Origin of the sequence: Streptosporangium sp. NBC_01810 (assembly GCF_035917355.1) — a bacterium.
GTDB lineage: Bacteria > Actinomycetota > Actinomycetes > Streptosporangiales > Streptosporangiaceae > Streptosporangium.
On the sequence record NZ_CP109070.1, the window covers coordinates 7,522,270 to 7,637,612 of the forward strand.

Here is a 115,343-nt window from a genome sequence, read left to right on the forward strand (position 1 = left end):
GCGTCGGCAGGCGTCGGCCACCACGTCGCGCTGTCGGTGGTGGGGACTGAGCGGCTGCCCGAGAGCGGCTACTTCCGGGCGAAGATCGCGCAGGAGAAGCTGATCGAGGACTCCTCGATCCCGTACTCGATCGTGCACGCGACGCAGTTCTTCGAGTTCGCCCGGAGCATCGCCGACGCGGCCACCGACGGCGGCACGGTTCGGATGGCACCCGTGCTCTTCCAGCCCATCGCGGGTGACGAGGTCGCCCAGGTGGTCGGCAGGGTCTCGGTGGGGTCGCCGTTGAACGGGAGGGTCGAGGTCGCCGGGCCCGAGCGGTTCCGGATGGACGAGTTCTTCACCGAGGCCCTGGCCGCCTGGGAGGATCCGCGTGAGGTGGTCACCGACCCGCACGCGCGCTACTTCGGAGCCGGGCTGGACGAGGGGACCCTGGTGCCGGACGGCGACGCGATTCTCGGCGGGACCCGGTACGGTGACTGGCCGGGCCGGACCACGACCGGGAGGTAGCGCGTCCCTCTGTGCCGGATCGCGGCCGGGAGGTCCCGCTCCGTCTCACCGTCACGGTGCCGTGCGAACCTGGCAAGCCGATGCTCACCGTCACGGTGCCGTGCGAACCTGGCAAGCCGATGCTCACCGTGGTGGACGGCGAACCCGTCCGGGTCGGTGAAAGGCCCGGCATCGCCACCGATCATGAGCCGGTGCGATCCGGTGCCGTCGGGAGAGACGCCGACGTCCTTGGCAAGGGCACGGCGCCTGCACGGGGTCGGCCACGTCGAGGGTGACGGATTCGATGGATGCCATGGCCGTCACGCTGGTTGCGGCTCGATGACCGGCGCTTCCTGATTCCTGACCGGTCTTGTCACCTGTTTCGCCACACACGGCGGCATCCCCGCCGCAACGCCCGCCGCGCGGCGCCGGTAGACGCTGGGCGGCATGCCGACCAGCTCGGTGAAGCGGGTGCTGAAGGTGCCCAGCGATGAGCAGCCGACCGCGAAGCAGACCTCGGTGACGCTGAGGTCGCCATGACGCAGCAGCGCCGCCGCGCGCTCGATGCGACGCGTCATCAGGTACGCGTACGGCGACTCGCCGTAGGCCAGCCGGAACTGGCGGCTGAGGTGCCCGGCGGACATGTTCACGCCGCGGGCGAGCGCCTCGACGTTCAGCGGCTGCGCGTACTCCCGGTCGATCCGGTCGCGGACACGGCGCAGTCGCGCGAGGTCGCCCAGGCGCTGCGCCTCGGCGCGTGCGCGCCCCCACGAGGGGTGACACATGAGAGAACTCCTTTTCGTCGATGTCCGCGAGCACCCAGGTCGCATGCCGAGGTAGGCGGCGAGGTGTCCGATGACCGGACGGCTCAGCGAAGCTCCTGGATGCGGACCATGTTGCCCGCGGGATCGCGGAAGGCGCAGTCGCGGATGCCGTACGGCTGCTCGGTCGGCTCCTGGACGACCTCGGCGCCGCCGGTCTGCACCTTCCCGAAAGTGCCGTCGAGGTCCCGGGTGGCCAGCAGGATCCAGCCGTAGGTGCCCTTGGCCATCATCTCGGCGATGGTGCGGCGCTCGTCCTCGGTGAGCCCGGGGTCGGCGGTCGGCGGCGCCAGGAGAATGGACGTGCTGGGCTGGCCGACGGGGCCGACCGTGATCCAGCGCATCTTGCCCTGTCCGACATCGTTGCGGACCTCGAAGCCGAGGACGTCGCGGTAGAAGGCAAGGGACGCGTCCGGGTCGTCATGCGGGAGGAAGCTCGTGTGAATGGTGATGTCCATGACGACCAGGCTAGGTGCGGCTCCGTGACCTGCGCTTCTCGATTCCTGATCGATTCCTGACCGATCCGGTCATCTGTTTCGCCACGTACGGTCGCATTCTCGCCGCCGCGCGTACCGCCTGGCACCGCTGCTGGCTATCCTGTGGCACGTCGAGCCAGGCACGGCTCCCCACCACGAGCCCACCGGAAGGCGACGACCGTGACAGCCTCCCAGCGCCGGAGCACATGGCCGGCGACGACGGTGGTGGCGCACGTGGTCCTGGCTCTCCTGACGGCGATCATCCTGGTGGGCGTCCGGCACCTCGGCGCGGACCTGTGGCAGATCTTCGCCGCGGCGGGTGCTGCCGTCCTGCTCCATGTGGGAGCGGTGGTGGCCCATCGACGGCCGTGGGTGGGGTACGCGATCGGCGCGCTGGCAATGCTCGTCCTGGTGACGACGCCCTCCCTGGGTTGGTCACCGACCATGCTGCCCTCGGCTGCGTGCTTCCCCCTGACGTTGTGGCGGCTGACCAGCCGGGTCTCGGTCAGGTCCTCGGTGGTTGCGTTGGCCGTCGCCGCACTCGGGATCGTCCTCACCGAGCTGGTGGCGTGGGCCCGGCTGCCCCCTGACATCCCTGGGTGGACCCGCCTGGTCGAGGGCGGGCTGCTGATGCTCGTGGTCGGCGGTGTGTGGCTTGCGGCCCTGCTGGTACGCCGCAGGCACGAGGCCGGCCGACGAGCCGAGAGCGAACGACTGGCCGCGGCGGTCGCGGACGCACGGGCCGGCATCCGCCGCGACCTGCACGACGTGATCGCCCACACGGTCACCGTCATGGTCGCGCGGATCGATGCCGCGGCGGTGACGACGGCGGATCCGGCGACCCGCCGCGAACTCGGCGACATCGCCGAGGCCGGCCGGGACGCCCACCAAGGTCTGCGAGCGATGCTGGCCACCTTGGGCCCGGCCACCGTGGCGCCGCGCGCCGACTCCCGGCCCAGACAGGTCCCGATCTCGCTCGATGCCCTCCCTGACCTCGTGGCCTCGGCGGCGAGCCCGCTCCATGCGGTGACGTTCGCGGAGGTGGGTGAGCGACGGCCACTGAGCCTGAGTGCCGAGGTCGCGGCGGTTCGTACCGTGCAGGAGGGCATCACCAACGCGCTGCGCCACCTCGAACCACCGGTCGAGGTGACCGTTCGCCTGCGCTGGACCCCGGCCGAGGTGGTGGTGGAGGTGCGCGACGACGGCGGCAAGGCGCTTCGCGACGTCGGCAGCCCGGGGACCGGCTTGATGGGGATCGAGGAACGTGTGCGTACCGCCGGCGGCACCCTGTCGATCGACGACGGGGACGACGGGTGGGTGCTGCAGACGCGGCTCCCCACGAAGGAGGGGAATGACCGAACGAAGTGAGGGAATCAGCAAGCACAGCACCTTGGTCATGAGGCCGACGAAGGAGGTCTCGTGACCGGGATCCGTGTCATGCTCGTCGACGATCAGGAGCTGTTGCGGGCCTCGCTCCGTACGGTGCTGTCGGCCGACGAGCGCATCGAGGTCACCCACGACGTCGCGAACGGCAGCGACGCGATCGAGGTCGTCCGGCGGCACCGCCTGGACGTGGTACTGATGGACATCCGCATGCCGCGCATGGACGGGGTCGCCGCCACGGCGGAGATCGTCAGGATCGCACCGGCGGCCCGGGTGCTCATGCTGACGACCTTCGATGATGACGAACTGGTCGTGGCCGCCATCCGGGCCGGCGCGAGCGGCTACCTGACCAAGGACGTCCGGCCCGCCGCCCTGGCCCAGGCCGTGTGTGACGTCGCCTCCGGGACGTCGGCGCTGGCCCCGGGGGTGGCCGCGACGATCCTCGATCTCGTACGGCAGGTGCCGATGCGGAGGACGGCAGCCCTGGACGGCCTCACCCCACGCGAGGTCGAGATCTTCGGCCTGCTCGCCCGCGGCAGGTCCAACAGCGAGATCTGCGCGGAACTGGTGCTGAGCGAGAACACGGTGAAGTCGCACGTCCGGGCCGTCCTGCAGAAACTGAACCTGCGCGACCGCGTGCACGCGGTGATCCACGCGTACGAGAACGGGCTTGTGGGTCGCAACGATCTGCCTGACTGAGATTCCATCCTGCCGGGTGGTGCCGTCTCACCCCTTGGGGTGATGTCGGCCGGTGACGCCCGGCCTAGGTTCGACGTCGTGCATTTCCTACGTCTGCGCTTTCCTCGGGTGACCTCCCTCCTCGTCCTCGGCGGTGTGCTCGTCGCCGTGCTGCTCGGCTGGACGGCACCGGCCCATGCCACCGGCGAACGGCTGGTCGACGACTACCGCTCCGTCTACGGCACGCCGGGTGTCGCGGCGGCCGTGATCGACGGGTCGTCGGTCGAGACGATCGTCCGCGGCCGGGACGGGGACGGCAACGCGGTGACGGCTCGGACACGGTTCCGGATCGCGTCGATGAGCAAGTCGATGACGGCGGCGGCGATCATGCTGCTGGTCGACCGTGACCGCGTCTCCCTGGACGACCCGGTCGTCAAGATCCTGCCCGACTTCAGGATGGCCGATCCGCGCTTCACCGGGATCACCGTGCGCCAGATCCTCAGCCACACCTCGGGGCTGTCGAACAGCACGAACAACGAGTACGTGTTCCCGCCTTCGCGCAGCGCGCAGGAAATCGTGGCCGGGCTGGCCGACAAGACCCTGGCCGCCGATCCGGGCACCCGCTCGGAGTACCACAACACCAACTACTCGATCGCGGCGAGGATCGTCGAGGTGGTGTCGGGGAAGTCCTTCGACGCCTTCCTCCACACCGAGCTGTTCACGCCGCTGGGCATGACCGGCACCAGCTCGACGCTGGGGTGTTCCGATCGTGCCGAGGGCCTGCCGTCCGGGTACGAGGTCGTTCTCGGGGTCGCCGTCGCGGCACCGGAGATGCCGGGGTTCTGCGTCGGCAACGGCGGGGTGATCTCGACTCTGGACGACATGGTGCGGTGGCTGAGGTTCAACCAGGGAAGCCTCGGTGCGGACCTGCTGAGTGCCGGCTCCCTGGCCGAGTCGCACACCGTCCAGCCGAAGGCCGGCGACTACGCCCTCGGCTGGCAGTCCCGCCCCGTCGCAGCAGACGCCCCGCCGTCGGTGATCGGCCACGGCGGAACACTGGCGACGTGGACCGGGGACATGGTCTTCTCGCCCAAGACCGGTGTGGCCGCCCTCGTCCTCACCAACAGCGGCGGCGATCCCAGCCTGCTCTCGACCAACCTTCTCGCCGAACGGATCGGGGCACCGGCAACGCCGATGAGCAACCCGCTCACCGTCGTGAACGCGGTCCTGCTCGGGCTCACGGTGGGGATGGTCGCACTGCTGGTCACCGCGGTTGTCCGAGCGCGCCGCTGGGCCTCGCGACGCCGCGCGGCGCGCCGGCCGAGGCTGGTTCTGCGGCTCGTGCCCCTTGCCCTGGTGACGGTGCTGGGCGCGGTGCTGCCGACGCTGATCTGGGGGGCGTTCAGCTTCCAGTACTGGATCGTCACCGCCTGGCTGCTGCCGCTGCTGGCGCTCTTCTGCCTCTCCTGCTGCGTGCTCGGGGCGGTCGCGCTCGGCCGTCGCCTCTGGTGCTTCCGCCGCTTCGTGGGCCAGGGCGAGGATGTCGGGCAGCTCGGCGACAAGCCGGGCCAGATCGCCGGTGTCGAAGCCGGCGCGGGCCCGTGCCAGGCGAGAGGTGATCTGCGCGGGTAGCGGAGGGCTGGAGGTTGCCGGCAGCACGGCCAGCGCGTCATCGAGTCTGGACAGCAGATGAGCGGGGACAGCGAGTCCGGCGGCGGACAGCAGGGTGCGGCGGCGCATCGGGTCTTTCTTTGCGAGCTGGCCCATCGTTGCAGCCACCGTAGCCGCCGGAGCGATCAGCGCGCTGAGGACGTGGCCAGGCACTCCGGCCGCGTCAGTGACGCCACGCAGCACGTGAAGGTCGACCACTGGCGCCGCTACCTGGCTAAGCCTGACTTCTACCTGCGCTACGCGCTGGACCGCGGCGCCGACTGATCCTGTTTGCGGTCGGCGTCCTGGAGGACGGGGTTCCTGCCTGTCACGACCGATAAAGGCTGGTCAGATCTGTGGTCGTCGATGGTGGCTGTACGGCAGGCCGACCGGGGGTTTACATCGGGGGATGGGCCATGGCGACGAGCGGTTCCGGCTGGTGGCGTACGGGCAGAATGCCGAGGACGTGGTGTTGGTGCGGGCGTTCGCCGATCGTCGGGCGGGGTTCTTTGTGGATGTCGGAGCGGGGGATCCGGTTCGCGGGTCACTGACGAAGAACCTGGTCGATCGGCTGGGCTGGCGGGGCGTGAACGTCGAGCCGCTGCCCGAGCGGTTCGAGCGGCTGCGGCGGCAGCGGCCGGAGGATGTGAACCTGCGGGTCGCTGTGGACACCGAGCCGGGTACGGCGACCTTCTACCGGATCCTGCCCGAGGGCAGCCCCGAGGACATGCTCGGGTTGAGCACCTTGGAGTCGGCGATCGCCGCAGAACATGTTCGAGGCGGCGCCGACGTGGCGGAGCTGGAGGTCACCGTGGTGACCCTGGAGTCGATCCTGGTCGCGTACGCGTCACCGGGGTTCGATCTGCTGAAGGTGGATGTGGAAGGGCGGGAGGCGGCGGTGCTGGCCTCGGCCGACCTGGGCTTCTGGCGTCCCCGGGTGGTGGTGGCCGAGGCGACCGTGCCGGGCTCACCCGAGCCGAGCCACCAGGACTGGGAGCCGGAACTGCTGGCGGCCGGATACGCGCTCGCGCTGTTCGACGGGCTGAACCGCTTCTACGCGCGAGACGACGAACCCGAGCTGCTCGCCCGCCTGTCGGTACCGGCGAATGTGTGGGATCGGTGGATCCCGTGGGCATGTGCCCAGCGCGCGGGGCTGAACATCTGATCACGGCGCCGAGGCCAGAGGCAGCAGGCCGGGGGCGTTCGCGGACAGCCAGGCCGCGAGCCACTGGGAGTCCTCGACGCTGCCCTCCACCTGGGTGTCGATCAACCTGCGCAGGATCATCAGCGGCAGTACGGCATCGAGGGCCTCCTGGTCGACCGCGTCGGTGCCGTACCCCTCCAGCAGCCGGCGCGGCTGAGCGCCGCGCGGCAGGTCGACGGCCAGGCACCAGGCGAGATCGAGCATGGGCGGCCCCACCTCCACCGCGCCGGGATTCAGGACGGCCAGCAGATCGTCCCCCTCGAAGAGGGCGTTGTGTCCCACCGCGACATCCCCGTGAATGGCCACCATCGGCTGTCCCGCGCATGCCTGGTCGAACAGCCGGGAGATGGCCGGATAGTCGCGGGCCGCGAGGTTGCGCGCGGAGCCGAGCAGCACCCCGAGAGCGCCAGGCTCGTCCAGGCGCAGCCCGCCCTGGTCCGCGGCACCGTGCCAGCGGCGAAGCTGCTCGCCCAGGCCGCGTTGCTGAGCGGGGGTCGGACGTTCGCCGGGTGAGCCGCCGATCCTTTCCAGGACGAGCCACCATCGAGGTCCGGACGGGGTCCGCACGGTGCCCGCGTCCAGCAGGGCCGGAAACTTGAGCCCCGCGGCCTTACGCATCGACTCCATCCGCAGCGCGGTGCCAAGGCGTTCGTGCAGGCGGTGCTGGACCTTGACGGCCGTCCGGCGACCGTAGACCACCGTGGCCCCCGGATCGTACGGACCGGCCACACCGTCGAACGCCGCACTCTTGAGCGCCACGTCGCGCACCTTGGCGATCTCGGCCTCCGGTACGCGGCCGGTCGGGATGAGCCCCCGTTTGTCACCGACATCAAGCGGGCCGCAGACCTTCATGACCCGCCTCCCGCTCGCAGCCGATGAAGCGGTTGTATCCACCGCTCCCGTGTCGTTTCAGGAAGATCCAACCACCTTATCCGGGTGAAGTCGTGCAGTTCCGGCTGCCCGGTCCAGAGTGCGGTGACCGCCGCCCACACGGGCAGGAAAGCCTCCTCGGCTCCGGCCGTCTCCGCGAGGCGGACCGTGATGGCCAGGGCCTGCCCGTCCTGGCCTCGCGCGGTGAGTTGCAGGACCTCGACCACGTCGATGGGCAGCAGTTCGGCGGAGGCGCCGACGGCCTCGAAGGTCCGGCGAGCCTCGCCGAGCAGGCGGGTGGCGACGGCCCACTCTCCCCGCATGGCGCGGGCCATCGACTCCGCCATGTCGCACTGGGCCAGCCCCACGACCTCCCCGACCGACTGGTTGAGCTCACGAGCCTCCGGAACCGTCCGAAGGGTCAGCTCCGCATCGAACCACATGGAGGCAAGAGCCCGGTGGCGCGCGGCCCGCGCCGCCCAGAGCGGCGCGTCCGCCCGCCGCGCCTCGGCCAGGACCTAGGTGAACAGCTCCGCCGCCTCCTGGAACCGGGCGTTGTGCAGGTACACGTGGCCCATCAGGTCACCGGCGCCGATCCGTTCCAGCCTCGTCCCGGCCGACCTTCTCTCGATCTGCCGTACGACCTCTGGGTAACGACTGCGCCGGATGTACTCCTCCCGATCGGTGAACACCCGATTCGCGGTGAAAGGCACCTCGGGTCCGAATGCAAAGAATTGGTCAAGGTCCACTCGGGCAGAGGATCACCCGATGGCCGGGAAAGTAAAGCTGACCTGGGGTTTCGGCACTCCCCAAAACCGGGACAGGAGTTGTCGCGATTGCTTCCTGCAGGGTGGGGCGGCGCTACCTCTCCAGGATCGCGCGGTCACACCGGTCTTTTAACGGCTTCCGGTTCAAGAGAGGCGAGTTCTTCGTTGGTTGGCCAGCATGCGGCGGACCATGCCGTACAGCCAGAGCAGCGCCCGCTCACCCTCGGGCACGTCGCTGATACGACGCCGGTTTCGGAGATGACGTTGGCCGTGTCGTCGGGGGGAGTAGGTACAGCGGGTGGCGTACTGATGTATCGCAGACCTTGATCCGCTAGAGGTCGTGCCGCCGAGCAACTCGGCCACGCCTAAGCCCTCGTTCGCCTGGCTGGCCCGTATGCGCTGGAGCGTCTGGCCCAGGCCCATCCTGACTACCGCCCGATGATCGTCGATGTGATCCGGGCCGCCAAATAGCGGGGTTTCGGTATTTCATGTGAGGTAAGTCACATTCAGGGATTTGCGGGTTCTCGCCCGGTCGGTTCGCGTTCACGAATGTGATCTTTACCAGGCTTAACAAGGTCTCGGAGTTGTGGCATTGCGGCGGATCATTGCCCCGAGTAACTGGTAAGACACTTTCCTGTGTGTTGACCATTCTTGTCATCTCGATCAACCTCCACGGTGATCGTCCTTTTATTCGCTCTTTATCTGCTCTCTGACGAATGAGGCCCCTCTCCCGGGGTCTGCGTCAGCGTGCCTGCGGAAGGGTTCGGGATGCGGGTTCGGCGCGTGCGAGTTCGGCTGATTGCCCTGGTGATCGGGGTTGTGATGGCGGTCCTGATCTCCGGGGTGGGAGTTCCCGAACGCCTGGTTCAACCAGCGGCCGCAGCCGTTCCCGCATCGAATCCCGAGCCGTCGGTGGATGGACGTGCCGTACCGAAACCCAAGCTCGGCAAGGGTGCGGAGGAAAGCGCGCCCGTAGTGAAGCGAAAGGATCCGGTGTGGCCCAAGCCGGGCAGCGCCGAGGTGGAGGTGAAATCCACTCTGGTGCGGGCCGGTGAGTTGCCGGTCCGGGTGGGCGCGGTGAACTCCGGCGCCGAGGTCGGCACGGTGAAGGTGGAGACGCTGCCGGTCGAGGCGGTGCGCAAGCTGGGCGGAGTGGGGGTGGCAGCCCGGATCGAGCGCGCCGACGGCGGCGATCAACCCGGGAAGGTTCGGGCGGAGTTCTCCTACGCGAGCTTCCGCGACGGGTTCGGCGGTAACTTCGCCGGCCGTCTGCAGATTCTGCGGCTGCCCGCCTGCGCGATCCAGACGCCGCGTGCGCGGGAGTGCGTGGTCCGCCCGCAGGTGGTCAAGACCTCCAACGACCTCAAATCCGGTGTGCTGGTGGCGGAGGTGGAGATCGGCCAGGCCACACCGGCCAAGGTCCCCGCGCCGGCGAAGGGTGATGTGAAGGCGGCGGCGAAGGCCACCGCCGAGGCGGCGGCGGCCAAGCAACTCGCCGAAGGCTCGGTGTATCTGATGGCCGCCGGGCTGACCGGCCCGGACGGCAACTTCGGCGCCACCGACCTCAAGCCGTCCGGAACCTGGCAGGCAGGCACCTCGGGCGGGTCGTTCAGTTACGACTACCCACTGCCCGAAGCACCGTCGCCGATCGGCAACGGCCCTGAGCTGTCGCTGGGCTACGACGCCTCGTCGGTGGACGGTCAGGGTAACTGGACCAACAACCAGTCAAGTGCGGTCGGGGCGGGCTGGGAACTCAACACGGGTTTCATCGAGCGTAAGTTCCGCCGCTGCGTCGTGGACAACTTCTACAACGAGCAAGCCGACCTGATCTGGACGGCCGAGGAGATCGGCACCTTCGGCAAGGCGTTGTGCTGGGAGTCGCCCGACGCCAACGACAACGACGCCTCGACCACCGACATGACCCAATCCGAGCTGGTGCTCAACGTCGGCGGCCGCTCGGCGCAGATCGTCAAGGACCGGATCTCGGGGCTGTGGAAGACGGTGCCGGACTTCGGCTGGAAGATCGAGCAGCTGACCGGCGGCGCCGACAGCCAGGCGTACTGGAAGGTGACCTCGGCCGAGGGGCAGGTCTCGCGGTTCGGCTATCGCAAGGACGCCCAGTGGCAGGTTCCCTACGTCGGTAACGAGTCCGGCGAGCCGTGCTACGACCGGTATATCGCCGATGCGATCCCGCCGACCTGTACCGGGGTGTGGCGGTGGAATCTGGACCAGTCGATCGACGCCAACGAGAACGTCATCGACTACACCTATAACCGGGAGACCAACTGGTTCTGTCTGCCCAGTTGCCTTCATGAGAGCTACCGGGTGCTGCCCTATGACCGGGGCGGGTTCCTGGCCAAGGCCGAGTGGGGCCACAACACGCAGGTGGCGGGCAGCGTGCCGACCACCCGAACCACCTTCACCGCCTCCGACCGGGGCACGACGGACGTGCCGACCGACCTCAAATGTGACGTTCAGGTCGGGTGCGCCAACGGGGCGATCGCCTTCTACTCCACTCGCAAACTGGATTCGGTGCTGACCGAGTCGCTCAACCCGGCCACCAGCGCGTGGGATCCGGTGACCCGGCTGAACATGACCTACACATGGGTCTACACCCGCACCGACTTCGGCGCGCCGTACGATCCGCTGCTGTGGCTGGACACGATCCAGCAGACCGGCCTGGCCGGCGGGAGCATCACGCTGCCTGCGACCGACTTCGACGCGACCATGCTGGCCGGGAAGATGGTCTACGACGACATCTCCGACTGGACCGACCTGCTGTCATGGCGGATGGTGCCCCGAATCGGCGCGATCGCCAACGGGATGGGCGGGCGGATCGAGGTCGCCTACGGCCAGGCCGACTCGTGCTCGGGCGGCAAGGGCCGCGACGGCACCAACTACCACGCCGACCATGTCGGCGACTGCTACAAGATCGATATGAGCGAGGGCGGCAACGAAGCCTGGACGCTGTACTACAAACAGCTGGTCACCAAGGTCACCGAACGCGACATGGTCGCGGCCTCCCCGGACATGGTCAACGGCTACGAGTATCTGGGCGGCCCTGGCTGGGCTTCACCGGTGGAGTACGCCCAACCGGGGCTGGTGCCGCCGTCGACCGACTGGCGCGGGTACGCCACCGTGCGCACCACCCGGGGATCGGGTTCGGATCCGGCTGACTTCACCGTCACCTCCGATACCTTCCTGCGCGGCATGGGCACCTCCGTCACCGACTTCGAGGGCGGCACGGTCACCGACGTCAAAGCCCTGCAAGGTCAGGTGCTGCAAGAGCAGAGCTGGAAGCTGACCTCTTTGAGCCCGCGCACCTTCGCCGAGGTCGAGTCGACCAGATATGAGTACACGGTCCAGTCCACCGGCAGTGGCCCAGGGGTGCAGGATCCGGCATTCGTGCTGCGTACCAAGGAACGCGCCCGGGAGCAGGTGAGTGGCGGTACGTGGCGGTGGACCGAGTCACGGACCGCCTATAACGCCGACGGCCTGCCGATCAAGGTCAACGACTACGGCGACACCGCTACGGCGACCGACAACACGTGCTCCACCACGACGTATGCCCGCAACGTCGCCGCCGGGCAGTGGTTCACCAACCTGCCCTCGACCGTCGAGCGGCGTGCAGGCGACGACTGCGCCACCGGCGCGGTGCTCGGTAAGAGCATCAGCCTGTATGACGGTGGGACCGATCCGGCGACCAACGCCCCCAGCGACGGCAACGTCACCGAGACCCGCAGCTACGCCGGCGCCACCAGCGTCTCCACGACGAAGGCGACCTTCGATGACTACGGCCGGCCGCTGACGTCCACCGACGCACTGAACAAGACCACGACCACCACGTACGCTCCGGCGGTGGGCTGGCCGAGCGTCGGCGCCACCGTCACCAACCCGCTCGGTCACACCGTCACCACCACATCCTCGCACCTGAGTGGGTTGCCGTCCTCGCTGGTCGACGCCAACAACAAACGGCTGGAAATCGACTACGACGCACTCGGTCGGACCACCACCCTGTGGGGTCCGGGCGAGCCGCGCGGCGGCGGCACCCCGACCGCGACCGTCGCCTACGATGTCTCGGCCACCGCACCGGCCAAGACGACGATGCGCAAGCTGTTGTCCGGCACCGGAACGAACGCGAAATACCTCACCACCTACTCCTACGACGACGGCCTCGGCCGGACCCGCGAGGCCCAATCGGCCTCCCCGGCGGGCGGCCGGATCGTGGTGGCCACCACCTACGACGCCCGCGGCCTGACCAGGGCCGTCACCCAGCCGGCCTACAACACCGGCGCGCCGGGCAGCGGCCTGCTCAACCCGGTGCTCACGGCCCTGCCGCAGTGGACCGAGACGCTGTATGACACCCTGCAGCGGCCGACCGCGGTGATCGAGCGCAGTCTGGCCGCCGAGCTACGCCGTACCACCACCGCCTACCCCGGTGCCGATCGCATCGAGGTCACCCCGCCGGTCGGCGGCAAGACCGCCACCGTCTCGGACGCGGCCGGGCGGACGGTGAAGACCGAGGAGTGGAAGGACGCGGCCGTCCACCACGACACCACCTACGGCTACAACGTCTCCGGCCAGTTGGCCAAGGTCACCGACGCCAATGGCAACGTCCGCACCTTCGGCTACGACTGGCTTGGCCGGCGCACCGCTTCCACCGGCCCTGACTCAGGCAGCGGCACCACCGGCTACGACGCGATGGGCCGGATCCTGTGGGGCATCGACGGTAACGGCACGAAGATCTCCTACAGCTACGACGACCTCGGACGGCGCACCGCCCAATGGGTCGGCGAGGCCGGGACCGGTACCAAGGCCGCCGAATGGGTTTACGACACCCTCGCCAAGGGGCGGTTGACGTCGGCAACCCGTTATGTCGGCACCAGCGCCTATACCGATGCCGTCACCGGCTATGACGACTCCTATCGGCCGACCGGCACCAAGCTCACCATCCCCGGCTCCGAGGGCGCTCTGGCCGGTGACTACGCCTTCACCGCCGCCTACGACCGGGCCGGCAATCCCACAGGGCAGGGCATGCCCGCCGCCGGTGGCCTTTCCGCCGAGACGCTCGCCCTGTCCTACACCGACCTCGGCCTGCCCAAGACGCTGACCTCGAACCACGGTGGCTCCACCACCTACGTCAAAGACACGCTCTACTCGGAGACCGCCAGGCTGTCGGAGCGGCATTACGGGGCGAACGCCCAGGTGAAGCGGACCTTCACCTGGGATACGGCGACCGGCTGGCTGTCGCGGTTGACCACCACCGCCAAGGCCGACACCGCCACCCCGGTCACAGCCCAAGATGATCAGGTCACCTACAACGCCGCCGGTGAGATCACCCGGATCCTGGACGCCGCCTCCGCCGTCCCCGGCACCACACCGGGCCAGTCCGAGTGCTTCACCTACGACGGCCTGTCCCGGCTGAGCGCGGCATTCACCACCACCGCCTCCTCCTGCGCCACCGGCCCAGCCAGCGGGGGCGTCGACCCCTACAACCACAGCTACGCCTACGACGGCGTCGGCAACCTCACCAGCCTGACCGACGGGGCGACCACCGCCACCTACACCTACCCCGCCCCAGGCGCCTCGGCGACGCGGCCCAACGCGGTCACCTCCATCGCCCGCGCCGGCGGCACCGTCGGCACCGACACCTACGGCTACGACAACGCCGGGCAGCTGACCGCCCGCACCGTCGACGGCAAGCAGGGCACCTTCACCTGGAACCCGCTCGGCCAACTGGACAAGGCCGTCATCGACGGTGCGGAAACCTCCATGGTCTACGACGCCGACGGCGAACGGCTGATCCGCCGCGAACCCGACGGCACCGCCACCCTCTACCTGGGCGCGATGGAACTGGAGCTGTCCGGCGGAACGGTCAAGGCCACCCGCTACTACACCGGCCCCGACGGCTCCACCGTCGCACTGCGCACCAGCGCCGGCATCAAATGGCTGGCCTCCGGGCTGCACGGCTCCACCCAGCTGGCCGTCGACGACGCCACCGGCCAGGTCGCCCGCGAACGCTACCTGCCCTACGGCAAGCGCCGCGGCTCCGACGACCTGCCCTTCACCGACCGCGGCTTCCTCGGCAAGATCGAAGACGACTCCACCGGCCTGAACTACCTCTCGGCCCGCTACTACGACCCCTCCATCGCCAAGTTCGTCTCCACCGACCCGCTACTCAGCCTCGACAAACCTCAGTGGCTCAACCCCTACAGCTACGGGGGCAACAACCCGATCGGAGCATCCGACCCCACCGGGCTGCGCCCTGAGGCGCCCACCGGCAAGGCCGACCCCTGTTCCAAGCCCAGCAGCCGGGCCTGCAAGCTTCAGCGCAAGCAACAGGCCGAGGCCAACGCCGCCGCCGCGAAGGCCGAAGTCGACCGGCAGTTCAAGCTGATGCTCGACGCGGTCCTGGCCCTGGCCAAGATCGCCGCCGATGAACTCGGCATCACCGCCGGCATCCAGTGCTTCACCACCGGCAACCTCGGCGCGTGCGGTGAAACGGCGCTCAACGTCCTCGGCTCCCTCGCCGGCGGCCTCGCCGGCAAACTCGCCACCAAGTATGCCCTGCCCTGGAAGTGGAAGAAGGCCTACGAGCTCGGCAAGAAGCTCTGGAAACACGCGGGCGACGCCATCAACGCCTTCAAGAGCTGGATCTCGGCCAAGGACAAACTGAAGATCACCGAAAAGGCCAGGGAAGTAGCTCAAAAAGCCTACGCGGCATGCGGAAAGCCGAGCAGTTTCGTGCCCGGTACCAAGGTGGCGATGGCCGACGGCACTGAAAAGCCCATCGAACAGATCAAGGTCGGCGACAAGGTCGTCGCTACCGACCCCGAAACTGGCACCACGACAGCGAAGCCCGTTATCGCGCTCATCACCAGCCGGGGTGTCAAGAATCTGGTACAGATCACCGTCGACACCGACGGCGACAAGGGAACCGCCACCGGTATCGTTATCGCCACCGACGAGCACCCCTTCTGGGTCAGCGATCAGCGCGCCTGGGTGCAGGCCACAAAACTCCAGCCGGGGAAATGGTTGCGGACCAGCGCCGGTGACGAGCTCCAAGTCGTGGAAATTGCGAAGTGGACTACTGGTCACCAGCGTGTTCACAACCTAACAGTTTCTGACATTCACACGTACTACGTGCTGGCAGGGGCCACGCCGGTACTCGTACACAATGCCGGTTCGGATGATGACTGTATCCCCGGCTATGAAAACCCTGGCCACCATGACCCGCGCGGTGGTCCGAATCCGTATAATCCCAACAAGGGTGTCTTGCCAACTGACGCGGCAGAGCAGTTTCAAAACAGTACGCTTCTGGACGGGGTGCGCTGGACAAAAATCGGCTCCGGCAAGAAAGCTGTCTACTATCGATATTCAAATGACGAACACGGGAATTGGCATTGGAGTGGAAGCTCTAATGGTGTCGATAGTCGGGGCAATCCTGTAGAGATTCCCTTGAACCATATCCCTATTCAGATCCGGCGGAGGTAATGGTTGAGGTTCCTGGACGATAGTGGTCGAGTTGGGTTGCTCGTAAGCCCCGTCCTTGGCCACCGTATGTTCCGATTCCAGCTGGTCGTAGACGGCCAACTGGTGGGCGATCGGGATGGGTGCATCCTCGGGTCGGTGATGACGCAGCTCAAAAATCGGCCGCATATAGACGATAAAAGGCTCGATCTGCTGGATGCCGATCCTGCCGAATTCATGGAGCTGCTTGCCGTCGACGAATTTCTCCACGACTCGACCATTATGTCGAGCGTAGAGTCACTGGATCGGTGGACGGTGTACAGTTATGTGCGCGCTGGGCAGTTTATCATCGTGGCACAGGAAGTCGCAGGGCAGGATGCCAGTCCAATTTTCGTCGCAGGTGTCGATGAAGTCGAGTTCAACTCGATCGTTGACGCAGCTCGAAGGTATTGGCTGGAGTCTCAGTGACGTAGGAGGGGCTTTCGTCGGTTCGGGTGGATCGAGCGGACCGAGGATGGGAGCCGCTTCAGGCGCTGCTGGTCGCGGTGGCGGGTCAGGGAGGCGATGGCCTCGCGGGGTAGGGCGATCCGGCGTTCGGAGCTGGGGGTCTTGGTCGGGCTGATGACCAGGCCGGTACCGGGGACATATTGCAGGGTCTGGCGAATGGCCAGGATGCCGCCGGTCAGGTCCAAGTCGCTCCAGCGCAGGCCGAGGAGTTCGCCGCGCCGCATGCCGGTGCGGAGCGCGAGGTCGAACAGGGCGTGCAGGCGGAAGCCTTGGGCGGCATCTAGGAAGATGCGAGCTTCGGCCGGGGTAAAGGGTTCGGTGCGTTGCTGGCGGCCGCATGTGCTTGGCCGGAGCCGTGGGGCGGTTGAGTGTGTCGTGTCAGGTTCGAGGTGATGTTTCGGGGGCGACGAGTTCGACCTCGAACCCGCTGTTCACGGGTAAGAGCCCCGCCTACATAGCGCATCACATCAGGGTCGGCATCGAGCTCGACCTGATATTCAAGATGCTCATCGGACAGCGGAACCAGATGGACCCGTTTGGTGCGCAAGATCGCCTGAGACATGACGCAAAATATCTCAAACAGCAAGATGAAGGATCAAATGAATACTTCGGGTGCTCGCGGCGCGTCCGCATCGGGCCGCACCAGACGCCGCGCGGCCCGCACTCCGTGCGAACGACGAGACTTCCGGCACACACCCTAGCCGCCAGCGCTTTCGTCCCCCCCTCGGGCGCCGGGGTTGGGGCGGGGTGGTGCGGCCAGTGTCCGAACACGGACATATCCGAGACCGGGCATGGCGCGGCGACGCGCGGGCCGAGGCAGTCGCCTGGCCATGGTCGGTCGATCGAGGCCGGGTGGTGAGGTGTGACGGCGCGGTCCCTTCGGGCTCGCGCCGCCACGCCGGTCTTTCAGCGGAGTTCGAACCAGATGACGGTTGCGGTGGGGTCGCGGTGGAAGCCCCAGCGGGTGGCGAGTTCGTTGACGAGCAGGAGGCCACGGCCGCCGGTGGCGTTGGGGCGGGGGGCTCTGGTGCAGGGGATCTGTGCGGAGCCGGGGTCCTGGACGGTGACGATGACGCCGTGCGGGAGGAAGGCCACCGTGACGACGAACTCCCGTGGCCGGTCGCCAGGTGTGGTGTCCGCGGTTCCGGTGTCTGAGGTTCTGGCGCCTGAGGTTCCGGTGTTGGTCGCTCTGGCGTCGGTTGGTTCGGCGTCAACCGGCTCGGTGTCGGTTGGCCTGGTGGAGTGTTCGACGGCGTTGGTGGCCAGCTCGCTGGTGAGCAGCATGGCGTCGTCGCGGAGCGGGTGGTCGTCGCCGAGGATCTCGGCGACGAAGTTCCGCGCGGGCCTGACCTGGTCGGGGGTGGCCGTGAACCGCTGGGAGATGACGGGGGTGTGGTTCGGCGTCGTCGACCAGCCGGGTATCCGGCCCAGGTACGGCGACCACATCGTGGCAGCCGGTCCGGTGGCGTCGCCGGTTGTCGTCCGGAATCGGTCAGCGAGCACGCCGACGAGTACGGACAGGAGTCGCGCGGCCATCCCGGTCACCTCCCTTGCTCGTGATCTTGATGCTCTGGCTGCCTCCGGCGACCCTGATGTCCCTGACGGCCGTTCGGTGGTCGGTGTCGGCCAGGGGGTGTGGTGGCTGGTCGTGCTGTTCGGGGTGGGGGTGGAAGTCCTCGATGTGCCGCATCCGTGCGGCCAGGTCGGCGGGGGTGTCGGCCTCGATCAGGCCGATGTGCTGCCGACACCGGGCGGGGGAGAGGGCCCACCACTGTTCGGTGGCCTTGCCGTACCAGAGGCACCAAGCGGGAAAGCGGAGCGTCAGCGTGCGCAGCGCCTGAGGGATGGTGCCTTCTTCACCGGGCTCGTACCGGGGCGGGATGGGTGCTCCGGGAGGTGGCGGGTTCATGCCGTCACCCCCTTCCGGTACGACTCGCGCCTGCCGGGCCGTATACCCGGCGGCGATTCGCGCCCGTACGGTGTCATGGCCGGTCGCGAGTGGCGTCCCCGGCTGATGGGAGAACCCACGAGGGGATGGCTCGGCGGGCGCGGAGCCACGGTGGCCGGTACGGGAGGCGCGGGCAGTCGGCCACAGAGCCCGAGGCGGCGCCGGGTCATCATCCGGGTACGGACCTGGGCCGGGGTGGGCTGCTCCCACAGGTGACCGGGCCGATGCGGCAGGCTGGCGGCGTCGTGCGCGTACGGGGGGTGGCCGCACCAGCGGCAGCCGAGGGGCGAGGGCGGTTGTTCGGCATGCCAGCGGATCCTGACGATCCTGATAGGTCTATTAGGGTTGGCCACGGGTCGCACCTTCCTGTGCGATCAAGGCTCTGTCAGGTGACGCTACTCGCCTGGCAGAGCCGTTTTTTTGTGGGTTCTTGAGCTCGCTGGTCGCGCGTTCTCAGGTGGAGTGGCTCCGCTCGTCAGACCGCCGCCAGTTCGGGCAGTGGACGCGCCTGGTGGAGTTCGACGTAGCGCAGCGTGATTCACCATGGGCGTCGTCTGCGTTCTCGGGGGCGCGTTTCCCCGGCCGATCGGGGGCATGTATCGAGGCGATGCTCATGGCGTCCATCTCTCACGATCCGGCTTGCTCAAGGTGCTGACAGCAGACCGCACGACCTGATTTGCTCGCAACGAACAGCAAAAACAGCAGGGAGTGTTCAAATGGTTACCGAAAGGAAAGGGGGTCGTGGACGGCCGGCCAAGGCCCTCGACCCCGGCTCGTCACTGCTCGCCACGCTGGGATCCAGGATGCGCGAACTCCGCAAGGCGCGCTCGCTCACGCTGATGGAGCTCGGCGAGCTGACCGGATACTCCTGGCAACACCTCGGCGCCGTGGAACGGGCCTCGGTCGCTCCCTCGGAGTCCGTGGTCATCGCATGCGACACCGCGCTCGGCGCGGGCGGGACGCTCAACGGCATGCTCCCTGGCGTCATTCGCGAGCAGGCACATCTCCGCCATCGCAGTGAAGCCGCGCGGAGACCCAATCCGGAGACACCGGATTCCGGCGTCGACTGGGGACGGCTCAGCACATGTGGCAAGCGCGCTTCGACAATCACCTCCGCCGTGGTGGAGGACATCGAAATGATCACCGTGCACCAGCGCCGCCTCTACCACGAACTGACGTCGGCGGAGATGCTCGTTCCGGTCGACGGCCACCTCGCTCTCCTGCTCTCTCTTCTGGAGGCTCCCGCCCCTGACAAGCTGCGGCGGCGGATCGCCTACGCGGCGGGGGAGGCAGCCGGATTCGCGGCGTGGATCTGGTTCGATCTCGGTGATCACTTCGCGATGGGCCACCGGTATGCCACGGCTCTGGACGCCCTGGGGGAAGCAGGTGACAGGGGACTCCGGTCTTATGTCAGCGCCTACCGGACCATCACCGCAGACGCGGCCGGGCGGCCCGAGGAGGCCGTCCAGCATGCCTCAGCTGCTCTGGACATAGCCGGTCGCTCTGTCACCCACGTGACGCGGGCCTGGCTGCATGCCATCAGTGCCACCGCACGCGTCCACGCGGGTGACGGTAGAGCGGCTCTGGCCGAACTCAACAAGGCGGACAGAGCCTTGGAACGGGCCGGCGACGAGCGGGATGAATGGATGTACGACTTCGACCGCGAGCGGCTGCTCGGCTACGAGGGGAACTGCCTCCTTGAACTCGGTCGCTACGCCCAGGCCGCCCGCTCCTTCGAGCACGCCATCGGCGGCGTTCCCACCACGTGCGTACGCCGCAAGGCAGAGCTCACCGTGGACCTGGCGCAGGCGCGGCTCGGAGAAGGCGAACCCGCCGAGGCCGTACGGCTGGCCCAGGAGGCCATCGCTGTATTCGCCCGACGAGGATCGGTCGCCGGGATGTCGCGGGTCCATCGCTTTCGTGATCGGGTGGCGGGCCAGCAGCCCGCGGTCGCTCGCGATCTGGATGACTTCGTCCGATCATGGCAAGGGTGAACCCTGTCCCCGCCGAACTCGTCGCTCGCGCCACCGTCTCCTATGACGCCGTCCAAGCGGTCGGCGAGACCGTCTACTGGATTGAGGGGCGGGCGGACGGAGACGTGCTCGTACGTTGGACCGCCGCCGACGGTCGCCAGGACGTGCTGCCGGAGGGGTTCCACGTCGTCTCCCACGTGCACGAGTACGGCGGAGGCGCTTACCTGGCCACCGAGCGGGACGTGTGGTTCTGCGACGCCGACGACCAGCGGGTCTACCACGTACGCGACCATCGGCACCCCATACCGGTGACTCCCGTTCCCGCCTCGCCGGGAGCCCTCCGCTACGCCGACCTCCGCCTCCTGCCGGGTACGAACAATCTGGTCTCCGTCCGGGAACGACACGAGGAAACCCTTGTCCACAACGAGCTGGTCATCCTGCCTGGTGATGGATCCGCCGAGCCGACGGTTATCGCGTCCGGTGACGACTTCTACATGTCCCCGGAGCCTAGCCCTGACGGGAGGCAACTGACCTGGGTCTCATGGAACGCCCCGCGCATGCCCTGGGACGGCGCCCGGCTCTGGTTGGCCGACTTCCGGCCTGACGGCACCCTCACCGGTACGAGGTTGGTCGCGGGAGGGGATGACGAATCGGTGTGCCAGCCGCGGTGGAGCGGCGACGGGACGCTGTACTTCGTCTCCGACCGCTCCGGCTGGTGGAACCTGTACGCCTGGCGTGATGACCATATCGAGCCGGTCATCACGGGGGAATTCGAGGTTGCGGCGGCTCCCTGGGAGTTCGGCTACCGCACTTATGAGATCCAGGATTCCCAGATCACGGCCATCATCCAGCAGGGGCCGTCGCATTCCTTGGTGACAAGGCGCCTCGACGGCGACCTCGAACGGCGGGCCCTGCCGTACACCTCGATCAAGCCCTACCTGGCCACGGCAGGCCGGAACATCGCCTTCATCGGCTCCAGTCCCATGCGGTTGCCCACGGTGGTGCTGGCCGAGCCCGACGGTTCTGTCCATGAGCTCACCTCGGCCGACGTCACCCTTGACCTGGCATCGCTCGTCCGGCCGGAGCCCTTCACCTTCGGTACTCGCGACGGAGGTGAGGCGCACGGCCTCTACTACCCGCCCTTGGGAGGGAGCGATCGGCCTCCGCCATTGCTCGTACGGGCTCATCCCGGGCCGACGGCGAATTGGCCCCTGCGGCTGGACCTCCACGCGCAGTACTTCACGAGCCGAGGTTTCGCCGTTGCTGATGTCGATTACCGGGGGAGTACCGGGTACGGCCGCGCGTACAGGCTGGAGCTCCGTCGCCGGTGGGGGGTGGTCGATGCCACCGACTGTGCTGACGCGGCTCGTCATCTGGTGTCCGCCGGTCGGGCGGATCCTGGACGGATGGCGATCTGGGGTGCCAGCGCCGGCGGATATACCGTTTTGCGGGCCTTGGCGAGCACCGATGTGTTCGCGACTGGGATCGCTAGGTCAGCTGTGGTCGACCCTGGGAGCTGGGGCAGGGCCGCACCCAAGTTCCAGGCTCATCACGCGGAGCTGCTTCGTGCTGAGCTCTCTGGCGAGCCCGAAGCCGCGATTCAGCGCCTGCTCCTCCTGGTTCACGGAGATGAGGATCACGTAACCCCGCTGAACCAGGTTCGGGCTTTTGCCCAGCAGTTGGGTCCAGGCGCACGTCTTGTCATCGTCACCGGAGTGGATCACACCTTGCGGGAGTCTGCCAACATTCACCATGTTCTCTGCGTGGAGTTGCAGCATGTTCGAGACATCTGCTAAGGCATGTGCGGGTAGGGAGAAAATCGTCGCGCCGTCTGGCATGGCGGTTGTGGTGCGGCAAGCGGGAGGCTGAGAGGAGGCACCTCACTCCTTCCGATAGTGCAGGCCTGTACGGATCTTGCTGGATCTTGAGCGATATAACTATCGGGAGCGGATCCGTCGGCTTGAGGTACGCATGCACATTCTCTGACCTGGTGACTCAGCGTCCGATCGGGGGAAGTGAATCACGTGTAGCGCACAGTCTCGGCGGGGATGCCCCCGCCGAGACTGCTGGACTGTTCGTCTAGGACGACGTTCCCATCAGAAAATGGGCGAGCGCCAGGAGGATGGGGACCGTAACCCCGAACCCACCCGCCCCTGTCAGGATGGCGTTAGGCAGGCTCATGCCTCCAAGTTTCGCCAACCAGACGCCAACGATGCCGACGATCACGGCCGAGATGAGGATGATTGCCGCCAGTAGCGCACGAACAACCGACTGTTCCATACGTTCTCCAGGGTTGCCAGGCTTGACTCACCGGACCTGGATTGCAAGCTGGGTCGCGCACTGGTTAGTCTGCTTGTGGGTAAGCGTTCAGCATCTGACCTGCTAGCCGGTCCGGTGATGAAATTGCTTCAGGGCTCGGGACCGCGCGAACGGTTTCGAGCCCTCTCGTTTTTCGCCCATCTACCGGCGAAAAACGTTGATACGTCTGTTGGCGAACTTGACTTCCGCTTAATGGAACGAGGGTTCGGATTTCAAGGCTTCGAGACAAGAAGAAGATTCATTCGGGGCGGTGATCGCCCGCCGCATGGGGCATGGTCGCCCTCGGTCGGCATCACGGCTTTTCTCCATCGTTTGTCGAGTGATTTGTCGGTTCGGAGGTGCGTCCTGACTCTAACAGGAGATGGTCGGGGTCGCGAGCGCCAAACGAGTACCAAGTGGTTATATGCATCAAGGTGGCGACAACACTCTTTCTGTACGGATAATGCGCCTTCAGTGATAACAACGCTCTTTCTGCACGGATGATGCACCCTCTGCGTAGATTGCCAAAAGGGTTGGTGCTTGTGTATCGTCTGTTATTTACGCGACGAACATTACATAGAGTAATAAACAACAGCTGAGAGTAATTCCCCCAGTTATCGATGTGGTATAAATTGCTCAAATTGGACATTTCGCCTCAGCTTGTTGCTGAGGGTGGTTAGCGATAACTCTACGTGTTAGGAAATTTCTGCTTGAACTACACTGTGGTGACTGCCGCTGAATGTGTTAAGGTCTAGCTGGCTGTGAGGCCTGCAGCGTTCGAAGAAAAGAAGCCGATTCGCGGTTCTTCGTGCGTTCCTATTAGTGTGCCTCGGTCCAGTAAGGTGTTGTATTCTTCGCAGCTGGTCTCCGGCAGTAGGACACACGCATGGCAAGCCGCTCGGTTAAGGTTGTCAACCCCGGAAACCTGACTCTCGATGCACAGCGGGTCGGCCGAGCACCAGGAGACTCGGTCAAGAGCCCGGTGGATTGACGTGCTGAGGTCACCGGATTCGACCTGTGCGACGATGCCGCCGAGGCTTCCCGCAGAGTCGCTCGTTGCTGTGTAAATGAGCAGCCCGGCCATGGTGTCCGAAACGTAGAGCCGCTCGCGCAACGAGGCCGCCGGATAGCCGGAGTCGAGACTCCACTCGTTGATGACGGCGTGGGCGAGCGTGTGGATCAGGACCAGGCGCGGAGTGACCAAGCGGTCCGGTTCGGCTCCTCGGCTCAAGAAGCGTTGCCGATACCCTTCGCCGAGAGGTGCGATGCGATCGACTACCTCTGGCCGCTTTTCCCATTCGGTGAGGCGCTGCTGGTCGAGGGTGAGGAAGACGCCTTCACCGATGACCTCGATGGCGGGCAGCCAGTCAGGGCGGTCGTCGTCTCGGTGTAGCGACGCCAGACGCTTCCTGTCTCCCGGGGTGGGTGACTCGATGCGCGTGAACGCCTCCAGGACGCGCACCTCACGAAGACGTTTGACCCGCATCACCTGGTCGACGGCCAGGGCCGGGTCGAGTACGAGGTTGTCCGGCGGGACACACACGAAGTCCTGGTCTCCGGAGGTCTCCGGCGTTGTGTTAGCAAGCGCTTGGTATTCCTGGGCTTTGAGGTCGGCCTCGGAGTAGTCTTCCAATCCAGCCTCAATACGACGCCGTTGCTCGACGGCCTCCACGATGTTGTCGATGCCGAAGGGCTTTCCCTTGGCCAGTTCCATGTCTTCGACGGTGTCACGAAGGTGGCGAGTCTTACCCAGCGTTTTCCAATGCTTCTCGATCAGCTTGTGAATCGCCTCCGACCAAGGTGGGATCGAGAGCGCGGAGCGAACCGCTGAAAACCAGACTCCTGAGGCACCTCGCTGCATACCGCGCGGGATTTCGTCGCATTCTTGAGCCTGATCGCTTCCAAGCCAGGGGCGTTGTCCTGTGCACCTGGCAATCCCTTTCAGAGCACCCTTGCTAAGAGCGCCTTCCATCGAAACCCGCTTACCACACTTGCAGGCGATAACAATGTCACGAAGGGCGGCGCTGCGTCCCGTGGCCTCAATGGTCATCTCGTGTTCGGTTCCCGTGCCCGGAGAGCCGGCGTGAACCCAGCGAAAGTACGGGAAGTCGTCGATGTGGCCGTTTCCGCAGCACACCACGAATCGAGAGGGTACGAGTTCACGATCGTGCACCTTGCATTTGGCGGTGCCGCGATGATTTCCCCACTTCCAGTGCTCTTTGAGCGTGCCGGACTCGGGGCAGGAATGCCATATCGGGAAACGGATCACCGGCACGTCGCCTTTGCCTTCGTACTGCGATGCCGGGGGCAGACGGAATCCGCGAACCCGAAGCTGTTTCTGGAGTCTGGGTTCGTGGATGAAGTGTTCGTCGTCGTCGCCCGAGTCGGACCAGCGGTCAATTCCAGCGATCATGTACGAGTTGCTTTCGACTGCGATGAGCGAGCCGACGCCGTACGTGGTGATGAGCTGTGCTCGTCGCACACCACCGATGGAGTTTCGGCTCATCGCAGTCCCCTGTCCAGATAGAGCATGGATTCCACGTCCACATCACGCAGACTCCACAAAGTCGGCATGGTATCCGAGATCTCGTCGTTGGATTGGTCGTATCGGCCGGCGTCCATCAGAAGGCCGTTGCCGGGATTCCTGAAGTCGTCGTAAACGAGATTCGGTTCGTTGTCGGCACGCTCAAGCCATTTGCCGATGACCTCGTCGATCTGCTTCGCGGTGGCCGCTCGCTCGGCTTCGCCCGCAACCGTCTCCACCCGATCCAGAACGGTGTCGCAGAGCTCTCGCAGCTTGCTCTCGAAGTCGTCGATCGATGCCGCAGCCTGCTTGGGGCGCGCCTCCGGGATGAGAAGCCGCGCGAGTCCGATGACCACGGCGTGGATCGCACGGTCACGGGCACGTGCTGAGAACGGTGTGACGCTGGTTGCCTCCACCTGTCGGTACAGCGCCGAATGGTAGGCGGTGAAGTTCTCGTAGTGGGAGCGGTCACGTGAGCGCATCGAGTTGAACAGCGTTGTTACCAGGCCGGGCCATGTACGGCCGACTCGACTGGTCGCCTGGATGTACTCCGATGTCGACTGCGGTTGTCCCATGACGACCATCAGGCCAAGGCGATCGACGTCAACTCCCACGGAGATCATGTTGGTCGCGAGGATCACATCGATGGCTTCCTCGGGGAGGGACTTCGCCATGTCCTGCAAATGCCGAGGTATCGCACTGGAGGGTTCGCGGCTGGTGAGTTCGATATCCCAGAGGATCTCGCGTTCCTCCTGTTCAAGCTGTTTGGCGAGCAATCCCAACCGATCGCTCACGTCGTCTTGGACCTGTAGCTTGGCGCCCGCGAGGAGACGTAGGCTGTTGAAGTAGCCGAGCAGTGTCCAGTAAGCGTCTCGAACCTGATCCGTGCCTTCGATCGCCTTGGAGTGGTGCAGAAACGAGGCGTACGCTCTGACCAGGAGGGTCGTCTGGCTGGTGGCGGGGGCGAGCAGACCCACGTACAGCCGGCTCGCCTTTTCCGTTGGGGGCGTTTCCACGGAGAAGTACGAATCTCGCGCATCCAATCCTGGGGGAGGGAACTGGTTGACCTCACGGTTGAACAGTGCCAACCCCTGCCGGGAGGCGCGGCGGATCGTGGCCGTGGATGCCACGACCTTCGGGTGTTCTGCGGCGAGATCCACCGCTGTCTCGTAAAGGCCGGCGAGGGTGCCCAGAGGGCCGGAGATAAGGTGTAGCTCGTCCTGGATGATCAGCTCCGGTGCGGGCTCTTTGGTCGTGAGGTTGAAGAGCTTCGCGACCTGATCCCCTCTCCAGGGGATGCTTGCGAACTTGTCCGCGGTGGCGATGATCAGAGTCGGTCTCGCCGCGTAGATGGTCTCGTCCACGACATGGACAGGAAGGCCGTCCTGGAATTCGCATCCGTCGGTTCCGCAGGCGATCGTCAGCCGGTCGACCGTGATCACATAGTTTCGATAGTCCAGGGCATGGCCGCACCAGGGGCAGGATCTGATCTGGACAGGATTCTTTTCCTGCACTTCTTCCCGCCGGCCAAGCTTTCTGAGGGCGGTCTTCGCGTCGTCGAGGCTGTTGGGGGTCGAGCCCTGGCCGACCCACATGCCGATGGAGATCTCCGCACTTCCGAGCGACGAAGGCTGTTTGCGGCGAATCGACTCCATGCAGCACATGAGCAGGGCGGCTCGTTCGAACTGCTGGACCGTCAACAGTCGCAAGGTGTAGCGCATGAGCACGGTGACCCCTCCGCCGTTGCCGGGGTCACGGAGGCGCCGGAGGAAAACCGTGAAGGCGATCAGTCCGAGATATGCCTCGGTTTTACCGCCACCGGTGGGAAACCACAGGACATCGGCAATTTTGCGGTCTGGCGATTTTTTGTCCACCACCCCGCCGAGTGAGAGCAGGACGAAGGCGATCTGGAAGGGGCGCCAGATGCCCTTTGACTCGTCGGGACCGCCAGCTGGGCGCCCTTTCTTCAACCAGTCCGTCCGTGCACGTTGCATCGCCATGGCTCGGTTGGCCAACCGGAACGCCTCCATGACGGAACCGGTTAGGAGCCCGATGCCCACTTCCATCCGATCGCACGCCTCGTCACATGTCTTGAGGTGATCAAGCGCGATCTTCTTGAAGTCGGTGTCGACGAGTTGTTCGGCCTGGGCTCGGCGGTCTCCGATCCAGCCGCGATATCCGGAGGTGAGGCCCTTGAGGGCTGAGACAATTTCCGAATCAGTGGCGCTCGCCAAGTACGCCATACCCAGGGATCGTGTGTCGATTTTTGGGTTTGAGTCGGCCAGTCGGAGGTCGTAGGTGGGGACGAAGGTCGTTCGGATCCGTTGCGCGGCCCGGATCGAGGCTACGTCGTTGATCTCATTTGGCGCATGTTCCCACTCGACGGCGCACCCGTGGCCGGTGGCGAAGGTTGGTGCGTGCCGGTAGAGCAGCCGGTAGGAGTTCAGCTCCTCATCACCGTCCGACTTTCCGGGAGGCATGCGTTCGACGAATGCCGCCGCCTCGTCGGGTGCCGTCACAGTGATTCGCGGTTGGAAGAACGACACCGCGTCTCGATCTCCTCCATGTGAGACCTTGACGGTGTTCAGGAGAGCTATCGTGACGGCGACAACACCGTGATCGTTCGCCGGACGGATACGCGTGAAGAGGTCCAAGCCGTCCGCAACCTCGTTTTGACATTGACCTGGTGCGGTTACGTCTACCGACTTAAGCGGGATGGACAGTGGACGGCGTTGCCAACGCTCGTCGATGTTGTCCGTGGACCGCTTGCGAACCCTTTCCACGGAGCTCTCCGACACATACTGTGCGGCTTCCACCAGCACGGTAATCGTCTTGCTGACGTTCGTGTCGACGGCGAAGGTCAGACCCATGGAGGAGGGGTAGCGGACGTTGGCCATGGTGACGGCAGGGTCCGGTACGGAGTCCGGATCGATGTGTCGGCCCTCCGCCTCCGCGTCGAGTGACATCTCCGCTTCGGCGGACTCGCTCTCATCCTGCGGGAAGAGGATCCCGGCCGCGTACTTGGTGATGGGACGGTCGGTGATTACCTCGCTGTTGTCGGAGTCCATCGGTCCGACGAGATCAAGCTCTGTCTGTCTGACCAGCTCGGACCTGAACCGGTAATGCTCGGCAAATTTCACTTCCGCTCCCTGGGGGGCCATTCGAATCTTCCCAGTCCCGCAATCCGCGGACGTAGCCAGACACCTGACCAGCCCAACCCGCTGTTCTGTCCTGCGGCGTCGCTGCCGACAACGGTTTCGACGCAGTCCACGTACAAATCGTTGATCGACAGTGGCCATTCATGCCGATCACGTCCGGGCAGGATTTGCTTGAGCACCTGGGAGAAGGCGGCCGAGGTCACTCCGACCGGGGTGCCGTCGTGCTCCACGATGTATGAAGGTGGTCCGTCGTTGGTTGAGGATGATGCTTGAACCAATGACACGAGATCACCGGAAGCGACTTTGGTCGCAAGGTAGAGCTGCGTAGTCAGAGGGTCGGCTGTGAAACCGATGCTTCCCGCCGGATTTTCCGCATGGATGTCCTCTGCTTGCATCTCAATGCTAAAACGGGCGTTCCTGTATTTGCCGAAGCCGGCTTCCCCCCAGCGTCCGCATGAGAACTTCCTCAGGCGGCCGTGCTGGAGCGTGTTGACCGGCCGAATGTGAAGGAGGAGATCGCGGGGGCGGGTCATGGCCACATAGAGTGTTCGGGCCTTCTCCGCCTGTTCCACCGGGTCTTCACCGGCCTCACCTGGGTCGACCACGATTACCTGATCGAACTCCAGTCCCTTGACCCTGTGAATGGTGGAGACGACAAGTGTGGCCGGGTGCTGGCGTGTCAGCTCGTCGGGCACGTCACCTCTGGCGAGATGGTTTCGAACATCCGACAGGTTCAGGCTTCTGCTGCGTCGGTTGGTGTCCATCCGCTTGAGGAGCGGCCAGATCTCGTCGGCCTCGGCGCCGTTCTCCGCGAGGACAGCGGCGACGTCGTTCTGTCCGGCCCTCGAATCGAGTCGCCGGAAAAGCTCGGCCATCCATTTGGGGATCACCCTGTCCTGTGCGGACCGCTGCAGCCTGTGTGCGACTCCGCTCCTGTGGAGTTCGCGCGAGACGAGAAGCGCCTCTCCGTTCGTACGGCACAGCAGCGCGGTGGGTGTCGCCAGTTCGGTGAGCAGGGGGACGGCGTCCTCCAGCGCGCCGAGAGGCATGCTGTCGAGCAGCCCGGTGCGGAGCCTCCGTTGTATGCCCGCGTAGTCGGCGTTCTCCTGCCCCAGCTCCGAACCTACGGCGAGTGCCACCCGTGCTTCGTCGTGTCGCGCACGGAAGTTCTCGGTCAGCTCCTTCTCGATCAGATTCTTCCCAAAGCGGGCTCGAACCCAGGAGTAGAGGGCGGCGGCACCGCGGATACGATCCTTCGGGTCGTCGAGTTGGAAGCCGTAAATTCCTTGGGCGGGATCACCCAGCAGCGTGAAACCCCCGGAGATCCTCTCCAGCAGTACCTTCACCAGCTCGGCCCGGACACCGACCAGGTCCTGGACCTCGTCGACAACAAGATGACGAATGTCAGCTGCGAAGTCACCGGCCTGGTCATCGTCGCGGAGAAGGCTCGTCGCCTCGCGGATCCGCTGATCGTAGGACGAGTGCTGCCAGGTGCCCTCAGGCGTGATCTCAGAAAGCAGTTGGGTGGCGTACGAGTCAAAGGTGCGCACTTCGACATGTTGAGCATTTTCGCCGTACACAGCCAGCCGGTCACGGACCTCCCGAACCGCGGCACGGGAGAAACTGAGGACAAGAACCTCGTCCGCGCCCAGTCCTTCGTCTTCGATCAAAGCGCTCAGCCTGCGTATCAGCGTGAAGGTTTTTCCGGTGCCGGCGCCTGCAGTGACGAGTAGTCGAGCGTCGCCGGGTTGCTCGGCGATGTCACGTTGCTCGTCGGTGAGTTCCATCACCTCACTCACCGTTCCACAGATACTCGAACTGCCGGAAGGCGAGTTGCTCACCGTACTGGGCGATGTTGTCGGCGACGTTGACGATAAGGCATTCCTCCTTGCCGCCGTTTTTCGGCCCTCGAAGACCACGACCGATCATCTGCTGATACACGTTGGGACTGTACGTGGGGCGGGCCACTACCACGGCCCGCGTCGCCGGGGCATCGAAGCCTTGGCTGAGGACGCCGTAGTTCGTCAGCACGCGGATCTTCTTTTGGCCGAACTGTTCGATGGTGTGGCGTCGTACGCCGTTGTCGGTGCTTCCGGAGAGCGCGGCGGCTTTTACACCCCTACGAACAAGAAGAGCGGCCATGGCCTGGGCGTGGCTGACCGACGTGGCGAAGAGGAGGATCTGCCAGTCCTTGGGAAGGCCGCAGATCTCGTCGAGGAGCATGTTGTTGCGCTCCTGGTCGGAACCGAGCCTCTCTTCGGCGCTGGCCGGCAGGCGGCGAAGCTGCTGCAGGTTCTCCTGTTCGTCCACGGTGAGTTCCAGCGTGGCCCCTTTAAGGACCTTGTGTTGAACACGAGCCAGGACACCCAGTTTCTGAAGGGTGAGATAGGGGTTCTCACCAAGGATTTCCGAACCGTCTCGATCGTGGTCGAGGCGGTTCTTCAGATATCGGCGGGCCAGACGTTCGGTCTCGTCGACACTGACCCCTCGGAAGGGGGTCGCACTGAGACCGATCAGGGGGCATCGGGTGCGGTGCGGTGTCAGGCCGAGTGCCTCCAGCATCCGCGTGTACCGGGGGCTGATGGAGGTGTGTGCCTCGTCGACGATCACCGCCTGGGCGTTGCGGAGCCACTCGTACCCCTCGGTTCCGATCACAATCTCGAGTTTGGCGTCGGTGGCGACGACCAGATGGAACCCTTCGGTTACAGGATCGGCTTCGTTACCCGACCAGAGGCGACTGATGGTGAGAGGTTTGGTGGGACCGATGTTCTTCCAGACGAAGTGCCAGGTCTGCACTGCCTGCTCACACAGTTCTTCCGACTGGGCAATCCACAACACCGGTCGGGACGCCTGCTCGTCTGGGAGTGTGCGCAGTGTGCGGGTAATGGCTTCCACCGCGACACGGGTTTTGCCGGCGCCGGTCGGCAGGCTGAGCATGCCGCGTTGTTGTTGTGGATCTCTACTCTGCAGGACCTCGCACATCCGTTGGACCATGCGTTCCTGGTACTCATGCAAGGGGGGAAAATCGACCGGACCCTCCACCGTGATGAACGGCTCCAGCGACGGACGGCGGAATCCCGCGAACTCTGCGGGGAAGCCCAGGTCCTCGGTGAACTTCCTGGCCTCGTGACCACCTGCCATCTGTGTGGGGAGTGTGAAGCCGCTTTTTTCCAGCTCAGGACGATACTCCCTGAGAACCGCCGTTCCGTGGACGGAGATCGCGAGCTCCGCCGCGGTTCGGTCGTCGATCTTTCCCTCCTTGGCTTCGACCGCGTCGATGACGATCTGAGGGATCTTCTCCTTGATGGTCTTGGCAGGAAGCATGGCAAGGAGTTTGTCTGCGGCGTTTTTCTCGTTGCGGACCTTGACGACCCGCTTGCTTCGCCGGGCCTCCTCCTGCTGGCGCAGCACCTGCCGACAGCGCTCCTCGGTGAAGCCGAGATTGAGCAGCGCGCTGAGCCTGCGTATGAGTTCGAGGTCGTCCTCTCTTTCGCACCAGTAGACGGTGTCATCCTGGCGGCCGATGTCGAGAGGTTGCGAGATCTGGCCGGAGGGTGTGCGGATCAGTTCGTCGAGTTCCTTGCACCGCACCAGAGCCAGGCGCTGCGCGGGCCGGCCGGCGACAAGCCGTAGGGCGGGGAAGACGTCTTCCAACGGGGTCGCTTCGCCGAGAGGAGTCACCCGAAGCTCGGTGACGAGAGCCTCGTCGAACGACTTCATTCCCCACTCTTCGACGAGCCTCGCGCAGGTCTGGGAGTCGGGGGCGAGAACGGCGGGGACATCGTGGAAAAGCAGCCGTTTGTACTGGGCCTCGTCGGCGGTGACGGCGACGTCCGAAGTGGGAGACGTGATCCATCCGTCTCGCTGCCGGCACCGGACCTCTTCGGGAGCGGACAGGACGATTTCCGCCAGTCCGTAGAACGCACCCACCTCTGCAGCGTCTTCACTCGTTGCGATTTTCTCGAAGAGAACGGACCAGAGGCTTCCGGGAATCTGTTCCAAGCGTTCCGGGAGCTTGAGCGCTGCGGAGAGAGCCGCGTCGATCTTGGCCACGGGAAGAATGTGGGAGTGTTCTTCGAGCCCGAGACCGAGGCACTGTCGCACCGGAAGGAGGCCGCGAGAGGTCGGCAGGGTGCCGTGCCGTTTCACCATCCAGATCAAGGGCGAAACGACCGCCAGGGGGGCATCGCCTCGCCGTGTCCTTGCTCGGACATGCCACTGGGTGACCAAGCCTACGGAAGGTATGGCCGTAAGGAAACGGGCGCAGGCCTCCTTGCTCAGGCGTGGGAGCAGACCCAGTGGTCCGGACGGGTTGGTGCCCTCCAACAGGATGCTCTGTTCGTTCGGCCTTCCCACATTTGAAGGAAGCTTCTTGTAATAGAGATCGAGAACCTGTTCCCGATATGCCGTGAACCAGATCTCCTGCGACGGGTCCATGGAGACGTGTGGGCCGTCCAACATGCCCAGCGTACGGAGCATCCCGATGTCGGCATGGTGGAATGCGGTATCGACGACGAGATCGTGATCGGACTCCGAGCCCTCCGGAATTACACGGCCGGGCAGCAAGCAGTTGTGCAGGAATAGAAAACGGTTTGCCCGCACCCGGACCTTGAGTTGACGGGGACCCACTCCGTGCTCTTGGAGGTGCCCAACGGCTCGCTCGGCTCCCGCCTGGCGGGCGAGATGCCAGAACCTCTCCCAGTCGGTGTCCTGATAGTTTCTGAACCCTTGCTTGACGACCGCGGCGAACCGTCCCAGTGCGTCTGCTTCCCGAATTCCCAGTACTCCCAAAGCCCATGAGGCCGTTGAATCCTCTTCCAGCTTCGGGTCGACAAAGATCAAGTCATCCGTGGAGAGATCCAGTGAAGTGCGCCTGAAGACCGTGTCCGCGACAGGCGCAACCATCTCGCCCGACTCCGTCCGTAGAATCCGTGCCTGTCGAGCCTGCTCGGCGTAGGCGGACTCTCGGTGAGCCATGTCGGCCACGATCGACAGTGCCACCGCCGACGCGGCGACACTGCCGTCTGAAACGAGGGCCTCCAGCCATACGCGGACGCTGCTGGGCTTTCTGCCGGCACGCTCCAAGACGATCTCGGCTCGAGATCTCCGAGTGGTCTCTTCGATCGACTCGTGACACCAGTCGACAGGGCGTCCGGGATAAGCGGCCCAGAGGGTCAGCCACTCCTTGTTCAACTTCTCCGGATGCAGCTTGATCTCAATGGGCTTCCTGAGGCGTCCTGTCTGGTCGGGAAGCGAAGGGCGCTTGGCCGCGGAATCGTAGACAAGGTTGGTCAACATGCCGTCCGCCCAGTTTCGGGCCTCCTTGCCGCGAGCCGTGATCAGAGTCAGGTGGCGGGCCGGATCCTCAGGGGTGGATAGCTCGGAGAGGGACCCGACGATGAGTTCGGCTGCCGCCGCCATCAACTCTTCGTTGAATGTGTTGTTCTGGAGCAGGTTTTGGCGATCTTCGTTGGTCTTCCACGGAGCATTGAGCACGCCTCGGAGCGTGGTCTCGTACGTTGTCGGGAAGAACGCCCAGAACTGGCCCGGCCCTGGTTGGCCGGACGTGGGGACCGCCCATGCCAATGGAATCTGGGTGCGATCGTGATATTCGCCCGCGTCCTGTCGGGCCTTGGCCGTTGGTGTGTGGATGGTCTCGAAGACCACCCATTCGGAGGTGTTCGTGCCACCGTCTTCGTTGGTGAGCAGGGTGCGCCGGGCACCCTCGCCGTGGACGTGGATCTCGCGGCGGATCATATTCCGAAGATCTTTACGATCTTCGAGAATCACTTTCCCGACATGCGGGGAGAAGATCGCGAATTTGGCGGGGAAGTCTTTGAGGTCGCGTGCGAGTCGGGCGGCGTGATCGCCGGTGAGCGGAAGCTTTACCGCCGTGGTGGCCCACGTCATGAGCTCGTCGAGAACGGAGTCTCTGCGACGTTCGGCGGCGGGTTCCAGGAGATGTGCAATTCGTAGGACAGGTGTCGGACCGCTGTACTCGACCCTGCTGGTGATGCTGCGACGGGCCTGAACGGCATCCCAGCCGAACGACCCGGTCCTACTGAAGAACTGAGGACGGTTGGAGATGCTCAGCACCGACTTGAAGCCAAGTCCGAAACGGCCGATCTCGGTGCCACGCTTCCGCGACAGGTGGGAAGCCAGGATCGTCTGGGCACCCTCGGGGCTAACCGGGGTGCCGAGATTGGCGCAGTAGAGAGCCTCCTCCGTCAGGACAACCTGGATTCTTCCGCCTGGTTCGTTTTGAAGTTCATCCGCACCGTTCTGAACCAGTTCGTACAGCTGGCGGCGACCGTACCCGCCCTGAGTGGTCGACCGCTCAATGTTCGCATGTTCTTCGATTAGCGTCGGGTTGGCCTCGTAAGAGCGTAGGCACATCTCTGATTGACGCAGGACGATCTGTGACACCAGGCTCTCTGCGCCTGCCCATGGCCGTGCGTTGTTCGAGTCGGCAGCGGGTGAGGGGCGGGCGGCAGTCACTGATCTGACTCCTTGTACTGGAACGAATACTTTGGGGGAAGCGTCGACATGCCGGTAGGGGGCTGAAGCGGTCGGCTACTCAATCTTTTCATTGGTCGCTGATTGCGCTTGCCGAATCATCGCATTGAAGTTTTGTCAGCTTGGGGTTTTCCTGGGAGCTCAATATTCGATGCTATATTCGAAATAATATTTTCTTGTAGAATATCAGATCGATTCCATCATAGTTGGGCTCTTAATCCTCAAGCTTGGCGAGACGATAGAACCCTGGAGCCAGCATCGGGTCGTCCTCATGCGAAAGGATCAGCCATCCTTCGTCCACCAGGTCGCGGATCTCCTGGCGCCACGTCGGAACCCCCGCCACCTGCTCAAGCTGCTTAGGGGCTGCGGGCCAAGGACAGAGGTGCAGTAGGTATTCGATGATCTTTTCCTTGGGCTTGGAACCTTTGATCGAATCGATGACCTGTTGGCTCTGCGCCACCTCCTTGGCGAGTTGAGCGTCGTCGAGCCGGTAGGGGGCGCTCGAACCGGAACCGAGGCAGTCGATGTCCCAGCCGATAGCCCTCAGTTCACGGATGCGCCGTGCCCACTCGCGGATGCCGGATACGCCTTCCAGGGCATGAGGGGGCACTGTCTCGGCCACGTGGCCGCGGAGGTACAGGAGCAATGCGCTACGTGCTCCTCCCAGAAGGCTCTGTCGCACGTCGGCTGAGGCGTCTCGCGCTTCGGAGAAGAAACCCCCAAGTTTGGCTGCCGTTTCCAGCCAATCGACTGCGGTCAGACCATCTCTGGGCGTGGCTCGGACCAGTTCGAGTGCTTGTTCTAGGGACTTCTCCAGGTCGTCGAGCTGTGCTCTATGCCCCCGTGATGTTGAGCTCATGTGATTACTCCTCGGGTGTTGCTGCACGCTTTCCGTTCTCCTGTGTACTCCAAGTTCTCGCGGTCAGATTAGGCAATGCGTCTGACAAACTTCGTATGAAGCGGCCGTTTGAGGGAGAAACTGGCAGTGAGGTGACCCGGATTCCCGGGGAGGTCGATGAGCTGCGACGTCTAACCTGACCCTCGACTCCTCACCACGCGTGTTCAGGAGAAATCGTTCACGTCACTGGTGTTCGGCTGCCGTCATGATATCCGCAGAGGGGGCCGCGAACGATACAGGCATCCAGGGATGTACTGCCGAGCCGGATGGGCCAGCGTGGGACCCGACACCGTCTCGACTCTTCGGGCTCTGTCGTTCTGGATTCCTGGAGCAGGTTAAGTGTGTCGGCCACCCAGGAAGTTTAAAGGTCCTATGTGGCCGAGCACCAAATCGTTTCCGCCCATTATGCCTCAGGGGCGAGAGCCTCGTTCTTGAAGGCGAGTCCGTACACGAAACGTGCGAGCGCCTCGCCAAGCTTGGGAGGAACCGCGTTGCCGATCTGTCGGGCCACCTCGGTCTTGGACCCTACGAAGACGAAATCATCCGGGAAGCTCTGGATTATCGCCGCCTCACGATGAGTGATCGGACGATCATATTCCGGATGTAGGTAGCGGCCCTTCTCCGGCTTATAGAACTCCGTCCTGATCGTGACGCTGGGCCTGTTCCACCAGAGTCGACCCATCACATCGGTTGTCCCGGTGGGCTTGTTCGCCCAGCACCGAGGTTCCAGGTCCGGGCGGTTGCGCCGGAGGTCGAAGCGGTTGCCCCCCTCGGGGATCGCACGATAACGCTCTAGGGACATCTGCGTAGGATTGCGCCTGATGTGGAGATCTTGGCGGCCCTGGTCGTCGAAGGTGATCTCAGTATGCTCGGGGTGTTCGGGTAACTCCGAGATCTTTTCTCGCAGCGTCACATATGGAGTTTCCTCTTTGGACTCAGGTCCATGAGTTGGTTCCGGAGGCCAGGGAACCTCGTCTATGTCGCGTATGGCGACGAAGATCCCCCTCTTGCGTGTCTGCGGCACTCCATAGTCGGCGGCGTTGAGCACGCCGAAGTTGTATCTGTACGCCTTGAGGTCCTCATCGGTGACCATGAGTTCCAGAAGGCGAGCGAACTGCGCAGACTTCTGGAACTCCGGTACGTTCTCGATAACGAATGCTTTAGGCCGCACCTGGCGGACCGCCATCAGGTACTGCTGCCACAACTCGTTGATCTCGGCACGGCTCTCGTCGCTGCGATCACGTCCAAGAGGGCTGAAGCCTTGGCACGGAGGACCGCCGATGAGGACGTCGGCGATCGGATAGTCATCAAGAGGCACGTCTTCGATGGGGCCGTCGTGGACCGGGCACCCAAAGTTCTGCTTGAAGGTTCTTGCTGCGGCCCCGTCGATCTCAACCGCGTACACCGGCTCAAATCCGAGGTTGGCCTGTTTGAACCCCTGGGCCAGCCCGCCCGCCCCTGCGAACAGGTCGATCGTGCGGATCACCCTGGTCATTCAATGCCTCCCGTGGCCGTAAGGGTCGCTCTGTACCTCTCGACACCCGTGAGATCGAAGTCTCTCAGGTGTCAGGCGATCCTGGAGACGACCCGAGAGACAGTGAACACCTCCAGGGTGGAAAAATCGAGCGCCTGTTCGCACCGGATCTGACAAACCGCTCTACAGTCGGACGTCGATGGAGGCCTTACGGTTGTCGCTGTGACCAGATCCACGGAGTCATGGGCATCGAGCGAGGCCACGAGGGCGAGCATGAGGTCCAACAAGGGCCGTGATACCAAGCCCGAACTGGCCTTACGCCGCGCTGTACACGCGCTGGGGTTGCGCTACCGAGTCTCGTACCGCCCGCTCAAAAGGATTCGCCGAACCGCGGATCTCGTGTTCACGAGGGCAAAAGTGGCGGTCTTCATGGATGGCTGTTTCTGGCACGGCTGTCCTCAGCACCACACGGTGGCGGTTACGAACGCCGGCTTCTGGGCGGAGAAGGTTCGGCGAACGCAGGAACGCGACGCCGAGACCGACCGCTTGCTGGCCGAGGCGGGATGGCGCGTAGTTCGCGTCTGGGAACACGAGAACCCGGTGCAAGCAGCGCGACGAGTCGAGGAGGTGATCCGGCCGCATGCGGCCGAGGCCATCCATAAGTGAAAAAATCGCTACAAGAGCATATGGTTCACCACATGATCTAGAAAATCTGGATCGTGTGATCGGAGGACCATATGTCTCTGGTGACCACTGCTCTCGAAGTCGCGAAGCTCTTCGTGGCAGCTCCCGACGCTCGCCGTAAGTTCAACAGTTGGAACACGAACCCCAGACGGCGCCATGTGGCCAGGCATGTGATGGCGCACCGCACCGAGGTGGTGTACCGCCTCTCCCCTGCAGACATGGAGGTTCTTCTCCACCAGGAAGGACATGCTCTTGGGCACACCGTTGGCGCGCAGGCGAGAGAAATCGAAAGCATCGAGCGATGGAACCCGGCGTTCGCCTTCACACACGTCTTCCATTACATCCTGGAGTCGGAGGGAACGTTCCCCACCTGGGACGATGCATATGCTTTCCTGCAGTCCGACGAGTCGGCTCGGAGCATGTTGTGGGACCCTGTGCTGGAGAAGATCCAGGAGGTCTGTCGTGAAGGATGGAGTCGGGAGCAAGTTGAAGATGCAGTTACATGGAGAATCGGAAACTTCTACTATTCATTTTTGAGGGAAATCTATACAGTGGTTCTCCTCCGCGCTGCCGGGCTGGATGTTCGCGTTCATCCGTTGGCTGATGCCCTCTTCAGGGCGGATGCCTGGTGTGGACGCACCGTAATCACGATCTACGTTCGTAACTCCCGATACCGGGACGGGCAGGTGGGGCGCAAGCAGCCCGCCGAATCGATTCTTGCAGAGGCGGATCCGCCGTTTTCCTTCCACGCGATTGCGCTCCCACCGGCTTCCGAGTTCGGGGAGGCGCACCTACCCGATGACGATGAGATCCAAAGGGCGATCACAGCTCTTCGGTAAGATAGAGGTCGATGCCGGACCAAGTTCACTTGTCAACGAAACCGTGGTGCGACACGGTAGACAGTGGTCAGAATATGGCCACTTTAATCGGCCGTGAGCCAACAAGTGCGTGAAGAGCTATGACGCGGTGGGGCGGCGATTCAGCGCGTTAAAGATTTCTTCCAAAGTGGGGGAGGCGCCTTTAAAGTCGGCCAGCAGGTCGAACAACGCGGCGGCATGAACCACCAGTTCGGACGGAAGCCCGCTGTCGTGGAGTTCTTCGGCGGCCTCGCGTAGTTCGTCACCCCATCGCCAGCTTCGGCTGGCCACGCTGGGGAATTGCTCGGGATTGGAGGCCGGATGAGACCACCGGCTCATCTCCTCGGCCAGTTCGGAGGACAGCCCATGTTCCTGGGCCAGCGCGTGCCCAAGCAGGGCGAGTGCCCGGCCGGCCTTGTGGACTGTGCTGTGGGCTAGTTTCAGTGCTGATGCCTGTCCGAGGTCTTCGCCCAGCACGGTGGTGCGGAGCTCTTGCGCTGTGAACAGCGTGGTGGCGACGTCAACGCCGGAGGTGGGGCCAGAGAGGTAGAGACGGGTGGGCTGAGGCAGGTTTCGCGCTGGAGGCGGACCCATGATGCTGGCATCGACGACCTGTCCGCCACCGGCATGGACGCGGTCGGCGATCGCGCGGAGCGCCTGGGGTCGGATCGCGTTGGCCTCGATCAGCAGCCCATGAAATCCAGCCGTTACCAGATCCATGGCCACGGGGTAGGCGACGGCGGGCTCGACGATGGACAGGGCAATGTCGGCTTCGTTGGCCAGCTGGCGCATCGGTACTGAGATGAGCCCGCCGTCGTGGGCTCGCTGCCGTGTCGCCTCCGAGCGCCCCTCCAGACAGCACAGCAGCCGACGTTCCGGTGCGGTGAGCACTGTGGCGAGTGCCGCGCCCATCCGGCCGGGATGGAGGATTGCGATGGTCAGGGGAGGCTCGGTCACTAGGGCACCATCTTTCTCGCAGGCACCACTACGGTGCTTGGTGAAGGGACTCGGCGGGAGCCGGGGTGACGGTCTACTGAGCCGATCGTAAGTTTTGGTACGTGTTGGGTAGCGGTGGGAGATCGAGTTCCGGCAGGCGCATGCTGGGGGTATGGCGAGAAAAGGTCGCAGAGCGACGTTCGAGGAGAAGGTTTTCGCCCTCCGGTTGCTGGAGGAGGGCATGTCACCGGATCGGGTGGCCGAGGCGCTGGGGGTGGGCCGTGAGTCGGTGTTTCGGTGGAAACGCCAGGCCCGGGCAGGTGGTGACGAGGCGCTGCGGATCAAGAAGGCGCCGGGTCGGCCGCGGCGGCTGACGCCTGGGCAGGAGCAGAGCGTCAAGGCGGTGGTGCGTGATGTCACCCCCCGTCAGGTACTGGGGACGGCGGTGGCATTGTGGACGCGGGCGCTGGTGGCGTTGGTGATCGCGGCCTGGTTCGGGATCGGTTTGTCGGTGGCGGCGGCCGGGAGGTTGCTGCGCGGGCTGGGCCTGTCGCCGCAACGCCCGGCCTATCGGGCATGGCGGCGTGATCCGGCGGCCGTCACCCGGTGGACGACGGTGCTGTTGCCGCAGATCTGTCGCCTGGCCCGGGCACGGGGGGCGCTGGTGTTGTTCGCCGATGAGATGAGCATGCGCGTCGATCACCGCGCCGGGACCACCTGGGGACTGATCGGACAGACCCCGGTGGTGTGCGCCGGGGCGCAGCGCCGGTCGGTGAAGATGTTCTCGGCGGTCGCCGCGGACGGCACGCTGCGCTACCGGCTGTGGCACGGCTCGATGGACCGCTGGGCGTTTCTCGGGTTCTGCGCGCAGCTGCTGCGCACCGTCATCGGGCCGATCTTCCTGGTCGTCGACGGCTCCTCGATCCACACCGCCGCCGCGGTGCGTGATTTCATCGCACGTACCGGCGGCCGGTTGCGCTTGTTCTTCCTGCCCGCCTACGCCCCCGATCTCAACCCTGATGAGTGGGTCAACCAAAACATCAAGGCCCGGGTGGCTCGTGAGGCGGTCGCCGATGAACACGAACTGGCCGCGGCCATGCACAGCGGCATGCACCGGCTACAGAAACGCCCCGACATCGTCCGGGCCTTCTTCACCGACCCGCACCTGACCTACATCGGCGCATAACGCCGATAGTCCCAAAACTTATGATCGGCTCAGTAGTTCGGTCGCCGGTGTCGGTGACGAGTTCGCGGGCACGCTCCGCCCGGGCCGGCATCGTGTTGGTCTCCCGAGCAGGCCCAGTATCGCTGTCGGTGTACGGCCTCATATGTGGTTGCGCGTGCGGGATAGCCGCCGGCCACGAACATCCTGGTTGTCGAACACCAAGTGATCTGCAATCAAATGGAGTTTGATAAATGATGTAGTTGGTGACCTTGAGGGCGATATCTGTAGGTTTGACTGAATTCAGTATCTCTTGCCTGAAAATCTGACAGATATAAACGCGTCATTGTGTATGAATAATCTCAGGTGATCTGCTATGTTTGCGAGCTTGGCTATCGCCTGTTTTTCATTGCATGGTCTTCATGGGAGGTAACGACATCTTTGCCTTCGGCCAGCTCACCCGGGCAAACGGAATCGACCCCCGTGGTTTCACCTACGCCGTGATCGATCTGGAGACAACAGGGCTTAACCCCGCGCGAGGCTCGCGGATCTGTGAGGTGGGAATCGTTCGGATGCGCGGGGACGGTGTGGTCCTTGATGAATACTCCACACTCGTCGATCCTGGGATGCGAATCACCAACGACGAGTATCACGGCATCACGAACGCCGACGTCAAAGGTGCCCCGACTTTCGCGCAGGTCGTCGGCGACGTACTTGCTTATATCAGTGGAACGATCGTCGTCGGCCACAACCTGGAATTCGAGGACAAGTTCCTCACAGCCGAGTTCGGTCGCCTCGGGGTCAACCTTCCCACGATCCCCGGCCTGTGCACGCTGGTGATGTCTCGAATGCATCTTGATCGATACGGTTACCGCCTCGACGAGATTGCCAACCTGGTCACCGGTGAGTGGCCCCGTGCCGCACACTCCGCGCTTGGTGACGCTCGAACGTTGGCATTGACTCTGTCGAAGTTCATCTCTGAGGCACCGCAGCGTCTCGCCTGGGCTGGTGGGTCGCCGGTTCTTCTGCCGCCGTATCCCCGAACCGGATTCATCGCCCCTCGCGCCGCAGGACTGCGAAAGGGCGCGGAGGGTTGGCTGGCCACGCTGACAGCTCGTTTACCCCTCATGGCGCAGTCCCCCATGCCTCGCCCGCAGGGGGTGGCGGAATATCAGGCCATGCTTGGTCACGCGCTCGCCGACGGCCGCATCGTGGGAGAGGAGGCCGGACAGCTCGCGGTGCTCGCGGCGCGGGCGGGCCTGACCCAGACAACCGCGCGTCAAGTACATGAACACTTCCTCGCCACCGTACGCGCCCGAGCCGAGGCAGACGGGATAGTGACCCCAGTTGAACTCAAGGAGCTCCAGCGCGCGGCGAAGGAACTCGCAGCCTCTCACTTGATCAGCGACCTGGAGGAGATCGCCAGGGCCGACCGGGCGAAGAAGAACGGACCCCTCAAGGGGTGGCGCCTTCTGCCGGTAGGGGACGCCTCCGGCGAGGTTATGGACTTCGCGGTCACGAACGGAGCCACGGCCGCGGTCAACGTGACCAAGACCGTTCGTTTGGTGATCGCTGCCGATGCGGCTGACGATCCGCGTGTGATGAAGGCGCTGGCCGAGGGAATCCGGGTGGTCACTCCAGAACAGGCGCTGGAGATTCTGCAGGCTGAGATCAGTGCCAAGCGTGGGGGGCTGTTCGCCAACTCCGAGGGACAGGTGCTGTCGGAGCAGTTGGCAGCCGAACGTGAGCAGCAGGCCCGAGCAGGACGTCCAGAATGGCATGAGGCTTGGCGTCGACGGGAGCTGAGCCCCGCCGATTACAGGAAGGAGTTCGTCGACCGCCATACCGAGTGGGACAGGCCGAGGGGTGAGCGTGTCGTTCACGTATCCGTGCAGCCGCAGTCCTCTCCTCGTGCCCAACGAGTAAACAAGACGGCGGCTAAGCAGAGTGGCTGCGCAAGCGTCCTGCTTGTCATCGGAGGAGTCGGTGCGGTACTTGCCGAAGTCCTGCGTCAGATCATCATCTAAATGGTGCGGCTTCCGGCCAGAGGCGTGATTGAGACTCACGGGGCCACATGAAAGCCGTCACGGTCATTCACCACCGTTCACAGGGTCGATCGGTTGGTCAGTGGTCGCGGCCCACGCGGTACCGGGTCCAGATGAGTGCGGTGATGCGGGCGCCATAGTCGGTGAGGGTCACAGAAGCCTGCGGAGTGCCACGTCGGCCTCATCCACGGCTGTGGTGAGAACGTGCATGTGGGTAGGTGAGAGCTTTCCGGCACCGAGCCCTGACGCGGTGAGCACGTCGTTGAGTTTCTGTCGTTGCTCACTGGTCAGGCGGGAACGCGCCAGGTGGTGGTTTAGGACGTCGCGGGCGGCGTAGGCATCGAGTATGGCCACGTCGACGATGGCGTCCTGCAAGAGGGCGGGGCAGGGGCCGGTTCGGTCGCGGGTCAGGTCAAGGGTGACCAGTCCGAGTCGGACCTGGAACGCCGCGGTCGCGGGGTCGGGCGGAGTGATCAGCGTGAGTGCCTCCCGCAGAACAAGCTCCAGCTCGGGCTGTGGCGTTGGTGACGTCGCGGGACGGCAGTAGATGCGCAGGAGGGCCGCGATGGCGTTCTCCCATGGTTCTGTGGGGGCGGTGGACTCGATTGCGGCGCGAGCCTGCTGGCTGAGGCCGCGTTCCATCAGTGACATGATCATGATTTGGCGGCCATCGAGGAGGCGATTGCCGATACCGCGGTGCGCGGCCATGGTTTCAGCGGCCTCGGTCCAGCGGCCGATTCGTGCCAGGGCTCTGGCGCCGTCGATAAGCATGGTGACCCACAGCTCCTCGCACACCTTCCGGTGGTCCGCCTCCGTGCCAAGCAAGGCCGATAGGTCGACGTTGTGGCTGCGGATCTCGGCTGTACCGCGCTGCTGGGCAGCGCGGTACAGCCGCCTGAGTACGTCGTAGGCACCTTCGCCATCGCCTTCGCGGATCAGTAACCGGGCGATGTTCACCAGTGGCATGAGTGCCATCACGGCGATGTCTCCTGTGAGGCTTCCCGCTTTGGCGAAGGCCCGATGCTGCCTCCAGCACAGCTGCGCAGCCAGGTCGGGCATTCCGACGTCGGAGGCGATCAGCGCGGCGTAGTTGAGGACCCCGCTGGCGCGGGCCACCAGATCGTGCTGGCTCGCACCGGTGGGCTCGACGGTCAACTCGGTGAGGTGGGCGATGCGGTCGGCTAGGGGTAACCCGGCCGCCTTGGGACGGCGGACCAGCGGGATACGGCTGGCTATCGGGGGGATCATCGGCTCAGCTCCTGCGCGGCCAGTCGATGACGAGACGGCTGTTGGGCTTGTCGATGATGAACTGCGGGTCGTCGAAGGCCGTCAGGTGGTCGCGGGCGTCGCCGACGGCCATGCGGAAGCTCGGCTGGGGTCCGTTGTGGCCCCAGCCCTGATGCCAGTCGATGATCCCGGTGGCGACCTGGTCGGCGAGGGAGGCGCCGCGTGGGCCATGGCCGATGACGCCGAGTTCCCAGAACCTGCTCTGCTCGTCCTTACCTTCGCGGATGGTCAAGTACGCCAGGCTGTCGCCGTCGAGCGCGGCCATCGATCCCCATGCGAAGTGGGGGGTGAAGCCGGGGCGGGAGCCGGGCATGCGGGACAGGCCGCCTGGCAGGACCGCGGCGAGGTATAGGTACACCCACTCGAAGGGGTTGCCCTGTCGGAAGTTCACCCCAGTGAAGATCTTGGTGGAGGGTTGGTCGAGGACGGTGCGGATCGCGTCGCGGTCGACGTCCTGTTCGCTGAAGGTCTCCAGGTGGACGTTCCCTTCGCCGGCCATGGGGACGCGGGTGTAGATGTCGTCGCAGACGCCCTTGCGGAGGGGGACGAACGTCGCCATCTCACACGAGACGGTTCTCCAAGTGTCGCCGTCGCGTTCGAAGGCGAAGCTGCGGGAGATGCTGCCGCGGATCCTCATCGGGAGGACCAGCCGTCCGCCGGGGGCGAGCTGGTCGAGGATCGGCAGGGGAATGTCACCGGTGCCGACGGTGAACTGGATGCGGTCGAACGGGGCGTGCGCCGGAAGGCCGGCCGCGCCGTCGCCAAGGATGCAGGTGACGTTCGAGGCGCCGACGTTCGCGAGGTTCTTCTGGGCGCGGTCCACGAGGTCGGAGTCAACGTCGACAGTCCATACGTGGCCCTGGGGGGCGACGAGCCGGGAGAGGAGAGCGGCGTTGTAGCCGGTGGCGGCTCCGGCTTCCAGGACCTTGTGGCCGGGCCTGGCGTCCAGCTGCTCCAGCTGGAGGGCCACGATGGAGGGCGCGGAAATGCAGGAGATCATTTCGCCGGTTGCGTCGTGCTTAATGGGCACGGCGTCTTCGGCGTACGCCCCCTGCGGGGCGACGTCTGGGAGGAAACGGTGCCGTTCAACGGCCCGGAACGCGGTGATGACGTCAGGGGTGTGCAGGTGGCCGCCTTCGATGAGGCGGGTCACGTACGCCTCTCGCAGATCGGCGGGGTCGGTGGTGGTCATGGCGGTCTCCATTCGGGTGAGGTTAGGGTTCGGTGGGGTGGAGCGACGGGTGGACACGTCGACGGATGCCCATTCGGTGAAGGCGGCTTGACTGCCAAGCCATGCGGTCGCGGCTTGTTGGTCGACAGGGATCCCGGCCCGATTGAACGCAAAGATCGCGTGGTGGGTGAGTACGGCGCGCAGGCCCCGCGTCAGCCGTCCTTCGGTGGTCAGCCGCCGGAGCCGTAGTCCGGCTTCCTCGAACGCGGTCACGCGTTCCGTCCAGTCTGGCTCGGCGTCCGGCTTTTGGGCGGCGTCGGCGTTCATCAGACGCCGCATCGCGCTGATCGCCCGGTCGAGGGACGGGCCGGTGGGCGGGGTGACGGGTGGCCGCAGGTCGCCGAGTTTCGCCCAGACGTCGCCGATCTCGAACGGGTCCATGCCTGCCGTGCGGTTCATCGTCGACAGCAGTAGGACGCAGCGTTCCCGGGCGTTCGGGCTGCCGGTTTCGGCCAGAGCGGCGGGGCTGTCGGCGCAGAACACGTCATGGGCGACCGCCATCCCCTCGGGGCCGCCGAAGGCGTGAACCTCGGGCTCGTAGATTCCGCCGACCCAGTCGGCCACGATGTGGTCGGCGGCGAGCTGGTCGAGCAGGTCCGCCATGGGCTGCTCGGTGCGGAGGCGGAGGCCGCTGTCCTTGCGGAGGAAGTGGAAGCGGTGTCCGGACAGCGCTTCCGACAACGCCCGGGCTGCGTCCGGCGTTATGCCGGCGTCGGGGAATGAGACGTTGGCGTGCCACCAGCTCGTGTGGGTGGTGATCGGGAGGTGCTCGTCGTCCACGTAGGGCTCCTTATCGTTTAGGCGATCAGGAGGGCTCTGGCCCAGCCGGTCGTGTTCGTGCCGGCCAACGCCAGATGCGCGCCGGCGCGGCCTTCCATGAATCCGGGCTTCGGCAGCCGGTCCAGGTCGGCGGCCAGGTGTCCGGCGAGTTCTTCGATGAGCGGTGCGAACCGGTCCGGTGCGGGGCTGTCGCCGGCTACGGCGCGGACGACGGACAGCAGACCGGCCAAGCCGTGGCACAACGTGGCGTCGGTGATTCGGCCGAGACATGCCGGGTTGGTCAGCGTGCCCATGACGGTGTTCTCCGCGTCGTGTTGGCGGGCGGGGTCGTGGAGGGCGAGCGCGGCCAGTTGCTGGACGCGAGCGATGCCGAGTCGGCCGTAGCACCAGGACGGTCGTGCGGGCAGCGGCTCAGGAGGGTCGGCCGTGGTCAGCTCGCCGAGGGTGATCCAGTAGCGGCAGCCGTACCTGTCCAGCCAGCATGCGAACATCTCGATCGCGTCGCGCTGCCCCGGCACCTGGACACCGCGGCAGGTGGCGAGGGACAGGACCGCCAGAGGGCCGGCGATGCCGTGCGCGACACCGTTGTTCCCGTGGCCCCCGGGCATCTCCCCATGCCCGGGGCCGTCCATCGACCACCACCCGGGCAGAGCCCTGCCAGCAACGTCGACCGGCCGGGACAGGGAGACGAGGTAGTCCAGCACCTCCTCCAGCAGCGGCGAGGCATCGCCGCGGGTCAGCAGCAGCGCGGCCAGTCCGGTCAAGCCCCGGACAAGGTCGAACTCCGCCAGATGCGGCAGCGCCCCGGAAGCCTGCCGCCGCCGCGCCGCGGCCAGCCGGGCGGCCACTACCCGGTCGACGGTGTCCCGGACATCGCGGCCGACGCGGCCAGCACGGCTGAGCACGAACTCCAGCGCCGGGGCACCGTGGAACAGCGACGCGTTGTCTCCGGCGCTGACGCCACCCGCGACCGCCTGCGCCAGGCTGGTCCGGGCGGAGGCGAGATCGCCGCGCTCAATGTGCAGCAGCGCCACCCCAAGGGCGCCCTCGGACAGGTCTTGGGTCCGAGGAGTTTCCGTCGCCGTCATGAGCGTGCTCTCAGCGGGATGACGAGGCTATGGGCCCGCCCGCCGATCCAGCCGTCGGCGTCCGGCGGAGGCGCGTCGTGCAGGACCGCGACACCGGTACGGCTGGCGGCAAGGTGGGCGCGCAGCAGATCCAGGTGCATGTCCTCGCATAGATCGAGCGGCAGGTGCTGGTCGTCCTCGGCCAGGAGCACACGGTCCGGCATCCTGAACCGGCTCATCCAGGCGTGCAGCCGGTCGGCCCACTCGTCCAATGTGGCGGTGCGGCCGGGCAGGTCCCGGGCTCTGACCTTCCAGCGTGCGGCGGTCAGGATCGACCGCCGGTAGGTCAGCGTGGGGAGGAACGGAAGGATCCAGGCGGCGCCCCAGTCGAACCATGTCACCTGGGCGGTGTGGGCGCGGCTGATCTCGGCCAGGAACCGGGCCAGGGGCGGCGTGTAGTTGTTCCACACGAAGTTGAGCGCGGTCGGCGCGAGCAGCTCCAGATGCGCGCCGGTGGCTGCCTCGGCCAGATAGAAACGGCCGTCGCGGACTCCGACAGCCAGGTCAGACGGGACCAGCACGCCCTTGTCTGAGTGCCGGAACTCGCCGACGCTGACCAGCCGGGGCAGCACTTGCGGGGCGCGGGTGAGCAGGTCGGCGTGGACGCGGCCGGCGTGGAAGGACAACTGCGCCGGCTCGGCGCCAGGCTCGACCGTGGGCAGACCGGCGTACGCGGTGCCGGTGCGGGGGAATAGGTGCCAGAACCGGCCCGTCATCGCACCGGCAGCCCGGGAGACGGTGACCACCCGGAGACGGAAGTCTCCGCGGTCCAGAGCCCGAGTTGAGGCCGCTTGGAGTTGCACGCACAGTTCGAGGTGGGGCGGGGTGACGGCAGGCTGCCCCGTAGCTTCCAGGCGTTCGATCATCTCCTCGGACAGAGCCACGGACCGGCTGCGCTCGACAGCCGCGGTGCCGGCTATCTCCAGCAGGAGCCGGTCTCGCAGGACCATCAGGCGGGGAGGCTCGGCTAGTCGGCCGAATCCTTCAGGGAGGCCCAGACCCTCGTCGGGGTCGATGACGAGGTGCAGCGGCACCTCGGCGCCGTCGCTGTAGCGGTCGGTGAACCGGTCGGCGTAGCGGCGCCATGCCGGCGTTCCCGCCGGATGCATGGCGAGCCGGGTCAAGACTGTGGCGGCTGTCTCCGCCTCCGTGAGCACCGCTTCCGACAGCCGCACTGTGGCGTCCAGCCGCAGATCCGCCGCCGAGTTGGTGCGGGTAGCCGTCCGCAGTGCGGCCGGCAGCGGGTCGGCTGGATCGACGACGGTGGCGGGAGCGCGCAGCGACGACCGCAGCAGCCGCACCCGCAGCAACTCGGCTAGCAGACCGGCCCGGTGGTGTTCGTCGGTGCCTGGGAACTCGGCGGCGAGCTTGTCGGCCAGCTCCGAGCACCGGATCGGCGATCGAGCCGCGTCGAGCACCAGCATGATCGCGGGCGTCAGCGCGAGGGAGAACTCCGAAGCTCCCTCAGACGGGACGTGGAGTCGGCCACCCTGCCGACGTGCCAGGTTGTTGACGCAGACCTCGACGTCGGCCATCAGTTGTCCGTCCGCTTCCCAGTCCGTGATCGCCGCGTCCAGCTCCACGGGGTTGGGGCGGGTGATGGCCTGGTGCTGGTCTCCGAAGCGCACCTCGGTCCCGCAGCCCAGCTCGACCAGCGTTACACCAGCGAACAGACCGAACGGGGTGGACCGGCGGGTGTACCTGATCGCGTACCGGGCGGTTGCCAGGGCTGCCCGGCGTACCCGACGCGCCTTCACCGAGCGCCCGTCAAGGACCGCCTGGATCTGACGGGCAAGGTCTGGGCTGGCGATGGATACCGCCTCCTGGAAGACATTGTCGGTCCACACCGACTCCAGCCATGAACGCCAGCGTTCGACCGGCGCCGCAGGCCCCGGCCAGGGCGGCATGCCCGGCCCGGCGAGGTTCACTGCGGCGCGCAGCATCGTGCCGCCGGCATCTCGGTACAGGCTGCGCCGCAAGCGCGTCATCGTCACACCTCCGTTCTCGGCAGAAAAAAGGGGGGTGCGGGCCGGAGGAGAGCCAGCCCTCCGGCCTGCGGGTCAGGCTGCCTCTATGAGGTGGGACAGGCGCTCGGGCACGAGGTTCCGCAGTTGTCGCCGGTGCTGCACATCAGCACCGTGTCGGTCGCCGGCGTGTTCTCGATGAAGGCGATGTCGAGCTGGAACGGGTCGTCGGCGTCGTCGGTGTCGGGCTGGCGCGGTTCGGCACTCCGCGCGATGGTCTGCGTGTTCATCTGTGCTCCTGATCCTTGACGCTAAGAACTGGAGTCAGTAAACGCTCTCGGTAGTCAGTCGGTCACCCATCGTGTCGACATGCTTTCTATGCGTGCGAACGCTCGCCTGACCTGCGGCTTCAAGACTCGATGGCCCATATTCATGCCACCAGCAAGATCCATGTCTGATTTGTGCAGTTGCCCAATCTGGGCCCCGGCTGCAACCTGCCCTCAGAGCCTCATTCCAGGGAGCCCCGTGGTGAGTGCATGGAGCAAGAAGGACATCAACCGATTGCGCACCGAGATGAGCCACCAAGGCCGCGGGGTGGAAGAGATCGCCGAGGAGATCCGCCTCGTATGCGGAGGCTCGCGCTTGGCGGCATTTCGCATGGCGCTCGGCCTGAGCCAACCCGAGGTGGTGGACCGGTACCGGCAGCAAACCCCAACGTCGATCATCGACCAGCCGCTGCTGTCGAGACTGGAGATGTTCCCCGCCGCCGGATCCCGGGCGCCGCAAGCCACGCAGATCATCGCGTTGGCCAGCCTTTACGGGACCACCCCGTTGCGGCTGCTGGACCCGGTGGCTCTCAACCGGCTGGACCCATTGGAGCGGGACGTCCTGATCCGATGCAACAGCGGTTTCACCTCTTCGACCACCTCGGCCGGAGAAGTCTCGTCATCGACGCCCGCACGAGTGCGGTCGCTGGTTCAAGCACCGGCATCCGACAGTCTGCAAGGAGAGGTGGAAATGGCCGCACGTAAAGCTCTGCGGTTCACTGTCGCTGCGGAGGGCAGCAACATCGGACCCGAGACGCTGGACCAGCTACGCGCGGAGGTCACCCGCCTCACGCTGGCCTACCAACAACAGCCCCTGACGACCCTGATGGGTGACCTAATCGGCCTGCAGGACGTCACATTCCGGCTGCTCGAAGGCCGGCAGCGGCCCGCCGAAGCCACCGAAATGTACCTCTTCGCCGGCGTCATCTCCGGCATGCTCGCCAAAGCCTCCCATGACCTTGGCGATCCTCACTCGGCCATGACCCAGGCCCGCACCGCCTCCGTGTGCGCCGACAACGCCGGCCACGATGGACTGCGCGTGTGGACATACGGCCTGAAGTCGCTGATCGCTTACTGGGCCGGTTGGCCGCACGAAGCTGCCCGCTACGTCCAGGTCGGCGCCGAGGTCGCCGCCCGGACCCGGGGTACGGGCTCGGTGTGGCTGCTCGCCCAGGAAGCCCGGGTGTGGGCCGTGCTGGGCGACGGCCAGCGGGCGGTGGCCGCCATCGAATGCGCCAACGACGCCCGCGAACAGGTCGAGCCGGACGACCTGGACTCCCTCGGCGGCATCATGACGTTCCCGCTCGCCCGCCAGCTCTACTACGCCGCCGACGCCCGTGTGTGGATACCGGGACAGGAGTCGGCAGCCGACCGCGTCGCCGGTGAGGCGGTCACCGCCTACAGCAACGCCGCTCCCGAGGAACGCTCCTACGGCGACGAGGCGGGCGCCGGCGCTGACCAGGCGTTGGCCAGGGTCAACATGGGGGACCTGGAAGGGGCCGCCGAGGTACTGAGACCAGTGCTGGAGCTGCCCGTTGATCAGCGCATCGGCGGCGTTGTCGCCAGCACGATGCGTGTGCACGCCGCGCTGCGCGCCCCCAGCTACCAAGGTGCGGCTGTGGCGCGGAACCTGCAGCAGCAGATCGAGGTCTACGGGCAGACATCGGCTGGCGCCGCGCTTCTCCGGGGTCGTTAGTCTCGGCAGCATGCACCCCGTCACGCTCACCTCTGCGCGCGTTGGCCTGCGCGAATTCACCCCCGACGACACGGATGGACTTGCCGCCATCTACGGCGATCCGGCGGTCGTTGAGCATATGAGTTTCGAGCCGCGCACCCACACGCAGGTGCGGGCCACGATCTCCACCGTGACGGAAGCCGCCCTGGCCGTACCGCGAACCGAGTACTCCCTCGCCGCAGTACGGCCAGGCGGAGACCTGATCGCCTTCGCTCGGCTGGCCATCGACACCCAGCACCCAGGTCAGAGCAGCGGGCAGATCGGGTTCGCTCTACGCGCTGACCAGTGGGGCCAGGGCCTCGGTGGGGACGTTGTACGACTTTTGCTCCGTCTCGGCTTCGGCGAGCTTGGCCTCTACCGTGTGTGGGGAGCACGTAGTCCCGCCAACGATGCCTCGGCCCGGCTGATGACCAAGGTCGGCATGATCGAGGAAGGCCGCATCCGCGGGCACATCAGGGTCGGTGATCAGTGGCGGGACTCAATCGTGCATTCCATCCTGGCGCCCGAATGGCGTGAGCTGGAGACCGACAAACGGTAGGGAACCGACCGAGATTTTCGCGCCCTGCCTGCGCTGGAGCGGCGAAGTGGACGGGGGGATCGTGCTACTGCACGAGTACGTCGACGCCGGGACGCGGATCTGTCGCCCGGGACGGGAGAACGTACGTCATCCAGGGGTTCACGGTGACCGACCCCGACGCGCTGACCGTGATCGGGCCATCCCCGACGACGAGCTCGTCTTGCGGGTTCCCCGCAGGCTGATGGATCATCTGCCCAAGGAGGCTCGTGGACCTGATGACGTATGAGGAGTTCCAGACCTGCTTCCGCGATGCGAAGCGGGCGTGGCACCTGGAGCTGAAGGACACCTACCAGGTCGCCCAGGAGGACGAGCCGCTGCGGAAGTGGCTGGCCGGAGCGTACGACGACCTGGCCTGGCGGCTGCCTTGGCAGCGGTTCATCCGAGAGGTGACGTCGGCCGGCTGCGAGGTTCAGCGGCTCCGCGTCGTCACCGTGCCGCACACGGACTACACCCGGTGGCTGCTGGCCATCGCCGGTGACAACGTGAAGGCGGGCGAGGACATCCGGTATCTGCCGCGCCACCTCGCGACCGACGTGGACTTCCCCGCCGAGGACTGCTGGCTGTTCGACGACGACCGGCTCGTCCTCAGCGTCTTCCCCGGCGACGGCCGTACCGGCGCCTTTGTCGTCGAGACCGACCCACAGCTGATCGAGCGCTACCGCGCGGCCCGGGATCTCACCTGGTCACGTGGTGTTCCCCACGCCGACTACGTCTGATTTCTGTCACGTCTCGTGCTCCCTCCCACCGACCAGGCCCGCGAAGCCCTGGGCGCACGCCTGCGGGAACTCCGCCGTGACGCGGAGCTGTCCGGCCGTGATCTGGCGGAGCGGGCCGGTTGGCGACCCCCGAAGGTCTCCAAACTGGAGCTGGGCCGGCAGAACGCCACCGAGGCGGACATCCGTACCTGGTGTCGTGTCTGCGGCGCCGAGGACCAGATCCCCGAACTGATCGCCACCGTCCGTACGATCGACGCCCAGTACGTCGAGTGGAAACGTCAGATGCGCGGTGGCCGGCGGCGCGTCCAGAACGCGATCAGGAACGAGGACCTGGAAGCCGCGGTCGGTGCCCGGCTCGGTCGGCAGGCGGTTCTGCGGATGGGGGATCGGCGTTTCCACATCATCATGGCGCAGCAGGCCCTCGACACCTGGGTGGGCGGTCCGGAGGTGATGCGCGGCCAGCTCGCGCACGTCCGCGCCGAGATGGAGGCGCTTCCGCTGCGCCTGCACGTTGGCGTCATCCCCCGGCACGCCGACATCGAGCTCGGCCCGCACGCCGGATACTGGATCTTCGACTCGCGGATCGTCATGACGGAGACCGTCACGGCCGGGCTGAACGTGACCCAGCCTCGGGAGATCGCGCTGTACGAACGGCACTTCGCCGGTTTGGACCGTCTCGCCGTGTATGGGGAGCGCGCGCACGAGCTGATCGGCCGTGCCCTGCACGAGATTGAAGAAATCTGAAGACATTCCGTTGAGCCGTATGGCATGCCGTCCCTAGCGTCGAAGCAGGTTCACTCCGGATCGACAGCATTCGGATACCCCGCATGGAGGCTGCAATGGCTTCTGCCACAACGGTTCGGCTCACCGACGATGAGCTGACACATCCTCGTACCCTCATCCCCGAGAGGCTGTTCGGGTTTCTGACCGACCGCATCGCCCGTGAGGAGGCATCCCTCCGGAGGACGCCGCGTGCGTCATGGAGCAGGCCCTGGCGTTCCTGGTCGCCTGCGCGCTTAACCCGGACGCGCGTCTGTCCCCTTCCAAGCAGGTGGACATCGGCTGGCACGCCTTCCTGGCGTACACCCGCGAGTACCAGGAGTTCTGCGCCAAGGTCGCCGACAGGTTCATTCATCACGCGCCCGTCGATACTCCCGAGGACACGATCTCCGACCCTCTAGCCGCGATCGGGACTACCGTCGAGGCCATGCGAGCCGCGGGCTTGTCGGTTGTCCCCGAGTTGTGGATCCCCGCCAGTGAATGCAGCCAGTGCTACGCGGGCTGCGCCGACGACCCGAGGGAGAGCTGACCGTGAGACCACAGTGGGACGACCTCCCCAACAACGTGCGTCACACCGTCGAGCAACAGATCGGCCAGGTGCTCAAGGCCGAACCGGTGACCAAGGGACTCATGCCCGGCCTCGCCGCCCGGCTGCACACCGAAGACGGCGGGGCTGTCTTCCTCAAGGCCGTCTCTACCGCCAGTCCGGCCGCGACCCTGTACGAGCGGGAACGACAAGCCGGCGCCGTACTGCCGCCCGGCCTGCCCACGCCCCGCCTGCGATGGAGCGGCGAGGTGGAGGAATGGATCGTGCTGCTGCACGAGTACGTCGACGGCCGGGACGCCGACCTGTCACCTGGCTCGCCGGATGTGCCGCTCGTGCTGGACACCCTGGTCGTCCTGAACGAGGCGCTCACCCCACACCCCGGAACAGACCGAGGCGCTGCCGGCCCGCGTACCGGCCTGGCGGTCCGCACCCGCGGACACGGTCACCGGCCTGGCCGCGCTGTGGACGCTGTTCCGCCTGTACAAGGCATGGTTCGGCCCTGCGGAAGGACGCGATTTCCGAGCGCGGGCCGCCGAGGCCGGGCGAGCATGGGTGTGCCATCGCTCCCGCTGAATCAGCGGATTCGAGTCTCGGCGAGTCTGAGCGTCGGAAATATCTCCCGGTAGGCTGCCGCGATGAACAGTACTCAGCGTGCCGTCGGTGCTGTTGTGGGCTCGGCGGTAGGTGATGCGCTGGGCGCTCCCTTCGAGTTCGGCCTCGCCGGGATGTTGATCGCTGTCGATCTCAACAGAACCGCAGGTCAGCGCCATTGGGGTTCATGTCCTGGTGATGCGCTCCGAGCATGAGACAGCGCCTCACGCTAACACCGTTCGTGATCATGTGATGGGAATGTGTTGGTTATTCCATCGAGCATCCGGGTGAAGAACTCGGTGCCCAGGATCATCTCCGGGCCCGTGTCGATGGATCCGTTGAGTGCCGATCTTGTGAGTGCGGAATTGATCGTGGGCGGCAGGTACCGCGGCTCTGGGACGATCATGTAGGAGATGCCTTCCCAGCAGGCGAGGACGAGTTGGGCCGCGGGCCGTTCGGCGTGTCCGAGGAGGTCTTCCTTCCATTGTGCGGGGGCGCGTTTCGGCAGGTCGTAGCCGTAGGCGCGGGCCTGGTCGAAGACCTGGGCGACGGGTATCGGAGCTGCCTGGTTCGGGTGGTAGACCCGGCCGGGGGCGTCGGGCCGCCGAGAGAGCTGCACGATGTCGGCGGCGATCCGGTCGACCGGTGCGCCGGGTATGGTGCCTGGGCTCTCTGGTGCGGTTCCGACTTCGATGGCGGCTCTGACCAGCCGTGTCCAGAGGTCGGTTTCGGCGAACTGCCAGTGGCGGCTGCTTCCGAAGATCACACCGGCGCGGTAGATCGTGGTGGGCAGTCCGGTGGCAGCGGCTCGGCGTATTTCTTCCTCGGCTCGGTACTTCGATTGGCCATAGCCGAGTGTGCCTGCCATCGCGAGGCTCACTTCGGTGTTCTCGTCGACGGTGGGGCAGGACAGCTCGCGGGCGGCCGCGAAGACGACGACTGATGAGATGTGATGCAGGGCTTTTGTTCGGCGATGGCCGGCGAACCGGATGGCTTCCTGGGTCGCGGTGACGTTGCCGGGTATCAGATCTGTGAAGGGGGCGGCGAGATCCACGGTGGCCGCGCAGTGGTATATGCCGTCTACGGTGTCGGCCAGGCGGGTGTACTGCGCTACCGGCAGGCCCATGCGCGGTTCGGTCATGTTGCCGCGTGTGGCCTTGACCCGGTCTAGGTCGAGGCCGGTTTCGGGTCCGTTCAGCCTGGTCAGATGCGCGTGGAGCCGCCGGGTCGCACTGTGGTCGGTGCGGCTTCGGACAATGCAGTGGATCGTGGCCGACGTGGAGCGGAGCAGCTCGAGGCACAGATGTCCGCCCAGGAAGCCCGTTGCGCCGGTCACCAGCACCGTCTCGGTCACATGACGCTCCCCGTGGCGGTAGGCAGCCTCTTGCTCAGCCGGGTCAGTACCTGTTTGGCCAGGTCGGTGGCGCTGGCGGCGGGACCGATGGCCATGACGGGGATGTCGCAGCCGAGGCTCCGCCAGATCGCTCCTTGCAGCTCCGCCCTCATCAGCGAGTCGATTCCAAGTTCGTTGAGCGGGCGGCTCGCGGCGACGTCCTGAGGCGCGGCTTGCAGCACCTCGGCGAGCAGCCGGGTCACGGTATCGGTGACCAGCGTCTCGGCTTCGGCCGAAGCGGCGTTCATGATCTGCTCGCGCAGGTCTTCCGGTCTGCCGGCAAGGACGGCGGACCGCACAGGGGAGAATCGCGGCGCGTCCAGGGTGGGCAGCAGCGCCCTGGCGTCTTCCCAGTCGACGGCACCGACCAGGGCGACGTCGGTGTCCAGCTCCATAAGCGAGCCCATCACGTCAAGCCCTCTCCCAGGCTCTACCGGGCGAGTCCAGCGCGCCATGACAGCCTCTGCTTCGGCGTTGCGGGCCAGGTAGCCGACGTCTCCGACCGATCCCCAGGCCACCGCGAGACCGGCCTGGCCTCGTGCCCGCCTGGCTCTGACGAGGGCCTCGCCGAAGAGGTTGCCCGCTGCGTATCCGGCTTGCCCGATGTTCCCGACGGCAGCCGTCACCGAGGAGTAGACGACGAACAGATCCAGCGACCTCTCCCGGGTCAGCCGATCGAGCACCAACGCCCCGCTCAACTTCGGTGCGAGCACGGCACGAAGACGCTGCCTGGTGAGTTCGGTCAGCGGTGCGTCATCGAGCACCATCGCGCAGTGCACCACCCCGCCCAGCCGGTGCCCGGTGGCATCGATTTCCGCGACAAGAGTCCGCATCGCCTGCATGTCGGAGACGTCCACCGCGTGGGCCGTCACCGTGACTCCGCGCTGCTCGAGCGACCTCACTGTCTTTCGGGCCTCTGGGCCGTCCAAACCTCGGCGGCCGATCAGCGCGAGGCGGCCGGCGCCCTGCTCGGCGAGCCACTGGGCGGTCCGGGCACCGAAGCCTCCTAGCCCGCCGCTGACCAGATAGACCGCCTCAGGGTCGAGTCCTGCCCGACGCGCCCCGACTGCGGGTGCGGCAGGCTCGAACGTCAAAACGATCTTGCCGATGTGGCGGGATTGCTTCATCAGGTCAAAGGACTCCGCGACCCGGTCGGCGGGGAAGGCACGGTAGGGCAGCGGTTGGTAGGCCCCGGCTTCCACGAGCTCCGCAACCTCGTTGAGACTGCTCTGGGTCACCTCCGGGAGCTGTTGGAGGACCTGCATGAGGTCCACGCTGAGGAAATTGATGTTGCCACTCAACGCGCTCATCGCCAGCCTGGTACCGGCGTGGAAGTCCTGTTTGCCCAGCTCGACGAAACGACCGCGCGGGCGCAGCAGCTCGAGCCCGCGGACCAGCCCTTCGCCTGCGAGCGAGTTCAGCACGACGTCGACGCCCCGCCCGCCGGTGATGGCCATGACCTCGCCCGCGAACCCCAACCCACGTGAATCGAGGACGTGCTCCACCCCGAGCGCCCGCAGCAGGTCGCGCTTGTCCGCCGTACCTGCGGTCGCGATCACTTTGGCCCCCACCAGCCGGGCGTGCTGGAGGGCGGCCAGCCCCACACCTCCGGTGGCACCGTGGAGCAATACCACCTCCCCCTGGCTGAGCATGGTCCTGTCCGCCAGCGCGAGCCGGACGGTGAGGAAGGCCACCGGAAGTGTCGCGGCCGCTGTGTAATCCATCCCGTCCGGGATCCGCGAGACGCAGCGCCGATCGACGACGACCAGGGAGGCCAGAGCGTTCGGGACTCCCGCGAACACCCGGTCACCCGGCCGCAGATCCCGTACGTCCGCACCGACCTCGGTCACGACGCCCGCGCAGTCGAATCCGTAGAGCGACTCGTGGTTCGGACCGCCGGCGGCTTCGTCCGGCAGCCGGCCGAGAGCTCGAAGGACGTTCCGGTAGTTCACGCCCGCGGCCCTCACCTCGACGGTCACCTCGTTCGGCCCCGGCACCCGCGTTGGCGCCGGCTCCCAGTCGAGCCGGTAGGCCGGACCGTGGTTGCGGATCCTGAGCCGACGTGGCTCTCCCGGACGGACGGGCGGGTCGGAAGCGGGTTTGAGCCGAGGGACGAATCGCCCACCCCGGGTCAGGACGACTTCGTCCTCCGGCGAGTCGCCCAGCAACTCTGACACCAGAACCTTCGCGTCCCGTTCCTGGTCGGCGCCTCGGTCGAAGGACACCTTCCGTACGGCGACGTCCGGCTCCTCATTGGCCAGGCATCTCGCCGCGCCCCATAGGGCGGCGTCGCCGGGGAACAGCGGCCGTTCCGGGGCGGGAAACACGCCGGACGGGCGGGTGACGAGCCACACCATCGGCATGCGGCCTGCCGAGGAGCGCTGTGCGATCGCGGCGCACGACCGCAGGGCCTCGGTGGCCGCGGCGACCCGCTGCGCCGATGCGTCAGGATCATCATCGGCCGTTCCATGGCCGCCGCCCAGCAGGAAGACGACATCGGTGCCACCATGTGGCGGGTCTCCGGCACAAGCCGACGCGGTCTGGCCCGCACGTTCAAGCTCTCGCGCCACCACCTCGGCGAATTCCTGGTCGTTCGGCGACTCGGCGAGGACCCACCAGTCCGCGGTACTCGGAGGCGCCGGATTCTCGTGCGCGCGCAGGGGCCGTCTTTGCCTTGCTGCCAGGAACAGCGTGGTGTCGATGCCCACCGGCTCCTCCTCGGCGCGCAACTCCACGGACTCGGTGAAACCGCGCTCGGCGAGCAGGCCGAGCCACGCGTCCGCACCCAGGAGAGGGCCGCCGGGACGTCGTGCGGTGTCGGTGGCCGACCACCAGCCGTCCAGGAGACCGAAGACCAACGCGAGGGGCCCGATGTGGAGGGTCTCGCCCATCAGGAGGAGCCCTCCGTCGTCCAGGAGCGCGGAGACCGCGTCGAGTGTCCTGCCCAGGTCCGCCGTGGCGTGCAGGACGTTCGCGGCGAGCACGAGGTCGAAGCCCGCCTCCGCGAATCCCTGATCTGCGGGATTCCGCTCGAGGTCCAGGAGCTTGTAGTCGACGAAGTCGTAGGGCTTGAAGCGGGCCGCAGCCGCTTTGAGGAACGCCGACGAAAGATCGGTGAACACATAGCTGGTGCGTTCGGGCGGTAGTAAGGGCAGCACAGCGGCCGTCAGGCCTCCCGTACCCGCACCGACCTCCAGGACGCGCAGGGGCCGGTCGGCGGGCCAGAGCCCCACAAGATCGCTGATGATCGTGCGGGCCAGCAGGTTGCACGGGCTGAGCACCGGTCCGCTGTCATAGAAGTGCTCGGCGGTCTGGAGCCCGCCCTGCGGGAACAGCACCTCCGTTGCCTCCCGGCGACCGGTCAGCACGTCGGTCAGGTACCTGCCGCACCGGCCTGCGAGCTGGAGTTCGGCCGAGTACTCGGGGAACTCGCCCAACGCCGCCGTGAACAGCCGGTACGGCTCGGCCCGCCCGGTCGTCCGCCACCGCCCGCTCCCGGCATCCCCGCAGAGCCCTTCGCCCGCCGCCAGAACACACAGCTGCCGGACCAGGCGCGTGTACTTCGGTAGTACCCCGATGGCGGTCAGATCCTCGATGCTCCACTGGCCTGCAGGCACCAGTTCGTGGACCATCGCCATGGTGAAGTGCGCCGCGACCGCCGTGTACGCCTTCATGAACCGCGAGTGCCGCTCGCTGCGGGCGCTCAGACGGTCGCGAAGCTCACGCCGATGCGGCTCGACGACTGCCAGGAGGTCCGCTATCGCCGGTGTGGTGTCTTGGGCGGTTGGGCCTCCGCCGGAAGCCCGCAGTACGGTCACATGGCGGGCCGGCCCCTCCTCACCTGGCATTCGCCGGAATCGGCATCCGCTCAGTTGCATGACGATGTTGCCCGCAGGGTCGGTCAGGGTGAAGTCCGCGACCACATCGCGTGAGCTGTCCTGCGGCCGCAGCCGGGTCTGGATGGATCCCGTAGCGGTCGGCGGGCGCCACAAGCGGACGCGGTCGAAGGAGACCGGGAGGTGAGCGGTGATCTCGACGCCGCTTCCACGCTGGGCAAGAACGGTCAACACGGTCTGCAGAGCCGCGTCGACGATGGCGGGATGCGCCTCATAGCCACCGGTCGGCTCGGTGAATCTGTATTCGGCGTGCGCCGTTTCCCCTGTGATCAGGACGGACTTCAGACTTCGGAACACCGGTCCGTAGTCGAGACCGGCCCGCGCCGCAACGGCGAAGTGCTCATCCGCGCCGACTTCGACCACGTCGTCCAGCGGAGGCCTGGAGCCGAGGGGGACGGGCGGCGCGTCCACCGCCGCACGTACCCGGCACCGGGCATGGACCTGCCACTCGTCGTCGCTTCGGGTGCTGACGCGAACCTGGCCGTCCTGAGTCACGCAGACCTGGATGTCCAGGTCGGGTTCGGCTGCGGACGGCACCGGCAGCGGACGCAGGATCTCCAGCCCGAGCAGTTCCAGCGGGCCGTCGAGGATCCTGCGTCCGGCGGCCAGGGCGAGCTCCACGAATCCCGTCGCCGGCAACAGGTCGGCACCGGCGACTCGGTGCTCGGTCAGCCACGGCACCCGACCGGGGTCAATTGGTGCGTTCCAGGACGGATCGGGTGCCGGGATCCGGGCACCCAGCAGCGGATGTTCAAGGCGGGGAGCCCACCAGTCCGCTTGACCGTTCCAGTGCCGTTCGCGCTGCCATGGATAGGTCGGCAGCTCGGCCACGGATCCGCGTTGCGGGAGGAACGCCTCCCAATCGGCGTCGGCCCCGGCCGCCAGCAGCGCGGCCACGGCTGTGCGGAGCGCGGGTTCTCCCGGCTGTTCCCTTCGGAGCGTGGGCAGGACGGTCAGCCGGGCGCCCTCCTCTCCGGCGCGGCCCTCTCCGGCGCGGCGCAGATAGGTCTGCAGCACCGGGTGCGGGCCGACCTCCAGGAAGATCTGGTGGCCATCCCGCACCAGCAGGTCGACAGCCGGGCCGAACCGGACGGCCTGCCGGACGTTCTGCCACCAATAAGCCGAATCGAGCTCGGCGCCTTCGACTGGCAGACCGGTCACCGTAGACACCAGGGAAATGCCCGGTATCGCGGGCCGTAGGTCCTCAAGAGCCTTGAGGAGCGGGGTTTCCAGCCTGTCCATGGCCCGGCTGTGGAACGCGAACTCGACGTCCAGCCTTCTGAAGAAGACGCCCTTGCGCACCAGTACGGATTCCAGGTGCCTCAGCGCGTCCCGCGACCCGGCGACGGTGACATCCCTGCCACTGTTGATCGCCGCCAGTTCGACCTCGGCGCCGAACGGCTCAAGTTCCTCGGCCGCCTGGGCCGGGGACAGACCGACTGCGGCCATGGCACCCTCACCCATGGTGAGCTGCTGCGTGCGTCCCCGTGCGGCGCACAGCAGCACCGCGTCCTCAAGATCCAGGGCACCGGAGACGCAGGCGGCGGCGATCTCTCCCACGCTGTGCCCGATGACCGCCGCCGGCCGGATGCCTCGCGCTTGCAGCGCCGCGACAAGCCCCATCTGCACCGCGAAGAGCGCCGGCTGCCCGATCTCGGCGGTGTTCAGCCTCGAATGCGATGCGGGCGCGGTCATCTCGGTGACGACCGACCAGCCGACGTGCCGGGACAGGAGCCGGTCTATCCGTTCCACCGTGGACCGGAACGCTTCGTCACCGGCCAGGAGATCGCGCGCCATGCCGGGCCACGGGGTTCCCGCGCCGCCGAACGCGAAGACGACCCGGCCGTCGGTCCTCGCCGAGTCACTCGCGGTCCCGACCGGGTTCTCGTCGTCAACGACCTCTCTGAGCAGCGACGCCGCTTCCGCCGCACCCGCCGCCAACACCGAGATCCGGTGCTCGCGGACACCTCGGCGCCGGGCCAGCGTGTGGCACACATCGTAGAAGCCGCCACTGTCCGTCGAGTCCAGCCGGTCAGCGACCCGCGCCGCCATGTCCTTCGCCGCGGCAGCTGTGCGACCGGAGACCACGACGGGGAGCAGCGGTGCCGGGGTACGGGCGGACACGTCCACGGGCGGTGGCACCGCAAGGACCGCATGAGCGTTCACACCGCCGAACCCGAACGAGCTCACCCCGGCCAGCGGCCGGGAAACCGAGCGGATGGCACGTTCCCGAGTCACCGGTGAGAGCCCGAGGCGGTCCCAATCGATCCCGGGGTTGAGCGGGTCCGCATGGAGGTTCGGGGGGATCACCCCGTGGCGGAGCACCAGGATGGCTTTCAGGAGTCCGGCCATACCGGCAGCGGACTCCAAATGCCCCATATTCGACTTGATCGAGCCGATTGGCAGTGGATTCCCAGGAGACCGCCTGATCCCGATCGCCTGGCCGATCGCCTCGCACTCGACCGGGTCGCCTACCGGAGTGCCGGTACCGTGCGCCTCCCAGTAGACGAGGTCGTCGAGGTCGACCGCGGCACGCGCATAGACGTCCCGCAGCAATGCCGCCTGGCTGCCGACGCCGGGGTGGGTCAGGCCCTCGGTCCGGCCGTCGGTGTTGGTGCCCGTCCTGAGGAGCAGTGCGTGAACACGGTCGCCGTCCGCCCGCGCGTCCGCCAGAGTCTTCAAGACCACCATTCCGGCGCCCTCGCCGCGGACATACCCGTCGGCGTTGGCGGAGAAGGTCTGGCATCTGCCGCGCTTGGACAGCATGGAGGCCTGGGAGAGCCCGACGAACACAGCGGGATCGAGCAGCACGTTGACGCCGCCCGCCAAGGCCACCCTGCATTCCCCGGAACGGATGGCCTGAGCGGCCTCGTGTAGGGCCACGAGCGCCGAGGAGCACGCCGTGTCGATCGCCATGCTCGGACCGTGGAGGTCAAGGAAATACGACACACGATTGGCCGTATTACCGAAAGTCCAACCAGCGACAGAATAGGCGTTGAGACTCGCAGGGTTCCTCCCCTGAAGAACCCCATAATCACCGTTGAACACCCCAATGAACACTGCGGTATCCGAACCTGCCAGCCGTGCCGGATCGATGCCCGCATCATCGAGGCTCTCCACCGCCAGCTCCAGCATCAGCCGCTGCTGCGGATCGAGCCGATCCGCCTCCCGGGGTGAGATCCCGAAATAGCCAGGATCGAATCCGGCGAGGTCATCGAGGAAAGCCCCGTGGGCGGTGTAGCTCCGGCCGGAGCGCCGGTCCCCCCGATGCACGAACCACGACGGGTCGAACCGGTCGTTGGGCACCTCGGTCACCAGATCGCTGCAAGCCGTCAGCGCACCCCACAGTCCGTCAAGGTCTTCGACCCCACCAGGTAGACGGCACCCCGCACCTACGATGGCCAACGGCTCTTCGGCGGAGGAAACAGTTGCCACGGATTCTCCGATGCTCAACGTGCCTTTTTTTAGGCTAGTACGGCAGTCACTATTCAGGGTTTGACCAGGTCTGATGCGCGGCAGGTCGATGCAATCTTGTGATCGGACGGAGGCGCAACGAGAGCAGCCGCTCGTGATCATGCCTGTGTGACGAGAACAAGATCAGAAGCGGTTACCGCGCTCATCCTAGAGGCCCGGCGCACGCAGCGGAACACCGACGAACTGCTTAGCGCGCCGGCGCCGATGTTCACCCGGGTCGAGCCGCGCCTGCAGGCCGCCAAGTACATCCGGGCCGTCATGTCCGACCTGCCCAAACGCAATGGCTGGACGATCGCCGAGTGGGCCGGGGACCGTTCTCCGGCCGCCACTCGGCGACTGCTGAACCGGGCCCGCTGGGACACCGCCGACGCGATGAGCGTGGTGCGCCGCTTCGCCGTCGCCCATCTGGACACCGCAGCCCGGCCGGGTAGCCTGACCGTCGGTGCCCTGGACGAGTCCGGGCAGGAGAAAAAGGGCACCGCCACCTCGGGCGTCAAGCGTCAGCACATGGGCTGCGCGGGCGGCGTGGACAACGGCGTCAACACCGTCTATCTGGCCTACATCCGGGGTGGGAGCGGGCACGCGCTGATCGGCGCGCGGCAGTGGATCCCGGCCGAGCAGATCGCCGACCCGGTCAAGACGATCACCACCGGATTACCGCTGGACCTGGCCTTCGCCACCAAGGGCGAACTGGCCATCGGTCTGCTGGGTCGCCATTTGCGAACTGACACTCCAATTGCTGTGGACGAGCCGTTGGCCTGACAGAGGTTTCATCGGCTTGTAGGGTGCGGAAACTCAGCCGCCGGGGTTGACCGGGGGATTCGTGGCTCGAGCATGATGAGGTCTCGGGCATCCTGCTGACGGTGTCGTGGTCCTCCCACTACCTCATCCTCGGGCGTGCCTTTCAACTCCTGGTTCTACTGGGTCGCGAAGTGATCGGGCCAAGATGGCCGAGATCGTGGGGCTTCGCCGTCAGGTCGCCGTGCTGCGCCGTCAGGTCGCCGTGCTGCGCCGTCAGGTGAACCCGTCCCCTCCAGCCAGGGAGAGGCGAGGGCTCTGCCTCACCCGGTGTTGGCAGTCAGTCGTGTTTCGGAGATCCTGCCTGACTGCGGCGATGTTCAGGCACGGACCATGCTGAGCAACAGCCTCCTCCGTACCCCGGGCAGAATGCAGGGGGATGCGGCCCGATATCGAGGAGAAGGACGGCACGGTGAAGTACCTGATGCTGATCTACGGCAACGAGGACATCTGGAACGCTCTGGCGCCGGAGGATATGGCGAGCCTGATCGCCGAGGTCGATGGGTTCAACGAGGCGTTGCGCGAGTCGGGAGAGCTTCTTGAGTCAGAGGGGCTGATGCCCCGGCCGCGATCGGTTCAATGGACCGCCGGTGACGCGGTCGTCACCGACGGCCCGTATATCGAGGCGAAGGAGTTCGTCGGCTCCTACTTCGTGGTCGAGGTCGACGACGAGCAGCGGGCGCTGGAGATCGCACGGGCCTATCCGGGGCTGCCGCGCGGCGGTGGCCTGGAGGTGTGGCCGCTGATGGGGCGTGGCTGGGCGAGTGCCGAGGTCTGACGAGCCGGTCGAGGAACTGCTGAGGTCGCTGGCGTCCCGGGTGCTTGGTTCGCTCGTGCGCCGGTACGGGGACTTCGCCCGTTGCGAGGACGCGGTGCAGGAGGCGCTGATCGCCGCGGCGGACGCCTGGCCGCGTGACGGTGTCCCGGACCACCCGCTGGGCTGGCTCAACAAGGTCGCGGTGAATCGGTACATCGATCGGGTTCGGGCCGACAGTGCCCGGGAGCGTCGGGAGCGGGCCGCTCTCGACGCCATGCCGCGCGACGCGCTGGTCGCACCACCGCCGGATGCCGAGGTGGTCCGTGACGACCTGCTGGAACTGCTGTTCCTGTGCTGTCACCCGGCGTTGACCGCCTCGTCGCAGCTGGCGCTCACGCTGCGGGCGGTCGCCGGACTGACCACCGGCGAGATAGCGGCATCCTTCCTGGTGCCCGAGAAGACGATGGGACAGCGCATCTCACGGGCCAAGCAGCGCCTGCGGGAAGCCGGGGCGCGGTTCGAGCTGCCCCCGGACCCTGAGCACGGACCTCGGCTACAGGTCGTGCTGCACGTGCTGTACCTGATGTTCAACGAGGGCTACAGCGCCAGCACCGGCTCGGATCTGCGCCGGCCCCTGCTCACCGGACAGGCCCTGCATCTGGTGCGCCGGCTGTATGCGCGGCTCCCCGAATCCGGGGAGACCGCGGGCCTGCTGGCGTTGATGCTGCTGACCGAGGCCCGAGGCGCGGCGCGTACCGGCCCCGACGGCGTGCTCGTGCCGCTGGCGGAGCAGGACCGGTCCCGCTGGGACACCGCGGCCATCGCGGAGGGAACCGACATCATCACCCGTACGTTGGCGACCCGCACGCTCGGCCCGTACCAGGTTCAGGCCGCCATCGCGGCGGTACACGACGAGGCGCCATCGGCCGAGGCCACCGACTGGCGGCAGATCCTGGCGCTGTACGAGATCCTGGAGCGACTGCACCCCAACCCCGTCGCCACCCTCAACCGGGCGGTCGCGCTGGCGATGGTGCGCGGGCCGCGCGCCGGATTGGCGCTGTTGGACGAGCTGGAATCCGGGGTGCTCGCCGGCCATCATCGACTGCTGGCCGTCCGCGCCCACCTGCTCGACCAGGCCGGGGAGGCTGCTGCCGCAGCCTTGGCGTACCGGGAGGCCGCACGTCTGGCCGGCAGCCGGCCTGAGCAGCGCTTCCTCCTCCAGCGCGCCGCCCGCTGCGCGAGCTGAACCGGGAGGAGTCCGGAGGCTGCCTGGTCATGGTCGACGCCGTGGCGCCGCACCACGCGGTGTTCGTCGCGGCGATGTGCCGGGTCTACTTGGAACACCGGGGTTCAGCCCTGCGCGGTGGTGCGCCGGTGGCGGAGCAGGACGATCTCGGAGTCGAACGTCCGCGTTTCGGTGAGTTCGAGGTCGGCCCGGTGGTCCTGTTGGAAGACCGGCTTGCCGCCGCCCAGGATCACGGGGTGGACGAAGATCTGGTACTCGTCGATCACGCTGTGCCGGGTGAGGTGCGAGGCCAGCACCGACCCGCCGAACAGCAGCAGGGTCGCGCCGGACTCCTTGAGCGCGGTCAGTTCCCCGGCGACGTTCTCGCTGATCACGCGGGTGTTCCAGTCGGCCTTCTCCAGCGTCCGGGAGACCACGACCTTCGGTGCCGCGCGCCAGATCGGGGCGAAGGCCAGGTCGTGCTCATGCTCGGAGTGCTGCTCGGCCTTGGGCCAGTAGCCCGACATCATGTCCCAGACCACGCGCCCGTAGAGGAACACCTTGTCGCCGGAGCTCAGCTCCTGCGCGTAGGCGGACAGTTCCGGACCCATCCGCGGCCAGTCGAACTCGCCGTTCGGGCCCTCGATGAAGCCGTCGAGGGACTGGTGCACGAAGTGGATGAGCTTGCCCATGATGGTGTCCTGTCGTACAGATCTCTCGCGCCTCGGGCGCGCTGTCACCGGGGAGACGGAGCCGACGCCTGGTCTCCTACATCCGGCGCCGGGATTCTTTGAAAATTTTTCTGGACATTCTCGGGCCGTTGACCGACCCGCGGGCACACGGGGGAACTCGGCGGACGCCTTCCACGTCGTCGTCCCGTCGCTGCCGGGCTTCGCGTTCTCCGGGCCGACGCGGGAGACCGGCTGGGGGATCACCCGCGCCGCTCTGCTCAGCCGGTACTACGAGCGGTTCACCGACCACGCGGTGTCCGTGCCTGGTCCCAGGTGACCTCGAGCCGGTGCACGCCATAGATGTTCATGTTGTGGCGCAACGGAACGTCCTCGGCCGGGACGGCCAGGCGGAGGGTCGGGAACCGGCAGAACAGCGCGGGCAGCGCGACCCGCATCTCGACTCGGGCCAGCTGCTGGCCGAGGCACTGGTGGATGCCATGGCCGAAGGCCAGGTGCCCGTGCCCCCCCGGAGAGCTCGTGGGGGTAGCGCTCCATGACGTCGGCGGGCAAGCCCACGTCCTGTAGCAACTCGCGAGCACGAGCGGTCCGCTGGGCGCGCCTGCCGACGCCCTGGATCGCCAGGGGTTCACGCAGGATCGTGCCGATGCGCATCCGGGGGTCGAGGGAGGCGTTAGAGTCCTGGAACATCATCTGCAGCTGAGTACGGCGCGGCCCGGGTGCGCGTGCGCTCATCCGGGTGACCGGCTCGCCATCGAAGATCACCTCATCGGAGGTGGGCCGGTCCAGGGCCACGAGCATCCTGCCCAGGGAGGACTTGCCGCAGCCCGACTCTCCGACGAGCCCGAACGTCTCGCCGGCCGCCACCTCGAAACTCACGCCGGAAACCGCCTTCACGGTACGGCGCCCGCCGAAGAGACCCGCACCACCCGCCGGGTACTCGCGCCTCAGGTCGACGACGCGCAACCGTGGCGCCGCTCCTCGCTCGGGGAGGATCGCCGGCGGGGTGGCGCACCGCGCGCGGACCCCGGCCGTTGGACCGGAGGCCGGATGCCGGCACGCATGGGCATGGCCGTCCTCCTCCTCCTCCACCACCACCGACGGTGCCGACTGCTTCTCGCGGCACCGATCCGTCGCGGCGTCACAGCGCGGTGCGAAGGGGCAGCCGACGTGAGCCACGGTCAGGTCCGGCGGCGCGCCCGGGATGCTGAAGAGCTCCTCGCGCCGGTCATGGGTGAGCGAAGGGATCGAGGACAGCAGCGCGTGCGTGTAGCGATGCCGCGTCCGGCTGAAAAGCACGGGTGTCGGCCCGGTCCCGGCGACGCGCTCGCCGTACATCACCCCCACGCGGTCGGCATGCCGGGCGATCACCCCCATGTCGTGCGTGATGAGGATCATCGACATGCCCAGCCGGGACTTGAGGTCATCGAGGAGGTCGAGGATCTCCGCCTGGATCGTGACGTCGAGCGCCGTGGTCGGCTCGTCGGCGACGACGACCCGTGGCTCGCATACCAGCGCCATCGCGATCATCACGCGTTGCCGCATGCCACCCGAGAGCTGGTGCGGATAGTCGTCCAGCCGCTCGGCCGGCCGCGGCAGCCCGACCAGGGCGAGCATCTCCTCGGCGCGCCCGCGCGCGGCTCGCTTCGACGCGCCATGGTGCAGACGCACCGGTTCGGCGACCTGCTCACCGATCCGTCGAGTCGGGTTCAACGCCGTCATCGAGTCCTGGAACACCATCGCGATGTCGTTGCCGCGAATGGCCCGGTACCGCGCTGCGGGAAGCCCGACGAGTTCCTCGCCGCCCAGGTCGATCGATCCGCTGGTCACCCGGCCTCCGGCCGGCAGCATGCCCATGATCGCGAGACCGGTCATGGACTTGCCGGACCCGGTCTCACTGGAACTACTGAATCTGAAAGCTCGGCGTGACGCGCGATCATGCCGATGACCTGCAGCGATAGATAGCCTTCGTGTAACGTCCACCTTTGATCGTCAGTACTTGGTGACTGCGATACCCATGCGGGGGACTGTAGCGGCGACAGCCCGGTCACCGCGAGGCTTTTTCAGCGGCAGGGCCAGGGCGGTCGGGTCCAGGAAGGTGCCCCGAGGCACTTCGCCGTAGTGCGGGTGGCGAATGAGTGACCGGGCTTCACCGCGCCTTGCTTGAACTCCTCGCCATGCCTCACCGGAACTTTGTGTCAACCGCCTTGTCCAAGCGATCCAATATTTGAGAAAGAAACAAATTCAATGCCTCACCGGATGCCTCGTCGGTGACGGCGGTCAGGCCCCAGCCGTTTGAGATCGTGTATACCACCCGTCCCTCACCGTTGACGAATCCTGAGTCGGGTTTGAAGTTGTACGTGTATGAGAGTGAAGCGTTACCCAAGGGTGCGTGAGAATACCGGGTGAACGTCCAGCTCCCCTCGGTTTCGGAATCTCCGAGGAATGTACCCCGTTCGGTGCAGGACTCTTTCGGCTCATGGAGCGAGTCCTGAGCCTGCTGGACGTCGGACGGCGTGATACGGCCAAATGTGACAACCACCACGGTGTCATTCTCCATGGTGAACTTCGCCTCGATATACTGATGATCAAAGGTCGACGTTACGCAGAATGCACCTATCACTGCAGGTCAGAGGCATGATCGCGTGTCACGTCGAGCTTTCAGGTTCAGTGCGGTGGGGCGATGTCGACGGCGTTCGTATCCAGACTCGGCAGGCAGTCGTACTGAGGCGATCATAAATATTGAGATTTTCCGGAGGTCCAGGTGGTCCGCCTGCCACTCCAGCAGGGCCGACGCGCCTTCCGATCTTCTCAAAAGTCCCAGAACTTATGATCGGCTCAGTAGAAGTTCACGCGGCCGAAACCGTCAATCCAATTTTCGGTCGACGTTCCCGACAGTCCGGTGACGTCCCCCGGTCCGGGGAGCAGCCGGAACAGTTCGGCTTCCGAGTGTATGTTGACGCGCGGGCCGCTCTCCACGATTTTCGGCGTCGTCTCGCGCAACAGGTACTGCGACAGGGTAAAGGCGATCAGTCCCGAAAGCGCAAGTATGGCCACGCGGAGGCCGGTGCTCACCTTCACGTTGCAACAGTCAGCGTGGTGGCCAGGATGAAACGAGGGCCGGAAAGTAATTTCTCAACCAGGCTTTTCGGCAGAGGGTCGTCGGGCGAAGTGTTCTGGCCATCCACGGTTTGAGCGTCCCGGCGGGTTTGTTGCATATTTGGGCGAGCAGCACTCTTCTTCTTTGATCTCGGCATGGGCTGCGGTCGCGTCCGCGCAGGTGGTGTACGAGTGTTTGAGATCGGTACCCGCATCGCGCCTGGCTGATCGCCGCTGAAAAGCGCGGCGTCGTCCGTGGGGAAAAGCGCGGCGAGGGTGGTGGAGTGGTTCAGAGCCGCTTGTTGGTGTCGCGTCGTGCGGGGCCGAAGATCAAAAGCGCAGCGAGGGCGGTGGAGTGGTGTGGGGCCGCTCACCGGTGTCGCGTCGTGCGGGGTGGGGGCGGGCATCGGCCGGGTGTGGGTGACAGAGGGCGGGCCGGTGGAGCTCCGGGAGGGGGCAAAGCGGGTCATGGCGGGCGTGGAGGCGGGGCCGTGGCGGTGACGATCGGGGATTTTCCATGATCTGGGTGAGTTGGCACGCTGGGGGCGTGCGGATTCACCCAGATCAAGGAAGTCGCCACTCCCACCCCCTCGGGTGGGCCGCCTTTCGTGGTGGAAGGCCCGATTCGTCCCCGCACCCGGCCGGGGGCGACCTCTGACCGGACGCCCCGCGGACCTTCGTACCTCGCACGGCGAGAGCCCCGCACGGCGAGAGCCCCGCACGGCGAGAGCCCCGCGCGAGGCGGCGGCGAGGAGCGGCCCCGAATCCTGCCGCACCGCGGCGGACCCGTACCGATGAGCGGTCTGGGGCCACTCCACCACCCTCGCCGCGCTTTTGACCTTCGACCCCGCACGACGCGACACCAACGAGCGGCCCTGAACCACTCCACCACCCTCGCCGCGCTTTTCCCCACGGACGACACCGCGCTTTTCCACCGTGACCGGCTTACCGGACTCGGATGCTCGTACACCACATCCGTGGACGCGACCTGGGCTGCTCTCGCTAGAGGGGCCTGTGAATGGAGTCTCTAGTGTGTCCCTGCCACGACATCGCTGAAAGTATCGCCTGCATTACAGCCGGGGAGCTGTGGCCCTGTCCAGACGTTGGCCGCTGACCATGAAAGGCTGGGGTCACCACGGCTCGAACGTCAGGCCGGTCTCGGGGATGAACAGGCCACTCCGCGCGGTGTGCAGCGGTCATTCGTCACCGCGGGCCAAGGGCCGGCGCCTTCTCACGGGGATCAGCGTGAGGAGGCAGCTATACAGGTCAGGTCACCCTTACGGCCGGAGCTGTGAAGGTGTTGCAGGCGCAGGGAGACCGGGTTTCGAAACCACGCCTCTGCCAGTAGAGCCGGTTCTTGGTCGTGCCGTTGCCCGCGATGCTGCTTTCGATGCGGTGCCGGTCGATGAGGAACGTCTCAATCGTCGCCGCCCGTTCAATCCCGTCGTTCTGAATCACACATGGGACGGTACCGCGACACTTGTGGACATGGTCATCGTCGAAGTCGTCCTGGAGACCCACGAGGCGGTCGGCTTCACCGCCTGGCCGATCGCCGAGCCGACCGGCGATTGGTTTCTCGTACTCTCCGACCGGATGTCCCCGGCCGAAGTCGGGACTGCGATGGCCGTCATCCTCAGCTACAACGGGCTCTCGGTCGAACCGGTCACCAAGCTGACCGGTACTTGGCTGGAACAGCACCTCGCCGACGCGGAGGCCCTGATCGCTCCAGGTGGACTGCGCTTCCGTGACACCACCACGAACGCCCAGGTCGAGCCCGGTTGCTGCTTCGGCCTGGAGAACTGGCGTGACTGGCTGGACGTGATCGACGGTCAGGAACTCCGGCTCGGACACGACCCGGCAGCACGCCTTGAACACGGTGGCCGGTTCATCCGACTCACCCAAGAAGGTCGGCAGACCGTCGAGATCAGTATCAACGAGCTCCTCGGTCTGCTCGCCTCGGCGCAACAGCAGCTCAGCGGATTCCTTGAGCTTGCCCGGCGGTGGACCACCGGTGCCGCTCCCCAGCTGACCGTCCCGCTCATCGCGGCCCTGGACGAGCACCTGAAGATCAACACGAGCATCTGAAGATCAACGAAACACCCGATCGTGGTCGGCGTACAGGCAGTCGGGTCGCTTGCGAGGTCTAAGGACAACGGCGTCAGCCGCAGCGCCCGAACATCTGCACGTAGGTCGCGGCCGGGGTGATGGACCCGGCAGCCGGATCCGCGCTTCCCCAGGCTGCCGTGGTGTACAGCTCGGTGAAAGCCGGGTTGAGGATGGTGTCGCGGTGTGGCTTGCTGTTCATCCACCAGGTGACGGCCGCCCGCGGCGTGACAGCAGAGGACCCCCACCCTGCGTAGGTGTTCTCACCGATGGAGAACGAGGTGCAGCGGCGACCGTAGCCCACCGCCTGGGCACGGCTCAGCGGGGTCGAGCCGGTCTGCGGGTTGACGTGTGGGTCGCACTGGCCGGGGTTGCCCTGCACGGGGCGGCAGTTCTTACCCGGTTCCGCCTTTCCCCACCAGCGCAGTCTGACGGCGTCCGCGGCGTGCCTGGCCGCGGCTGTGCCGAGTGTGGGCGCCCCCTTCTTGCCCAGCGAGAGGTATTTCTTCAGCGGTTTCAGGCCGGTTCGTTCGGCGTTGACGAGACACCGAACCGCTGTCTCGATGGTGGTCGCCTGCGCCCTGAAGTCGAAACGTCCCCGGCTGGTGTCGGGGAACGCGGACTGGGGCCGGTAGACGAGGTCGATGTTCGCGCAGGTTCCGGCGCCTTTCAACGGCGCGGACGCGGCGGCTGCCGGCTGTGCCAGCGAGACGGCGCCGGTCAGGCTCAGCAGGAGGGCGCCGGTCACGGCGACAGCCGCCTGCCGGCGACGTGACACAGGGCTGTCGGGCACGAGTCGCTGTTGTTTGCGGGAGGGGTGCAGGAGGCTGCTCACGGGGGACTCCTCGGCGTCGGTGTCCTTCAGTGATAAGCCGGGAACCTTACAAATGCCTTGCGATGTCCTTGAAGACCCTTAGGTCCATTTTCGTCACCTCGGCTGGGTGTTCAGCACCGTGTGCGCCGCGATAAGGCGGTCTGCCTCGTGGCCCGAGTCGCGATCCGAGTCGCCGCCCGAGACCTCGTCGGCCCATTCGAGTTCCTCGATCTCCGCCGAAAGCGGATGAATCCAGGCCGTCGCTGTAGCATATCGACGTGCCGAGCCTGTCCTATTCGACCAGCGTTGACCTGTTGGTGCTCCACACGCTTCGCTGCATCGGGTCCGCCGGCCTCGCCCGCGTGTCCGAGGCGGCGGGGCTTCCCGAGCCCGATGTCGAATCCGAACTGATCGATCTCGCGGTGGCCGGCCTGGTCACCTATGTTCCGGGTGACTTCGGTGGGTGGGGTCTTACCAAGGCCGGCCGCGTCGAGGATGCCGAGCGGATCTCCGCCGAGCTGGACGCGGCGGGCACCCGAGCCACGGTGGCCGAGGCGTACGACGGCTTTCTCGTGCTCAATCCGGAGCTGCTTGATCTCTGCACGGCCTGGCAGTTGCGATCCGTCGACGGCGTCGTGATACCGAACGACCACACTGACCCCGCCTACGACTCCCGGGTCCTGGACCGGCTCGCGCACCTCGACCGGCGCGCCGATGTCGTCTGCGCGCAGCTGTACGCGGCGATGCTCCGGTTCCAGCGATATCGGGTCCGGCTCACCGACGCACTCACCCGTGCCAGGTCCGGTGAGCTGGACTACGTGACGGACAGCCTCGCGTCCTACCACAGCGTGTGGTTCCAGCTTCACGAAGACCTGCTCGTCACCCTGGGCATCCCGCGACACTGAACCGCCTTTACCGAATATCCCAGCTCACGAAGCCTGTCGACATCGCGCCGTACCGTTGGGGTTCCAGATGCGGCGCGCCCTCGCACCTCCGCGCCGATCGACACCACCCACATCGACGACTCCTGGGCGACGGCGCCCTGTCATGTGCGCGCCCGCGCCGTACTGCTGTCGAGGAGGGCGAAGCGCTGGGCGAAGGCGGACCGCTCATCGCGTTGCCGGTCCGGTTCGGTGGCGGTGGGGTTCACAACGTCAAGGCAAGGTGAGGACGCGCCGAGCAATCGCGGCGTCGTACGTGGCGAAAAGCGCTGGTGGGCCTGCGGCCCCGCTGGCACCATGTGCGGGTGCTGATCAGAGAAGCGACCACGGAGGACTGGCCCGCCATCTGGCCGTTCTTCCATGAGATCGTCGCCGCCGGCGAGACCTTTACCTACCCGACCGACCTCGGCAGGGACGTCGGGCGCGACTGGTGGCTGCTGCCGCCGCCGAACCGTACGGTCGTCGCCGTCGACGACGTGGGAAAGATCCTGGGTACGGCGAAGATGAACAACAACCAGGCAGGCAACGGCTCGCATGTCGCGAGCGCCAGCTACATGGTCGATCCGCTGCGTTCCGGGCGAGGCGTGGGGCGGGCGCTGTGTGAGTACACGGTGGAGTGGGCGCGAGCGGCGGGCTTTCGCGCGATGCAGTTCAACGCGGTCGTGGAGACCAACGTGCACGCGGTGAACCTGTACAGGTCGCTCGGCTTCGAGGTGCTGGGCACGGTGCCGGAGGGTTTTCTGCACCCGGCGAAGGGCTATGTCGGGTTGCACATCATGCACCGCGCGCTCTGAGGTGTTCGGGTCGCCGAGAGGAATCGCGCCGCTGGACGACCCGATCCGCGCCCGCACCCACCCCGACGGTCAGCGGTCGGCGCCGACTCCTGCGGGCTCGCCCGGCCCCGAGCCAGGGGAGACCGGCATACCGGCACATCCGGGAACACCGGCGTACCGGCACATCCGGCGCACCGGCACACCCGGGAACACCGGCGTACCGGCACATCCGGCGCACCGGCACACCCGGGAACACCGGCGTACCGGCACATCCGGCGCACCGGCACACCCGGGAACACCGGCGTACCGGCACATCCGGCGCACCGGCACACCCGGGAACACCGGCGTACCGGCACACCCGGGCACACCGGCGCACCCGGGAAGGCCGGCGCACCCGGGAAGGCCGGCGCACCCGGGAAGGCCGGCACACCGGCGCACCGGCAAACAAGACTGTCTTGACAAGAAAATTTGTCGGTCATAGCCTGTGGTCATGCAGGAAATCGCCGTGATCGAGGATCCGGCCGCCGCCGAGGTCTCGCTGGACCCCATCCGGGCCCGGCTGCTGGCCGAGCTGAGCGAGCCCGGCTCCGCGACCATGCTGGCCGCCAAGGTCGGCCTGCCCCGACAGAAGGTCAACTACCACCTGAAGACGCTTGAGGCGCACGGGCTCGTCGAGATGATCGAGGAACGCCGCAAGGGCAACGTCAACGAGCGCATCATGCGCGCGACCGCGGCCTCCTACGTGATCTCCCCGACCGCGCTGGCGTTGGTCGAGCCCGACCCGGCCCGTTCCCCCGACCAGCTGTCGGCGAGTTGGCTGCTGGCCGTCGCGGCCCGGCTGGTCCGCGACGTCGGAGCGCTCATCACCGGCGCCGCCAAGGTGCGCAAACGCGTCGCGACCTTCGCGATCGACGGCGAGGTGCGCTTCGCCTCGGCCGCCGACCGGGCCGCGTTCACCCAGGAGCTCACCGGGGCCGTCACGGCCCTGGTGTCCAAGTACCACGACGAGTCCGCCGAGCACGGCCGCGACCACCGGATCGTCGTCGCCGTCCACCCGAGCATGAAGGAAACCCGATGACGCACCCGTTCGAGCTGAACCAGGAGATCGAGCTCAGCGCCACGCCCGAGCAGGTCTGGGACGCGATCGCGACCGGTCCGGGCGTCGACTCCTGGTTCATGGGACGCACCGAGCTGGGCACCGCCGAGGGCGGCCCGGCGAACCTGACCATGCTGGGCCACACCGAGCAGGCCACGATCACCGCTTACGAGCCGGGCACTCGCCTCGCGACCCGCAGCGCGGAGGCCCCCGACGGCCAGTTCATGGCGTTCGAGTACCTCATCGAGGGGCGCGGCGGCGGCACGACCGTGCTGCGGGTCGTGCAGAGCGGCATGCTCGGCGATGACTGGGAGACCGAGTTCGAGGCGATGAAGGCCGGCTGGCCCATCTACCAGGAGACCCTCAGGGCGTACCTCACGTACTTCACCGGCCGCACCCCGGCGGTCACCACGGTCTTCCGGCCCGGAGCGGGCAGCCCGGACGCCGTCTGGAAGACCGTCACCCAGGCGCTGGGCGTCACCCCGGAGGTCGGCGAGGGCGACGACGTCCGACTCCCGGACGGCTCCGCCGGGGTCGTCTACTACGCGAACCTGCCCGTCAACCTGGGCGTCCGGACGGACGAGGGCCTGTACCGGTTCATCCACTCCGGTACGGACCGAGGCGACATCCTCGTGCTCGGCCACCAGAACTTCGCGGGCCGCGACGAGCAGGCCTCGTGGGAGGCATGGATGGCCGAGAGCTTCGGCATCAGTGGCACCAAAACTCAATAACACACCCACCAAAGGAGCGAGTCCCATGCGTATCGTGATCACTGAGTTCATGAGCTTGGACGGCGTCGTGCAGGCGCCGGGCGGATCCGACGAGGACACCGACGGCGGCTTCGCCCACGGCGGCTGGTCGCACCCGTTCTTCGATGATGAAGTGGTGGGTGGCGCCTTCGACGACGCGATGGCCAAGGCCGAGGCGCTGCTGTTCGGGCGCCGCACCTGGCAGACGATGGCCGCGGCGTGGCCCGAGCGGGCCGGCGACCCGTTCGCCGACCAGATGAACTCCATCCCGAAGTACGTCGTGTCCGAGACGCTGGGCGACGACGAGCTGACGTGGAACAACACCACGCGCATCTCCGGCGGCGAGGCCGTCGCCCACATCCGGAAGCTGCACGAGACCGACGGCGGCGACCTGGTGGCCATGGGGAGCCCCACGCTCGTGCGCACCCTGCTGCGCGAGGGCCTGGTCGACGAGCTCCGGCTCATGATCATGCCGGTGATCCTCGGCGGCGGCAAGACGATCTTCCCCGACGACGGTGGGCTGCGCACGCTCGAACTGGCCTCCACGGTCATCAGCGACGCGGGCGTGCACGTGTGCACCTACCGGCCGGTCGCCGAGGGGTAGGTCGCACCGTAGGCAGGTCCGGCGCGACGCTTCTACCAGGAGATGTTCGGCTGGTCGGTGAACGTCCTGGACGAGACCTACGCGCTGGTGGGCGGGGAGGCCGGGCAGAGCTGAATCCAGGGTGAACGGGTCGGGGTCGATTCAGCGGCGCTGCTCGCCGCTGCGGCCGCGGCCCCGGTCGCTGGTCAGGGTCGCGAGCAGCGGGCCGAGGCGGTACTCCACCGGGGTCGTCAGGGCGATCTCGGTGGTCGACCGTACGACGCCGCGGAGTGTCAGGACCTCCTGGATCAGCGACTGCAGCTCGGCGTGGCTGCGGCAGGCCACCCGGACCATGAGGTCGCTGGTGCCGGTGGTGATGCAGACCTCAAGGACCTGGCTCAGCCGCCCGAGCGCGTCGGTGACCTCGCCCAGGGTGCCCTGGGCGAGCTGCAGGTGCAGGAACGCGGTCACCGGCAGGCCGAGGCGTTCCAGATCGACGCGGGCGCTGAAGCCCGTCAGCACCCCCGACTCGACGAGCCGCTGGTACCGGGCCTGGACCGTGTTCCGTGCGACCCCCAGCCGGGCCGCGAGCTCGCTGGTCCCGGCCCGGGGGTCTTCGGACAGGGCGGTCAGAAGCTCCGCGTCGAGCCGGTCAATGCTGGTCACTGTGCTCACCTGTCATCGCTTGTCGTGGGTACTAGCTGAGCATCGCGCTCAACATTCCTGCAGAACCTTGACGTGCTAGCCAATCTAACCCCAAATTTACCGACATATACGTCAGTTCTGGTGAAGGGGGCACACATGACCCAGACCGCCGATCCTGTGGCCGGGGCGGGTGCCCGCATCGACCTCGCCGATCGCTACCGGCCGGGTTCCGGCCCGGTGCTGCTGACGGGTGTCCAGGCCGTCGGCCGGTTGATCGTCGAGCAGCGTGAGCGCGACGAGCGGGCCGGTCTGCGCACCGCCACGTTCGTGTCGGGATACCAGGGCAGCCCGCTGGCCGGGCTGGACAAGACGCTCGCCGGTCTGAGGTCCGATGACCTGCGCCTGCTTCCCGGTCTCAACGAGGAGCTCGGAGCCACGGCCGTCTGGGGCAGCCAGAGCGCACTGCCCGGCGGGCAGCGGACCCACGACGGTGTCGTGGGTCTCTGGTACGGCAAGGGGCCCGGCGTCGACAGGTCGGGCGACGCGATCCGGCACGCGTCCACGTACGGCGTCGACCCGCGCGGCGGGGTGCTGGCCCTCGCGGGTGACGATCCCGGCTCCTCCTCGTCCACGCTGCCGTGTGTCAGCGAGCGCGCCCTGGCCGCGATGGGGCTGCCCGTGCTCTACCCGCGCGACGCCGAGGAAATGATCGCCCTCGGGCTGTACGGCATCGCCCTGTCCAGGGCGTCGGGCTGCTGGGTCGGCGTCAAGGTCGTCACCACGGTGGCCGACGGGCTTTTCACGGTCGACCGCGACTTCGCCGACATGCACATAGAGGTTCCCCGGATCGAGTGGGAGGGGCGGCCGTGGACCTACCGGCAGCGCACCATGCTCTCCCCGACCGACAGCCTGCTCGCCGAGGCCGACCTGTTCGGTCCCCGATGGGCGACGGTCGAGGCGTTCGGAGCCGCCAACCCGCTGGACGTCGTCGAGGTCGACCCCGCCGACGCCTGGCTCGGGATCGCGGCGCCCGGCACGACGTACGACGCGGTACGGCAGGCCCTGCTCGACCTGGGCCTCGACCAGCGGGATCTTGAGCGGGCCGGGATCCGGCTGATGCGGATCGGGATGCCCTACCCGCTCGGGGCCGGCACCCTGCGGCGGTTCGCGCGCGGGCTCCGCCAGATCCTGGTCGTGGAGGAGAAGACCTCCTTCGTCGAGAGCCAGGTGCGCGACCTGCTGTACGGCTCGGCCGACGCTCCGGCGGTGCTGGGAAAGCGGGACGCGGACGGCAGGACGCTGGTACCCGCCGGGGGACTGCTGAACGCCGACCGGCTGACCGGGCCGCTGCGCGGGCTGCTCGCCGGCCGGGTCGAGCTCGCCCCGCCGCCGAGGGCACCCCGGATGACACTCAGCCTGACACCGGTGGCGAGCCGCACTCCGTACTTCTGCAGCGGCTGCCCGCACAACCGGTCGACGGTGCTTCCCGAAGGGTCGCTGGGAGCGGGCGGCATCGGGTGCCACACCATGGTGACGATCGCCGACCGGGAGAGCGCGCGGGTCACCTCGTTGACGCAGATGGGCGGCGAGGGGACGCAGTGGCTGGGACAGTCGCAGTTCACCGACGTGCCGCACATCTTCCAGAACGTCGGCGACGGCACGTTCTTCCACTCCGGCCAGCTGGCGCTGCAGGCGTGCGTGGCGGCCGGGGTGAACATCACCTACAAGATCCTCTACAACCAGGTCGTCGCGATGACCGGTGCTCAGGACCCCCAGGGCGCCCTGAGCGTTCCGGCACTGACGCGCAAGCTGCACGCCGAGGGCGTGGCCAGGATCATCGTCTGCTCCGAGACACCCCGCGGCTACGGCAGGCGAGCCCGGTTCGCGCCGGGAACTCTCGTCTGGCACCGTGACCGGCTCGACGAGGCGCAGCGACTGCTCCGCGACGTGCCGGGCGTCACCGTGCTCGTCTACGACCAGCAGTGCGCGGCCGAGGCCAGGCGGCTGAGGAAGCGCGGCCGGCTCGCCGAGCGGACGGAGCGGGTCGTCATCAACGAGAGCGTCTGCGAGGGATGCGGCGACTGCGGGGTGAAGAGCAACTGCCTGTCGGTGCAGCCCGTCGAGACCGAGCTCGGCCGCAAGACCCGGATCGACCAGACCTCCTGCAACACCGACTACACCTGCCTGCAGGGAGACTGCCCGTCGTTCGTCACCGTACGGGTCGACCCCTCCCGCAAGCCCGTGTCCGGGTCGCGACCCGAGCCCCCTTCGGTGGCGGATCCGGTCATTCCCGTGGCGAGCCCGACGTATGACGTGTTCCTGGCCGGGATCGGCGGCACGGGCATCGTGACGGTCAACGCGGTCCTGGCCACCGCCGCCCTGCACGACGGCCTGCGCAGCGTCGGCCTCGACCAGACCGGCCTGTCGCAGAAGGCGGGACCGGTGACGTCACATCTGCGGATCTCGGTCGACGGCGGTGAACCGGCCAACCGGATCAGCACCGCCGGTGCCGACACAGTGCTGGCGTTCGACCTGCTCGTGGGCACCGACGCCAAGAACCTGGTCCTGGCCGCCCCGGACCGCACCGTCGCGATCGCCTCGACGAGCCGGACGCCGACGGGGGAGATGGTGTACGACGCCGGACTCACCTATCCGGATGCCGAGCCGATGCTCGCGCGCCTGCGGAACACGACCTCCAGCCTGCACGAGCTGGACGCGCTCGGTGCCGCCGAAGCGCTGTTCGGCTCCACGGACGTGGCGAACCTGCTGGTCGTGGGGGCCGCGTTCCAGGCCGGTGCGCTGCCGCTGACCGCGCGGGCCATCGAGCGGGCGATAGCGCTCAACGGGGTGAAGGCCGACCTCAACACCGACGCCTTCCGCTGGGGCCGGGTCGGCGTCGCCGACCCGGCCGCGTTCGCCAGGGCCATCTCGGGTGACGGGGTACGGCCGGCCGCTGCCGGTGGTGGCCCAGACGGCTCGGAGTTCCTGGCCGGCCGGTCGATGGAGGGCGAGACCGCCCGGCTGGCGGGCCTGCGGGCCGTGGAGCTGCGGGCGCACTCCGGCGCGGACCTGGCCCGGCGCTACGTCGACCTTGTCGAGACCGCCTGGACCGCGGAGCGGGCCGTGGGTGAGGCGACGGCCTTCAGCGAGGCGGTGGCCCGTGGCGTGCACCGGCTCTGGGCGTACAAGGACGAGTACGAGGTGGCCCGCCTGCTCACCGCCCCTGCCGCCGACCCCGTCGCCGGGCAGGTTCCGGGGGCCACGAAGGTCACCTACAACCTGCACCCGCCGATGCTGCGATCGATGGGGGTCAGTGGGAAACTCAAGCTGGGTCCCTGGTTCCGGCCGGTACTGCGCGGGCTCGCCAAGGGGCGCGTGCTGAGGGGGACGCCGCTGGACCCGTTCGGGTTCGCGCACGTCCGCCGGCTTGAGCGCGCACTGGCGGCCGACTACCGGGACATGGTCGCCGAGCTGGCCCGGACGCTCGACGCGGCCGGCTACGACCGCGCGGTGCAGGCCGCCGGGGCCGCGGAACTGGTACGCGGCTACGAGGGGGTCAAGCTGGCGAACGTCGAGCGCTACCGCGAGCGCCGCGGCGAGCTCGGCGTCCCGCTCGGCAATGAGGTGCTGAGGCTCCTTCGCTGACCACGATGTCGCGGAGGAGCAGGTGACCGGAGTCCGCGTCGCTGCCGTCGCTGCCGTCGCTGCCGTCGCGGTGGTCACGGTCGCGACGGCAGCGGAGGGCGGTCCATGCAGGCGTGGCATCGGTTGAGATGTGGCCGACGTTCCCGGCTGATCCAGGGATATCTCGGGTGTTGCTCGGTTCCCGGCTGATCCGCGGATATCTCAGGCGTTGCTCGGTTCCCGGCGCGAACGGCGTTTCCGCTGGATCAGCAGGAACGTGATCGCCGCGAGTGCGGCGAGGACGACGCCGACCAGCGCCACCATGGGGTAGTGGCTCGGGTCCGTTTCCGCCTTGACCGCTTGTGCTGTCCCTGCGGCGGGGAACCGGATGGTCGCTTCGGAGGTACGTTTCGTCAGCCCGCTTTCCAATCGGATACGGGCGCGCCACGGCCCGTCGGGCACCTGCTCGTTGAGGGCGCAGGCGACGGATCCGGCGTCGCCGGGAGCGAGCGTCGTGCCCGTTTGGACCTTGAACGGGCCCGCGCTCAGGCTTCCGGAGCCGTTGGTCAGTTTCAGGTCGCCGCTCAGGTCGAGTGCGCGGCCTCCGGTGTTGTGCACCTGCGCCAAGACGATCTGCTGACCGGTGGGTGACCGTTGGGCCGTCAGAGAGTCGATGGTGAAGTCCGATGCCGGTGGGTTGCCGCGACCGACGGACAGGTAGATCCGGATACCGACGCGGTTGACCTCGGCGATGCCTCCACCGGGCGGCGCGGCCTTGGCCGCCTGGGCCCAGATCACGGCGTAGCGCTCTCCGGGGGCGGCCTCGTCCGGCACGGTGATGGTCGCGGTGACCGCCGAGCGGGCGTGCGGGGCCAGGGTCACCTCATGCCGGTCCGTGCTGGTCCAAGTGGACAGCTCATTGGCGGTGCGATCGGTGGCGAACTGGAATTTCCGGTCACGTACCTGTGCCGCGGCCGTGTAGAGCGAAAGCTGTTTGGGCGAGCCGGTCGTGTTGAACACCTCGACCCGCCGGTGAATGACGGAACCCGGGGTGAGGTGATCGATGATGTAGGTCCAGGCCCGCGCGTCGGCTCGCGCAGCGACCGGTGCTTCGAGCAGGCGGATCCCGATGCCGCCCGCGGGCGAGGAGGCCGCCGCCGGCGCGGGCCTGTCGAGCGCGCCGGTGGCCGGGGCGAGAGCCCCGGCCACCAGCAGCCCTGCGACGACGGTACGAAGACGCACGATTGTCGCCGGCTGCGGTCAGGCGACCGAATGGGTGACGGTGCCGGTGTATGTTCCCGCGACGGTCGCGGCCGGAATCGTCACGGTGAGCGTCGGATTCCAGGTGGCGGTGTTGTTACCGGTGAGCTCGGTACCGGTGAACGCGGTGCGCGGCACGTTGATGATGCCGCCGGGGCCGGGTGTGAAGGTCCCCTCGCCCGTCGTGGCGGTGGCGGCCCCGGGGGAATAGCTGAGGTTGATGTTCGAGATGGTCTCGGGCCCCGTGGCCCCGCCGGTGGTGAAGTCGGTGCCGGTGACGGTCGCGGTCCAGGAACCGTTCAGGGTGGCGCGCTCGTCGGTCACCGTGACGGGACCGATCTGCCCCGAGATGCTGGCGGCGCCGGATGCCACCGAGCCCAGGTTCGCCGACCCCGGCGCGTTGATCGTGAGACCGGTGGCCGTGATCGAGAACGTGACGGTGGTGTCCACGGCCAGGGCGGGCAGGGCGGTCGCTGCGACAAGGGTGAGGCCGACAGCTGCGGCGATCGCCAAAAACGGTTTACGCATCTTCTGATCCAATGTTCAAGCGGATGTGAGAGGCGATGCGCAGCTCGGACGCTTGACCTAAGAGATCAAGCATGCAGGCATGCCATCACGCCTCGTAGTGGACGATAACTCTTCGCGGTTGAGGCAAGATCAAAGGCGCGACGCGTGCAATCGCTGCAATACCGTTCCATGGCAATGAAATGCCGAAAGGCGCGGACTTCGACGATAGGTCCACGACCGTGCACCCTTTTCCGGGGCCGGTTCGACGCGGAGCTCCGGTGGGAGAGGTCGTCGGGCGATAGGTCCACGACCAGGCACCCTTTTCCGGTGGGAGAGGCCGTCAGCGGGGGGGATACCCGCTTCGCTAGGCTCGGATGATGGGCTCTTCTAGAACGCTTGTGCTGTGGGACATCGATCACACGCTGGTCAGCATCGACGGGGTCGGCCGGGACATCTACGCCGAGGCGTTCCAGGCGGTGACCGGGCAGCCGATGCGGCGGGTTGCGGCCATGGCGGGGCGGACCGACTGGGCGATCACGGCGGAGACGCTCCGGATGCACGACGTCGAGGTGTCGGAGAAGTTGCTGAACTCCTTCGTCGCGGCCCTCGCCGAGGCGTTCGTCGTCTACCAGGCGGAGATCTCGCAGCGGGGCAGGGTGCTGGCGGGGGTGCGCGAGGTGCTCGACGTGCTGGCGGGCCGGGCCGACGTGATCCAGTCGCTGCTCACCGGGAACATGGAACCGCTGGCGATCGGCAAGCTCAAGGCGTTCGAGCTGGAGCGTTTTGTGGACTTCGAGGTGGGGGCCTACGGGATGGACCACGAGGACCGCGCCGTGCTGGTGGGCCTGGCGCAGAAGCGCGCGGCGCAGAAGTACGGGGAGTCCTTCACCGCGCACAACACGGTGTTGGTCGGGGACACACCGAACGACGTTCTTGCCGGTCATCAGGGCGGGGCGAGGGTGGTGGCCGTCGCCACGGGTTCCAGCGACGTCCGGGCACTGAAGGAGGCCGGCGCGGAGCTGGTGCTGGAAGACCTCGCCGACACCGAAGCCGTCGTACGGGCCCTCATTCGGAGCTTGTGATCCCGGCGGTGGCCTCGTAGCGGTGGACCAGCCGTCGTACGGGCACTCATCTGGAGCTTGTGATCCCGGCGGTGGCCTCGTAGCGGTGGACCAGTTCCGGAAGGACCGTGCCCAGCGGAGCGTCGACGGTGAGCGTCGCGTAGCCGTCACCGCGGGTCGGGCCCTGGTTGACGATCGCCACGGGGATACCGAGCTTCGCGGCGTGCAGCACGAACCGGCGGCCGGACATCACCGTCAGTGACGACCCGAGCACCAGGAGAAGGCGTGCTCCCTCCACGAGGGAGTAGCACTCGCGTACTCGCTCCGGTGGGACGGTCTCCCCGAAGAAGACGACGTCGGGCTTGAGCACCCCCCGGTCGCAGGCTCGGCATCCGACTAGCTGGAACCCGTCGATCTCCTCGTCCCGCAGCTCGACGTCGCCGTCCGGGTTGATCGCGGCGCTCCGGACGGCGAACCGGGGATTCGCCCGTGTCAGGCGGCGGTCCAGCTCCTCGCGCGGGCTCGAATCACCGCAGTCGAGGCAGACCACGTGATGCAGGCTGCCGTGCAGCTCGACCACCGCCTGGGCGCCGCCCGCCTGGTGCAGGCCGTCGACGTTCTGCGTCACGATTCCGGCCACCAGGCCCCGTCGCTGGAGTTGCGCGACCGCGTGGTGGCCGCTGTTCGGCGCCGCCCGGGTCATCGCCCGCCATCCGATGTGGCTCCGGGCCCAGTAGCGCCGTCTGGCCGCCGGGTCGCCGGTGAACGTCTGGTAGGTCATCGGGGTGTGCCGGGTCAGGGCCCCACTCGGCCCCCGGTAGTCGGGAATCCCCGACTCCGTCGATATCCCGGCCCCGCTCAGCACCACGACACCGCCCGCGGCCAGCAACCTCGCCAGCGTGCTCGTATCCTCGCTCACCTCTCCATACTGACCCACCACGCGTACCGGCTGTCCTCGGGTCTGCCCTTGGGTCTTCCGTTGATCCGGGCCGTCCCGTTTTCCGGGGCGTGCTCTTCCCTTGCGTGGTCGGCCGAGAGGGTGGGCCAGACGAGGAACACCGAGTCGACCCCGTCCAGTGCGGTGTCCAGGCTGCCGGGGTCGGCCAGGTCGCCGGGTACGATCTCGGCGCCTTCCGGGAGCCTGGCGGAGGAGGGGTTTCGGGTCAGCGCGCGCACGGCGGCACCCGCTTCGAGGAGCTGGGCCACGGCCTGTCCGCCGACCTTGCCGGTCGCCCCGGTAACCAGAATCATGAGGATCTCCTTTGCCGATGGGAACGTCGTGATCAGCATGAGACCTCAACTTTGATTGAGGTCAATAGGGCCGACTCGCCGGAACGGGCTTCTCAGGATTCCCTACGACCTGGGCACGAGGTCGGTACTGTTCTCGGATGTCCGAAAGATCACGGTTATGGGGTGGGGAGGCGGGGCGGACACCGTTCGCGTCAGATTCTGACTCCCGCGAGAACGGGACGCCGATCCTGCCGGTGCCCGGTGCCCGGTGCCCGGTGCCCGGTGCCCGGTGCCCGGGCATCGGGCACGGTGAGACCGCGTGGGCACCCCCTCGGGCACTGAGGCCGTTGTGGGCACTCCCTCGGTCACGGTGAGACCGTCGTGGGCACTCCCTCGGTGACCGTCTCCTCGTCTGTGAGAGCACCGCTGAACTGCGCGGAGTACAGGCGGTGGTAGGCGCCCCCGGCGGCGAGTAGTTCGTCGTGGGTGCCGTGTTCGACGATGCTTCCCTCCTCCATGACCAGGATGAGGTCCGCGTCGCGGATGGTCGACAGCCGGTGGGCGATGACGAAGCTGGTGCGGTCCGAGCGCAGCGCGGCCATGGCGTGCTGCACCAGGACCTCGGTGCGGGTGTCGACCGAGCTGGTGGCCTCGTCGAGGATGAGCAGCGACGGATCGGCGAGGAAGGCGCGGGCGATGGTCAGCAGCTGCTTCTCCCCGGCGCTGACGTTGCTCCCCTCCTCGTCGATCACGGTGTCATAGCCGTCCGGCAGGGTGCGGACGAAACGGTCGACGAAGGTGGCACGCGCGGCGGCGAGGAGCTGCTCCTCGGTGGCCCGAGGGTTGCCGTAGGCGATGTTCTCTCGGATGGTGCCACCGAACAGCCAGGTGTCCTGCAGCACCATGCCGATGTGCGAGCGCAGGTCGTCGCGGCGCATCGCGGTGATGTCGACGCCGTCGAGGGTGATCCGGCCCGAGTTCAGCTCGTAGAAGCGCATGACGAGGTTGACCAGGGTGGTCTTGCCCGCGCCGGTCGGGCCGACGATCGCGACGGTGTTCCCGGGGTCGGCCACCAGGGACAGGTCCTCGATGAGGGGCTGCTCCGGGTCGTAGCTGAAGGACACGTGCTCGAACTCGACGCGGCCCCGCCTGCCGGTGGGCACCACCGGGTCCGCGGGGTCGGGGTCCTGCTCCGCGGCGTCGAGCAGCTCGAAGACCCGCTCGGCCGAGGCCACCCCCGACTGCAACAGGTTGGCCATCGAGGCGACCTGGGTCAGCGGCTGGGTGAACTGCCGTGAGTACTGGATGAACGCCTGCACGTCGCCCAGGCTCATCGCCCCGGTGGCGACCCGCAGGCCCCCGACGACGGCGATGGCGACGTAGTTGAGGTTCCCGATGAACATCATCATCGGCATGATGATCCCGGAGACGAACTGGGCGCCGAAGCCGGCCTTGAACAGCTCCTCGTTCCGCTGGCGGAACACCTCCTCGACCTCGGGGCGGCGTCCGAACACCTTCACCAGCTCGTGGCCGGTGAACGCCTCCTCGATGTGGGCGTTCAGGCTGCCGGTGTGCTTCCACTGCGCGACGAAGTGCCCCTGCGAGCGTTTCGCGATCATCCCGGTGACGATCACCGTCAGCGGGATGGTCACCAGGGCGATCAGCGCGAGCAGCGGCGAGATCACGAACATCATCGCGAGCACGCCGATCACCAGCAGCAGCGAGTTCAGCAGCTGGCTCATCGTCTGCTGCAGGGTCTGCGAGACGTTGTCGATGTCGTTGGTGACCCGGCTGAGCAGCTCGCCGCGCGGCTGGCCGTCGAAGAACCGCAGCGGAAGCCGGTTCAGCTTCTCCTCGACCTCCTCCCGCAGCCGGTAGACGGTGCGCTGCACCACGTCGTTGAGCAGGTAACCCTGATACCAGGCGAAGAGCGACGACGCGACGTAGACCCCCAGGACCCACATCAGGACCGTGCCCAGCGCGCCGAAGTCGATGCCCTGCCCCGGTACGACGTCCATCACCGAGAGCAGGTTGGCGAAGTTGTCGTTGCCCGACGCGCGGGCCGCCTCGATGGCCTGCTCCGGGCTCCTCCCGGCGGGCAGCTGCTTGCCGATCACCCCGGTGAAGATCAGGTCCGTCGCGTGACCGATGATCTTCGGCCCGATGACGGAGAGCACCACGCTGGTCACGGCGAGGCCGGCCACGGCCAGCAGCTTCGGGCGGTCGGGGTTCGTCCGCCGCATCAGCCGTCGCGCGGAGGACCCGAAGTTCATTGACTTCTCCGCGGGCATCCCGGCTCCTCCCCCGATGGGGCCCCTGCCGAAGCCGCCGCCACCTCCGGCGGGTGGTCGCGTGGTCGTCGTGGGACGGTCGCTCATGCTGCGGTCTCCGCGGCTAGTTGGGACTCGACGATCTCGATGTACGTCGGGCAGGAATCCAGCAGTTCGTCATGGGTCCCCAGACCGACGACCACACCGTCGTCCAGGACGATGATCTGGTCGGAGTCGGCGACGGTGGAGACCCGCTGGCCGACGATGATGACGGCGGCCTCGGCGGTGTGCGGGCGCAGGGCGGCGCGCAGCCGCGCGTCGGTGGCCAGGTCCAGGGCCGAGAACGAGTCGTCGAACAGGTAGATCTCGGGCTTGCTGACCAGCGCCCTGGCGATGGACAGCCGCTGTCGCTGCCCACCGGACACGTTCGTGCCACCCTGGGTGATGGGTGCGGCGAGGCCCTCGGGCATCGCCTCGACGAAGTCGCGGGCCTGGGCGATCTCCAGCGCCTCCCACAGCTCCTCGTCGCTCGCGTCCGGGTTGCCGTAGCGCAGGTTGCTGGCGACGGTGCCGCTGAACAGGTACGGCTTCTGCGGCACCAGGCCGATGCGCGACCAGAGCAGCTGGGGATCGAGGTCGCGGACGTCGACGCCGTTGACGGAGACCGTGCCCGAGGTGGCGTCGAACAGCCTGGGCACCAGCGAGACCAGCGTCGTCTTGCCGGAGCCGGTGCTGCCGATCACGGCGGTGGTCTGTCCCGCCGCCACGCGGAAGGAGATGCCGGACAGCACGGGTGCCTCCGCACCCGGGTAGCGGAACTCGACGTCGCGCATCTCCAGCTCGGCGCGGCCGCTCACCTGCCGTACCGGGTCGCGGGGTGGCGTCACCGACGACTCGGTGTCGAGCACCTCGGTGATGCGCTCGGCGCAGACCGCGGCGCGCGGGATCATCATCGAGATGAAGCCGGCCATCATCACCGACATGAGGATCTGCATCAGATACATCAGGAACGCGGTCAGGGCGCCGATCTGCATCTCGCCGCTGTCCACCCGCCCGGCACCGAACCAGAGCACGGCGCCGCTGGAGACGTTGAGGATCAGCATCACGGTGGGGAAGGTGAGCGCGCTCAGCCGTCCCACGCGCAGCGCGGTGCCGGTCAGCGCGTCGTTGGCGTCGGCGAACCGGCGGGTCTCCTCGCGCTCGCGGACGAAGGCGCGCACCACGCGGATGCCGGTGAGCTGCTCGCGCAGCACCTGGTTGACCTGGTCGATGCGTTCCTGCATCGCGCGGAACTGGGGGACCATGCGGACGGTGATCAGGCCGATCGACACCAGCAGCGCGGGGACGCAGACGAGCATGAGCCAGGACAGGCCGAGGTCCTGGCGCAGCGCCATGATGATGCCGCCGACGCCCATGATGGGGGCCGTGACCAGCATCGTGCAGGTCATCACGACGAGCATCTGGACCTGCTGCACGTCATTGGTCCCGCGGGTGATCAGGGAGGGGGCTCCGAAGCGGGAGACCTCCCTGGCGGAGAAGTCGCCGACCTGGTGGAAGATCGCCGAGCGGAGGTCGCGCCCGAACCCCATGGCCGCGTGGGAGCCGTAGTAGACCGCCGCGATCGAGCAGGCGATCTGCACGAGGGAGATGGCCAGCATCCAGCCCCCCGCGGACAGGATGTAGCCGGTGTCGCCGGTGGCGACGCCCTGGTCGATGATGTCGGCGTTCAGGCTGGGCAGATAGAGCGAGGCGATGGTGCCGACCAGTTGCAGCACCACCACGGCGGTCAGCGCCGCCGAGTAGGGGCGCAGGTACGTGCGGAGCAGACGGGTCAGCATGGGGTCTCTTTAGGTGGGTTGGCCGGGAGAGGGGCGTCGCGCCGGGGGACCGGTCGTCGGTCGGCCTCGCCCGTCGCCCCGGTAGCCGGGATCATGAGGATTTCCTCCAGCGGGGAGTATCGGACTCAGCCTGCGACCTGAACCTCGGTTGAGGTCAAGTGAGCGGGCCGAGGCCGGGATACATGCGGGCCCCGACCGGCGGCATGAAAACGATCTCCGAGAGCGGCAGCGGGTCGCCCTCGACGAATCCCCGGCGGTCGCATGCGACAGTCGGCGGCCATGGCGCAGCCGGTCGTGGGGGCTCGATCAGGCCGGTGAGCACCTGCCGGATGGGGGAGCCCTGGCACGCCGGTCATCCTACAAAGCAAGCGGATGAGCCGCTTACCCATTTATTGCGGTTCGACCGTATGCGGTCTTCGGGAATGTGGTCTTCGGGCATGTGGTCTTCGGGCGGTGCCCCGAGGGGCAGGAGGTACGTGTGGGGATCCTGTGAAAGAAGTGATCGTTTCCGGTGTGGCCTGGAATCTTTTTCCGGCAAATGTAGGAAAATAGCATGAAAAACCCCATCTTTCACCTGATGCGGTGGGCATCATCCCCGATCTAACGTCGTGTGGCAGACAACCTGACATCACCACGACAGTCGTCTGCCTGTCGACCAGGAGAACACCTGATGCCCCGTGCCCTCGCCCACCGTCCGTGGGTGCCCGCCGTCACCGAGGACCGCGTCCGGTCCGTACTGAAGGCCGTGACGGACCAGACCACCTTCTCGGTCCAGAGCGAGATCGAACGGCTGGTGGCCGACAACCACCGCATCCACGACATCGAGTCGGTCAACCTGAACCCGGCCACGAACATCATGAACCCCCGGGCCGAGGCGCTGCTCTCGGCCGGCCTCGGATCGCGGCCGTCACTGGGGTACCCGGGCGAGAAGTACGAGATGGGTCTGGAGGCGATCGAGCAGATCGAGATCATCGCCGCCGAGCTGGCCGCGGAGGTCTTCGGTGCCGGCTACGCCGAGGTACGCGTCGGTTCGGGAGCGCTGGCGAACCTCTACACGTTCATGGCCACCTGCGAACCCGGTGACACGATCATCGCCCCGCCGGCGAGCATCGGCGGCCACGTCACACACCACGAGCCCGGCGCGGCCGGCCTGTACGGGCTGAACATCGTTCCCGCCCCCGTCACGCCGGACGGCTACACGGTGGACGTCGACGCCCTGCGCGAGCTCGCCGAGCGGGTACGGCCGAAGCTGATCACCATCGGTGGCAGCCTCAACCTGTTCCACCACCCCGTGGCGAGCATCCGCGAGATCGCCGACTCGGTCGGCGCCCGTGTGCTCTTTGACGCCGCCCACCTCTGCGGCATGATCGCCGGGAAGGCGTGGCCGCAACCGCTGGAGGAGGGCGCCCACCTGATCACCATGAGCACGTACAAGAGCCTGGGCGGACCGGCGGGCGGGCTCATCGTGACCAACGACGCCGAGCTGGCCGAACGGCTCGACGCGATCGCCTATCCGGGACTGACCGCCAACTTCGACGCGGGCAAGACCGCCGCGCTCGCCATGACCATGCTCGACTGGAAGGTGGCAGGGCCCGCCTACGCGCGAGAGATGATCGCGACCGCGCGGCGGCTGGCGGACGAACTGCTCGCCCTCGGCGTCCCGATCTTCGCCGCCGACCGGGGGTGCACCCGCTCTCACCAGTTCTCCGTGCCGGCCCACCGCTACGGCGGCGGGCAGCGGGCCGCCCGGCGACTGCGCGAGGCGAACCTGCTCAGCAGCGGCATCGGCCTGCCGGTGGAGGCGGTCGAGGGGGACGTGAACGGCCTGCGCATCGGTACGCCGGAGATCGTCAGGCTCGGGATGACCGAGGCGGACATGCCGGAGCTGGCCTCGTTCATCGCCCGCGGCCTGGATGAGAACGTCGACCCGGGCACCGTGGCGCCGGAGGTCACCGAATGGCGGAGCCGCTTCTCCGGCGTGCGCTTCACGGTGGACAACCCCGCCTGAAGGGTGGACGTCGGCTCGGATGATCCCGGTTGAGGGGTGGACGTCGGTCCGGATGATCCCGGTTGAGGGGTGGACGTCGGTCCGGATGATCCCGGTTGAGGGGGCATACGTCGCGCCGTGCTGAATTCCGCCCGTACCCCGGTTCCCGTGTTAGCGGCGTGGAAGCCGGGGCAGGGCGGGCCGTGCGCCCGCCGCCGCGCGTCCCCGCCGGGGGAGATCCGATCCGCCGGCGGCCGCTCCTGGTCCGGGGCGTGGCCGCAGAGGCCCGGCGTGAGAGGAGAGCACAATGGCCGACCAATCGGATCTGATCCTCGACCTGGTGTGGCAGGAGTTCCACGAGGTCGTGAACATGACGTCGGAGGAGCTGCGGGACTTCCTGCTGGCATCGGCCTCGGTGGACGGGGGCGCCGCCAGGAGCCCCGAGGCGGTCATGCCACCGCTCGGGCGCCAGGTGCTCGGGGTCCTCGGCAAGCGGAAGGCCGATCTGACCTCGGACGACATCGAGACGATGCGCCAGGCCGTCGACCGCGTCGAGGACACGCCGGCCGAGGGGAAGGTCGGCGATGACGACGACGACCGGCGGCGGGCGCTGCTGGAGGTCGGGCACAACCCGCTCCGGCCGTCCCGGCTCTGGGGCTGACCGCGACCCCTAGCGGTCAGTAGCCGCCGAACCAGCCGGGGACGTCGAGCCGGAAGGCGTCCGCCGGGGTCACGGCGCGCAGGTCGGCCTCCAGGGCGCGCAGGCGGTCCTCGCCGAGGGTCCTTGCCCAGCCCGCGCGCAGGTCCTCGAAGATGCGTGCCGACCGGGCGAGGCTGTCGAAGCCCCGCTCGGTGAGCCGCACGATCTTGCGGCGGGCGTCGCCGGGGTCGGAGCACCGCTCGACGTAGCCCAGGTGCTCCAGGGTGTCCACGGTCTTGCCCGCCGCCTGCTTGGAGACGCCCAATCGCCGGCCGAGCTCCACGGCCGTGGTGCCCTCGGAGCCGATCGCCTGCAGGACGAACCCATGCATCGGGCGCATGTCGGGGTGTCCCTGGCGGGCGAGCTCCGCGTGGAGCTCGTCAATGAGCATCCGAAAGCCGAGGAAGAGCCGGAGCGGGAGCTCGAAGCCCGGAGGGTCGGCCGGCACGATCGCCTCCCGCCTCGCTGTTTCGACAATGGTGTTGTCGAGCTTAGGGACTCTCGCCGTACCTGTCATCCACGGGGTGGCGGACCTCGGAGGTCCGCGCCGGTGGGGCCTTCACCGCAGGCGCCCGTCGGGGCGGCGCGGGTCCTGGAGCCACTTGTCGGTCTGGCGGGTCGCGTTGGGCGCGCCGGCGGTACCGGGCGAGCGGCGGGTGGCGCGGGTCTCGGTCACGGTGAAGTCGGCCACCACGTGCCGGTTGTGCAGCAGGAAGCCGACGACGCCCGCGATCGCCTGCACGCTGTCACCCGCGCGGGCGCGGCCGGTCAGGAGATAGACCAGCGGCGTGGACGGCTGGTCGAGGGCGAAATGGCGGCCGTGGTGGTGTGCGTCCTGGAGCGTTCTTATCGGGATCGGCCGCGAGGTGGTGAACCATGCGGCGACCTCCCAGAAGGGGTAGGTCTGGTCGCCGTCGGTCGACTCCTCGTAGCAGGTCGTGCAACCCCGGCGAGCGTCCTGCCCGTGGGGGCACGCCCAGGCGGCGAGGTCGTGCGGCATGCTGCGCTCGGACATGAGCTGACCGTACCTTCCCGTACGGGGAGACCGGCGTTTCCCCGTTCCCCCGCGCCGGGGCACCGCGTTTTCCCCCGGATCACCCCCGGCGTCGTGCTGTCTCGGTACCGCCGCCTGCCCGTTTCCGGCCCCGGTACTCGTCCGCTCAGCAGGCGGCCCAGGCTGAATATCCGCATATTTCGTGGTTTCTGCTGGCCGTCGGGAAGAAGGAGTGATCTTGGGGGAGTTTTCGAGGGCTCCGGGGTGGGCATCGGACCGATCGGGGGCATCGAACGGGGGACGCATGGCGCGTGGGTTCGACGCGTCCGCTCACTACGGGCGGCGCATCGCCGACGTTCACGACGGCGGCATCACGGTGAACGATTCACCCGGGGGTGCGGGCAGGCCTCTGAGGCCTCCGAAGTCCCCGGCGCGCTCGAAACTCGTCGAGCGCCCGGACACGCTGGATCTGCCGGTGCCGGTGCCGGTGCCGGTTTCGGGCAGGGCTCCGGCGCTGCCCGCCGCGCGGGGCCCGATCAGCACCCTGCTCTTCGAACGGCTGGTGCACCCGCCGCACCGCTTCGGCCTGCTGTCGCTTCCGCTCCTGTCGTTCCCCGCCCGTTTCGCGGGGCCGGTCCTCGCGGACGAGGACGTGCAGCTGGCGCTCTTCGTCTGCTACGAGCTGCACCACCGTGGCTTCGAGGGGGTGGACGAGCGGTGGGAGTGGAACCCCTCGCTGCTGGAGGTGCGGGAGATCCTGGAGGCACGGTTCGAGGAAGGGTTGGCGCGGGCCGTGCCGTGCCCGCCCACCCAGCGGCCCGAGCACATGCGCCAGGCCCTGACCGAGCTGGTGGCCGCCGCCGTCGACGGCCCCGACCTGCCGGGGTTCCTCCAGCGGCAGGCCGACCTCGCGCAGTTCCGCGAGTTCGTCGCGCACCGGTCGATCCGCCACCTGAAGGAGGCCGATCCGTACACCTGGGCGATCCCCCGGCTGAGCGGCCGTCCCAAGGCGGCACTGGTGGAGATCCAGGCGGGCGAGTACGGCGGCGGGCACGCCGAGCGGATGCACTCGGAGCTGTTCCGGACCACCATGCGCCGACTGGGCATGGACGACTCCTACGGCGCCCATCTCGACCGAGTCCCGGCGATCACGCTGGCCGTCTCCAACGCGATGTCGCTGTTCGGGCTCCACCGGCGTCACCTCGGAGCGCTGCTCGGCCATCTGGCGGCCTCCGCGATGACCTCCTCGGTCCCCAACCGTCGCTACTCCAGAGGGCTGCGGAGGCTGGGGGGAGACGAGGCGGCGAGCCGTTTCTACGACGAGCACGTGCGGGCCGACGCCGTACCCGAGCAGATCGCCGCGCACGACATGTGCGGCGGGTTCGCGCGGCAGCACCCCTCGCGGGCCGGTGACGTCCTGTACGGGGCGGCCTGCGCGCTGACCCTGGATCGGCTCTTCGCCGAGCACGTCATGAGCCACTGGCGGCGGGGCGTCTCGTCACTGCGGGAGGCGGGCACGGCGGCTCGTTGACCCGCCCGGACGAACACCGGGAATCAGACGAACACCGGGAATCAGACGAACACCGGGAATCAGACGAACACCGGGAATCAGACGAACACCGGGAATCAGACGAACACCGGGAATCAGCGGGCGGGCAGCCCTCATCCGGGCATCGGGACCCGAGGGGACCCGAGGGGACCCGGCCGGGTGCGCGAAAGCGAGTGGGCCGCGGTCAGAGGGTGATCCACTCGGTGACGACGGTCGCGCCCGCGAGGTGGCAGCGGAGACTGAAAGGCCCGGCGGGGACGTCGTCGTGGACGAACCTGCCCAGCTCGTCGACGGCCAGCGCGACCGGATGGTGCCCGAGGAGCTCGACCTCCGCGGGACGCGGCGGCATCAGCTGGCCCACCACGCGCCCCCCGCCGGCGGTCACGGTGACCTCCAGGTCGACGGTCAGCCCCGCGCCCTGGAAGGTGAGCAGCCGAGGCTGTCCCTCTCCCCGCACCCGTGAGGGCTCGCTCAGGGAGTCGAAGGCGAGCTCGGCCAGCTCGGCGTCGAGCATACGCAGCGCGTAGGCCTCGACGGCGAGCTGCAGGAGGTCGGAGGGAACGGGATCGAACAGCTCGACGGCGCGGCGCAACTCCGCCTCAAGCACGTCGTCGCTCATCGGAAGCCCCGTTCCGCGAGGAGGACGCGCAGCCGCCGCAGGCAGCGCTGCCTGATCGGCCCGATGCTCCCGACGGCGATGCCGAGCGTCGCCGACACCTCCTGGTAGCTGACCGGGGGCGAGGCCATGAGCAGCCGCAGCAGCCGCCGGCAGTTCTCGCCGAGCTCCTGGAACGACTGCCAGGTGGCTCGCATCCGCTCCCGCTCCATCGATGCCTCCTCGGCGTCGATCACCGCCTGCTCAGGCGTGTGGCTCTCGACGGTGCGATCGAACACCTCGGGGTCGTCGCTCGGCGAGATCCGCCGGGCGGTCCTGATCACCTTGACGCACTCGTGCCGCGCCGTGCTGGCCAGCCACGCCCCGACCCTGTCCGGCTCGCGGATCCGCGCGAGGTTCTGCGCGAGCCGGAACCAGGTCGTCTGGTAGACCTCCTGCGCGTCCGCGTCTCTCAGCCCGTGGGCGCGCACGATGGACCACACGAGTGGGCTGAGGCCCTCCACCAGGGATTTCCACGCCGCGGTATCCCCGTCCACCGCGGCACGGAAGAGGATGCCGGTCGAGTCTCGATCCACGGTGACGTCCCCTTGCCCTCGGGACTGTCATCGTACGACGGAGGGCCGATCCGGCCGTATCGGTTTTCACACGACCGGGACATTTTGCACGCTCGACGGCGTCCAGGTGGAGGGGATGAGGGAGGGGGCGACCGGGTCCGGCGCCCCGCCGCGGGACAGGGGGCCTGCCAGCAGCTCGGCGGCGGCCCGCCGGGAACCGGTCACGTTGTTCCGCGCCATGTGGTTGACGATCATGCCGACGACCAGGGGCGTGGCGAAGGAGGTGCCGCTCCACTGGGCCAGCCCGTCGAACACGACGCGCTCGCGGATCGCGGCGGGCGACGCCGCCATCCTCTCGGTGAGCTCACCCCGGTGCGGGGGGAACTGGCAGGTGCAGTCGTAGCTGAAACCGAACCGGCAGTGGTCGTAGGTCGAGTGCTGGTAGTCGTACGGCACCGGGGTGTCGTCCACCGCGGTGAAGGCGCTCACCAGGCGCTCCCCGGGCGCGTACACCTTCACCCACGGCCCGTGGTTGCTGAAGCACGCGCGGGACCGGCCGTCCTTTCTCAGCGCGCCCACCGACACGACGGCGTCGGCGTAGTCGGGGTCGTCGGCGTAGGCCGCGGGATAGAACCTCTCGTCACTGCCGTTGTTCCCCGCCGCCGCCACGAGCAGCGTCTCCGGGTGGTCGATCACCAGCTTGCGCATGAAGCGCTCGAGTCCGAGGAGGGGCTCCGCGTCCGTGGTCGGGGTTCCCGCGGACAGGTTGATGATGTCCGGCCACCTCCCCTCCGGCAGCATCCCGCCGAGCAGCAGGTCCCCCAGCTCCTTCTCGGGGATGGCGCCCGCGTCGACCAGCGTCCCGTGCACCGTGACGTCGGCGCCGGGCGCGACGGCGCTGACCAGCCCGGCGATGAAGGTGCCGTGGCCGACGTACTGCTTGAGGATCCCCTCCCCGTCCAGCTCGATCTCCTTGCCCTTGCCCTTGACGCGGCTCAGCCACGGGTGCGACCTGTGGTTCTCCACCAGCCCGGTGTCGACCACCAGAACGGACACCGGCGTGGCCCTCGTCTCGCCTCCCGAGCCGGCCACCTGCTCGGCCACCGCGGGGTTGGGCGGCTGGCACCGGGCCACCGGAACCGGCTCGTCACCGGGGCAGCAGTTCACCGCCGCGATGGACACGATGTGGTTCCTGGACACCATCCGGCGGCGGTTGGCACGCTCCAGTTGCTTGACCGCCCGCAGCGCGTCCGACACGTCCCGGTCGCTCCAGCGCGCCCTCTTGTCCGGTTTCCCGACCCGGATCTTGAGCAGGCCGCCCGGACCGTCCAGCTCCTCCGGCTCCACGTCCTGGTCGCTGCCGCGATCCCGGCGGAACGCCTCCCGGATCGCCCGGGTGACCTCGTGGGTCTCGTCCCGCCTGGCGAGGACGTAGCCCTTCTCGTAGAGGAAGCTGGGCGAGCCCTCGGGGCCCGCCGCGAGCACGGTCTTCTCCCCCACGGCGGCCTGGATCTGGTCGAACTGTTCCTGGAACCTGTCTGGTGCCATGTTCACCGTTCCTGTCTCGGAGATTCCGCACGTCGCCATGGGCAAGAGTCACCGGGCGCCCGGTTGATACACCTCCGTCGTACGAGCCTCACGGCATGGACGGCGGGTCCGGAGCCGAGCGGGACCGCCGGCACGGGGACGCGCCCTCCTCGCTTGGGGGTTCCGCGGCATGGACGCCCTGAACACACCACGTCTAACATCGATCCGTGACCGGGGGAAGCCCGCGGACCCCGCCTTCCGTGGGAAATCCGCTCGATCTGCTGCCCCTGGTGTTCGCCCGGCCCGCCGACGCGCTGGCCGGAGCACGGGCCGTGCTGGCGGGCACCCCGTCCTTTCGTGACGCCTCCGTCGCCCACCAGGTGATCGGCATCTGGCAGCGCGACTTCGGCGACCTCGCGGTGGCGATCGGCCATCTGCGGCGGGCCCGCACCCTGGCGGTCAGGTCCGGCTCCCCGGACCGTGAGGCGGACGTGCTGGCGACCCTGGGGGCCGCCCTCATTCACGCGGGCCGTACCAGGCAGGGGATGGCGGCGCTGGAGGCGGCGGTCGAGAGGGGCGGCGGACTCACCGGCGCCCGCGTGCTGTTCCGGCGCGGCTACGCCTGGTGGGTCCTCGGCGGGCACCGTGAGGCGCTCGACGACCTGCGCCGGGCCATTCCCGCCCTGCGCCGGGCACAGGACACGATCTGGACCGCCCGCGCGCTCACGCTCAGGGCGACGGTCCACCTGGCCATGGGGTCCGTGGAGCGGGCCGAGACCGACTTCGTCGCCGCCGAGCGGCTGTGGGACACCACGGACCAGGAGCACGACAAGGCCGACGCGGTGGAGAGCCGAGGGCTGGCGGCGTTCAGGTCCGGCGACCTCCCCGCGGCGCTGCGCCACTTCGACGAGGCCGCGAGCCGGTACGAGGCCCTCGGCACGCCCATGTTCGTACTGCACATCCGGCGGTGCGAGGTGCTCCTGGCGGCCGGGCTGGCACGCGAGGCGCTGGAGGAGGCCGACGCCGCCACGGAGCTGCTGAACCGTACGGGAGGGCAGACGACCCGCGGCGCCGAACTCCTCCTGATCGCCGCGCGGGCCGCGATCGCGGCGGGTGAGCCGCACGCGGCGACCGTCCGCGCGAGCGCGGCCGTCCGGCTGTTCTCCAGCCAGCGCCGCGACTGGTGGCAGGCCCACGCCCGGCTGGTACTGGTCCAGGCCAGGTTCGCGGCGGGCGAGATCTCCGCCCGTTCGGTACGCGACGCCGCCGCGGTCGCCCTGCGGCTGGCGAAGCTGCACTCCCCCGAGGCGGTCCAGGCGTCGCTGCTGGCAGGCCGTACCGCCCTCGCCCTCGGCGCCGGCGCGGACGCCGAACGGTACCTGGCCGCCGCGGCCAGGGGCAGGGCGCGCGGGCCCGCCCTCGCCCGGGTGGACGGTTGGGTGGCGCAGGCGCTGCGGGCGGCGGCGGCGGGGCGGACCCGCGGCGCGCTGGACGCCTGCCGCCGGGGGCTCGACCTGCTGGACGAGTACAGGATGACGCTGGGCGCCTCGGAGCTGCGGGCGCGGGCCACCGCGCAGGGGGCGGAGCTGGCCGTGCTCGCGCAGCGGGCGGCCCTCGCCGGAGGGAGCCCCCGCCGCTTCCTCGGCTGGAGCGAGCGCTGGCGCGCCACGGTGCTGGCGGTCCCGCCCACCCGGCCACCGGACGATCCCGAGCTGCTCCGCGACGTGACGGCCTTCCGCGAGATCAGCAGCCGGATCGAGGCGGCGCGGCAGAAAGGCAGCCCGGCCCCCGTGCTGGAGCGCGAGCAGCGGCGGCTGGAGAAGGGGATCCGCGACCGGACGCTCCGGATGCGCGGTGAGGGCGGCTCCGACGGGCACCACTTCGACGCGGGCGCCCTGCTCGGCGAACTCGGCGACGGGTGGCTGATCGAGATCGTCGCCGTCGACGGAGACCTGCACGTCCTGCTCTGCGGCCGGGGGCGGGTGCGCAGGTTCGCCGCGGGACGACTGGCCGACGCGGCGATCGACGCCGACCACGCCCGCGCGGGTCTCAGCAGGATCGCGTACGGGGGCTCCGCGGCCAGGCTGCCCATCCTCGAAGCCGGCGGGCGCCGCCTCCAGGAGTCGCTGCTCGGCCCCGCGGTGCGACACCTCGGGGAAGGACCGGTGGTCGTCGTACCGCCGGGCAGGCTGCACGGCGTGCCCTGGGCGCTGCTGCCCGCGCTGGGGACGCGGGTGCTGAGCGTGTCGCCGTCGGCGAGCGCCTGGCTCCGCGCCAGGCGGATCGAGCCGTCGCCGTCGCGGGAGCGGGTCGTGCTGGTCAGAGGCCCGGGACTGGCGACGGGCGGCGCCGAGATCCCGCCCCTGGCCGCGTGGTACGGCGAGGCGACGGTGCTGGAGAACGGCACCGCGGTCGCCTCGGCCGTGCTCGCGGCGCTCGACGGCAGCAGGCTCGCCCACATCGCCGCGCACGGCACCTTCCGCTCCGACAGCCCGATGTTCTCCTCCCTGGGCATGGACGACGGCCCGCTCACGGTGCACGATCTCGAACGGCTCCGCAGCGCCCCGTACCGGATCGTCCTGTCCAGCTGTGACTCCGGCAGGTTGCAACCGGTCGGCGCGAACGAGCTGCTCGGCCTCGCCACCGCGCTGCTGCCGCTGGGCACGGCCGGGATCGTGGCGAGTCCGGTGCCGGTCGACGACGAGGCGGTGGTGCCGCTGATGCTCGCCCTGCACGAGGGGCTGCGGCGCGGTCTGAGCATGGCCGAGGCCCTGCGCGATGCCAGGCTGTCGATGCCCGGCGACGCGCTTCACCGCGCGACGGGCTGGTCCTTCTCCGCCATCGGGGCGGCCTGACAGGCCCTGCCGGGTCCGTTCCGCTGAGTCGCCGCACTTGCCGTACCCAACTTGTGCGGGCAGTACGGCTAGCCCTGCATTCTGCACATGATCCCGATCGACCTGGGGTGGTTACCTGCTGCACTGGAGCAGGTGTAGCTGCTGACCTGCAACGATGCGGCACGTGCGGAAAACGGGGCTAGCCAACGGTGAAGAGCCTTTCCAGGCCGGCGCGGTCGCTGCTGCCGAGCCGCGCGTAGGCGTCGCACAGGTGGTTGGCGACCGTGCGGATCGACACCGTGAGCTGCTCGGCGATCTGCCGGTTGGTCAGGCCCGTCGCGGCGAGGCTGACGATCTGCCGCTGGCGGGCGGTCAGCCTCGGCAGCGCGAGGTTGACCAGCACGGAGCTGCGCGCTCCCTGGCAGGCGCCCGCCAGCGCCGAGGCCCGGTTCCTGGATGTCTGCGAGGCGTGCCGGTCGGAATGGACGAGGGAGGCGTGCGCGTACGCCTCCGCGGCGTGCAGCATCAGGCCGAGGTCAAAGAGCCCCCGCGCCACTTTGTCCAGGGCGTCCCCGTCCCGCCGGGTCAGCGCGCGGGCGTGCCGCGCCAGCAGGGGAGCGAGATCCCCCTCCGCGTGGTCGGCCAGCTCCCCGAGCCGATCGGCGACCAGCTCGGGGGCGCCGAGCCGTACCACGTCGTGCAGGGCGAACAGGTCGTGCAGGGCGAACAGGTCGTCTCCGGCGATGCCGGGTGCGGACCGCAGGGCGCCGCCGAGGTCTCCCTCGGCGGCCAGCGCCCAGGTCAGCGCCCCCTCGGCGGCGAACGCCCACGACCGGGCGTCTTGGGCGGGTGTCCGTTGGGCGCCTGTGGCGGATGCCCGCGACCGCGCGTTTCGCGCGGGTACCGGAAGCCGCCTGTGGACCGTCTGCCATGAACGCGTCCGCGCCTCCCCGGGGAGGGACGGGCCGTGCGAGAGGGCCTGCCAGGCCGTGGTCAGGTCGCCGACGTAGGCGGCGGCGTGGGCGAGTTCGGCCAGGCAGGCGCGGTGGTGGGGAGAACGGCGCAGTCCCTCGCGGCTCCAGGCCATGGCCTCGCGGGTCTCCCCGCGGAGCCGGGCGACGCGGGCGCGCTGCGCGCAGAACTCCGGCATCGCGGGCTCGTCCCAGCCGGTGTCGTCCTCGGCCATCCGCTCGCCGACGCCCCGAGGTATCTCCGCGAGCCTTCCCGCGTACGCGCGTGCGGCCAGTTCCTCGCACTCGGCCGCCAGCACCGAGGACCTCGGGGGCCGTCGCCCGCCGGAAGGCCCGCCCGCGAGGGGACGCTCCGCGGCGGCCCGCAGCACCGGGCCGTGCAGCGGGTGGGCGAGCCGGACAGCGAGCCGGTCGTCCACGGTGACGAGCCCCTTCACCCGCAGGTGTTCGAGGACGGCGGGGGCTACGAGGGCGCCCGGCACGCCCGCGCCCGGCGGCTCGCCGGACGCGACGAGCTCCAGCGCGTACCGTTCCTCCTCGTCGACGTCGCGGATCGTCTCCTCCACCAGCTCCCGGACGCGCGCGGTCATCGGTGGCGTGCCCCGCCAGGTCCACGTGCCCGACACATGGCTCAGGTCTCCACCGGCGTGGACGGCGACGACCAGCTCGCGCAGGAGCCGCAGGTCGCCGCAGCTCGCCCGGTACAGGCGCCGGACGGTGAGGGCGTCCACGTAGCCGCCCACCGCCCGCTTCAGGAGCTCGGCGCAGGCGCTCTCCGTCAGGGGGGCCAGCACCAGGCGCGGCAGAAGGTTCTCCTCCCAGAGCCTGGAGACGCCCTCCGGCACGGGCTCGCCCTCCCTGACCGTGACGAGCAGGCGGGTACGTCCGCTGAGTGCCAGGTCGTGGACCAGGTTGGCCGAGGCGTCGTCGAGCAGGTGGGCGTCGTCCACGACGCACACCTGCTCGCACATCGCCTCGGGCACCGCCTCGGCGGCCAGGCGGCTCCTGCCGCTTCCCGCCGCGCCGGTCACGACGATTCCCCGGTGACCGGCCGACAGGCTCCGCCGTACGAGATCGAGCTCCTCAGTCCTGGCCGTGAACGGCCAGGCAGACCGTGGGTTTCTCACAGCGGTATGAGCCACGGAGCCCGCCCTTGATACAGGTGGAACCGGGGATTCCAGCCCTCGTGCCCACCGGTGTCCCGAACCACTGGTCCTCGTGAGGTGTCGGGCCGCAGCCAAAAAGATTCCGGCCCTCGTGCCTCACCGGTGTCCCGAACGGCCGCCGCCGGGCGGCCCCGAGGGCAGGCGGCGCGTGGTCATCTGCTCGCGGTGGTCTCCTTGGGCAGGCGGCGCGTGGTCATCTGCTCGCGGTGGTCTCCTTGGGCAGGCGGCGCGTGGTCATCTGCTCGCGGTGGTCTCCTTGGGCAGGCGGCGCGTGGTCATCTGCTCGCGGTGGTCTCCTTGGGCAGGCGGCGCGTGGTCATCTGCTCGCGGTGGTCTCCTTGGGCAGGCGGCGCGTGGTCATCTGCTCGCGGTGGTCTCCTTGGGCAGGCCGGGGGCCTGGAAGTCGAACCAGACCGGCTGCCAGTCGCTCAGCTCGTGGAAGCGGCGCAGCTCGGCGATGCCGCTGAGCCAGCCCATCCACCCGGCGTAAGGAGGGTTGCCCTCATCGAAGCCGCTCTCCATGAAGGTGAGCCGGGTCGCGCCGTCCGAGCCCTCCAGTTCCCAGGTGGAGACGCCGAAGCCCGGCCACTCCAGGGAGAACCTGCGGCCCGGCTCCACTTCGACGACCTTTCCCGGTGCCTCGTCCGCCTCGAAGCCGCCCATGGCGAAGCGGCCGCCGACGTACGGCTCGATGTCGATCCGGTAGCCGAACCACCGGCTGAACTTCCCAGAGTCGACGAGCGAGTCGTACACCTCCTCGGGCGAGGCGCCGATGAGGAATCGCTCCCGCATTCGCGGGGAGGTGAAGTCGCACTTCGGGGTGAGCTCGCGGCCCTCCAAGTGGTCGACCAGGTTCGCGATCGACAGGCACCAGAACGTCTGCAGCGTCCCCCGGACGCCGCCGTTGCCGGAGAGCGCCTCCCGGAAGTCGAAATGGGTCTGGGAGAGCGACAGGGTGGTCGACTCCGCGCTCTCCTCCTCCAGACGGATCTCGACCGTCGTCTCCTCGCCGTCGAGCAGCCACGACAGGCGCAGCGTGTGGTCGTCGACGTGCAGCGGGCGCTGGTGGGGCGCATGCCCCTCGGGGGTGTGGCGCCCCCAGAACTCATACCGGTGCGGCAGTTCGACCTCGGCGTGCTCGGCCAGCCAGATCCTCAGCTCGCCCGGGTCGGTCAGGGCGTGATGGACCGCCTTGAGCGGTGCGGCCACGCGTGCGTTCAGGCTCATCGGCTCACTCACGGGGTTCTCCCTTGGGGTAGCAGGCCACGGCGAGCTTGAAGGCGTCACCTTCGGTGCCGCCGTAGCGGGTGAAAAGGTCCTGCAGAGTGGACTGGAGGTCGTTCAGGAACTCCTGACGCCGTTCCGGCGGCACGCGGATCTCGCCGGACACGCCGACGGACGGCAGCTCGGGCGCGGTTCTGTCCAGCGCGCCGATGTCGGCCTGGACCTCCTCCATGAGGTCCAGCAGGTAGCCCAGGCCCAGCTCGTCCCGGGTTCTGCGCAGGCCGATCCGGCCGACGAGACGGGGCGAGAGCCAGTACGAGCGGGCGCTCGCCTGGTAGACGCCCTCGTGGATGCCGCGCACCCTGCGCTCGGACACCTGGGTGACCAGGCCCGCCTCCACCAGGCGTTTGACGTGGTAGTAGACCCGCTGCGGGGTCTGGTCGAGCAGGGCCGCCACCTCGGTGCACGAGCGCGGCTCGGCGAGCTTCCTCAGCACCTCGATGCGCTGCGGCTTGAGCAGCGCCTCGGCCTGATCGATCTGTTCCAGATACAGGACATCTCTCATCGCAAAATTGATCCTGTACATAAAATTCTATTTTGTCAATGATGCGCGAGGAGGTTCGCCCGCCTCCCGGGCGCGTCGCCCCCGGGAAGGGCGAGCGGGGGCACGCGGGCGCGTCGGCGAGGTGGTGGCCAGGGTGGAGTCGAAGGTCACGAGCCCGCGCCGGGTGGAACGGGTGGGTGCTGAGAAATGACAGGTGGGTGCTGAGAAATCCATTATGTCACGATAAATATGCAAATAATCGGCCATTGTTGGGTCTATCCTGAACCCGCGTTCGGCCTGGGGCGGCAACCCGATTTCACAGATTTACCCCTCGGGTGGTCCGGTAAGGACAGATCCAGGCAAAAACCACGCTGCCGAAATTCACCAGCATGGTGTGCGGGGTCCGGCCGGCCGTCTCCGTGACCTGGAGCCTGATCACGGAACCGGCCCGCATCCAGCTCGCCACGTCGTCCTCGGTGGGTTCGTGGCCGTGCAGGCGCAGCATCAGGTCATGGGGCTGCCCGGCGATCCGTAGATGCAGCTCGCACGTGGGTTCGATGTCCGCCATGATTCGCCGTCCAGTGTGGGTGAGACCCGGCGGGGTTGTCGGCGTCCCTTCGAGCGTACTCCCGCCGTACACGCGCCCCCGGACCCGCATCCGACGGGCGGTCGGTCATCTGGTCGACGGTGGTGGGATGCCCTGCTCACATGCTTTCGAGCGCATTGTCGTAATCCTTGACTTCAAAACTGAAAATGCATGAAAAATGGCTGGTTCTTCCTTGTCATTGAGCGGCCAATGAGCAATCAGATGCTGATTCTCGTGGATATTCTCAGCAATCCGCGATCTCATATTCCCGCCAGTCCTTCGGGATCTTTTCTGGGATGAGGAGAGTCATATGGCCAATTCGCGAAGAATCACGGCGATCGCGGCCGTGTTCGCGACGGCGGTCAGCCTCGGGGCCGTCGGCGCGCAGGCGTCGACGGCGGACGCCCGACGGTCGACGGCGGACGCCCGGTCGGAGGCCGCGGCGCCCACGAGGGGGGTCCGGATCACCCGCTTCCTCGGCGAGCAGCGCCTGCCGAACAAGATGCGGTTCCGGGGAACCACGGTCGGTGGCTTCTCCGGCATCGACCGTGACCCACGCACCGGCACCTGGTACTTCGTCTCCGACGACCGGGCGCGTTACAACCCGGCCCGCTTCTACACCGGCCGCCTCGACATCAACCCGGTCACCGGAGCGTTCACCGGGGTGAACCTCACCGGGGTCACCACCCTGCGGCGCTCCGACGGCACCCCCTACCCCGCCTATGGCCAGGCCGGGGCCGCCGATCCCGAGACGATCCGCTTCGACCGGTGGAGCAACCAGCTGCTCTGGGGTGACGAGGGCGACCGGCCGGACGCGACACATCCCGAGATTCCGGTCTCCGACCTGTTCGTCCGCTGGACCAGCCCCCGAGGCCGCCACCTCGGAGAGCTGACGACCCCCCGCAACATGAAGATGACCGCCACCAACAGCGGCCCCCGGCGCAACTTCGGCTTCGAGGGCCTGACCTCCACGGCGCGCACCATCACGGCGGTCACGGAAGGCCCCAGGTACGAGGACGGCGAGCCGCCGACCGCCACCCGGGGCGCCCCGGCCCGCATCACCGTGTGGAGCCGCGACGGCAGGCCGCGCGGGCAGTACGCCTACCCGATCGACCCGCTGCCGGCGGCGCCGATCCCGCCGACCGGCCAGTCCGACAGCGGCGTCTCGGAGATCCTGGCGATCGACGACTACCGCTACCTCGCCCTCGAACGCTCCTGGATCGAGGGCGTCAACTACAAGGTCAAGCTGTACGAGATCGACCTGCGCGGTGCCACGAACGTGCTGAACAGGGACAGCCTGTCGACCGGTCGCCCGTACCGCCCGGTTTCCAAGCGCCTGGTCTCCGACCTCGGCACGGTGCGGACACCGGTGCAGAACCTGGAGAGCCTCGCCTGGGGACCGCGCCTGCGCAACGGTGAGTGCACGCTGGTGGTCGGCTCCGACGACAACTTCAGCGAGCAGGAGGTCACCCAGTTTCTGGCCTTCGCGGCCAGGGGCTGCTGACCGCCGCGAGGTGAGGCCGCCCGGACAGGGCGGTCGGCACCTACCCGGACGCTGAAAGACTCCGGCGCGGCCGGGACCCACGACACGGGTCCCGGCCGCGCCGGTCCATGTGCGGCGAGGATCCCCGGATGCGATCTCCGGCCTTCCGGCTCGGTCGGTTCCCGAGCTGCCGAACCTCGCTGAGCCGACCGCCCTTCCGGCTCGATCGATTCTCGCCCGGTTGGACCCTCCCACTGTGGGAGCCTCCATGCTGATGGCGTGAACGAGGGATACCTGCCGATCGGGCGGTTCGCGAGGCTCTGCCGGCTCAGCGTCAAGCAGCTGCGGCACTACGACGAGCTGGGCCTGCTGACCCCGGACCACGTCGATCCGGACACCGGCTACCGCTACTACCGGCCGGACCAGGCACGCGCCGCGATGCTGATCAGCCTGCTCCGCTCCATCGACGTACCGCTGCCCTCGATCGGGCGGGTGCTGTCCGGCGACACGGGTGCGCTCGGTGACGTACGCGACCGGATGGAGGCCGATCTGGCGCGCCGCGAGCGCAACTTCACCGCGCTCGAACGCATCCTCTCCGAGGGCCTGCACCGGCCGGAGGTGACGGTGGTCCGCGAGCCCGCCCGGCGGGTGGCCGTCGTCAGGGACATCGCGACACTGGACCAGATCGGCGCCGTCACCTCGGCGTGTGTGGCCCGGCTGCTCGCCGCCGTGGGTGATCCGAGGGGACTGATGATCGGGCTGTTCCCGCTCGACCTCGCGCCGGAGCTCGCCGTGGCCGTCGCCGTGGAGACGTCCGAGGACGTGCCGGGGACGTCCCCGGACGTCCTGCCCGGCGGTCTGTACGCCTCGGTGACGCACGTCGGTTCTTACCACCAGATCCCGCTCACCGCGCACGCGTTGCTCGCCTGGGTGGGCGAGCGCGGGCACACGCCCGAAGGCCCGCTGCGCGAGGTGTACGTCTCCAATCCCATCACCACGCCGCAGGACCGGCTGGTGACCCATCTGATGATCAAACTGGAGGATTCAGAATGAACTGGTATTCGGCCGAGGACGATCCCGAAGTGGTGGAGTTCGGCCCCGCGCGCGGGCTCTCGGTCACCGGGCAGGGAGCGCCGGGCGGGCCCGCCTACACGACGAGCGTGGGAGCGCTGTACGCCGTCGCCGGGGCGCTGCTCGGCATCGCGGCCCGCTCCGTGCGGCCGTTCGGGATGCCGCCCCTGGAAGGCCGCTGGTGGGCCGAGGACGAGCGGCCGCCGCTCGACGTGCCGCGCGAGGAGTGGTGGTGGCACCTGTTCCTGCGGCTGCCGGAGCCGGTGGACGAGGCGTGGGCCGACGAGGCGCGCCAGTCCGCGGGGCACCCGGCCGCCGCCAGGGTGCAGTTCGTCACCTTCACCGAGGGACTGTGCGTGCAGGTCCTGCACCGCGGGCCGTACGCGGAGGAGCCGAAGACCCTCGCCAGGATGGACGCGCTGATGCGGAGCGAGGGGCTGGTCCCGAACGGCCTGCACCACGAGATCTACCTGTCCGATACCGGGGAGACCGACCCGGAGAAGATGATGACCGTACTCCGCCAGCCCGTTCGCGCCGCCTGAACCCGTGGCCGTGATTCGACACCGAGTGTACGGAAGTCGTTACCATGCTATTCCGGTCCTCAGTCGGCGTAACTTTCCGCATTAAAGACCGACACTAATTCCCCGGGCCCCGCTGATTCCCGCTCCGTGCGGCTCGCTCGGCTGGATTTTCCCGGCCAGGAAAACCTTCGAAGGCCCGCTTCGCACCGGCGTGAAGCGGGCCTTCACCTTTGCGTACCAGGTCATCCAGGTGATCGCCGATCTCCGGGAGGGGGTGTCCGCGCCCTCCCGGGAGCTTTCGGACCGGAGGTTCCGGCCATTTCCGCCTCGGTCGCCGACGGGCGACTTCTTTTTCTCCGATTCCCGCTCCAAGCTATCCGCTACGCACCAGAATTTTATTCGTGTAATGACAGATTTAACAATTTGGCTATACGATCGCCGTTCGTGGTTGGAGTTGATCTTTCAGGAACCCGATTGGCCAACGACCTGTTCTTTGTCATGCATGACAACGCGACCGGCCGGATGAGGCTTCATGCCCGCCTGACCGGTCTGGGGCTGGCCGCTGCCATCCTGGGAGAACTGATGCTCGCCGGGCGGATAACCGTGGGATTGGCGGCGGGGCAGATGCGGCTCGTCGTTCTCAACGCGGCGCCGCCCGAAGACGCGCTCACCAGGACCGCCCTGGACCACATCGTCGCCGAACCCGCACACCGCTTCCGTACCTGGTTGCAGTTCCTCGCCCGTGCGGCACTCGCCGACGTGGCGGCCCGGATGACCGCCGACGGGCTGCTGCGCCCGCCCGGCAGACGCCCGTCGCGGAGGCAGATGCCGGTCGACGTGAACATCGCGGCGTGGCCCGGCGGACGCGTCAACCTGGCGATCCAACGCCGTGAGCCACTCAGCGTCCAGGACAGTGTCCTGCTGGGGCTGCTCGTCGCGACCGGCGGCAACCAGCTCGTCCTGTGGGAGCAGAACCCGAGATACCTCTCCGATTCGATCACCGCCCTCCCGGCGCCGCTCCAGGAACTGATCGCCCAGACCGAGGCTGCCGTAGGTGACTCCGTCATCAGCCGCCGGTGAACCCACCCCCCTCATTTCAAGGATCCCAATGTCCGTGACAGAACGAAGGGCCAGCGCCGTTTCCGCCGCGCTTGCCCAGGACCGCCTCGGTGTGCCGTCGGTGGTGTTCTTCGTCATCTCGGCGGCGGCGCCGTTGACCGTCATCGGTGGCTCGGTGACCGCCGCCTACGCCGCGACCGGCGTGACCGGCGTGCCGCTCGCCTTCGTCCTGCTGGGAGCCATCCTGGGCCTGTTCGCCGTCGGCTACGTGACGATGGCCCGTTACGTCGTCAACGCCGGGGCGTTCTACGCGTACACCGCGAAAGGGCTCGGCAGGCCGGTGGGTGTGGCGACCGCGTGGGTCGCGTTGCTGGCCTACAACGCGCTCCAGGTGGGTCTCTACGGCATGATCGGTGCGGCCGCCCAGCCGCTGATCGCCGACTGGTTCGGAAGCTCTCCGCCCTGGTGGGTCATCGGGCTGGTCGCCTGGGTGCTGACCGGGGTGCTCGGCCTCCTGCGGGTCGACGTGAACGGGAAGGTCCTGTCGGTCCTGCTGCTGACGGAGATAGCCGTCGTCGTCGTGTTCGACATCGCGGACCTGATCAACCCGGCGGCCTCGGGCTACAGCCTCGACGTCTTCGACCCGTCGAACCTCTTCGTCCCCGGGATCGGTGCGGTGGTCGCGATCTGCATCGCGTCCTTCGCGGGCTTCGAGTCGTCGGTGGTGTTCTCCGAGGAGACCAAGGACCCGAGGCGCACGGTGCCGATCGCGACCTACGTCGCACTCGCCGTCATCTCCGGGCTCTACGCCGTGTCGTCCTGGGCGATGACCGTGCCGATCGGCTCGGACAAGATCGTCGAGACCTCGCGCGAGCAGAGTTCGGTCCTCCTGTTCAACCTGGCCGGGCAGCACCTGGGGGCGACCGTCGCCACCATCGGCTCTCTCCTCTTCGTGACGAGCCTCTTCGCCGCGCTGATCGCCTTTCACAACACGATCTCCCGCTACGTCTTCGCCCTTGGCAGGGAGAGGGTGCTGCCCGAGACCTTCGGTCGTACTTCCCCCCGGACCGGTGCCCCGGTCAACGGCTCGGTGGCGCAGAGTGTCATCGGGCTGGTCACGATCGTCATATACGCGGTCTTCGGCCTGGATCCGGTCGTCCAGCTGTTCTTCACCGTCGGATCGTTCGGTGGCCTGGGACTGCTCATGATGCTGGCGGCCACCTCGATCTCCGTGCTGGTCTTCTTCGCCAAGAACCCCAACGAGGAGAACGCCTGGCGGACCAGGATCGCCCCGGGTATCTCCTCGGTCCTGCTGATCGTGGTCATCGTGCTCGTCATGGCCAACTTCGACACCGTGCTCGGCGTGGCCCCCGACTCCCCGCTGCGCTGGATCATGCCCGCCGTCTACTTCGTCGCCGTGGGGCTCGGCGTCATGTGGGGACTCGCCCTGCGGGCCAAACGGCCGAAGGTATACGCGAACATCGGGCGGGGCGCCCAGGCGGCTGTGGGAGGGACCGAATGACAGAGATCATTCGCGTTCAGAACGCTCCCGGAGCCGCCGAGACCATCGGCGCGATCATCGCCACCTCCTTCCACGAGCAGGAGATCTCGGCCTGGATGATCCCGCCGGACGACGACCGCCGCCGGGTGATGCCCCCCTTCTTCTCCATGATCACCGAGAGCGCCCTCATCCACGGCGAGGTCCACGCGACGGCCGACATGTCCGCCGTGGCCGTATGGTTCCACAAAGGCGCCGAGCCGCTTCCCGAGATCCCCGACCGGGACGCCCGGGTGGAGGCGTTCGCCGGTCCCCACGCGGAGCGCATCGGGCAGATGGGGGAGGAGATGGACAAGCGCCACCCCCACGACCCGCACCACTACCTGGCGTTCCTTGCCGTGCTCCCCGGGCACCAGGGACGGAGGACGGGGACCCGGCTGCTCGAGGAGTACCACCGCGGGCTCGACGAGGCGGGCATACCCGCGTACCTGGAGGCCAGCAGCACCCGCAGTCGCAGGCTCTACCTGCGCCACGGCTATCAGGACCTCGGCGACCCGATGTTCATGCCCGACGGCCCGCCGATGTTCCCCATGTGGCGCCCGCCGAGCCCCTGACCGGATCTTCCGCCGGTCACGGTGTCATGACCGGACCCGAGTCCCCGAACGCCCGGTCCGGGACGCCGGAGACGGCGGCCCGGACCGGGGATCGGTGAGGGGTCCGGCAGGCGGGCCGGGGCGCCTGGGTATGGCTCCCGGCGCCCCGGCCGGGAACGCGCCTACTCGGCCGCGGGGGCCACCGGAGCGGCCGGGATGGCCGGGATGCACAGCGGCCCGTCCTCTCGATATGAGGGCGGGCCGAACAGCGCGAGCCGCCGCCATCGGGGTCGGTTCGCGGACCGGTGTCGTGGAGGCGTGATCCGCGTAGGCTCCTGAGCCGATACAGCGCTGGCTGATCACGGACTGGGACTGTTACCATCCGTTCCATGATCTTCTTCTTCCACCTGCGTTAAGGGGCCGTCGGCGAGGCGAGGAACCCCCGTCGTCGACGAGGCGGGGCGGCGTGGCGCCGTCCCGAACCTTGACGTGGGAGAAGAACGATCATCATGCGCATTCGCGCGCGTTTTCTCACCGCCCCGCGTCCCAGCGCTCTCGCCGTCTCGTGACGGCGGCGCGCCTGGTGGCGCGGTGCGTCCGAGGACTGGAGCCCATCGTGGCCTCCGAGATCCTCCAGCTCGGACTCGGTCCGATCACCCATCTGGGCCACCGTGAGGTGCACTTCCGTGCGCCTCGACCGGAGCCCGGGGTGGTCCGGCTGCGCACCGCGGACGACGTGTTCCTGCTCGCCGCCCAACTGCCGGACATCGGAGCGGCCAGAACGGGGGTCGACGCGCTCGCCGAGCTCGTGGCCGTCACCGATGTGGACACGCTGCTCCGGCACCGGCTGGGCTGCGGAGGCTCCGGCGAGCTCACCGGTGTCGAGGTGTCGGCGTCCTTCCTGGGCAGGCGGAACTTCAACCGGTACGACGCCGAGGACGCCGTCGGCCGGGCCCTGGCGCGGAGGCTGGGAGCCGGATACCACTCGCGGCGCGGGGGCGTCGCGCCGCCGCCGGCCCACAGCGCGTGGCGGCTGATCCTGGACGGCACCCGGGCGACGCTCATGCTGAGGATCACCGACCGGCCGCTGCACCGCCGTACCTACAAGCGGTGCACGATCCCGGGCACCCTGCATCCTCCGCTGGCCGCGGCGATGGCCCGGATGGCCGACATCCGGGCCGATCACCGGGTGCTCGACCCCTGCTGCGGTGCCGGAACCCTGCTCATCGAGGCCGGACAGCTGCGGCCGGACGCCCGCTTCTGCGGCTTCGACCTGGACCCGGACGCGCTGCGGGCGGCGCGTACGAACGCGGCGGACTCCCCGGCCATCACCATCCGCCCGGCCGACGCCGGCGACCTGCCGTTGACCGACGGCAGCATCGACCGCGTCGTGTGCAACCCACCCTGGGGTACGCAGGTCGCCGCGCACGGCCTGCTCGACGGGGCTCCCTCCCGCTGGTGGACGGAGCTGCGGCGGGTCCTCGCTCCCGACGGAATGGCGGTGGTGCTGATCCCCGACACCGACGACCTCGGCACCGCCATCCGGCAGCGGCTGGTCCCCGTCCACGTCCAGCAGGTCCGCCTCTCCGGTGCCCAGTCGTACATCGTCCGGCTCATGGCAGGGGAGAGGGGCCGACGACCGGCGTCCCGGCGCCGGGCACAGGGAGGATAAGCGCGGCGGACAAGGAGGGCACGGCGGGGGCGCCCCCGCCGTGCCCGACCCCTGACCGCTTCAGCCGGGGGCGTCCACGGGCGGCCTCACCACGGTCATGGCCGGCAGGACACCGTGAACATTCCCCCCAGGGGGCAGGTCGTCATCCGGACCCACTTCACCGACTACACCGGTAAGACCGTCCTGCACTGCCACATCCTCAACCACGAGGACGCGGGCATGATGGCGGTCCTGGAGATCGTCAAATGATCGACGGGTCCCGGCGGCAACCACGAGGACGCGGGCATGATGGCGGTCCTGGAGATCGTCAAATGATCGACGGGTCCCGGCGGCCGGGAGCTCAGAGAAGGGCGCGGACCGCGCGTTCGAAGCCCGCGACGTGTTCGGCGGCGAGCCGGGCGGCCCGCTCCTGCTCGCCGTCGACGACGGCGCGCAGCAGCGGGCCGTGTTCCTCGACGTGGCTCGCCATGCCGGGAAGCCGGTCGACGAACAGGCACCAGATCCGGGTGGCCAGGTTGCCGTAGCGGACCAGGGTGTCCTCAAGGTAGGGGTTTCGGGTGGCGGCATACAGGGCGCGGTGCACGCTCAGTCCGCTCCAACTACCTGTGGGACGAGAGCGCCGGGATCTACGAGTTCGCGCTGAAGCAGTGGGAGCGGCTGCCCGAGGAACTGGACTACGACTTCCTGTTCAGTCAGCGGGGTGTGCTCAACCTCGCCCACACCCTCCAGGACGTTCGCGAGGCCCGTCGCCGGGTCAACGCCAACCGGCTCAACGGCGTCGACGCGGAGTGGCTCGACGCCGAGGAGGTGGCCGAGGTGTGCCCGATCATCGACATCTCCCCGGACGTCCGCTACCCGGTGCTGGGCGCGACGTTCCAGCCCCGGGCAGGCATCGCCAAACACGACCACGTGGCCTGGGCCTTCGCCCGCGCCGCGGACGCGCTGGGCGTGGACCTCATCCAGAACTGCGAGGTCACCGGCTTCGTCAAGGACGGTGACCGGGTCGTCGGCGTACGGACCACGCGGGGCGTCGTCAACGCCGGAGTGGTCGGCCTGGTCGGTGCCGGCCACAGCGGCGTCCTGGCGGAGAAGGCCGGATTCCGGCTGCCGGTGCGGTCGCAACCGCTGCAGGCACTGGTCTCCGAGCTGTACGAGCCGGTCCACCCCACCGTGGTCATGTCGAACCACGTGCACGTCTACGTCTCGCAGGCGCACAAGGGCGAGCTGGTCATGGGGGCCGGTGTGGACTCCTACAACGGCTACGGCCGGCGCGGTTCCTTCCACGTCATCGAGAAGCAGATGGCGGCGGCGATCGAACTGTTCCCGATCTTCGCCCGAGCACACGTGCTCCGTACCTGGGGCGGCATCGTCGACGTCTCGCCCGACGCCTCGCCCATCATCGGCAGGACGCCCGTGGAGAACCTCTACGTCAACTGCGGCTGGGGGACCGGCGGTTTCAAGGCCACCCCGTCGGCCGGGTGGACCATGGCCCACACCATGGCGACCGGGGAGCCGCACCCGCTGAACGCGCCGTTCTCCCTGGAGCGGTTCACCACCGGCGCCCTCATCGACGAGCACGGCGCCGCGGCCGTGGCCCACTGATCCGGCGACCCCGCGCCCCCGCGCCCCCGTGGCCTGTGGCCCCGCGCCCCCGCGCCCCCGTGGCCTGTGGCCCCGCGCCCCCGTGGCCTGTGGCCCCGCGCCCCCGCGCCCTGTGGCCCCGCGCCCTCGTGGCCCCGCGCCCTCGTGGCCCCGCGCCCTCGTGACCTCGTGACCTCGTGACCTCGTGACCTCGTGACCTCGTGACCTCGTGACCTCGTGACCTCGTGACCTCGTGACCTCGTGACCTCGTGCCCCCGTGACCTCGTGACCTCGTGCCCCCGTGACCTCGTGCCCCCGTGACCCCGTGGTTGTCGTGCGCGATGTCCACCGCCGGGTCCTTGACGTACCGGTTGGCCCAGACCGCCAGGGAGTCGTCGCCGGTGGTGCGGAACGACGAGTTGAACACCCGCGAGTTCCGCGTGCCGTTGCTGAAGTTGATGCCGTCGGCGTAGGTGTTGCGGATGCGCATGCCGCTGAAGTCCAGCCCGTCGGCGGGCCCCCACAGATCCGGGATGTTGTCGTGGTCACGGCCGACCCAGACGCCCACATTGGCGTGCTCGATCCACACGTTGGAGATCTTGGTGTTCTTGCCGAACCGCCCGTTCAGCCCCACCCCGCCCTCGGCGTTGCCGTCGCCGCCGCGAATGCGGCCCGAGCCGAAGATGGCGATGTCGGAGATCTGGACGTTGTCGTCGATGTCGAAGCCGAAGTTGCCCTCATGCGGGTGGTTGATGCCGCCGGTCGCCAGGTGCGGCTCGGTCAGGGTGTACAGCTGGGAGTGCCACATCCCCGCCCCGCGGATCGTGACGTCGCTGATGCCCACCTGGTTGAACTGACCCCGGTTCAGCGGATCGTCGGTGAGGATCTTCCTCTCCTGCCGCCACTGTCCCGCCGGGATCCACACGCAGCCGATGACCCCGTTCTGGTCGTCCGTCACCGCCCGCTGGATGGCGGCCGTGTCGTCGAGCCCGTCGTTGGGCACCGCGCCGTACGCCGTGATCGAGGTGCAACCGGCCGGCTGACTCGCCGGTGGTGCCACCTGCTCCAGGTCGATCAGGTCGATGATGTAGAACGAGGCCGTGTCGGTCGCGTCGCGCTGCAACCGGAACCTGGTCCCCACCGGGTAGGTCGACGACAGCAGCGCGTGCGACTCGTCGAACAACCGCCGGGCGTCGGCCTGCGGGGTGTTCGTCAGTGATTCCGGGCCGTCGCTGTTCCCGTACAGCCAGCTGTGCCGCGACGAGAGGGTCAGCTTCCTGGCGAAGGTGTCGTTGATGTACAGGCTGATGGTGGCCTCGATGCCGCCGCCGTTCGGCGCGTC

90 protein-coding genes and 3 pseudogenes (2 of these 93 only partly in view) are annotated in these 115,343 nt (G+C 67.7%); 45 read left to right on the top strand and 48 right to left on the bottom strand.

Annotation, left to right across the window (positions count from 1 at the left end):
* A protein-coding gene (locus tag OIE13_RS34075) for an SDR family oxidoreductase (protein WP_326829240.1) crosses the window boundary here: on the top strand, nucleotides 1-507 show its 3' portion. 249 nt of this gene lie to the left of the window's left edge; only the last 507 of its 756 coding nucleotides appear in the window; its start codon lies off the left edge, out of view; its stop codon occupies nucleotides 505-507.
* A gap of 299 nt (nucleotides 508-806) precedes the next feature.
* On the opposite strand, the gene OIE13_RS34085 is transcribed toward OIE13_RS34075, so the two are convergent.
* Both OIE13_RS34085 and OIE13_RS34090 read right to left on the bottom strand, forming a co-directional pair.
* Nucleotides 807-1,271 carry a helix-turn-helix transcriptional regulator gene (locus tag OIE13_RS34085; RefSeq protein WP_326645297.1) on the bottom strand — a complete coding sequence of 155 codons (465 nt, stop codon included), beginning with the start codon at nucleotides 1,269-1,271 and terminating at the stop codon, nucleotides 807-809.
* An 83-nt stretch (nucleotides 1,272-1,354) separates the two neighbouring features.
* A complete protein-coding gene (locus OIE13_RS34090; protein ID WP_326645295.1) occupies nucleotides 1,355-1,765 on the bottom strand; it encodes a VOC family protein in 411 nt (136 codons plus the stop codon).
* A gap of 198 nt (nucleotides 1,766-1,963) precedes the next feature.
* Between OIE13_RS34090 and OIE13_RS34095 the strand changes: the two genes are divergently transcribed.
* From OIE13_RS34095 to OIE13_RS34115, 5 genes are all read left to right on the top strand, one after another.
* The gene (locus tag OIE13_RS34095) at nucleotides 1,964-3,151 is read left to right on the top strand and encodes a sensor histidine kinase (protein ID WP_326829241.1); all 1,188 of its coding nucleotides are present in this window, start codon (nucleotides 1,964-1,966) and stop codon (nucleotides 3,149-3,151) included.
* A gap of 51 nt (nucleotides 3,152-3,202) precedes the next feature.
* A complete protein-coding gene (locus OIE13_RS34100) occupies nucleotides 3,203-3,865 on the top strand; it encodes a response regulator transcription factor (RefSeq protein ID WP_326645291.1) in 663 nt (220 codons plus the stop codon).
* Between the two features lie 78 nt (nucleotides 3,866-3,943).
* Nucleotides 3,944-5,476 carry a serine hydrolase domain-containing protein gene (locus OIE13_RS34105; protein ID WP_326829242.1) on the top strand — a complete coding sequence of 511 codons (1,533 nt, stop codon included), beginning with the start codon at nucleotides 3,944-3,946 and terminating at the stop codon, nucleotides 5,474-5,476.
* 57 nt (nucleotides 5,477-5,533) lie between these two features.
* On the top strand, nucleotides 5,534-5,779 hold the full coding sequence (locus tag OIE13_RS34110) for a hypothetical protein (RefSeq protein ID WP_326645289.1): 246 nt from the start codon (nucleotides 5,534-5,536) through the stop codon (nucleotides 5,777-5,779).
* A 124-nt stretch (nucleotides 5,780-5,903) separates the two neighbouring features.
* Nucleotides 5,904-6,659 carry an FkbM family methyltransferase gene (locus OIE13_RS34115; protein WP_326829243.1) on the top strand — a complete coding sequence of 252 codons (756 nt, stop codon included), beginning with the start codon at nucleotides 5,904-5,906 and terminating at the stop codon, nucleotides 6,657-6,659.
* Here the strand turns inward: OIE13_RS34115 and OIE13_RS34120 are convergent, their stop codons facing one another.
* From OIE13_RS34120 to OIE13_RS34130, 3 genes are all read right to left on the bottom strand, one after another.
* Nucleotides 6,660-7,550, bottom strand: a complete 891-nt coding sequence (locus OIE13_RS34120; RefSeq protein WP_326829244.1) for a phosphotransferase enzyme family protein — start codon at nucleotides 7,548-7,550, stop codon at nucleotides 6,660-6,662.
* Nucleotides 7,547-8,011: a hypothetical protein gene (locus tag OIE13_RS34125; protein ID WP_326829245.1), complete on the bottom strand. Its 465-nt coding sequence runs from the start codon at nucleotides 8,009-8,011 to the stop codon at nucleotides 7,547-7,549. Before OIE13_RS34125 ends, OIE13_RS34120 begins: the two co-directional genes overlap by 4 nt.
* A gap of 75 nt (nucleotides 8,012-8,086) precedes the next feature.
* Nucleotides 8,087-8,260 (bottom strand): hypothetical protein, encoded by a 174-nt coding sequence (locus tag OIE13_RS34130; RefSeq protein ID WP_326645282.1) that lies wholly within the window; start codon nucleotides 8,258-8,260, stop codon nucleotides 8,087-8,089.
* Nucleotides 8,261-9,310: 1,050 nt separating this feature from the next.
* Between OIE13_RS34130 and OIE13_RS34135 the strand changes: the two genes are divergently transcribed.
* A complete protein-coding gene (locus OIE13_RS34135) occupies nucleotides 9,311-15,829 on the top strand; it encodes a polymorphic toxin-type HINT domain-containing protein (protein WP_326829246.1) in 6,519 nt (2,172 codons plus the stop codon).
* Nucleotides 15,830-15,964: 135 nt separating this feature from the next.
* Nucleotides 15,965-16,273 carry a hypothetical protein gene (locus tag OIE13_RS34140; protein ID WP_326829247.1) on the top strand — a complete coding sequence of 103 codons (309 nt, stop codon included), beginning with the start codon at nucleotides 15,965-15,967 and terminating at the stop codon, nucleotides 16,271-16,273.
* Here the strand turns inward: OIE13_RS34140 and OIE13_RS34145 are convergent.
* The 3 genes from OIE13_RS34145 to OIE13_RS34155 all read right to left on the bottom strand — a co-directional run bounded on the left by OIE13_RS34145 (nucleotide 16,267) and on the right by OIE13_RS34155 (nucleotide 18,221).
* On the bottom strand, nucleotides 16,267-16,602 hold the full coding sequence (locus OIE13_RS34145) for a site-specific integrase (RefSeq protein WP_326830331.1): 336 nt from the start codon (nucleotides 16,600-16,602) through the stop codon (nucleotides 16,267-16,269). The genes OIE13_RS34140 and OIE13_RS34145 overlap by 7 nt on opposite strands.
* Before the next feature lie 616 nt (nucleotides 16,603-17,218).
* Nucleotides 17,219-17,848: an ATP-binding protein gene (locus tag OIE13_RS34150; protein ID WP_326829248.1), complete on the bottom strand. Its 630-nt coding sequence runs from the start codon at nucleotides 17,846-17,848 to the stop codon at nucleotides 17,219-17,221.
* Nucleotides 17,805-18,221 (bottom strand): hypothetical protein, encoded by a 417-nt coding sequence (locus OIE13_RS34155; protein ID WP_326829249.1) that lies wholly within the window; start codon nucleotides 18,219-18,221, stop codon nucleotides 17,805-17,807. Before OIE13_RS34155 ends, OIE13_RS34150 begins: the two co-directional genes overlap by 44 nt.
* A gap of 755 nt (nucleotides 18,222-18,976) precedes the next feature.
* Between OIE13_RS34155 and OIE13_RS34160 the strand changes: the two genes are divergently transcribed.
* Entirely contained in the window at nucleotides 18,977-20,254 is a 1,278-nt protein-coding gene (locus OIE13_RS34160) for a helix-turn-helix domain-containing protein (RefSeq protein WP_326829250.1), read from the top strand.
* Nucleotides 20,251-22,029 (top strand): S9 family peptidase, encoded by a 1,779-nt coding sequence (locus tag OIE13_RS34165; RefSeq protein ID WP_326829252.1) that lies wholly within the window; start codon nucleotides 20,251-20,253, stop codon nucleotides 22,027-22,029. Before OIE13_RS34160 ends, OIE13_RS34165 begins: the two co-directional genes overlap by 4 nt.
* Before the next feature lie 283 nt (nucleotides 22,030-22,312).
* Here OIE13_RS34165 and OIE13_RS34170 read toward each other — a convergent pair whose 3' ends face one another.
* The 7 genes from OIE13_RS34170 to OIE13_RS34200 all read right to left on the bottom strand — a co-directional run bounded on the left by OIE13_RS34170 (nucleotide 22,313) and on the right by OIE13_RS34200 (nucleotide 37,122).
* Nucleotides 22,313-22,513 carry a hypothetical protein gene (locus OIE13_RS34170; RefSeq protein WP_326829253.1) on the bottom strand — a complete coding sequence of 67 codons (201 nt, stop codon included), beginning with the start codon at nucleotides 22,511-22,513 and terminating at the stop codon, nucleotides 22,313-22,315.
* A gap of 769 nt (nucleotides 22,514-23,282) precedes the next feature.
* The gene (locus OIE13_RS34175) at nucleotides 23,283-25,037 is read right to left on the bottom strand and encodes a DUF1998 domain-containing protein (RefSeq protein ID WP_326829254.1); all 1,755 of its coding nucleotides are present in this window, start codon (nucleotides 25,035-25,037) and stop codon (nucleotides 23,283-23,285) included.
* Nucleotides 25,034-28,195, bottom strand: coding sequence for a helicase-related protein (locus OIE13_RS34180; protein ID WP_326829255.1), 3,162 nt, complete (start codon nucleotides 28,193-28,195; stop codon nucleotides 25,034-25,036). The genes OIE13_RS34175 and OIE13_RS34180 overlap by 4 nt, the downstream gene beginning before the upstream one ends.
* The gene (locus OIE13_RS34185) at nucleotides 28,192-30,000 is read right to left on the bottom strand and encodes a UvrD-helicase domain-containing protein (protein ID WP_326829256.1); all 1,809 of its coding nucleotides are present in this window, start codon (nucleotides 29,998-30,000) and stop codon (nucleotides 28,192-28,194) included. Before OIE13_RS34185 ends, OIE13_RS34180 begins: the two co-directional genes overlap by 4 nt.
* Before the next feature lie 4 nt (nucleotides 30,001-30,004).
* The gene (locus tag OIE13_RS34190) at nucleotides 30,005-34,711 is read right to left on the bottom strand and encodes a DEAD/DEAH box helicase (protein WP_326829257.1); all 4,707 of its coding nucleotides are present in this window, start codon (nucleotides 34,709-34,711) and stop codon (nucleotides 30,005-30,007) included.
* 232 nt (nucleotides 34,712-34,943) lie between these two features.
* Complete coding sequence (locus OIE13_RS34195) at nucleotides 34,944-35,588, bottom strand: hypothetical protein (RefSeq protein ID WP_326829258.1); 645 nt, start codon at nucleotides 35,586-35,588, stop codon at nucleotides 34,944-34,946.
* A gap of 442 nt (nucleotides 35,589-36,030) precedes the next feature.
* On the bottom strand, nucleotides 36,031-37,122 hold the full coding sequence (locus tag OIE13_RS34200) for a DNA cytosine methyltransferase (protein ID WP_326829259.1): 1,092 nt from the start codon (nucleotides 37,120-37,122) through the stop codon (nucleotides 36,031-36,033).
* A 201-nt stretch (nucleotides 37,123-37,323) separates the two neighbouring features.
* On the opposite strand from OIE13_RS34200, the gene OIE13_RS34205 reads away from it, so the two are divergent.
* Together OIE13_RS34205 and OIE13_RS34210 are read left to right on the top strand one after the other, a co-directional pair.
* The gene (locus tag OIE13_RS34205; protein ID WP_326829260.1) at nucleotides 37,324-37,767 is read left to right on the top strand and encodes a very short patch repair endonuclease; all 444 of its coding nucleotides are present in this window, start codon (nucleotides 37,324-37,326) and stop codon (nucleotides 37,765-37,767) included.
* A 71-nt stretch (nucleotides 37,768-37,838) separates the two neighbouring features.
* Nucleotides 37,839-38,624, top strand: coding sequence for a hypothetical protein (locus OIE13_RS34210; protein ID WP_326829261.1), 786 nt, complete (start codon nucleotides 37,839-37,841; stop codon nucleotides 38,622-38,624).
* 117 nt (nucleotides 38,625-38,741) lie between these two features.
* On the opposite strand, the gene OIE13_RS34215 is transcribed toward OIE13_RS34210, so the two are convergent.
* Complete coding sequence (locus OIE13_RS34215) at nucleotides 38,742-39,599, bottom strand: DUF1932 domain-containing protein (protein WP_326829262.1); 858 nt, start codon at nucleotides 39,597-39,599, stop codon at nucleotides 38,742-38,744.
* A 151-nt stretch (nucleotides 39,600-39,750) separates the two neighbouring features.
* Here OIE13_RS34215 and OIE13_RS34220 point away from each other — a divergent pair, with 151 nt between their 5' ends.
* Together OIE13_RS34220 and OIE13_RS34225 are read left to right on the top strand one after the other, a co-directional pair.
* A complete protein-coding gene (locus OIE13_RS34220) occupies nucleotides 39,751-40,764 on the top strand; it encodes an IS630 family transposase (RefSeq protein WP_326635026.1) in 1,014 nt (337 codons plus the stop codon).
* A gap of 398 nt (nucleotides 40,765-41,162) precedes the next feature.
* Entirely contained in the window at nucleotides 41,163-42,767 is a 1,605-nt protein-coding gene (locus tag OIE13_RS34225; protein ID WP_326645254.1) for a 3'-5' exonuclease, read from the top strand.
* Between the two features lie 168 nt (nucleotides 42,768-42,935).
* Here the strand turns inward: OIE13_RS34225 and OIE13_RS34230 are convergent, their stop codons facing one another.
* The 5 genes from OIE13_RS34230 to OIE13_RS34250 form a co-directional block, all read right to left on the bottom strand.
* Entirely contained in the window at nucleotides 42,936-44,033 is a 1,098-nt protein-coding gene (locus tag OIE13_RS34230; protein ID WP_326645252.1) for a hypothetical protein, read from the bottom strand.
* Between the two features lie 4 nt (nucleotides 44,034-44,037).
* The gene (gene fxlM, locus OIE13_RS34235; protein WP_326645250.1) at nucleotides 44,038-46,083 is read right to left on the bottom strand and encodes a methyltransferase, FxLD system; all 2,046 of its coding nucleotides are present in this window, start codon (nucleotides 46,081-46,083) and stop codon (nucleotides 44,038-44,040) included.
* Between the two features lie 17 nt (nucleotides 46,084-46,100).
* A complete protein-coding gene (locus tag OIE13_RS34240) occupies nucleotides 46,101-47,171 on the bottom strand; it encodes a lanthionine synthetase C family protein (protein ID WP_326645248.1) in 1,071 nt (356 codons plus the stop codon).
* A complete protein-coding gene (locus OIE13_RS34245; protein WP_326645246.1) occupies nucleotides 47,168-49,198 on the bottom strand; it encodes a lantibiotic dehydratase family protein in 2,031 nt (676 codons plus the stop codon). The genes OIE13_RS34240 and OIE13_RS34245 overlap by 4 nt, the downstream gene beginning before the upstream one ends.
* Before the next feature lie 83 nt (nucleotides 49,199-49,281).
* Entirely contained in the window at nucleotides 49,282-49,464 is a 183-nt protein-coding gene (locus OIE13_RS34250) for an FxLD family lanthipeptide (protein ID WP_326645245.1), read from the bottom strand.
* Nucleotides 49,465-49,702: 238 nt separating this feature from the next.
* On the opposite strand from OIE13_RS34250, the gene OIE13_RS34255 reads away from it, so the two are divergent.
* The 6 genes from OIE13_RS34255 (at nucleotide 49,703) to OIE13_RS34280 (ending at nucleotide 54,481) form a co-directional block, all read left to right on the top strand.
* The gene (locus tag OIE13_RS34255) at nucleotides 49,703-51,196 is read left to right on the top strand and encodes a helix-turn-helix transcriptional regulator (protein ID WP_326829263.1); all 1,494 of its coding nucleotides are present in this window, start codon (nucleotides 49,703-49,705) and stop codon (nucleotides 51,194-51,196) included.
* A gap of 10 nt (nucleotides 51,197-51,206) precedes the next feature.
* Nucleotides 51,207-51,773, top strand: coding sequence for a GNAT family N-acetyltransferase (locus OIE13_RS34260; protein ID WP_326645243.1), 567 nt, complete (start codon nucleotides 51,207-51,209; stop codon nucleotides 51,771-51,773).
* Nucleotides 51,774-52,027: 254 nt separating this feature from the next.
* Entirely contained in the window at nucleotides 52,028-52,528 is a 501-nt protein-coding gene (locus tag OIE13_RS34265; RefSeq protein WP_326646910.1) for a DUF6879 family protein, read from the top strand.
* 15 nt (nucleotides 52,529-52,543) lie between these two features.
* Nucleotides 52,544-53,272, top strand: coding sequence for a Scr1 family TA system antitoxin-like transcriptional regulator (locus tag OIE13_RS34270; RefSeq protein WP_326829264.1), 729 nt, complete (start codon nucleotides 52,544-52,546; stop codon nucleotides 53,270-53,272).
* 235 nt (nucleotides 53,273-53,507) lie between these two features.
* Nucleotides 53,508-53,837, top strand: coding sequence for a glycine-rich domain-containing protein (locus tag OIE13_RS34275; RefSeq protein ID WP_326829265.1), 330 nt, complete (start codon nucleotides 53,508-53,510; stop codon nucleotides 53,835-53,837).
* 2 nt (nucleotides 53,838-53,839) lie between these two features.
* Nucleotides 53,840-54,481, top strand: a complete 642-nt coding sequence (locus OIE13_RS34280) for a hypothetical protein (RefSeq protein WP_326829266.1) — start codon at nucleotides 53,840-53,842, stop codon at nucleotides 54,479-54,481.
* A gap of 194 nt (nucleotides 54,482-54,675) precedes the next feature.
* On the opposite strand, the gene OIE13_RS34285 is transcribed toward OIE13_RS34280, so the two are convergent.
* Nucleotides 54,676-55,800 (bottom strand): thioester reductase domain-containing protein, encoded by a 1,125-nt coding sequence (locus OIE13_RS34285; protein WP_326829267.1) that lies wholly within the window; start codon nucleotides 55,798-55,800, stop codon nucleotides 54,676-54,678.
* Nucleotides 55,797-63,311, bottom strand: coding sequence for an SDR family NAD(P)-dependent oxidoreductase (locus OIE13_RS34290; RefSeq protein ID WP_326829268.1), 7,515 nt, complete (start codon nucleotides 63,309-63,311; stop codon nucleotides 55,797-55,799). The genes OIE13_RS34285 and OIE13_RS34290 overlap by 4 nt, the downstream gene beginning before the upstream one ends.
* A gap of 102 nt (nucleotides 63,312-63,413) precedes the next feature.
* Between OIE13_RS34290 and OIE13_RS34295 the strand changes: the two genes are divergently transcribed.
* From OIE13_RS34295 to OIE13_RS34305, 3 genes are all read left to right on the top strand, one after another.
* Nucleotides 63,414-63,971, top strand: coding sequence for a transposase (locus OIE13_RS34295; RefSeq protein ID WP_326645234.1), 558 nt, complete (start codon nucleotides 63,414-63,416; stop codon nucleotides 63,969-63,971).
* A gap of 415 nt (nucleotides 63,972-64,386) precedes the next feature.
* Nucleotides 64,387-64,785 carry a YciI family protein gene (locus tag OIE13_RS34300; RefSeq protein WP_326829270.1) on the top strand — a complete coding sequence of 133 codons (399 nt, stop codon included), beginning with the start codon at nucleotides 64,387-64,389 and terminating at the stop codon, nucleotides 64,783-64,785.
* A complete protein-coding gene (locus OIE13_RS34305; RefSeq protein WP_326645230.1) occupies nucleotides 64,772-66,010 on the top strand; it encodes an RNA polymerase sigma factor in 1,239 nt (412 codons plus the stop codon). The genes OIE13_RS34300 and OIE13_RS34305 overlap by 14 nt, the downstream gene beginning before the upstream one ends.
* A gap of 104 nt (nucleotides 66,011-66,114) precedes the next feature.
* Here the strand turns inward: OIE13_RS34305 and OIE13_RS34310 are convergent, their stop codons facing one another.
* The 5 genes and pseudogenes from OIE13_RS34310 to OIE13_RS34335 all read right to left on the bottom strand — a co-directional run bounded on the left by OIE13_RS34310 (nucleotide 66,115) and on the right by OIE13_RS34335 (nucleotide 69,759).
* Nucleotides 66,115-66,681 (bottom strand): dihydrofolate reductase family protein, encoded by a 567-nt coding sequence (locus OIE13_RS34310; protein WP_326645229.1) that lies wholly within the window; start codon nucleotides 66,679-66,681, stop codon nucleotides 66,115-66,117.
* A 278-nt stretch (nucleotides 66,682-66,959) separates the two neighbouring features.
* A pseudogene (locus tag OIE13_RS34320) lies at nucleotides 66,960-67,178 on the bottom strand (cytochrome P450); the annotation flags it as partial.
* Between the two features lie 58 nt (nucleotides 67,179-67,236).
* Nucleotides 67,237-68,661, bottom strand: a pseudogene (locus tag OIE13_RS34325) (oligopeptide/dipeptide ABC transporter ATP-binding protein); the annotation flags it as partial.
* Between the two features lie 199 nt (nucleotides 68,662-68,860).
* Nucleotides 68,861-69,238, bottom strand: coding sequence for a hypothetical protein (locus OIE13_RS34330; protein WP_326829271.1), 378 nt, complete (start codon nucleotides 69,236-69,238; stop codon nucleotides 68,861-68,863).
* Between the two features lie 278 nt (nucleotides 69,239-69,516).
* Nucleotides 69,517-69,759, bottom strand: coding sequence for a hypothetical protein (locus tag OIE13_RS34335; protein WP_326645226.1), 243 nt, complete (start codon nucleotides 69,757-69,759; stop codon nucleotides 69,517-69,519).
* A gap of 378 nt (nucleotides 69,760-70,137) precedes the next feature.
* Here OIE13_RS34335 and OIE13_RS34340 point away from each other — a divergent pair, with 378 nt between their 5' ends.
* Nucleotides 70,138-70,278, top strand: a complete 141-nt coding sequence (locus tag OIE13_RS34340) for a hypothetical protein (RefSeq protein WP_326829272.1) — start codon at nucleotides 70,138-70,140, stop codon at nucleotides 70,276-70,278.
* Between the two features lie 765 nt (nucleotides 70,279-71,043).
* Here OIE13_RS34340 and OIE13_RS34345 read toward each other — a convergent pair.
* Nucleotides 71,044-71,235, bottom strand: a complete 192-nt coding sequence (locus OIE13_RS34345) for a hypothetical protein (protein WP_326645224.1) — start codon at nucleotides 71,233-71,235, stop codon at nucleotides 71,044-71,046.
* A gap of 30 nt (nucleotides 71,236-71,265) precedes the next feature.
* Here OIE13_RS34345 and OIE13_RS34350 point away from each other — a divergent pair, with 30 nt between their 5' ends.
* Entirely contained in the window at nucleotides 71,266-71,862 is a 597-nt protein-coding gene (locus OIE13_RS34350) for a hypothetical protein (protein ID WP_326645222.1), read from the top strand.
* Nucleotides 71,863-71,935: 73 nt separating this feature from the next.
* Here OIE13_RS34350 and OIE13_RS34355 read toward each other — a convergent pair whose 3' ends face one another.
* Entirely contained in the window at nucleotides 71,936-72,715 is a 780-nt protein-coding gene (locus tag OIE13_RS34355) for a CAP domain-containing protein (protein ID WP_326645220.1), read from the bottom strand.
* 257 nt (nucleotides 72,716-72,972) lie between these two features.
* On the opposite strand from OIE13_RS34355, the gene OIE13_RS34360 reads away from it, so the two are divergent.
* From OIE13_RS34360 to OIE13_RS34380, 5 genes are all read left to right on the top strand, one after another.
* Entirely contained in the window at nucleotides 72,973-73,599 is a 627-nt protein-coding gene (locus OIE13_RS34360) for a transcriptional regulator (protein ID WP_326645218.1), read from the top strand.
* A gap of 341 nt (nucleotides 73,600-73,940) precedes the next feature.
* Nucleotides 73,941-74,429 (top strand): GNAT family N-acetyltransferase, encoded by a 489-nt coding sequence (locus OIE13_RS34365; protein WP_326645216.1) that lies wholly within the window; start codon nucleotides 73,941-73,943, stop codon nucleotides 74,427-74,429.
* 469 nt (nucleotides 74,430-74,898) lie between these two features.
* Nucleotides 74,899-75,486, top strand: a complete 588-nt coding sequence (locus tag OIE13_RS34370) for an ArsR/SmtB family transcription factor (RefSeq protein ID WP_326645213.1) — start codon at nucleotides 74,899-74,901, stop codon at nucleotides 75,484-75,486.
* Nucleotides 75,483-76,235 (top strand): SRPBCC family protein, encoded by a 753-nt coding sequence (locus OIE13_RS34375; protein WP_326645211.1) that lies wholly within the window; start codon nucleotides 75,483-75,485, stop codon nucleotides 76,233-76,235. The genes OIE13_RS34370 and OIE13_RS34375 overlap by 4 nt, the downstream gene beginning before the upstream one ends.
* A 25-nt stretch (nucleotides 76,236-76,260) precedes the next feature.
* Entirely contained in the window at nucleotides 76,261-76,857 is a 597-nt protein-coding gene (locus OIE13_RS34380; protein WP_326645210.1) for a dihydrofolate reductase family protein, read from the top strand.
* Nucleotides 76,858-76,998: 141 nt separating this feature from the next.
* Here OIE13_RS34380 and OIE13_RS34385 read toward each other — a convergent pair whose 3' ends face one another.
* The gene (locus OIE13_RS34385; RefSeq protein WP_326645208.1) at nucleotides 76,999-77,502 is read right to left on the bottom strand and encodes an Lrp/AsnC family transcriptional regulator; all 504 of its coding nucleotides are present in this window, start codon (nucleotides 77,500-77,502) and stop codon (nucleotides 76,999-77,001) included.
* Nucleotides 77,503-77,637: 135 nt separating this feature from the next.
* On the opposite strand from OIE13_RS34385, the gene OIE13_RS34390 reads away from it, so the two are divergent.
* The gene (locus OIE13_RS34390) at nucleotides 77,638-81,126 is read left to right on the top strand and encodes an indolepyruvate ferredoxin oxidoreductase family protein (protein ID WP_326645206.1); all 3,489 of its coding nucleotides are present in this window, start codon (nucleotides 77,638-77,640) and stop codon (nucleotides 81,124-81,126) included.
* Nucleotides 81,127-81,327: 201 nt separating this feature from the next.
* Here the strand turns inward: OIE13_RS34390 and OIE13_RS34395 are convergent, their stop codons facing one another.
* Nucleotides 81,328-82,347 carry a peptidase gene (locus OIE13_RS34395; protein ID WP_326645204.1) on the bottom strand — a complete coding sequence of 340 codons (1,020 nt, stop codon included), beginning with the start codon at nucleotides 82,345-82,347 and terminating at the stop codon, nucleotides 81,328-81,330.
* A gap of 18 nt (nucleotides 82,348-82,365) precedes the next feature.
* Nucleotides 82,366-82,893 carry a hypothetical protein gene (locus tag OIE13_RS34400; RefSeq protein WP_326645201.1) on the bottom strand — a complete coding sequence of 176 codons (528 nt, stop codon included), beginning with the start codon at nucleotides 82,891-82,893 and terminating at the stop codon, nucleotides 82,366-82,368.
* Nucleotides 82,894-83,270: 377 nt separating this feature from the next.
* On the opposite strand from OIE13_RS34400, the gene OIE13_RS34405 reads away from it, so the two are divergent.
* Nucleotides 83,271-83,954, top strand: coding sequence for an HAD family hydrolase (locus OIE13_RS34405; RefSeq protein ID WP_326645199.1), 684 nt, complete (start codon nucleotides 83,271-83,273; stop codon nucleotides 83,952-83,954).
* 46 nt (nucleotides 83,955-84,000) lie between these two features.
* On the opposite strand, the gene OIE13_RS34410 is transcribed toward OIE13_RS34405, so the two are convergent.
* From OIE13_RS34410 to OIE13_RS34425, 4 genes are all read right to left on the bottom strand, one after another.
* Entirely contained in the window at nucleotides 84,001-84,852 is an 852-nt protein-coding gene (locus OIE13_RS34410; RefSeq protein WP_326829273.1) for an NAD-dependent protein deacetylase, read from the bottom strand.
* On the bottom strand, nucleotides 84,849-85,184 hold the full coding sequence (locus tag OIE13_RS34415; protein WP_326645195.1) for an SDR family oxidoreductase: 336 nt from the start codon (nucleotides 85,182-85,184) through the stop codon (nucleotides 84,849-84,851). The genes OIE13_RS34410 and OIE13_RS34415 overlap by 4 nt, the downstream gene beginning before the upstream one ends.
* Nucleotides 85,185-85,528: 344 nt before the next feature.
* Nucleotides 85,529-87,541 (bottom strand): ABC transporter ATP-binding protein, encoded by a 2,013-nt coding sequence (locus OIE13_RS34420; protein ID WP_326645193.1) that lies wholly within the window; start codon nucleotides 87,539-87,541, stop codon nucleotides 85,529-85,531.
* Nucleotides 87,538-89,271, bottom strand: coding sequence for an ABC transporter ATP-binding protein (locus OIE13_RS34425; protein WP_326829274.1), 1,734 nt, complete (start codon nucleotides 89,269-89,271; stop codon nucleotides 87,538-87,540). Before OIE13_RS34425 ends, OIE13_RS34420 begins: the two co-directional genes overlap by 4 nt.
* A gap of 670 nt (nucleotides 89,272-89,941) precedes the next feature.
* On the opposite strand from OIE13_RS34425, the gene glyA reads away from it, so the two are divergent.
* Nucleotides 89,942-91,279: a serine hydroxymethyltransferase gene (gene glyA / locus OIE13_RS34430; protein ID WP_326645190.1), complete on the top strand. Its 1,338-nt coding sequence runs from the start codon at nucleotides 89,942-89,944 to the stop codon at nucleotides 91,277-91,279.
* Nucleotides 91,280-91,565: 286 nt separating this feature from the next.
* Entirely contained in the window at nucleotides 91,566-91,919 is a 354-nt protein-coding gene (locus OIE13_RS34435; protein WP_326645188.1) for a DUF3140 domain-containing protein, read from the top strand.
* Nucleotides 91,920-91,935: 16 nt separating this feature from the next.
* Here the strand turns inward: OIE13_RS34435 and OIE13_RS34440 are convergent, their stop codons facing one another.
* Nucleotides 91,936-92,406, bottom strand: a complete 471-nt coding sequence (locus OIE13_RS34440) for a MarR family winged helix-turn-helix transcriptional regulator (RefSeq protein WP_326645187.1) — start codon at nucleotides 92,404-92,406, stop codon at nucleotides 91,936-91,938.
* A gap of 111 nt (nucleotides 92,407-92,517) precedes the next feature.
* Nucleotides 92,518-92,973, bottom strand: coding sequence for a hypothetical protein (locus OIE13_RS34445; protein WP_326645185.1), 456 nt, complete (start codon nucleotides 92,971-92,973; stop codon nucleotides 92,518-92,520).
* Between the two features lie 283 nt (nucleotides 92,974-93,256).
* Between OIE13_RS34445 and OIE13_RS34450 the strand changes: the two genes are divergently transcribed.
* Nucleotides 93,257-94,483, top strand: a complete 1,227-nt coding sequence (locus OIE13_RS34450) for an iron-containing redox enzyme family protein (RefSeq protein ID WP_326645183.1) — start codon at nucleotides 93,257-93,259, stop codon at nucleotides 94,481-94,483.
* Nucleotides 94,484-94,685: 202 nt separating this feature from the next.
* Here the strand turns inward: OIE13_RS34450 and OIE13_RS34455 are convergent, their stop codons facing one another.
* The 3 genes from OIE13_RS34455 to OIE13_RS34465 all read right to left on the bottom strand — a co-directional run bounded on the left by OIE13_RS34455 (nucleotide 94,686) and on the right by OIE13_RS34465 (nucleotide 97,219).
* Nucleotides 94,686-95,120, bottom strand: a complete 435-nt coding sequence (locus OIE13_RS34455) for a hypothetical protein (protein WP_326645181.1) — start codon at nucleotides 95,118-95,120, stop codon at nucleotides 94,686-94,688.
* Complete coding sequence (locus OIE13_RS34460) at nucleotides 95,117-95,692, bottom strand: RNA polymerase sigma factor (protein WP_326645179.1); 576 nt, start codon at nucleotides 95,690-95,692, stop codon at nucleotides 95,117-95,119. The genes OIE13_RS34455 and OIE13_RS34460 overlap by 4 nt, the downstream gene beginning before the upstream one ends.
* Before the next feature lie 66 nt (nucleotides 95,693-95,758).
* Nucleotides 95,759-97,219, bottom strand: a complete 1,461-nt coding sequence (locus OIE13_RS34465) for a S8/S53 family peptidase (RefSeq protein ID WP_326645177.1) — start codon at nucleotides 97,217-97,219, stop codon at nucleotides 95,759-95,761.
* A gap of 239 nt (nucleotides 97,220-97,458) precedes the next feature.
* Between OIE13_RS34465 and OIE13_RS34470 the strand changes: the two genes are divergently transcribed.
* The gene (locus tag OIE13_RS34470) at nucleotides 97,459-100,053 is read left to right on the top strand and encodes a CHAT domain-containing protein (RefSeq protein WP_326645175.1); all 2,595 of its coding nucleotides are present in this window, start codon (nucleotides 97,459-97,461) and stop codon (nucleotides 100,051-100,053) included.
* A 178-nt stretch (nucleotides 100,054-100,231) separates the two neighbouring features.
* Here the strand turns inward: OIE13_RS34470 and OIE13_RS34475 are convergent, their stop codons facing one another.
* The 4 genes from OIE13_RS34475 to OIE13_RS34490 form a co-directional block, all read right to left on the bottom strand.
* Complete coding sequence (locus tag OIE13_RS34475) at nucleotides 100,232-102,130, bottom strand: helix-turn-helix transcriptional regulator (RefSeq protein WP_326645173.1); 1,899 nt, start codon at nucleotides 102,128-102,130, stop codon at nucleotides 100,232-100,234.
* A 396-nt stretch (nucleotides 102,131-102,526) separates the two neighbouring features.
* Nucleotides 102,527-103,408 (bottom strand): SRPBCC family protein, encoded by an 882-nt coding sequence (locus OIE13_RS34480; RefSeq protein WP_326645171.1) that lies wholly within the window; start codon nucleotides 103,406-103,408, stop codon nucleotides 102,527-102,529.
* Complete coding sequence (locus tag OIE13_RS34485; RefSeq protein ID WP_326645170.1) at nucleotides 103,401-103,958, bottom strand: helix-turn-helix domain-containing protein; 558 nt, start codon at nucleotides 103,956-103,958, stop codon at nucleotides 103,401-103,403. The genes OIE13_RS34480 and OIE13_RS34485 overlap by 8 nt, the downstream gene beginning before the upstream one ends.
* Nucleotides 103,959-104,253: 295 nt before the next feature.
* On the bottom strand, nucleotides 104,254-104,505 hold the full coding sequence (locus OIE13_RS34490; RefSeq protein ID WP_326645169.1) for a hypothetical protein: 252 nt from the start codon (nucleotides 104,503-104,505) through the stop codon (nucleotides 104,254-104,256).
* A gap of 328 nt (nucleotides 104,506-104,833) precedes the next feature.
* Between OIE13_RS34490 and OIE13_RS34495 the strand changes: the two genes are divergently transcribed.
* The 8 genes from OIE13_RS34495 to OIE13_RS34530 all read left to right on the top strand — a co-directional run bounded on the left by OIE13_RS34495 (nucleotide 104,834) and on the right by OIE13_RS34530 (nucleotide 112,669).
* Nucleotides 104,834-106,027: an esterase-like activity of phytase family protein gene (locus OIE13_RS34495; protein ID WP_326645168.1), complete on the top strand. Its 1,194-nt coding sequence runs from the start codon at nucleotides 104,834-104,836 to the stop codon at nucleotides 106,025-106,027.
* 258 nt (nucleotides 106,028-106,285) lie between these two features.
* Nucleotides 106,286-107,059 (top strand): MerR family transcriptional regulator, encoded by a 774-nt coding sequence (locus OIE13_RS34500; protein WP_326645166.1) that lies wholly within the window; start codon nucleotides 106,286-106,288, stop codon nucleotides 107,057-107,059.
* Nucleotides 107,056-107,619: a GyrI-like domain-containing protein gene (locus OIE13_RS34505; RefSeq protein WP_326645164.1), complete on the top strand. Its 564-nt coding sequence runs from the start codon at nucleotides 107,056-107,058 to the stop codon at nucleotides 107,617-107,619. The genes OIE13_RS34500 and OIE13_RS34505 overlap by 4 nt, the downstream gene beginning before the upstream one ends.
* 453 nt (nucleotides 107,620-108,072) lie before the next feature.
* Nucleotides 108,073-108,678 carry a GOLPH3/VPS74 family protein gene (locus OIE13_RS34510; RefSeq protein ID WP_326645162.1) on the top strand — a complete coding sequence of 202 codons (606 nt, stop codon included), beginning with the start codon at nucleotides 108,073-108,075 and terminating at the stop codon, nucleotides 108,676-108,678.
* A 28-nt stretch (nucleotides 108,679-108,706) separates the two neighbouring features.
* Nucleotides 108,707-110,179, top strand: coding sequence for an APC family permease (locus OIE13_RS34515; RefSeq protein ID WP_326645160.1), 1,473 nt, complete (start codon nucleotides 108,707-108,709; stop codon nucleotides 110,177-110,179).
* Nucleotides 110,176-110,769, top strand: a complete 594-nt coding sequence (locus tag OIE13_RS34520) for a GNAT family N-acetyltransferase (RefSeq protein ID WP_326645158.1) — start codon at nucleotides 110,176-110,178, stop codon at nucleotides 110,767-110,769. The genes OIE13_RS34515 and OIE13_RS34520 overlap by 4 nt, the downstream gene beginning before the upstream one ends.
* 595 nt (nucleotides 110,770-111,364) lie before the next feature.
* A complete protein-coding gene (locus tag OIE13_RS34525; protein WP_326645157.1) occupies nucleotides 111,365-112,420 on the top strand; it encodes a TRM11 family SAM-dependent methyltransferase in 1,056 nt (351 codons plus the stop codon).
* Nucleotides 112,421-112,471: 51 nt separating this feature from the next.
* Nucleotides 112,472-112,669 (top strand): multicopper oxidase domain-containing protein, encoded by a 198-nt coding sequence (locus OIE13_RS34530; protein WP_326646909.1) that lies wholly within the window; start codon nucleotides 112,472-112,474, stop codon nucleotides 112,667-112,669.
* A 91-nt stretch (nucleotides 112,670-112,760) separates the two neighbouring features.
* On the opposite strand, the gene OIE13_RS34535 is transcribed toward OIE13_RS34530, so the two are convergent.
* Nucleotides 112,761-113,003, bottom strand: coding sequence for an FCD domain-containing protein (locus OIE13_RS34535; RefSeq protein WP_326645156.1), 243 nt, complete (start codon nucleotides 113,001-113,003; stop codon nucleotides 112,761-112,763).
* Nucleotides 113,004-113,008: 5 nt separating this feature from the next.
* Between OIE13_RS34535 and OIE13_RS34540 the strand changes: the two are divergent.
* Nucleotides 113,009-114,022, top strand: a pseudogene (locus tag OIE13_RS34540) (FAD-dependent oxidoreductase); the annotation flags it as partial.
* Here OIE13_RS34540 and OIE13_RS34545 read toward each other — a convergent pair.
* A protein-coding gene (locus tag OIE13_RS34545; protein WP_326830332.1) for a CARDB domain-containing protein crosses the window boundary here: on the bottom strand, nucleotides 113,985-115,343 show its end. 1,806 nt of this gene lie beyond the right edge of the window; only the last 1,359 of its 3,165 coding nucleotides appear in the window; its start codon lies beyond the right edge, outside the window — the gene reads right to left on this strand; the stop codon is at nucleotides 113,985-113,987. The pseudogene OIE13_RS34540 and the gene OIE13_RS34545 sit on opposite strands and share 38 nt — an antisense overlap.

Coding starts and splice junctions, on each gene's coding strand:
- OIE13_RS34085 (WP_326645297.1), bottom strand. CDS start 1,271: ATGTGTCACCCCTCGTGGGGGCGCGCACGCGCCGAGGCGCAGCGCCTG.
- OIE13_RS34090 (WP_326645295.1), bottom strand. CDS start 1,765: ATGGACATCACCATTCACACGAGCTTCCTCCCGCATGACGACCCGGAC.
- OIE13_RS34110 (WP_326645289.1), top strand. CDS start 5,534: ATGAGCGGGGACAGCGAGTCCGGCGGCGGACAGCAGGGTGCGGCGGCG.
- OIE13_RS34115 (WP_326829243.1), top strand. CDS start 5,904: ATGGGCCATGGCGACGAGCGGTTCCGGCTGGTGGCGTACGGGCAGAAT.
- OIE13_RS34120 (WP_326829244.1), bottom strand. CDS start 7,550: ATGAAGGTCTGCGGCCCGCTTGATGTCGGTGACAAACGGGGGCTCATC.
- OIE13_RS34125 (WP_326829245.1), bottom strand. CDS start 8,011: ATGTGGTTCGATGCGGAGCTGACCCTTCGGACGGTTCCGGAGGCTCGT.
- OIE13_RS34150 (WP_326829248.1), bottom strand. CDS start 17,848: ATGGCCGCGCGACTCCTGTCCGTACTCGTCGGCGTGCTCGCTGACCGA.
- OIE13_RS34155 (WP_326829249.1), bottom strand. CDS start 18,221: ATGAACCCGCCACCTCCCGGAGCACCCATCCCGCCCCGGTACGAGCCC.
- OIE13_RS34160 (WP_326829250.1), top strand. CDS start 18,977: ATGGTTACCGAAAGGAAAGGGGGTCGTGGACGGCCGGCCAAGGCCCTC.
- OIE13_RS34170 (WP_326829253.1), bottom strand. CDS start 22,513: ATGGAACAGTCGGTTGTTCGTGCGCTACTGGCGGCAATCATCCTCATC.
- OIE13_RS34175 (WP_326829254.1), bottom strand. CDS start 25,037: ATGAGCCGAAACTCCATCGGTGGTGTGCGACGAGCACAGCTCATCACC.
- OIE13_RS34185 (WP_326829256.1), bottom strand. CDS start 30,000: ATGGAACTCACCGACGAGCAACGTGACATCGCCGAGCAACCCGGCGAC.
- OIE13_RS34195 (WP_326829258.1), bottom strand. CDS start 35,588: ATGAGCTCAACATCACGGGGGCATAGAGCACAGCTCGACGACCTGGAG.
- OIE13_RS34200 (WP_326829259.1), bottom strand. CDS start 37,122: ATGACCAGGGTGATCCGCACGATCGACCTGTTCGCAGGGGCGGGCGGG.
- OIE13_RS34210 (WP_326829261.1), top strand. CDS start 37,839: ATGTCTCTGGTGACCACTGCTCTCGAAGTCGCGAAGCTCTTCGTGGCA.
- OIE13_RS34220 (WP_326635026.1), top strand. CDS start 39,751: ATGGCGAGAAAAGGTCGCAGAGCGACGTTCGAGGAGAAGGTTTTCGCC.
- OIE13_RS34225 (WP_326645254.1), top strand. CDS start 41,163: ATGGGAGGTAACGACATCTTTGCCTTCGGCCAGCTCACCCGGGCAAAC.
- OIE13_RS34230 (WP_326645252.1), bottom strand. CDS start 44,033: ATGATCCCCCCGATAGCCAGCCGTATCCCGCTGGTCCGCCGTCCCAAG.
- OIE13_RS34240 (WP_326645248.1), bottom strand. CDS start 47,171: ATGACGGCGACGGAAACTCCTCGGACCCAAGACCTGTCCGAGGGCGCC.
- OIE13_RS34245 (WP_326645246.1), bottom strand. CDS start 49,198: ATGACGCGCTTGCGGCGCAGCCTGTACCGAGATGCCGGCGGCACGATG.
- OIE13_RS34250 (WP_326645245.1), bottom strand. CDS start 49,464: ATGAACACGCAGACCATCGCGCGGAGTGCCGAACCGCGCCAGCCCGAC.
- OIE13_RS34260 (WP_326645243.1), top strand. CDS start 51,207: ATGCACCCCGTCACGCTCACCTCTGCGCGCGTTGGCCTGCGCGAATTC.
- OIE13_RS34265 (WP_326646910.1), top strand. CDS start 52,028: ATGACGTATGAGGAGTTCCAGACCTGCTTCCGCGATGCGAAGCGGGCG.
- OIE13_RS34275 (WP_326829265.1), top strand. CDS start 53,508: ATGGAGCAGGCCCTGGCGTTCCTGGTCGCCTGCGCGCTTAACCCGGAC.
- OIE13_RS34290 (WP_326829268.1), bottom strand. CDS start 63,311: ATGATCACGAGCGGCTGCTCTCGTTGCGCCTCCGTCCGATCACAAGAT.
- OIE13_RS34295 (WP_326645234.1), top strand. CDS start 63,414: ATGTTCACCCGGGTCGAGCCGCGCCTGCAGGCCGCCAAGTACATCCGG.
- OIE13_RS34300 (WP_326829270.1), top strand. CDS start 64,387: ATGCGGCCCGATATCGAGGAGAAGGACGGCACGGTGAAGTACCTGATG.
- OIE13_RS34310 (WP_326645229.1), bottom strand. CDS start 66,681: ATGGGCAAGCTCATCCACTTCGTGCACCAGTCCCTCGACGGCTTCATC.
- OIE13_RS34330 (WP_326829271.1), bottom strand. CDS start 69,238: ATGGAGAATGACACCGTGGTGGTTGTCACATTTGGCCGTATCACGCCG.
- OIE13_RS34350 (WP_326645222.1), top strand. CDS start 71,266: ATGGTCATCGTCGAAGTCGTCCTGGAGACCCACGAGGCGGTCGGCTTC.
- OIE13_RS34370 (WP_326645213.1), top strand. CDS start 74,899: ATGCAGGAAATCGCCGTGATCGAGGATCCGGCCGCCGCCGAGGTCTCG.
- OIE13_RS34375 (WP_326645211.1), top strand. CDS start 75,483: ATGACGCACCCGTTCGAGCTGAACCAGGAGATCGAGCTCAGCGCCACG.
- OIE13_RS34380 (WP_326645210.1), top strand. CDS start 76,261: ATGCGTATCGTGATCACTGAGTTCATGAGCTTGGACGGCGTCGTGCAG.
- OIE13_RS34390 (WP_326645206.1), top strand. CDS start 77,638: ATGACCCAGACCGCCGATCCTGTGGCCGGGGCGGGTGCCCGCATCGAC.
- OIE13_RS34400 (WP_326645201.1), bottom strand. CDS start 82,893: ATGCGTAAACCGTTTTTGGCGATCGCCGCAGCTGTCGGCCTCACCCTT.
- OIE13_RS34415 (WP_326645195.1), bottom strand. CDS start 85,184: ATGATTCTGGTTACCGGGGCGACCGGCAAGGTCGGCGGACAGGCCGTG.
- OIE13_RS34420 (WP_326645193.1), bottom strand. CDS start 87,541: ATGAGCGACCGTCCCACGACGACCACGCGACCACCCGCCGGAGGTGGC.
- OIE13_RS34425 (WP_326829274.1), bottom strand. CDS start 89,271: ATGCTGACCCGTCTGCTCCGCACGTACCTGCGCCCCTACTCGGCGGCG.
- glyA (WP_326645190.1), top strand. CDS start 89,942: ATGCCCCGTGCCCTCGCCCACCGTCCGTGGGTGCCCGCCGTCACCGAG.
- OIE13_RS34435 (WP_326645188.1), top strand. CDS start 91,566: ATGGCCGACCAATCGGATCTGATCCTCGACCTGGTGTGGCAGGAGTTC.
- OIE13_RS34445 (WP_326645185.1), bottom strand. CDS start 92,973: ATGTCCGAGCGCAGCATGCCGCACGACCTCGCCGCCTGGGCGTGCCCC.
- OIE13_RS34450 (WP_326645183.1), top strand. CDS start 93,257: ATGGCGCGTGGGTTCGACGCGTCCGCTCACTACGGGCGGCGCATCGCC.
- OIE13_RS34455 (WP_326645181.1), bottom strand. CDS start 95,120: ATGAGCGACGACGTGCTTGAGGCGGAGTTGCGCCGCGCCGTCGAGCTG.
- OIE13_RS34465 (WP_326645177.1), bottom strand. CDS start 97,219: ATGGCACCAGACAGGTTCCAGGAACAGTTCGACCAGATCCAGGCCGCC.
- OIE13_RS34485 (WP_326645170.1), bottom strand. CDS start 103,958: ATGAGAGATGTCCTGTATCTGGAACAGATCGATCAGGCCGAGGCGCTG.
- OIE13_RS34490 (WP_326645169.1), bottom strand. CDS start 104,505: ATGGCGGACATCGAACCCACGTGCGAGCTGCATCTACGGATCGCCGGG.
- OIE13_RS34495 (WP_326645168.1), top strand. CDS start 104,834: ATGGCCAATTCGCGAAGAATCACGGCGATCGCGGCCGTGTTCGCGACG.
- OIE13_RS34505 (WP_326645164.1), top strand. CDS start 107,056: ATGAACTGGTATTCGGCCGAGGACGATCCCGAAGTGGTGGAGTTCGGC.
- OIE13_RS34515 (WP_326645160.1), top strand. CDS start 108,707: ATGTCCGTGACAGAACGAAGGGCCAGCGCCGTTTCCGCCGCGCTTGCC.
- OIE13_RS34520 (WP_326645158.1), top strand. CDS start 110,176: ATGACAGAGATCATTCGCGTTCAGAACGCTCCCGGAGCCGCCGAGACC.